General features: G+C 62.3%; 100 protein-coding genes, 3 tRNA genes, 1 other RNA gene and 1 riboswitch (2 of these 105 cut by a window edge). Of the genes, 80 read left to right on the top strand and 24 right to left on the bottom strand.

Going from position 1 to position 115,343, the window contains the following annotated elements; all coding sequences use genetic code 11:
• The 8 genes from C1876_RS04460 to C1876_RS04425 form a co-directional block, all read left to right on the top strand.
• A protein-coding gene (locus tag C1876_RS04460) for a N(5)-(carboxyethyl)ornithine synthase (RefSeq protein WP_114545541.1) crosses the window boundary here: on the top strand, window positions 1–330 show its 3' portion. Its footprint begins 645 nt before the window's first position; only the last 330 of its 975 coding nucleotides appear in the window; the start codon falls outside the window, past its left edge; its stop codon occupies window positions 328–330.
• Window positions 331–368: 38 nt separating this feature from the next.
• Window positions 369–2,591 carry a sugar-transfer associated ATP-grasp domain-containing protein gene (locus C1876_RS04455; protein WP_114545513.1) on the top strand — a complete coding sequence of 741 codons (2,223 nt, stop codon included), beginning with the start codon at window positions 369–371 and terminating at the stop codon, window positions 2,589–2,591.
• A 40-nt stretch (window positions 2,592–2,631) separates the two neighbouring features.
• The gene (locus C1876_RS04450; RefSeq protein ID WP_114545512.1) at window positions 2,632–4,845 is read left to right on the top strand and encodes a sugar-transfer associated ATP-grasp domain-containing protein; all 2,214 of its coding nucleotides are present in this window, start codon (window positions 2,632–2,634) and stop codon (window positions 4,843–4,845) included.
• Between the two features lie 42 nt (window positions 4,846–4,887).
• Entirely contained in the window at window positions 4,888–6,888 is a 2,001-nt protein-coding gene (locus C1876_RS04445) for a Mur ligase family protein (protein WP_148044525.1), read from the top strand.
• 122 nt (window positions 6,889–7,010) lie between these two features.
• Window positions 7,011–7,180: riboswitch (Lysine riboswitch) on the top strand.
• A 63-nt stretch (window positions 7,181–7,243) separates the two neighbouring features.
• On the top strand, window positions 7,244–8,791 hold the full coding sequence (locus C1876_RS04440) for a Na+/H+ antiporter NhaC family protein (RefSeq protein WP_114545510.1): 1,548 nt from the start codon (window positions 7,244–7,246) through the stop codon (window positions 8,789–8,791).
• A 503-nt stretch (window positions 8,792–9,294) separates the two neighbouring features.
• Entirely contained in the window at window positions 9,295–10,200 is a 906-nt protein-coding gene (locus C1876_RS04435) for an LCP family protein (RefSeq protein ID WP_227113446.1), read from the top strand.
• Window positions 10,201–10,218: 18 nt separating this feature from the next.
• The gene (locus C1876_RS04430; protein WP_114545508.1) at window positions 10,219–11,241 is read left to right on the top strand and encodes a glycosyltransferase; all 1,023 of its coding nucleotides are present in this window, start codon (window positions 10,219–10,221) and stop codon (window positions 11,239–11,241) included.
• Between the two features lie 16 nt (window positions 11,242–11,257).
• Window positions 11,258–12,250 carry an LCP family protein gene (locus C1876_RS04425; protein ID WP_244910033.1) on the top strand — a complete coding sequence of 331 codons (993 nt, stop codon included), beginning with the start codon at window positions 11,258–11,260 and terminating at the stop codon, window positions 12,248–12,250.
• A 54-nt stretch (window positions 12,251–12,304) separates the two neighbouring features.
• On the opposite strand, the gene C1876_RS04420 is transcribed toward C1876_RS04425, so the two are convergent.
• On the bottom strand, window positions 12,305–13,414 hold the full coding sequence (locus tag C1876_RS04420) for a glycosyltransferase family 2 protein (protein ID WP_114545507.1): 1,110 nt from the start codon (window positions 13,412–13,414) through the stop codon (window positions 12,305–12,307).
• Window positions 13,415–13,534: 120 nt separating this feature from the next.
• Between C1876_RS04420 and C1876_RS04415 the strand changes: the two genes are divergently transcribed.
• The 3 genes from C1876_RS04415 to C1876_RS04405 are packed head-to-tail and all read left to right on the top strand — an operon-like array spanning window position 13,535 to window position 17,821.
• A complete protein-coding gene (locus C1876_RS04415; protein WP_114545506.1) occupies window positions 13,535–15,604 on the top strand; it encodes a DUF6541 family protein in 2,070 nt (689 codons plus the stop codon).
• A 27-nt stretch (window positions 15,605–15,631) separates the two neighbouring features.
• Window positions 15,632–16,516 carry a LicD family protein gene (locus tag C1876_RS04410; protein ID WP_123269614.1) on the top strand — a complete coding sequence of 295 codons (885 nt, stop codon included), beginning with the start codon at window positions 15,632–15,634 and terminating at the stop codon, window positions 16,514–16,516.
• Window positions 16,517–16,567: 51 nt separating this feature from the next.
• A complete protein-coding gene (locus tag C1876_RS04405) occupies window positions 16,568–17,821 on the top strand; it encodes a lipopolysaccharide biosynthesis protein (protein ID WP_148044526.1) in 1,254 nt (417 codons plus the stop codon).
• On the opposite strand, the gene C1876_RS04400 is transcribed toward C1876_RS04405, so the two are convergent.
• The 3 genes from C1876_RS04400 to C1876_RS04390 are packed head-to-tail and all read right to left on the bottom strand — an operon-like array spanning window position 17,818 to window position 20,112.
• Entirely contained in the window at window positions 17,818–18,987 is a 1,170-nt protein-coding gene (locus C1876_RS04400) for a glycosyltransferase family 4 protein (protein WP_114545503.1), read from the bottom strand. The two genes, C1876_RS04405 and C1876_RS04400, sit on opposite strands and share 4 nt — an antisense overlap.
• Before the next feature lie 12 nt (window positions 18,988–18,999).
• Entirely contained in the window at window positions 19,000–19,353 is a 354-nt protein-coding gene (locus C1876_RS04395; protein ID WP_114545502.1) for a DUF2304 domain-containing protein, read from the bottom strand.
• 9 nt (window positions 19,354–19,362) lie between these two features.
• Complete coding sequence (locus C1876_RS04390) at window positions 19,363–20,112, bottom strand: glycosyltransferase family 2 protein (protein WP_227113440.1); 750 nt, start codon at window positions 20,110–20,112, stop codon at window positions 19,363–19,365.
• Window positions 20,113–20,223: 111 nt separating this feature from the next.
• On the opposite strand from C1876_RS04390, the gene C1876_RS04385 reads away from it, so the two are divergent.
• From C1876_RS04385 to eutH, 7 genes are all read left to right on the top strand, one after another.
• Complete coding sequence (locus C1876_RS04385) at window positions 20,224–21,057, top strand: LicD family protein (protein WP_114545501.1); 834 nt, start codon at window positions 20,224–20,226, stop codon at window positions 21,055–21,057.
• A 119-nt stretch (window positions 21,058–21,176) separates the two neighbouring features.
• A complete protein-coding gene (locus C1876_RS04380; RefSeq protein WP_244910032.1) occupies window positions 21,177–22,175 on the top strand; it encodes an extracellular solute-binding protein in 999 nt (332 codons plus the stop codon).
• Window positions 22,163–22,993 carry an ABC transporter ATP-binding protein gene (locus tag C1876_RS04375; RefSeq protein ID WP_244910031.1) on the top strand — a complete coding sequence of 277 codons (831 nt, stop codon included), beginning with the start codon at window positions 22,163–22,165 and terminating at the stop codon, window positions 22,991–22,993. Before C1876_RS04380 ends, C1876_RS04375 begins: the two co-directional genes overlap by 13 nt.
• A 7-nt stretch (window positions 22,994–23,000) precedes the next feature.
• Window positions 23,001–24,602, top strand: coding sequence for an ABC transporter permease subunit (locus C1876_RS04370; protein WP_114545499.1), 1,602 nt, complete (start codon window positions 23,001–23,003; stop codon window positions 24,600–24,602).
• Window positions 24,603–24,638: 36 nt separating this feature from the next.
• Window positions 24,639–25,535 (top strand): sugar phosphate nucleotidyltransferase, encoded by an 897-nt coding sequence (locus C1876_RS04365; RefSeq protein ID WP_114545498.1) that lies wholly within the window; start codon window positions 24,639–24,641, stop codon window positions 25,533–25,535.
• A gap of 163 nt (window positions 25,536–25,698) precedes the next feature.
• Window positions 25,699–27,471 carry a phosphotransferase gene (locus C1876_RS04360; RefSeq protein WP_114545497.1) on the top strand — a complete coding sequence of 591 codons (1,773 nt, stop codon included), beginning with the start codon at window positions 25,699–25,701 and terminating at the stop codon, window positions 27,469–27,471.
• A gap of 26 nt (window positions 27,472–27,497) precedes the next feature.
• Window positions 27,498–28,748 (top strand): ethanolamine utilization protein EutH, encoded by a 1,251-nt coding sequence (gene eutH, locus C1876_RS04355; RefSeq protein ID WP_114545496.1) that lies wholly within the window; start codon window positions 27,498–27,500, stop codon window positions 28,746–28,748.
• A 56-nt stretch (window positions 28,749–28,804) separates the two neighbouring features.
• Here the strand turns inward: eutH and C1876_RS04350 are convergent, their stop codons facing one another.
• The 4 genes from C1876_RS04350 to C1876_RS04335 form a co-directional block, all read right to left on the bottom strand.
• Window positions 28,805–29,161, bottom strand: coding sequence for an Hpt domain-containing protein (locus C1876_RS04350; RefSeq protein WP_114545537.1), 357 nt, complete (start codon window positions 29,159–29,161; stop codon window positions 28,805–28,807).
• A 110-nt stretch (window positions 29,162–29,271) separates the two neighbouring features.
• Window positions 29,272–29,886 carry a sugar transferase gene (locus tag C1876_RS04345; protein ID WP_114545495.1) on the bottom strand — a complete coding sequence of 205 codons (615 nt, stop codon included), beginning with the start codon at window positions 29,884–29,886 and terminating at the stop codon, window positions 29,272–29,274.
• A complete protein-coding gene (locus C1876_RS04340; RefSeq protein ID WP_114545494.1) occupies window positions 29,886–31,112 on the bottom strand; it encodes a DegT/DnrJ/EryC1/StrS family aminotransferase in 1,227 nt (408 codons plus the stop codon). Before C1876_RS04340 ends, C1876_RS04345 begins: the two co-directional genes overlap by 1 nt.
• 120 nt (window positions 31,113–31,232) lie before the next feature.
• The gene (locus C1876_RS04335) at window positions 31,233–32,522 is read right to left on the bottom strand and encodes a glycosyltransferase family 4 protein (RefSeq protein WP_114545493.1); all 1,290 of its coding nucleotides are present in this window, start codon (window positions 32,520–32,522) and stop codon (window positions 31,233–31,235) included.
• Between the two features lie 222 nt (window positions 32,523–32,744).
• On the opposite strand from C1876_RS04335, the gene C1876_RS04330 reads away from it, so the two are divergent.
• Window positions 32,745–33,767 carry an extracellular solute-binding protein gene (locus tag C1876_RS04330; RefSeq protein ID WP_227113434.1) on the top strand — a complete coding sequence of 341 codons (1,023 nt, stop codon included), beginning with the start codon at window positions 32,745–32,747 and terminating at the stop codon, window positions 33,765–33,767.
• 19 nt (window positions 33,768–33,786) lie between these two features.
• On the opposite strand, the gene C1876_RS04325 is transcribed toward C1876_RS04330, so the two are convergent.
• Window positions 33,787–34,284: a universal stress protein gene (locus C1876_RS04325; protein ID WP_114545492.1), complete on the bottom strand. Its 498-nt coding sequence runs from the start codon at window positions 34,282–34,284 to the stop codon at window positions 33,787–33,789.
• Window positions 34,285–34,656: 372 nt separating this feature from the next.
• Between C1876_RS04325 and C1876_RS04320 the strand changes: the two genes are divergently transcribed.
• From C1876_RS04320 to C1876_RS04240, 17 genes are all read left to right on the top strand, one after another.
• A complete protein-coding gene (locus C1876_RS04320; protein ID WP_114545491.1) occupies window positions 34,657–35,421 on the top strand; it encodes a methionine ABC transporter ATP-binding protein in 765 nt (254 codons plus the stop codon).
• Window position 35,422: 1 nt separating this feature from the next.
• Window positions 35,423–36,106 carry a methionine ABC transporter permease gene (locus tag C1876_RS04315; RefSeq protein WP_114545490.1) on the top strand — a complete coding sequence of 228 codons (684 nt, stop codon included), beginning with the start codon at window positions 35,423–35,425 and terminating at the stop codon, window positions 36,104–36,106.
• Window positions 36,107–36,152: 46 nt separating this feature from the next.
• Window positions 36,153–37,013 carry a MetQ/NlpA family ABC transporter substrate-binding protein gene (locus tag C1876_RS04310; RefSeq protein ID WP_114545489.1) on the top strand — a complete coding sequence of 287 codons (861 nt, stop codon included), beginning with the start codon at window positions 36,153–36,155 and terminating at the stop codon, window positions 37,011–37,013.
• A gap of 119 nt (window positions 37,014–37,132) precedes the next feature.
• Window positions 37,133–38,476, top strand: a complete 1,344-nt coding sequence (locus C1876_RS04305) for a glutamine synthetase family protein (RefSeq protein ID WP_114545488.1) — start codon at window positions 37,133–37,135, stop codon at window positions 38,474–38,476.
• A gap of 18 nt (window positions 38,477–38,494) precedes the next feature.
• The gene (locus C1876_RS04300) at window positions 38,495–39,169 is read left to right on the top strand and encodes a winged helix family transcriptional regulator (protein WP_114545487.1); all 675 of its coding nucleotides are present in this window, start codon (window positions 38,495–38,497) and stop codon (window positions 39,167–39,169) included.
• Between the two features lie 179 nt (window positions 39,170–39,348).
• Window positions 39,349–41,976 carry a DNA polymerase I gene (gene polA / locus C1876_RS04295; RefSeq protein ID WP_114545486.1) on the top strand — a complete coding sequence of 876 codons (2,628 nt, stop codon included), beginning with the start codon at window positions 39,349–39,351 and terminating at the stop codon, window positions 41,974–41,976.
• A 215-nt stretch (window positions 41,977–42,191) separates the two neighbouring features.
• A complete protein-coding gene (rplU, locus tag C1876_RS04290) occupies window positions 42,192–42,590 on the top strand; it encodes a 50S ribosomal protein L21 (protein ID WP_114545485.1) in 399 nt (132 codons plus the stop codon).
• Between the two features lie 19 nt (window positions 42,591–42,609).
• A complete protein-coding gene (gene rpmA, locus C1876_RS04285) occupies window positions 42,610–42,864 on the top strand; it encodes a 50S ribosomal protein L27 (protein WP_114545484.1) in 255 nt (84 codons plus the stop codon).
• Between the two features lie 151 nt (window positions 42,865–43,015).
• On the top strand, window positions 43,016–44,410 hold the full coding sequence (gene obgE / locus C1876_RS04280) for a GTPase ObgE (protein ID WP_114545483.1): 1,395 nt from the start codon (window positions 43,016–43,018) through the stop codon (window positions 44,408–44,410).
• Window positions 44,410–45,561: a glutamate 5-kinase gene (gene proB / locus C1876_RS04275; RefSeq protein WP_114545482.1), complete on the top strand. Its 1,152-nt coding sequence runs from the start codon at window positions 44,410–44,412 to the stop codon at window positions 45,559–45,561. The genes obgE and proB overlap by 1 nt, the downstream gene beginning before the upstream one ends.
• Window positions 45,562–45,570: 9 nt before the next feature.
• Window positions 45,571–46,848 carry a glutamate-5-semialdehyde dehydrogenase gene (locus C1876_RS04270; protein WP_114545481.1) on the top strand — a complete coding sequence of 426 codons (1,278 nt, stop codon included), beginning with the start codon at window positions 45,571–45,573 and terminating at the stop codon, window positions 46,846–46,848.
• Window positions 46,848–47,528, top strand: a complete 681-nt coding sequence (gene nadD, locus C1876_RS04265; RefSeq protein WP_114545480.1) for a nicotinate-nucleotide adenylyltransferase — start codon at window positions 46,848–46,850, stop codon at window positions 47,526–47,528. The genes C1876_RS04270 and nadD overlap by 1 nt, the downstream gene beginning before the upstream one ends.
• The gene (gene yqeK, locus C1876_RS04260) at window positions 47,525–48,148 is read left to right on the top strand and encodes a bis(5'-nucleosyl)-tetraphosphatase (symmetrical) YqeK (protein ID WP_114545479.1); all 624 of its coding nucleotides are present in this window, start codon (window positions 47,525–47,527) and stop codon (window positions 48,146–48,148) included. Before nadD ends, yqeK begins: the two co-directional genes overlap by 4 nt.
• The gene (gene rsfS / locus C1876_RS04255) at window positions 48,145–48,573 is read left to right on the top strand and encodes a ribosome silencing factor (RefSeq protein ID WP_114545478.1); all 429 of its coding nucleotides are present in this window, start codon (window positions 48,145–48,147) and stop codon (window positions 48,571–48,573) included. Before yqeK ends, rsfS begins: the two co-directional genes overlap by 4 nt.
• Window positions 48,574–48,647: 74 nt before the next feature.
• Window positions 48,648–49,259, top strand: coding sequence for a HEAT repeat domain-containing protein (locus tag C1876_RS04250; protein WP_114545477.1), 612 nt, complete (start codon window positions 48,648–48,650; stop codon window positions 49,257–49,259).
• A 254-nt stretch (window positions 49,260–49,513) separates the two neighbouring features.
• Window positions 49,514–49,846 (top strand): type II toxin-antitoxin system RelE/ParE family toxin, encoded by a 333-nt coding sequence (locus tag C1876_RS04245; protein ID WP_114545476.1) that lies wholly within the window; start codon window positions 49,514–49,516, stop codon window positions 49,844–49,846.
• The gene (locus tag C1876_RS04240; protein ID WP_114545475.1) at window positions 49,830–50,135 is read left to right on the top strand and encodes an addiction module antidote protein; all 306 of its coding nucleotides are present in this window, start codon (window positions 49,830–49,832) and stop codon (window positions 50,133–50,135) included. The genes C1876_RS04245 and C1876_RS04240 overlap by 17 nt, the downstream gene beginning before the upstream one ends.
• On the opposite strand, the gene C1876_RS04235 is transcribed toward C1876_RS04240, so the two are convergent.
• On the bottom strand, window positions 50,107–51,387 hold the full coding sequence (locus tag C1876_RS04235; RefSeq protein WP_114545474.1) for a chloride channel protein: 1,281 nt from the start codon (window positions 51,385–51,387) through the stop codon (window positions 50,107–50,109). The two genes, C1876_RS04240 and C1876_RS04235, sit on opposite strands and share 29 nt — an antisense overlap.
• A gap of 8 nt (window positions 51,388–51,395) precedes the next feature.
• A complete protein-coding gene (locus C1876_RS04230; protein ID WP_114545473.1) occupies window positions 51,396–52,421 on the bottom strand; it encodes a P1 family peptidase in 1,026 nt (341 codons plus the stop codon).
• 159 nt (window positions 52,422–52,580) lie between these two features.
• On the opposite strand from C1876_RS04230, the gene C1876_RS04225 reads away from it, so the two are divergent.
• The 19 genes from C1876_RS04225 (at window position 52,581) to accD (ending at window position 75,484) form a co-directional block, all read left to right on the top strand.
• A complete protein-coding gene (locus C1876_RS04225; RefSeq protein ID WP_114545472.1) occupies window positions 52,581–55,154 on the top strand; it encodes an AfsR/SARP family transcriptional regulator in 2,574 nt (857 codons plus the stop codon).
• A 94-nt stretch (window positions 55,155–55,248) separates the two neighbouring features.
• On the top strand, window positions 55,249–55,482 hold the full coding sequence (brnA, locus tag C1876_RS04220) for a type II toxin-antitoxin system BrnA family antitoxin (protein WP_114545471.1): 234 nt from the start codon (window positions 55,249–55,251) through the stop codon (window positions 55,480–55,482).
• A gap of 210 nt (window positions 55,483–55,692) precedes the next feature.
• Window positions 55,693–58,506, top strand: coding sequence for a preprotein translocase subunit SecA (secA, locus tag C1876_RS04215; protein ID WP_114545470.1), 2,814 nt, complete (start codon window positions 55,693–55,695; stop codon window positions 58,504–58,506).
• Window positions 58,507–58,512: 6 nt separating this feature from the next.
• Complete coding sequence (prfB, locus tag C1876_RS04210) at window positions 58,513–59,607, top strand: peptide chain release factor 2 (protein WP_114545469.1); 1,095 nt, start codon at window positions 58,513–58,515, stop codon at window positions 59,605–59,607.
• A gap of 66 nt (window positions 59,608–59,673) precedes the next feature.
• A complete protein-coding gene (locus C1876_RS04205; RefSeq protein WP_114545468.1) occupies window positions 59,674–60,513 on the top strand; it encodes a transketolase in 840 nt (279 codons plus the stop codon).
• Window positions 60,506–61,471, top strand: coding sequence for a transketolase family protein (locus C1876_RS04200; protein ID WP_114545467.1), 966 nt, complete (start codon window positions 60,506–60,508; stop codon window positions 61,469–61,471). The genes C1876_RS04205 and C1876_RS04200 overlap by 8 nt, the downstream gene beginning before the upstream one ends.
• Window positions 61,472–61,526: 55 nt before the next feature.
• Window positions 61,527–62,369, top strand: coding sequence for a cell division ATP-binding protein FtsE (gene ftsE / locus C1876_RS04195; protein WP_114545466.1), 843 nt, complete (start codon window positions 61,527–61,529; stop codon window positions 62,367–62,369).
• Entirely contained in the window at window positions 62,362–63,270 is a 909-nt protein-coding gene (gene ftsX, locus C1876_RS04190; protein WP_114545465.1) for a permease-like cell division protein FtsX, read from the top strand. The genes ftsE and ftsX overlap by 8 nt, the downstream gene beginning before the upstream one ends.
• Window positions 63,271–63,347: 77 nt before the next feature.
• On the top strand, window positions 63,348–64,565 hold the full coding sequence (locus tag C1876_RS04185) for a S41 family peptidase (RefSeq protein WP_425320748.1): 1,218 nt from the start codon (window positions 63,348–63,350) through the stop codon (window positions 64,563–64,565).
• A 3-nt stretch (window positions 64,566–64,568) separates the two neighbouring features.
• On the top strand, window positions 64,569–66,626 hold the full coding sequence (locus C1876_RS04180; RefSeq protein WP_114545463.1) for a ribonuclease R family protein: 2,058 nt from the start codon (window positions 64,569–64,571) through the stop codon (window positions 66,624–66,626).
• A gap of 9 nt (window positions 66,627–66,635) precedes the next feature.
• A complete protein-coding gene (locus C1876_RS04175; protein ID WP_114545462.1) occupies window positions 66,636–67,460 on the top strand; it encodes a DUF2238 domain-containing protein in 825 nt (274 codons plus the stop codon).
• A gap of 50 nt (window positions 67,461–67,510) precedes the next feature.
• The gene (locus tag C1876_RS04170; RefSeq protein WP_114545461.1) at window positions 67,511–67,981 is read left to right on the top strand and encodes a MarR family winged helix-turn-helix transcriptional regulator; all 471 of its coding nucleotides are present in this window, start codon (window positions 67,511–67,513) and stop codon (window positions 67,979–67,981) included.
• Between the two features lie 163 nt (window positions 67,982–68,144).
• On the top strand, window positions 68,145–68,363 hold the full coding sequence (locus C1876_RS04165; RefSeq protein ID WP_114545460.1) for an acyl carrier protein: 219 nt from the start codon (window positions 68,145–68,147) through the stop codon (window positions 68,361–68,363).
• A gap of 55 nt (window positions 68,364–68,418) precedes the next feature.
• Window positions 68,419–69,399 (top strand): nitronate monooxygenase, encoded by a 981-nt coding sequence (locus C1876_RS04160; RefSeq protein WP_114545459.1) that lies wholly within the window; start codon window positions 68,419–68,421, stop codon window positions 69,397–69,399.
• An 11-nt stretch (window positions 69,400–69,410) separates the two neighbouring features.
• Window positions 69,411–70,394 (top strand): ACP S-malonyltransferase, encoded by a 984-nt coding sequence (locus tag C1876_RS04155; protein ID WP_114545458.1) that lies wholly within the window; start codon window positions 69,411–69,413, stop codon window positions 70,392–70,394.
• 13 nt (window positions 70,395–70,407) lie between these two features.
• Window positions 70,408–71,172: a 3-oxoacyl-[acyl-carrier-protein] reductase gene (gene fabG, locus C1876_RS04150; RefSeq protein WP_114545457.1), complete on the top strand. Its 765-nt coding sequence runs from the start codon at window positions 70,408–70,410 to the stop codon at window positions 71,170–71,172.
• Window positions 71,169–72,458, top strand: coding sequence for a beta-ketoacyl-ACP synthase II (fabF, locus tag C1876_RS04145; RefSeq protein WP_114545456.1), 1,290 nt, complete (start codon window positions 71,169–71,171; stop codon window positions 72,456–72,458). Before fabG ends, fabF begins: the two co-directional genes overlap by 4 nt.
• Window positions 72,459–72,474: 16 nt before the next feature.
• Window positions 72,475–72,924: a 3-hydroxyacyl-ACP dehydratase FabZ gene (fabZ, locus tag C1876_RS04140; protein WP_114545455.1), complete on the top strand. Its 450-nt coding sequence runs from the start codon at window positions 72,475–72,477 to the stop codon at window positions 72,922–72,924.
• A gap of 19 nt (window positions 72,925–72,943) precedes the next feature.
• Window positions 72,944–75,484 (top strand): acetyl-CoA carboxylase, carboxyltransferase subunit beta, encoded by a 2,541-nt coding sequence (gene accD, locus C1876_RS04135; RefSeq protein ID WP_114545454.1) that lies wholly within the window; start codon window positions 72,944–72,946, stop codon window positions 75,482–75,484.
• 54 nt (window positions 75,485–75,538) lie between these two features.
• Here accD and C1876_RS04130 read toward each other — a convergent pair whose 3' ends face one another.
• Window positions 75,539–78,811: a DEAD/DEAH box helicase gene (locus C1876_RS04130; RefSeq protein WP_114545453.1), complete on the bottom strand. Its 3,273-nt coding sequence runs from the start codon at window positions 78,809–78,811 to the stop codon at window positions 75,539–75,541.
• Between the two features lie 201 nt (window positions 78,812–79,012).
• Between C1876_RS04130 and C1876_RS04125 the strand changes: the two genes are divergently transcribed.
• Window positions 79,013–80,206, top strand: coding sequence for an MFS transporter (locus C1876_RS04125; RefSeq protein ID WP_114545452.1), 1,194 nt, complete (start codon window positions 79,013–79,015; stop codon window positions 80,204–80,206).
• Between the two features lie 69 nt (window positions 80,207–80,275).
• The gene (locus C1876_RS04120) at window positions 80,276–81,370 is read left to right on the top strand and encodes a GNAT family N-acetyltransferase (protein ID WP_114545451.1); all 1,095 of its coding nucleotides are present in this window, start codon (window positions 80,276–80,278) and stop codon (window positions 81,368–81,370) included.
• Here C1876_RS04120 and C1876_RS04115 read toward each other — a convergent pair.
• Window positions 81,310–81,903 (bottom strand): NUDIX hydrolase, encoded by a 594-nt coding sequence (locus tag C1876_RS04115; protein WP_114545450.1) that lies wholly within the window; start codon window positions 81,901–81,903, stop codon window positions 81,310–81,312. The two genes, C1876_RS04120 and C1876_RS04115, sit on opposite strands and share 61 nt — an antisense overlap.
• 6 nt (window positions 81,904–81,909) lie before the next feature.
• A complete protein-coding gene (locus C1876_RS04110; RefSeq protein ID WP_114545449.1) occupies window positions 81,910–84,096 on the bottom strand; it encodes an AAA family ATPase in 2,187 nt (728 codons plus the stop codon).
• Window positions 84,097–84,257: 161 nt separating this feature from the next.
• Here C1876_RS04110 and C1876_RS04105 point away from each other — a divergent pair, with 161 nt between their 5' ends.
• Both C1876_RS04105 and C1876_RS04100 read left to right on the top strand, forming a co-directional pair.
• Window positions 84,258–86,117 (top strand): AAA family ATPase, encoded by a 1,860-nt coding sequence (locus C1876_RS04105; RefSeq protein WP_114545448.1) that lies wholly within the window; start codon window positions 84,258–84,260, stop codon window positions 86,115–86,117.
• Between the two features lie 14 nt (window positions 86,118–86,131).
• Window positions 86,132–87,220 (top strand): 5-methylcytosine restriction system specificity protein McrC, encoded by a 1,089-nt coding sequence (locus C1876_RS04100; protein WP_148044512.1) that lies wholly within the window; start codon window positions 86,132–86,134, stop codon window positions 87,218–87,220.
• A gap of 61 nt (window positions 87,221–87,281) precedes the next feature.
• Here C1876_RS04100 and ade read toward each other — a convergent pair whose 3' ends face one another.
• Window positions 87,282–89,084 (bottom strand): adenine deaminase, encoded by a 1,803-nt coding sequence (gene ade, locus C1876_RS04095; RefSeq protein WP_114545446.1) that lies wholly within the window; start codon window positions 89,082–89,084, stop codon window positions 87,282–87,284.
• 126 nt (window positions 89,085–89,210) lie between these two features.
• On the opposite strand from ade, the gene C1876_RS04090 reads away from it, so the two are divergent.
• From C1876_RS04090 to C1876_RS04075, 4 genes are read left to right on the top strand one after another with little or no spacing between them, the layout of a single operon-like run.
• Entirely contained in the window at window positions 89,211–89,666 is a 456-nt protein-coding gene (locus C1876_RS04090) for a NanQ anomerase/TabA/YiaL family protein (protein WP_114545445.1), read from the top strand.
• Window positions 89,667–89,672: 6 nt separating this feature from the next.
• Complete coding sequence (locus C1876_RS04085) at window positions 89,673–90,053, top strand: GIY-YIG nuclease family protein (RefSeq protein ID WP_114545444.1); 381 nt, start codon at window positions 89,673–89,675, stop codon at window positions 90,051–90,053.
• On the top strand, window positions 90,050–90,571 hold the full coding sequence (locus C1876_RS04080; RefSeq protein ID WP_114545443.1) for a P-loop NTPase family protein: 522 nt from the start codon (window positions 90,050–90,052) through the stop codon (window positions 90,569–90,571). The genes C1876_RS04085 and C1876_RS04080 overlap by 4 nt, the downstream gene beginning before the upstream one ends.
• Window positions 90,568–91,107 (top strand): hypothetical protein, encoded by a 540-nt coding sequence (locus tag C1876_RS04075; protein WP_114545442.1) that lies wholly within the window; start codon window positions 90,568–90,570, stop codon window positions 91,105–91,107. The genes C1876_RS04080 and C1876_RS04075 overlap by 4 nt, the downstream gene beginning before the upstream one ends.
• Window positions 91,108–91,119: 12 nt before the next feature.
• On the opposite strand, the gene C1876_RS04070 is transcribed toward C1876_RS04075, so the two are convergent.
• The gene (locus C1876_RS04070; RefSeq protein ID WP_244910030.1) at window positions 91,120–93,351 is read right to left on the bottom strand and encodes a bifunctional alpha,alpha-trehalose-phosphate synthase (UDP-forming)/trehalose-phosphatase; all 2,232 of its coding nucleotides are present in this window, start codon (window positions 93,349–93,351) and stop codon (window positions 91,120–91,122) included.
• Between the two features lie 296 nt (window positions 93,352–93,647).
• Between C1876_RS04070 and C1876_RS04065 the strand changes: the two genes are divergently transcribed.
• From C1876_RS04065 to C1876_RS17475, 5 genes are all read left to right on the top strand, one after another.
• Window positions 93,648–93,929, top strand: coding sequence for a hypothetical protein (locus C1876_RS04065; protein ID WP_114545440.1), 282 nt, complete (start codon window positions 93,648–93,650; stop codon window positions 93,927–93,929).
• Between the two features lie 172 nt (window positions 93,930–94,101).
• Entirely contained in the window at window positions 94,102–95,259 is a 1,158-nt protein-coding gene (locus tag C1876_RS04060) for a M42 family metallopeptidase (RefSeq protein ID WP_114545439.1), read from the top strand.
• A 7-nt stretch (window positions 95,260–95,266) separates the two neighbouring features.
• On the top strand, window positions 95,267–95,731 hold the full coding sequence (gene smpB / locus C1876_RS04055; RefSeq protein ID WP_114545438.1) for an SsrA-binding protein SmpB: 465 nt from the start codon (window positions 95,267–95,269) through the stop codon (window positions 95,729–95,731).
• A 21-nt stretch (window positions 95,732–95,752) separates the two neighbouring features.
• Window positions 95,753–96,562: a hypothetical protein gene (locus C1876_RS04050; RefSeq protein WP_114545437.1), complete on the top strand. Its 810-nt coding sequence runs from the start codon at window positions 95,753–95,755 to the stop codon at window positions 96,560–96,562.
• Between the two features lie 596 nt (window positions 96,563–97,158).
• Entirely contained in the window at window positions 97,159–97,566 is a 408-nt protein-coding gene (locus tag C1876_RS17475; RefSeq protein ID WP_148044511.1) for a hypothetical protein, read from the top strand.
• Window positions 97,567–97,780: 214 nt separating this feature from the next.
• On the opposite strand, the gene ssrA is transcribed toward C1876_RS17475, so the two are convergent.
• Window positions 97,781–98,149: a transfer-messenger RNA gene (gene ssrA / locus C1876_RS04045) on the bottom strand.
• Window positions 98,150–98,438: 289 nt separating this feature from the next.
• Here ssrA and C1876_RS04040 point away from each other — a divergent pair.
• On the top strand, window positions 98,439–100,130 hold the full coding sequence (locus C1876_RS04040; RefSeq protein ID WP_244910029.1) for a L,D-transpeptidase family protein: 1,692 nt from the start codon (window positions 98,439–98,441) through the stop codon (window positions 100,128–100,130).
• A gap of 51 nt (window positions 100,131–100,181) precedes the next feature.
• Here C1876_RS04040 and C1876_RS04035 read toward each other — a convergent pair whose 3' ends face one another.
• A complete protein-coding gene (locus C1876_RS04035; protein WP_114545436.1) occupies window positions 100,182–100,667 on the bottom strand; it encodes an aminoacyl-tRNA deacylase in 486 nt (161 codons plus the stop codon).
• Window positions 100,668–100,688: 21 nt separating this feature from the next.
• Entirely contained in the window at window positions 100,689–101,303 is a 615-nt protein-coding gene (locus C1876_RS04030) for a flavodoxin family protein (RefSeq protein WP_114545435.1), read from the bottom strand.
• Between the two features lie 124 nt (window positions 101,304–101,427).
• Between C1876_RS04030 and murI the strand changes: the two genes are divergently transcribed.
• The 6 genes from murI (at window position 101,428) to C1876_RS04000 (ending at window position 105,551) form a co-directional block, all read left to right on the top strand.
• A complete protein-coding gene (gene murI / locus C1876_RS04025) occupies window positions 101,428–102,339 on the top strand; it encodes a glutamate racemase (protein WP_114545434.1) in 912 nt (303 codons plus the stop codon).
• A 52-nt stretch (window positions 102,340–102,391) separates the two neighbouring features.
• Window positions 102,392–102,988 carry an RdgB/HAM1 family non-canonical purine NTP pyrophosphatase gene (rdgB, locus tag C1876_RS04020; RefSeq protein WP_114545433.1) on the top strand — a complete coding sequence of 199 codons (597 nt, stop codon included), beginning with the start codon at window positions 102,392–102,394 and terminating at the stop codon, window positions 102,986–102,988.
• Between the two features lie 48 nt (window positions 102,989–103,036).
• A complete protein-coding gene (locus tag C1876_RS04015) occupies window positions 103,037–104,065 on the top strand; it encodes an aldo/keto reductase (RefSeq protein WP_114545432.1) in 1,029 nt (342 codons plus the stop codon).
• Window positions 104,066–104,165: 100 nt separating this feature from the next.
• Window positions 104,166–104,242 (top strand) — tRNA-Pro (locus tag C1876_RS04010).
• A gap of 85 nt (window positions 104,243–104,327) precedes the next feature.
• Window positions 104,328–104,879: a YdeI/OmpD-associated family protein gene (locus tag C1876_RS04005; protein WP_211309503.1), complete on the top strand. Its 552-nt coding sequence runs from the start codon at window positions 104,328–104,330 to the stop codon at window positions 104,877–104,879.
• Window positions 104,880–104,990: 111 nt separating this feature from the next.
• Complete coding sequence (locus C1876_RS04000) at window positions 104,991–105,551, top strand: DUF4256 domain-containing protein (protein WP_114545431.1); 561 nt, start codon at window positions 104,991–104,993, stop codon at window positions 105,549–105,551.
• A 90-nt stretch (window positions 105,552–105,641) separates the two neighbouring features.
• Here the strand turns inward: C1876_RS04000 and ligD are convergent, their stop codons facing one another.
• Window positions 105,642–108,113: a DNA ligase D gene (gene ligD / locus C1876_RS03995; RefSeq protein WP_114545430.1), complete on the bottom strand. Its 2,472-nt coding sequence runs from the start codon at window positions 108,111–108,113 to the stop codon at window positions 105,642–105,644.
• A gap of 76 nt (window positions 108,114–108,189) precedes the next feature.
• Here ligD and C1876_RS03990 point away from each other — a divergent pair.
• Window positions 108,190–108,263, top strand: a tRNA-Gly gene (locus C1876_RS03990).
• 234 nt (window positions 108,264–108,497) lie between these two features.
• Here the strand turns inward: C1876_RS03990 and C1876_RS18195 are convergent.
• Window positions 108,498–108,755: an FAD-binding protein gene (locus C1876_RS18195; protein ID WP_420870309.1), complete on the bottom strand. Its 258-nt coding sequence runs from the start codon at window positions 108,753–108,755 to the stop codon at window positions 108,498–108,500.
• A complete protein-coding gene (locus C1876_RS03985) occupies window positions 108,683–110,212 on the bottom strand; it encodes an FAD-binding protein (protein WP_420870308.1) in 1,530 nt (509 codons plus the stop codon). Before C1876_RS03985 ends, C1876_RS18195 begins: the two co-directional genes overlap by 73 nt.
• Window positions 110,213–110,457: 245 nt before the next feature.
• Here C1876_RS03985 and C1876_RS03980 point away from each other — a divergent pair, with 245 nt between their 5' ends.
• The gene (locus C1876_RS03980; RefSeq protein WP_114545429.1) at window positions 110,458–111,363 is read left to right on the top strand and encodes a LysR family transcriptional regulator; all 906 of its coding nucleotides are present in this window, start codon (window positions 110,458–110,460) and stop codon (window positions 111,361–111,363) included.
• A gap of 57 nt (window positions 111,364–111,420) precedes the next feature.
• On the opposite strand, the gene C1876_RS03975 is transcribed toward C1876_RS03980, so the two are convergent.
• Together C1876_RS03975 and C1876_RS03970 are read right to left on the bottom strand one after the other, a co-directional pair.
• Window positions 111,421–111,663, bottom strand: coding sequence for a glutaredoxin family protein (locus C1876_RS03975; RefSeq protein WP_114545428.1), 243 nt, complete (start codon window positions 111,661–111,663; stop codon window positions 111,421–111,423).
• 276 nt (window positions 111,664–111,939) lie between these two features.
• A tRNA-Arg gene (locus C1876_RS03970) sits at window positions 111,940–112,015 on the bottom strand.
• Window positions 112,016–112,555: 540 nt separating this feature from the next.
• Here C1876_RS03970 and arcA point away from each other — a divergent pair.
• From arcA to arcC, 3 genes are all read left to right on the top strand, one after another.
• Window positions 112,556–113,773: an arginine deiminase gene (gene arcA, locus C1876_RS03965; protein ID WP_114545427.1), complete on the top strand. Its 1,218-nt coding sequence runs from the start codon at window positions 112,556–112,558 to the stop codon at window positions 113,771–113,773.
• 174 nt (window positions 113,774–113,947) lie between these two features.
• Window positions 113,948–114,943 carry an ornithine carbamoyltransferase gene (gene argF / locus C1876_RS03960; RefSeq protein ID WP_114545426.1) on the top strand — a complete coding sequence of 332 codons (996 nt, stop codon included), beginning with the start codon at window positions 113,948–113,950 and terminating at the stop codon, window positions 114,941–114,943.
• A gap of 24 nt (window positions 114,944–114,967) precedes the next feature.
• Window positions 114,968–115,343, top strand: the beginning of a protein-coding gene (arcC, locus tag C1876_RS03955) for a carbamate kinase (protein ID WP_114545425.1). 578 nt of this gene lie beyond the right edge of the window; the window shows 376 of its 954 coding nt (coding positions 1–376); the start codon lies at window positions 114,968–114,970; its stop codon lies off the right edge, out of view.

Below are 115,343 nucleotides of genomic sequence, written 5' to 3'. Positions count from 1 at the left end.
GAAGACCTCTCTAAAATGAAGACTGGTACGATGATCATTGATATCAGTTGCGACCCAGGTCTTGAAGTTGAGACAACGCGTGCGACGACAATTGAGGACCCCGTATATGAAGTGGATGGGGTAATCCATTACGCGGTTGACAACACGCCCGCAATGTACCCCATTACTGTTACTAAAACTCTGAGCTCGGGAATTTCGAAATACATCGACATCATGATAGAGGGGGAATACCCTGGCAACGTTCAGGAGGCGACCGTTATCAGGGGAGGTCGCATTCAGGATGAGCGAATCCGCTCTTTCAGAGAAGCGAGAGGGCTTTTTTGTGAGTGATTCGTTTCATGCGGGCAGGCTGATGCGTTTCGGGTTTCATGGAGCTGTTTGTGGGTAATCAAAGAAGCATGACGCGAAGCGCCCGACATATCCGTCGGGCGCTTCAAAAGGCTATGCGCATATTGCGTGGATTCTCTCCGCGGGGATCCTCGTACTGGGCTTATCTTGAGCAAAGCGATGAATTTGAGTTTTCGAACATGAGTTCAAGAGAGCTCCGTCGAATTCATCGCAAGGGTTTTTCGGTTGAAGATTTCACCCAGATTGGCGATTGCGGCCGTGATCACCTGCGAGGTTTGTCCGACTATTGGTATTTGTACTTATACCCGCTGCAGGGTAAATTCAACCGACTCGTCAATGATCCCCTAACGGTTCGGTATGTGTTCGATCGCTATGGTGACTTGTTTCCGAAATACTACTACTCGCTCATTAAAAAAGAGGGAACGACGGTTTATGTCCCCCTGCAGGATGCCCCAGCTTGCGAGGGATGCGATTGCGATGCAATAGAAAAACTCCTACGCGAAGGTGCCAACCTTATCGTGAAGAGTCCCAAGGGCGATCCATCATTGTCCGAGGGGGCGTCGCGCGGAATTAGTCTATCGTATGAAAAGGGCACGTTTTTTCAAGAGGGAGTTCCATCGTCCCGATCGGAAATCACCGCCGTTCTTGAGGGCATGCCGGCGCGTAGTATCGTGCTTGAGGATATGGATAAGTCGCACTCGCTTGGCGAGGCAGGTGCTTTGCAAGCGCGTGCCGTTCAGTTCGTAGTATGCAATCTTGACGGCGTGTCTCCTGAGATCGTTCAGGTCTATACGGTGCTCGACGACCATACATCTCGGTCTCAGATTAGGACGATAGATAAAACGACAGGGATAATTTCAGGTTCGATTTCAGTATCAGAACAGCACGGATCGCATCTCGAATACGAAGCTGTTCCGCTTTGGGATGACCTCGTGTCTGCTGTTTTGTCGGCTTCCGCATACGTGCCAGAACTCGAATACCTTGGATTCAAAGTAGTCGTCTGTGAGCGCTCTTTTAAGGTTGTTGAGATATCAGCATGTCCGCAGCTTTTTTGGGGGAAGACGGACGACGATGATTTGTGGAGGTATCTCGATAGTGCGTTGGACGCAAAGCGGAAGCGCGGCGGCTTCTTGCAGATCGCAAGACAGGTGTTACGTAAGTGTTCTGATCTTTGGATTCTCGATAAGACCGGTTTTATGGGGTATATGTATCGAAGTTGGAAGCGCGATTTACGCATTGATTCGCAAAGCAGCACGCTTCATAGGAAAGAAATAAATTGGGCTCATGACAAAGGCTTCTTTTCTTATCGTATCAAACAGTATGGGCTGACGGATGATAACTACAGCGAGTTCTTGTCCGACAGGGAATACCGATGGTTGAGGCCCATCAACTGCGAATATAGAAAGTGGGTATACGATAAGGTCAGTTTCCGATATGTGCTGGATAGGTATCGTGAATTTTTGCCGAAGTACTATTTTCACATCATGACTCGTAGTCAGGGAATGGTATGCGCTCCGATGATGGACTGTCCACTTGAGGATCGCGGAGGATTCGATTCCGTTTTAAGTCTGCTGAGGAAGAAGGGTGTGCTGGTTGCAAAGCCGACGGAAGGATCGAGGGGCATCGGATTTTGCAAGCTTGAATACAGCGAACATGGTTCTTATTTTTTGAATAATGAAGCAAAATCCGCTGATGAAATGCTATCCATATTACATGGGTTCGATGAAAACTACATCATTACGGAGTATATCGAACCCCATGATTTTATGAAAAAGCTCTCGCCGCATGCTGTTTCGACTATTCGCATCACGGTGGTAAATACTCGGGTTTCCGATCCTTGCATTCTCGATGCTTATGCAAGGATCGCTACTAACAAGACGGGCCTCACCGACAATGTGAGCAATGGGGGTATTTTTGCGCGTGTTGACATCGAATCCGGGCGTCTTCATTCAGGCGAGCTATCCTCGAACCATAATGTGACGCCTTGTGTACGGCATCCGGATAGTGGAGTTGGAATAGACGGTTTTATTCCTCATTGGGATGAGGTTAAGCAAACCGTTCGAGATATATGCGTGTACATTGCCCAGCTTGAGTATTTGGGTTTTGATGTTGCGATAACGAATGATGCTTTTAAGATTCTGGAAATCAATACGCATCAGGATCTTCATCGATACCCGAACTATGATCCTCGGTTGAAAGAGTATTTTCGGCGAAAGATCGAATACAAGAAGGCGAAACGTTAAGACGATAGCTCGTCGCAAGCGGAGCGAACAGGAAGAAGATATGAACCCGATCGGAAGACTTAAAAAAGAGCGTTTCATTGCCTCATGGAGAAAGCGGGGATGCTCGAGGCGCTTGGCGAATTCATGGTACAAAAAAGTGCTTGTCGATGAAGCGAGCGTTTCTGCCGAGAATCGCAAAGACATGGAATGGGCGCATGAGCGCGGTTTTCTCTACGAAAGTATTGAAAAATACGATCTCAAACGGAATTCCGATAGGGTAATTAGCGATCTGGATTACCTGTTCCTGCAGCCGTTCAACAATAGTTTTTCAAAATGGATCGGTGATCTGGTCACGATAGAGCATATTCTCGCACGGTATTCAATGTTCCTTCCTCGGCTTTACTTCAACATCATTCGAAGAGAGCATGAGAACATTTTTCTTCCCTCCGACACGCTTAACAGGAGTGTCGGGGAGGGGTACGACGCTTTTGTCGAGTTGCTTGAGAAACGAGGGAAGCTGGTCGTTCGACCGACAGCACCGTCGAGGCGGCGTTGCAGCTATCTTGTTGAGCACGTTGGTGGCGATCAGTTTGCATTGAAGAGTGATCCAATCGGAAGTGAGTGGTTTAGGATATTCGGGTATCACTATGATCGAATGGCGCTGTTGAGTGCAGAAGATGAGTCTCCTCTCTACACCAAAAGCGATCTACATGAGTTGTTTTCGAAGTTTGAATACGGTCACGTCATTTGTGATTACTTCGAGCAGGCTTCGGGGTTCAGCGGCGTCGTTAAGCTTTACGTTGCAAATGAGCGTTTGGCTAAAACGGAGATACTGGATGCGTACGTTTTGGATCGAGGGCAGGATTCTGGTTTGGTGTATGCTCCGATTTCAGCTGAGGGTGTGTGCGATGGCCGCTCGGTTCCTCACTGGTCTGATATGGTTGAGGCTGTGAAGGGGATGGCCTCGTATATTAGCGAGATAGAATTCTTTACCGTTTATCTTATTCCGACAAAAGATTCATTTGTCGTATATTCGTTCTCCGCGAATCCCACCTTGCCTCTTGTGGAACACAGCCAAGAGCTCAATGAATATCTCATGAACAGGGCGAAAAAGAAGCACGAACTATTCGAGGTGGATGCCTCGTACGATTGGCACACCATTAAGACGAGGCATGAGAATCGTCTCATTAGAAAGCTATGTCGCTCTGGCGTGCGACCGTACATGCAGAAATTATGGTTCGATGCCGTTAAATCAGATTTTCACAATACCAAAAGTACGACCTTAAGGCAGAAACTATGGTGCTGGCGCCGCGGATTCCAGTCCTTTCGAATAGAACAATATCATTTGACCGAGGAAACCTATCGGACATACATATCGGATTATCAATATCATTGGTTGAACAGAATCAACAATCGTTTTCAAATTTGGGTAAACGATAAGACGACAACACGCTATGTCCTGGAGCCCTATAAGCATCTTTTGGCGGAGTACTATTACATTATTATCAAAATGGAAGGCGAGACGTGCCTGAAAACGCTTCAAGACGCACCGGATGGGATGGGCGCCACGTTCGCTGATCTCTTTTCCTTGTTGCAAGCAAAAGGATTATTGGCGCTGAAGCCCTCCTCGGGCACTCATGGTGATGGCTTTTATCGTCTTGAGTATGCAGGCTGCCGATATCTGGTTAACGGGGAAGAGAAGAGCGAAGCGGATATTGAAGAAATGATTCGCGGCTTCAATTCTTATTACATTGTCACCGAGTACCTCTTCCTGCATGAAGAATTGCGCAGAATTTATCCTCACTCGGTTAACACCATTCGAGTTGCGGTAGTGAATCAATCAGGTTTCGAGCCAAAAATCATGCAAACGTATATGCGCATTGGGTCTTCGAGTACTGGATTTACGGACAATGTAGGTTACGGAGGCATTTGCGCAAAGGTCGATATCGACACGGGGGAGTATTACTGTCCAGAGCGAATTGTGGACCATGTATTTGTTCCGTGTCCGGTTCACCCGGATACGGGAGTGCGGATCAAGGGTATTGTCCCGAATTGGAGCTACATGTGTGAAGAAGTGAAGAGCGTTTGCTCTTTTATGCCCGAACTCGAGTATCTGGGATTCGATATTGCTATTACCGATGACGGCTTCAAGATACTAGAAATAAATATTCATCAAGACCTTCATAAGGTTTATGAGCATTCGGATGAATTCAGGGAATACTTTAGGGATAAGATGCGATTGAAAGCGGAAGCGTATCACCTGGATACATGGTAAGCGTTGCAATGCAATGTCAAGATTAGTGCGCTAGGAGGGTACGTGTTGGAATCTCGTGAGACGGTATCTTTTCAGGATGCGTCGGTTGCGAACTATTCGTCTGAGTTCTCGATTTTGACGAAGTTTTGGATATGCGAAATACTCAAATTGCCGATCAGCGGTTCTGACAGTACATACACGCGTGTGTATTTTGCACATGATGTTCAGCCTGGAGGCGTAGCTGTCATTACGGTCAATACATCTGTTCCGAACACCTACACTTCGCCAGAGAGATGCGTAGAGCTTGCTGATGTGGCGATAGCCAGAGGGGCTGCTTTGCTAATCGCGCCCTTCCAGATAAAGGACTATCCATGCCTGCTGTATCCTGATCCGGTTGAAGCGTATTGCCTGATTTGCTCGAGCGTTCGCGCTCGTTTTCGTCCGAAAACGCTAAGCGTTACGGGAAGTATTGGCAAAACGACAACTACCCAGATGGCTGCGGCGGTTTTGAAAAGCAAGTATCCTGCTCATTGCAATGATAGTAGCGCTAATAATCTCCGTCTTGCCGGAGGGGTGGTTCAGCGTCTCAAACCGGAGCATATGTACTACGTGCAGGAAACGATGGAGGGTCCTCCGTATTGCGCTGCTGGTGTTATCGCCAAAGTGGTTCAGCCGCAAGCTGCGATTGTGACGCTGGTGGGTTCTTCCCATTTGGAGGCGTTTGGAACGCAGGAGAGGATCCTCGATAGCTGTCTAAGCGTTCAAGAAGGAATGCCTACCGGTGAGGGATTGATGATACTTAATGGCGACGATCCTTTCCAGTGGGGAGTTTCGTGTTCTCGTAGCGTTGTGTACTATGGCATAGATAATGAAGAATGCGATTATCGAGCGGCCAATATACGTAGTGATGGATCGCGTCTTGCATTCGATGTCCTCTATGAAGACAAAGTTGTTGCAGTGACGCTGAACTGCTTTGGAAGGCACAATGTGCTTAACGCTCTTGCGGTTTTCGCTGCCGGCGTTTGGGCTGATATGACTGATGAAGAAATCGTTTTTGGCCTTGCATCTTATCGACCTTCAGGCATCCGGCAGAATTTGGTACGGTATGGCGGGCATTCGATATACCTTGATTGCTACAATGCTTCGCCCGAGAGCATGCAGAGCGCCTTTGATGCTTTTGAGATGGTGGGCGTTCCCGAAGGGGGCCACCGGGTTGCCGTGCTGGCGGATATGCTTGAGACGGGCGAGGAGGAAGCATTATTTCATCGACGCGTTGGGGAAATGGTCGCACGATCAAAAATTGAAAAGCTCATATGTTACGGTTCGGCAAGTCGCCACATTGCGGATGCCGCTCGGCTTGGCAATGCGACTTGCGTTGCGCATACCGAATGCTTCGACGAACTGATTTCTTTGATGGAGAAGCACGTATCCGTGAATGACGTTCTCATGGTCAAGGGCAGCCACGGCATGAAGCTTGAGCTTGCAGTGGATAGGGTTTTTGGAACCGCGTTTCACGAAGAGTTCGAGCGCTATGAGTTTAGGTCGGGCGAGTTTCGCGACGATGTGCTGCGCTACTTTGTTTACACGGATCATGCAACAGTGCGAGGAAAGCTTGCTTCCTGTTGCGATGTTGCGATTCCCGAGACAATTGAGGGACGGGCGGTCACCAACATAGCACGGGCCGCTTTCGAGGGCAGCGCGTATACGAAAAGCGTACAGTTCCCTTCAACGCTTCGAAATATTGGATATGCGGCTTTCTATCAAGCTAATCAAATAGAAAGAATCGAAACCCCTCCATCGCTTCGCATAATAGAGAGGAGTGCTTTCAATTCTTGTGCGAAGTTGGAAACTGTATTTGTCGCTGATGGGTGTGTGCATATTGGTCAACGCGCCTTTGCGTATTGTCATAACCTTACGGCGGTAAGGCTTCCTGATTCGATTGCGCAAATAGAAGATGATGCATTTGTCGGAAGCGAGAAGGTGGTACTTGTTTGCAGCGATGGATCGTATGCTGATCGATTTGCGAAACGCATGGGGTTAAAGGTTTCCCGTGGCCGGAGCTGATCGACTCAACTTTTCCGGCGTTTCCTTCGTTTGGAAGGGCTTTGTCCGGACGCTTTCGAATTCGTACTATTGACACGGGATTTACGCATGGTAGTATCCATTTAATTGCAACATGATAATGAAATCGTGGTAGAGGCGCGGCTTTCATCAGTATCCCTATTAGAGCGTTTGGGTGCGCATGGGCGAAAGGGAAAGCCGCCGAAGGATTAGAGGGTACCCGAACCCTCTAATTCCTGGGACGCAAGATAATATCTTGCGTACTGTCGCATACATGCGGAGAGCTGCCATGGTCAGACGCCAAGTTGATGCCTTGACGCCTAGCCATGATCAGGCTAGCTGCGGAAAGGAAACGCGCGTGGAATTTGCGAATACGGCTTGGGCGCTCGTCCCGGCTCTGGTTGCCATCGTTCTGGCTCTGGTTACCAAGGAGACGTACCTGTCCCTGTTTGTCGGTATCGTCATGGGGGCGCTGCTCGTGGCCGGTTTCGATCCTACGCTCACTCTCGACGCTATCGTGAACGACGGCTTGGTTCCCGCCGTCGCGGACAATGCCGGAATTTTCGTATTCTTGGTCATGCTGGGCATTGTGGTGGCGTTAGTGAGCAATGCCGGCGGCGCGGCTGCGTTTGGTCGATGGGCTGCCGTTCACGTAAAGTCGCGAGCAGGAGCAGAAATTGCGACTTTTGCCCTAGGCGTATTGATCTTCGTCGACGACTACTTCAACTGTTTAACGGTCGGTTCCGTCATGCGTCCGTTGACTGATAGCAAGAACGTATCTCGTGCGAAGCTGGCATTTATCATCGACGCGACAGCTGCTCCTATCTGCATGATTGCTCCCGTATCTTCTTGGGCGGCTGCCGTGTCGGGCGTAGCGGCCGACCTGAACGTGAATGGCATTCAGCTGTTCATAGAGGCCATCCCTTTCAATTTCTACTCATTGCTGATGATCGTGTTCGTGATAGGACTTATCTTCCTCAACTTCGACTACGGTCCGATGGCGAAAGCTGAAATGGAAGCTTATCGTAACGGCGAATTGGGTTCACTTGGCAATGACGAGGTTGTCGAGAACAACAAAGCGACGCTTTGGGATATGCTTGTTCCCGTCGTTATCCTTATCATCTTCTGCATATTGGGCATGCTTTACGTTGGCGGATTCTTCGGTGGAGAAGCGAGCGGGGACCTTATTGCGGCGTTCGGCAACACCGACGCATTCGTTGCTCTTCCTTGGGGCGCGCTTATTGCGCTCGTTCTGTCTTTTCTGTATCTCTTGGCCCGTCGGGTCATAACTCTTAAAGACTCGTCCGTTTCGTTCACTGCTGGATTCAATGCCATGGTGCCTGCCATTCTGGTGCTTACGCTCGCTGTTTCGTTGAAGAATATGACAGGGCTTCTGGGTGCGGATGTGTTTGTTGCTGGACTGATGGAAGGCGCTGCTCCCGGTTTGTTCAACTTGCTGCCCGCCGTTATTTTTCTTGTAGCCGTCTTCTTGGCTTTTTCCACCGGCACAAGTTGGGGAACGTTCGGCATCCTCATCCCTATCGTTCTGCCGATCTTTGCAAATGATCCTACGTTGCTGACCATCGGCATATCGGCGTGCCTTGCAGGTGCCGTTGCCGGCGATCACTGCTCTCCTATATCCGATACTACGGTCATGGCCTCCGCGGGTGCAAATATGAATCACGTTGATCACGTATCGACTCAGCTGCCGTACGTTTTCACCATGGCGGCTGTGTCGTTTGTGATGTTCGTTCTAGCGGGCTTCGTGCAAAACGCTTTCATTTGTCTTCCTGTCGGAATCGTTCTGACTGTTTTGGTGCTGATGGCGCTCAAGAAAACTATTGGGTGCAGCGTGGACGCCCCTGAAAATATCGGCGAGTTGGATGAGGTCCTCGCTGAGTCATAAAATTGCGCCACAGCATTGTTCGGGCTGGCTTCTCCTCGTGAGTGGGCCAGCCTTTCTTTTGTCGGTAAAGGCGGAGATGGGGCGCTTGTTGGTCTGGTGGGTTTTCTTCGAGCGCTTTTGTGTACGTGCTATGATCTCCGAAGGTTGAGTATGTGCTGAGGGAAGGTGTGATTTTGCGGCCGGATTATTCAAGAGGAAGTCGACCGGAGCAGGTTTCCTCCATGCAAAGGGGAAAGCACGCTCAGCGGTATGTTTCCCCTTCAGGTAATCGAAGCCGCCCATATCGGATTGATACGGCTCGAAGTCGAGTCGACGGCCATGCTTCGCCAGTCGCATCGAGGCCCACGGCAAGTCAATTGTATCCGGATTACGTCAAAAAACGGAAGCGTAATCGCTTGTGTAAGCGCGTTGGCATAGGCGCGCTTGCCGTGATCGTTGCTGCAGTGTGCGCGGTCGGGGGGTATACGGCGTGGTACTCGAGTGCGCTCAATAATGCTCTTTCCATGGGCAGCGAGCAGGATGCTTCGGTGGACGCCGTTCTAACGGCGCGAGAAGTTGGCCAGCCTTTCTACATGCTGCTCCTCGGATCTGATTCGCGCGAGGGGTCGGGCACGTCGACGAATCCTGCCATGCAGGGTGACAACCAGCGCTCGGACGTGATGATTCTGGCACGAGTCGATGCCCAAAACAGACAAGTGACCTTAGTGTCCGTACCTCGCGACACCCCTTATACGCTCGATGACGGATCGGTTGTCAAAATCAACGAGGTGTACAATATCGAGGGATCTGCGGGATCCATCAAGGCCGTATCCGAGTTGACCGGCGTCCCTATTTCACACTATGCCGAGGTGCATTTTTCGGAGTTTCAGGAGATCGTTGACAAGCTGGGGGGCATTACGGTCGATGTGCCTATCGAGATGTCGTACAAAGATGCCTTAACGGGCGACAAGGTAACAATCGAGCCCGGCGTGCAAACGCTCGACGGCCAACAAGCCCAGATTTTTGCGCGCGTTCGTCACGAATACGGCGATAACCAGGAGGCGAAGCGGCAAAGCAACATCCGTCAGATACTGTCTGCCATCATCGAAAAGGTGCTGCAGAAGCCGGTGACGGAGCTTCCCGGTACCATACTCGATCTCGCTGAAAGCGTGGGCACCGACATGGACACATCCGATATCGTATCCTTGGGCCTGACGTTTTCCGGCGGTTCGGGCGGCATGACGATGTACAGTTGCACCGGCCCAAGCAACGGAGACTTCGACGAGGCGAACAACGGCCTTTGGTTGTGCTACGAGAATCCCGAAGGGTGGGCGAAACTCATGGGGGTCGTTGATTCCGGAGAGGATCCCAGCGGGTTGGATGTCGAATCTACTGCCATCGTTCCCCCGGCGCTCGACGAGGCCGCATAACGAGAAAGGGGCGTTCCCGTGGCGGATGTTTCCATTGTCATTCCCATGTACAACGTCGGAGCGTATATTTCCGAGTGTCTGACGTCGCTCCAGCGTCAAACGTTTCAGAGCTTTGAGGCCGTCTGCATCGACGATGGTTCGACCGACGACACCCTTGCTATCGCGCAAAAGACCGTGGGCGACGACGATCGCTTCTCGTTCGTCTCGCAAGAGAACGCCGGGCAATCGGCTGCGCGCAATGTCGGCATCGCGCGCTCGACGGGGAAGTACCTCCTGTTTCTCGATGCCGACGACTATTACGCGAGCCGGACCCTCGAGGTGCTGCTTGAGCAAGCGGAGCGCGATGAGTTGGACGATCTGTTCTTCTCGGCGCGCACCGTATACGAAGATGCGGAAGCCCGCGCGCGGTATCGCGACGATTACGACGATCGTGCGACCATTGAAGGCGTCATGAACGGGCAAGAGCTGCTCGTACGGTTCGTTCAAGCGGACTCGTTTTGCGTCTCGCCCGCGCTCCAGTTCGTCCGCCGCGAGTTCCTGATGGAATCGGGCATCCTGTTCTATGAGGGAATCATCCACGAGGACAACCTCTTCACCTGTCTCATGCTTGCCTCGGCGCCGCGCGCCGCGTTTCTCAATGAGCCGCTGTACGTTCGAAGGGTGCGCGCGGAGTCCACGATGACGGCGAAGCGGGAGCTGCGACACGTCTACGGGCATTTCAAATGCGCGTACGAGCTCGAGGCTTGGCTGCGACAGCGCGCCGAAGCCTGCTCTCGGGCGTTTTCTCAGGCACTGCTGCATCATATTGCGTTTTGCTACGACAGGGCGGCGTTCGACGCCTTGTCGCTTGAGCCCGCAGCGTTGGAAGCGTGCGCGGAGCGTCTCGATGCGGACGAGTGTATTTCGTTTCGCTTGCACGTGATCGAGCATGCCGAGGAAATGGCCGGAGTTCGTAAAGAGTACCTCGATTCGACGACGTACAGGGTGGGTCGTGCTATCATGGCGATGCCCTGCTGGTTGAAGGACAAATTGAACCGCTAAAGCAAGGGGAATGGTTGTGTTGAAAGGAATGATCTTAGTGAAACTGAAACGGATCGCTTGTATGGCGGTCGCGGTGTGCGGCGTATTCGCGCTCCTGCTGCTATCGGGTTGTCAGCAGCAGGAGGCTGCTCCTTCGGAGACGGCGACGGACGTACAGCTTATGCAAGAGGCCGGAAAGAGTACGGAAGATCCCTTTTATGTACTCGTCGTTGGTAATGACTCCCGCAAGGGAACGACTGAGATTGAAAACGCCAACTATGCTGATGGTACAGGGCGCTCGGATACCATGATGTTGGCTCGCGTTGATCCCGAGACGTATCGAGTAACCCTCGTCAGCATTGCTCGCGACACTGAAGCGACTTTGGATGGCTCGGTAGTGAAGATCAACGAGATTTATCGTCAGGGAGGTATTGATGCCGCAATTGCCGAAGTGGAAAAATTGACGGGCGTGCATGTGCGATACTATCTCGATATGGGGTTCGTCGGTTTCGAGAACTTTGTAAATGAGATTGGCGGAATAACTGCCAATGTACCCATTGATCTCCATTTAAAGGATATTGTTGGCGGTGACAAGATAGTGCTGAGTGCTGGTACGCAAGAGCTCAACGGCCCCCAGGCCTTGGTGCTCGCCCGCGTTCGCAAGCTGTACGCCGCCGACATCGAGGCTTGTCGTCAGATTCAGGATCGTCAGATCGTGGAAGCGGGTATCAAGCAGGTGGCGGCTGATCCCGCAAACGCTGCGGCGCATGTCGATACGCTTCTTGCCAATGCCGACACGAACTGGCCGACGGACGAGTTGGCCGCTATGGTGGCTGACTTTGCGGCGCATGCTGACGAGATCACGGTGCTCTCGGGGACCGGCCCCTATGTAGGCGACTTCATGGAGGAATACGACGGTCTTTGGTTGACTCCGCGCGACGAGGATACGTGGAAGAAGGTCATGCAGGTTGTCGATGAGGGCGGCGATCCCACTACGGTGGTGCCGCTGCCTGAGGTTGAGGCAGCGTAGGGTGTTTTATGCGTGAAAAGGAGGGCGGCTCGATATCGAGCCGCCCTCCTGCTTTTATAGATCGCCTTCTCGTCTGCTCTTTTTCTTGAAGTAGCTGGTTAACGTAAACCACGTAAAAGACGGTCCGACATTCTTTAGGTTGTACATGCCCTGCTTGACGAGTCCCCATGCATACGGGATGCTGCTCACCTGCGGTTCGGGGAGTCCACGCAGTTCGCAAAACATGCGCTTGCAGCCGGGGGGGATCTCGGCGTCCGAGAGCACGAGGCTCGCATCCATGCGCTCGAACATCTGGGTTGCGTTCGTTCGCACTTCCTCGTTCGACAGGTCGACTTCCTCAAGAATGCCGCTCAGGTAGGTGAACCCTCGACTGTTATGCGCGCGCAACACGGACTCGTCGTGCATGTTGATGTTTTCGAGCACGTCCATCATGTCGTTCCAGCGCTCAAGGGGAAGCAGCGTGTTGTTGAGCGCGAATGACTTGGATTTCTCCGGCGTTTCCTCGCGATAGCAGTAGTACGGGTTGTCGAGGTAGGCGATTTTCTCTGTCTGGCAGAGCGTTTCGAGCAGAAACGGATTGTCGGCCCATCCGGCTCCTGGATATTCGCGGAAACGAATGCCGTGCTCGTCGAGGAACGACTTTCGGTAGATCGCCGACCAGATGGACGGATGGTGCGTGAGCAGATGCGCGGCATCGCGAATGGCGAACGGCTGACGCGGCGGCTTGATACGGCTTCGATAACTGCAGTTCATCTTGCGCTGTTCCGGCGTGTCGGGCATCCAGATGCGCCAATACGGGGTTTTGATGATGTCAACTGGTTCGTTGAGCTTTGCGGCGAATGCGAGCATGTCGGTGTACATGCCGGGCTCGATCCAGTCGTCCGGCTCAACGATGGATATCCATGTGCCTTTCGCTTCTTCCAGACCTCGATTGCACGTGGCGCCATAGCCCTGATTCGGTTTATCGATGACGCGCACGCGCCCGTCACGTGCCGCATAGGCTTGCATGATGGCGAGGGAGTTGTCGGTGCTGCCATCGTTGAGGCAAATCACATCGAGTTCGCGATGGGTTTGCGCCACGATGCTGTCGAGGCACTGCTCAAGATATGGCTCGGCATTGAAGATGGGAATGATTATACTTATCAGTTGATTCTCGGGATGCATGTGCCCGAACTCCTTTTCAGAGGGTCTTTGTGCGGTGCGTCACTATCATACCATCGGAATAACGTACAATACCATTGAGCATACCGTACCGGTATGACGGGGTGGGCTGGAAGGGTCATTATGTGGGGGTTGTTTTATGCGTCTGCCTTTATGGCGGCGTTGTTTTTGTATCTGCCGGGTTATCTGTTTTTGCGCGCATTGCGAATAGCGCGACTCATAAGCGTTGTTTGCGCTCCCCTTGTTACGATTTCCTCCTATGGGGTGATGAGCATCGCGTATGCGAAAGCGGGGGTATTTTGCTCGTGGTCTACGCTTTTCGTTCCCGTGTTAACAGTGTGCGGTGCGTTATGCGTGATCGGTTGCATTGCGGGGAGGAAGCGGGGTGAGGTGCTTCGCTCGTCGCGGAGCGCCGTCGCAGTGAAGCGCGATTGGCTCTGTCTGGGGCTTTATGTTACGCTCGGAGTCGTGGTCGCAAGGTTTTTGCTCGTAGGCAACTTGGAAAGCCCCGATTCGTATGTGCAAGATTTTGATAATATACACCATCTTGGCGTGACGTTCGGATACGTCGAGTCGGGCAATTGGTCTCCCTTCAATGCTACGCTGTATGCAATGGCTGACGATGCTGTTATCAACCCGCTTCCCGACTCATCCTTCTATCCTGCAGCATGGAATTGGCTTGCCGCGTTGTTGGTGAGTTCGCTGCAGATATCGGTTCCCCTGGCTGAAAATGCGGTCAACTTCATGCTGGTTTCTATCGTGCTTCCTTCGAGTATGTTCTTGCTCATGAGGCGCATCTTCTACAAGACACCCGGCATCGTTCCTTATGGATCCGTTCTCGTTCTCGGCTTCTCTGCTTTTCCTTGGGGCTTTTTTACGTTCGGGCCTCTGTATCCGAACATGCTGGCATTCTGCATGCTTCCCTCAGTCGCATATTGTTTCATGAGCCTGTTCTCTGAGGGTAGCGATAGGCGTTCTCGCGTCGCGTCGGTTGGAGTGTTCTGCCTGGGGCTTATCTCCTTCGTATTCGCTCAACCGAACGCAGCGTTTACCATGGGCGTCTTTCTCATACCCTTCTGCGTGTATCGTGTTGCGCTCGCTGTGGATGGGCTCTCCCTCCCACAGTCCCGGCAAGTTCGCGTCAAAATAGGTTTGTGCGCACTTAGCCTCGCCCTGATCGCTGCTATTTGGTATGCATTTTACAGCGCTCCATTCATGCAAGGGGTTGTCACGCATTCGTGGCCTGCGTTTACCACCAAGCCCCAGGCGTTAGTGGATGTTCTCACGCTCGCGTTTCGTGAGCAGGGCACGCAAGTCGCACTCGCGCTGCTGGTGATCGTTGGCGTGTTGTACACCATCAAAGAACGCCGATATCTTTGGCTTTCATGCTCGTACGCTATGATGGTTGTCATGTACATTGTCGACGTCACGTCTGATGCTCCCATCAAATACCTTCTCACCGGGTTTTGGTATACGGATTCTTGCCGCATCGCCGCTTCCGCAGCGCTGTTTGCTGTACCCTTGGCGGCTATTGGTTTGTGGCTGGCAAGCTCAGCACTGAAAAGCGTGTTGTTGAAGGTTTCGGGCATGCGCGACAAGTCAGTTTCGCGCATCGCCCCTTGCGTCATCGCCGGGATGTTTTTCTTCATCAACATGTATCCGAACTTTACGATTACGGGCTTCGCCTCGGTGAATACGGGTATTGGAGCTATGTCGAGTTCGCTCGCCTCGAAAAACAGCACGCAGCATCCACGCGTGTATGATCTTGCGGAGATGTCGTTTGTGCAGGAGGTTCGGAGCCTTATCCCCGAAGGTTCGCTTATCATTAACGAACCGGATGACGGAAGCGTGTTCGCATATGGCACGCAGGACTTGAACACGTATTACCGCTACTTGAGAGTGTACGGGGAAGAAAACGAGACCAGGCAAAGTAAACTCATCCGCACGAGGTTGTACCGAATTGCGTCGGACGAACAGGTGCGCGCCGCCGTTGAGAGCATCGGTGCCGAATACGTGCTTGTTCTCGATCAGGGAGAGTCTAAAGAGGATCGACCGCGACTGTTTACCTACGAGAACGGCAAGAACTGGCTCGGTATTGAGTTGATACGTGACGATACGCCCGGCTTTGAAAAGGTGCTTGGCCGAGGGGATATGCGTCTCTATCGCATAACGAGATGTGAAGATGTGGCGTAAGACGTGGACGAGAGGAAGTGAACGGTCGTGTCAAAAGTGAGTGAATGGGAAGAAGGGCAAGACCAGCAGCGTGATGAGCGGCTGGAAAAGCTCCATCGCGTGCTCTTGGGAATGCTCAAGGATTTCTCTGCGGTGTGTGAACTTCACAACCTTCGTTGGTTTGTGGCGTTCGGAACAGCTTTGGGCGCGGTGCGGGAGAAAGGGTTTATTCCCTGGGATGACGATCTTGACATCTGTATGCCCCGGGAAGACCTCGAAACGTTTGTTCGGATCATGCAGGAAGACGCTTCCGGTCGATACAGTGTGATGAATTCGCAGACGAACGCGAACTATCCAATGGCAACGACGCGTCTGATGCTGAACGGTACTGAATTTCGAGACGCGGCGCTTCAAACAGCCGACTTCGAGTCATGCATTTTCCTCGACCTATTCCCTCTCGATAGCCTCGCAGATGACGAGAAGGCCTTCCGTAAGCAGGCATGGCGTGCATGGTTGTGCAATAAGCTATCGATCACGAAACTGGTAAAGAGCCCCTATATTGGCGGCGGTGGCGCACGCGCTTTGATGTTGCGCGCGGGGACGTTCGGCATGCGGGGGCTTCTCAAGCTTCCTGGCCTTCGCTCGCTCGACTTCAACGAGTTATCGCTTCGCGAACAGACGCGCTTTAACGGGGTTCAGACGCGACGTATAGGTTTCTTGTGCGAGACCGATAGGTTTTCTTGTGTGTACGATCGGGAGGACTTGTTTCCTGTGCGAATGGTGGTATTCGAGGACATGATGGTTCCCGTTGCTCGCCATGCGGAGAAGTTGTTGGAGTCTTTATATGGTGACTTCATGACTCCTCCGCCATTAGATCAGCGACGCGAGCATTATCCGGATATCCTGGATTTCGGCGAGTACGCTGAGGCGTAAGTGCGGCGCATCTTGCTTCAATACTCAATTTACTGACGTCTGGATGTGTCCATGCTGCGTACGACCGCATCGCAAAAGCGTGTATTCATATGGAACAGCGTGGGGAGTGCGATATATGCGATATCTTCCTTCTTGCTGCTCATCATCGTTGTTCGTGTGTGCGGTGTTGATGAGGGTGGAGTCTTTTCCATCGGATATGCTATCGCCCAACTTATGCTGACGATTGGCGTGTTCGAGGCGACCACGTATTTCGCGACCGATGCCGAGAATCGCTTCACGTATGCGCAATATCTTGGCTTTAAGCTGGTTACCTGCGGACTTATGATCATCGCGAGCGTCATTTACATCACCTCGTTTGGCTACGACGCGCACAAGTCGCTTGTGGCTTACGCGCTGTGCGCATACCGACTCTTTGAAGCGTTGTCCCAATACTGGTTCGCTGCTTTTCAAAAGGAGAATCGACTGGACATCAGTGGATTCTCTACGACATGGCGATCGGTGATCTCCATTGTGGTGTTTGCGTTGGCTCTCGTACTCACGAAAGATATTGTGCTGTCGATGCTTCTCTCGTCTGCGAGCGAAGCGGTATGGATATGCTGCTATGATGTTCCGCGCCTGCGAAAGATCAGAAGGGTGGGCAAGCCTGACTTTTCCTTTAAGCCTCTCGTATCCCTTTTTGCCGCCTGCTTCCCCCTATTTATCAGCTCTTTTCTGGCGATCTATCTAGGCAACGTCTGCAAGTACGCTATCGACGCGGTGGGTACGGAAGAGATGCAGGCGATTTTCAACGTGCTGTTCATGCCGTCGTTTGTCATCAATCTTTTCGTCAACTTCTTCATCCGACCTTCGCTTACGCACATGGCTGAGTTGTGGCTCAAGCGAGAAGTGCATGCTTTCATGAAGACTATCGCCAAATTGCTTGGTGCGGTTGTGGGCATCACCGTCTTTGTGGTTGCGGCGTGCGCCGTGATCGGCATTCCCATTCTCGAATTGTTTTACGGTATTGATTTGACGGGTTGTTTGCCGGCGTTGCTCATCTTGCTGTTGGGTGGCGGCTTTTTATCGGCATCGGTGGTGTTCTACAACGCCATGGTAATTATCCGGGCTCAGAATGGCGTTCTCGTAGGCTACGCGGTAGCTATTGTGATCGCTCATCTTGTCGCAACGCCCTTTGTGGTTGCTTCGGGCATTATGGGGGCTAGCGTGGCGTATGCGATCTCGTGCGTGGGCCTTTTGCTGTGTTTCGTATTTGTGTTCGCATGGTCTGCTCGCAGCAGGATGAGAAAATGGGAAAGTCGGAGCTAGCTCCTTTGGGCGTCTTCACACGCCCGCAAGGCGTCTTCTGCTGTTTGCTGCCAGTTGAACAGATCGGACACGCGCTGCCGTACGCGGCGGCCTTGTGAGACGAGCTCGCTGTTGTTTTCGATGGCGGTTCGCAGCGCCCGTTCGATCGATGTCGCATCGGCGTTCTCGAGAACGGTGCCGAACGTTTCATTGGGAATGAGTTCGGCGACTCCGCCGACGCGTGTCACGATGGAGGGTGTGCCGCATGCGGCGGCTTCAAGAAGGCTCGTCGCGAATCCTTCCGAGCGGGAGGGGAGGCAGAGCGCGTTTGCCTGGCAGAGCAGGGCGGCCACATCTTGCTTGTTTAGATTTCCCAAAGCGCGAACGTGGGGGAGTCCGCATTGCTCGACGGACGCACGGAGCGGACCGTCGCCCGCAAACAGACACCATATTGGCTCGTCTTGCAATGCGTCCATCGCTCCAAGGAGCGCGGGTACGCCCTTTTCCGGGACGAGCCGTCCTACGGAAACCAGAAGAAGCTCGGATTCTCCGATGCCTTCCTCATGTCGATAGTCCCGACTGCTGCGCATCGACTCAAACGAAGAGGCGTCAATGGCATTGTGCAGTTCGCCGCTCGATTCGATCCCGAAATGACGGAGCCAAGCGCTTCCCGCTTCGGATACGGCGTAGAAACGAGGCTCACTGCGCTTAATGATGGCCGATAGGGCGTGTTCTACTCCCGCAAGGGCGGTGTCGAGGATCGGGTTGTTCAGGGTGAGATGGGCACTTCCATGCTCTATGACGATTGGCGTGATTGAACGCTTGCGCGCGAATCGAACTCCGAAAAGCGAGAGAGGATAGAATCGCGTGTTCACTATAACGTAATCGACGCTTACTCTTTCAAGTTTCTCGATGAGGGAGCGGTACTCGTTCGTTTTGTTTGCGAGTGGATAACGGCTTTTGAATGCGCTATGGCAAGGGAGCCGGAATACCTCAACCCCGCACTCGTCGATTTCGTAAGGAGCTGCCGAGCAGTTGTTGAGGCATACGACAACCGCTCGATAACCCATTGCAACGCATGTGCGTGCGAGGTTGCACGTGTACGTTTCAACGCCTCCGGTGTGAGGCGGGTAGTTTGCCGAAAAGAATACGATCGTTTGATCTGCGTCGCTGCGTTTTGCGCTCACGAAGAACCCCTGTTATTTCGATTGCTCGTCTTTTGCATCTGCGGCTTTGGAAAGGGCAATGGATTGGGAGAGTTCCTGGATCTGCATTTCCAGTTTCGAAACGCGCATGCTCGTGAAAAACAATTTGACGATCAGAACGAAGATGAAGAAAAGGAAAATGAAGTTCGTCGAAGAATAAATTCCTATGAGGGAGGCGAGCGAGCTCGCTATCCCTGGAAACACACCTAGGAGAATGAGCAGGAAGCAGAGTGCGAGCCAGAAGATGGAGTCTTCGATTTTCGCGCGCGTCTGAGCGACTCGTCTGAGCATGAGCACGGCAAGAATAAGCGATGCGACAATGAGGATGGACTGAAACAGTAAAGTCACGACGACTCCTTACCTACGGAAAGGCTGGATGATCACGATAGACACCGTCATGCGAAGCATGTAGAGGATGGCAGCTTTGGCGTTGAGGTAGCTCGTTCCTGCCATGCGATCCCTCATGGTTACGGGAACTTCGACCACCGATGCTTCCTTCTTTTTGATGAAGTAGGCGAGGGTGTCTGGTTCAGGGCCGCAGTTGCTGTCGTTGGCGAATGCGCGCATGGATTTTTTACCGAAGAGGCGCATGCCTGATGTAGGGTCCTTAAGGTGCACGCCCGATGTCATGCGTATTGCGGTTGTGATGAGGGCGCTGCCGACCATTCGAAGCGAAAAAGGTTTTTTCTCCGTAACGAAGCGCGATCCGATAACGATATCGTGATCGGCTGCTTGTTGGAGAATGCTCGGAATGAAGCGCGGGTCATGTTGCCCGTCCGCATCGAACTGCAAAACGAAGTCGTAGCCGTTTTCGTATGCGAACTTGATGCCCGCTTGGAATGCCCCCGACAAGCCGACATTCACGGGAAGGCTGATGTGATTGAAGCCCTGTTCGCGACAAATAGCCTCGGTGCCATCCCTTGATCCGTCGTTCACAACGAGGTAGTGACACGTGGGTATGGTCGATAACAACTCGTCGAGAGTTCCCAAAAGCGAACTCTCTTCATTGTAGGCGGGTATTACGATGAGCGTTCGCTCAATCATGTCGCTGCAACGCTCGTCGAGTATTCCATCCGGGCTCTGAACTTGCGATTCTCTGTTAGACATAGCAGTTCGGGAACTTTCTTTCCAGTTTTTTGTCATGAAGGGTATTGTATACTATTGCGAAGATATGCTTCTGCTGCAAACAATGATGATTTGATAACTACGGAGAGATGCATGCGTTACGATGACGAAACCCTGCGAAAGATGCAGTTTATGGAGCTCGGCATTCTAAAAGAGGTTGATCGCGTGTGCCGAGAACACGATATTGCGTACTTTCTCGATTCTGGTTCGGCATTGGGCGCCGCTCGCCACGATGGCTTCATTCCTTGGGACGACGACATTGACGTGGGCATGATGCGTGCGGATTACGAGCGGTTTCTCTCCGTCGCGCCCGAAGCTCTTGGCGAGCAGTACGTGCTTTCCGAGCCAATGACGAACGCGATCCATTCTGCAATGTTTGCGAAGGTGTGGCTGAGGGGAACGAAGTTCTATACCGTCGAAACCCTTGATGCGGGTCTGCGTCAAGGGATTGGTATCGACATCTTGCCCTACGATGTGCTGTCGGCTGATGAACGCGTCGCGCAGAAGCAGCGGCAGCGGTGTTCTCTGCTTCAGAAACTGCTGTATCTCTACCATTCCAAGAATGTGGTGGTTCCCCACAAGGGAGCGCTCGGTTCATTCGAGCGTGCGGCATGCGGTGTTGCGCACGCCTTTCTCAGGGTCTTTACCAGTCATGAGCGTTTGGCCGGGCAATTCCAGCAATCCGCGCTCGCGGGCGAAGACAGTCCGGGTGATACGAGCATGTGCATGTCGTATGTGGCCATTGGCAGCTACCCGACGAACGTGCTTGTTCCCGCGGGGCGTCACATGTTCGAAGGGGAGGAGTTTCCGGTTCCTGCCGAGATAGAACGCTACCTCGAGATCATGTTCGGCGACTGGCGCGAACTTCCCCCTATGGACGAGCGACGACAGCATGCTCCTATAGAGTTGGGGTTCGACGTCCAGTAGGGGCTTGCAGCCTTGTTTCCTATGTGTTTGTTTGTTCAATTTTACATTATCTTGAACTTAAATGAACATTTGCGTTACCATTGTCTCCTTAAGGTGTCATGAAAACGAGGAGGGCAGTGGTGACGAGACGGGGGATGACGCGGCGATCGTTTGTGGCGGTCGCGGCTGGAGCGTTGGTGTCGTTGGCATTGCCCGGTTGCAGTTCTGCGAACGACAATACCGTTGTCATCTATTCGTGCGGTGAAGGAGAGGCCAACGAGCTTTTGCTCGAAGCCATGCACCGCGACTTGCCGGACTACGATATACGTTTGCACTACGTATCCACGGGAACATGTGCGGCGAAGCTGCAAAACGAGGGAACCTCAAGCGAAGCCGACATCGTGCTCATGCTGGAGGGCGGCTATTTGAGGCAGATCCAATCAAGCCTCGCGCAGCTCACATCATACGATCTGGATGCATTTGAATCCGACTTGCTTGATGGAACCTCGACGTACTTGCCGTTTAGGCGAGAGAGTGCATGCGTGGCCGTAAACGTGGGGGAGCTCGCTGCACGCGGTATTGCCATTCCCGAAACCTATGATGACCTTCTCGATCCCTCATACCGCGGTTTGATTAGCATGGCTAATCCGAAATCGTCGGGAACGGGATACAATTTCGTGAAGAGTCTTGTGAACACGCGCGGCGAAGATGCGGCGTTTGAATACTTCGATAAGCTTGCCGAAAATGTCTATCAATTCTCGTCTTCGGGGTCGGGCCCGGTTAATGCGCTTGTGCAAGGTGAGGCGCTCATCGGGTTCGGCTTGACGTACCAAGCGGTGTCGGAAATTAACAAAGGCGTACCCATAGAGGTCCTTTTCTTTGAAGAGGGTTCGCCCTGGACCATGAACGGCGTCGCCGTTGTGGACGGAAAGCAGGATAAGCCGGCTGTACGCGCGGTGATGGACTGGATGTACGACACGGGCATATTGCTCGACAAGCAGGAGTTCGTACCTGACAAAGTGTTCGTCGACCAGCATACGGAGATACCGAACTATCCTCAGGACACTCATTACGCGAATATGGACGGGGTGTTCGATATCGACGAGAAGAAGCGGCTGCTTGAGAAATGGAAGTACTGACGATGAGCGAACAGAATCGGGTAATGGCGAAAGAAGCGACAGACGTCAACGCGCGTGCAAGCGAACCGAAGCTCCGTATCACCGGTCTTGTCAAGCGCTTTGATGGGGCGGATGTGTTGCATGGCCTCGATTTCGATGTACGGGATGGTGAATTTCTCTCCATTCTCGGACCTTCAGGTTGCGGTAAGACGACTACGTTACGTATTCTTATTGGGCTGCTGTCGCCCGACGAGGGAACAATCACGCTCGACGGGCGCGACATCACGGCATCGTCTCCTGATGATCGCGGCATGGGCATCGTGTTTCAGAATTACGCGTTGTTCGAGAATATGACGGTACGTGGAAACGTCGAATATGCACTTAAGTTCAAACCGCAGCTGAAAGCTCAGCGCCGCGAGATTGCGCAGCGCGTGCTCGAACAGCTCGGTTTGTCGGAGCATCTCGATAAAAGCGTACGCCAGCTTTCGGGCGGTCAGCAACAGCGCGTGTCTATTGCGCGCACGTTGGCGCTCAACCCTGAAGTCATCCTATTCGACGAGCCCATGAGCGCGTTGGACGTAGAGACGCGTCTTTCACTGCGTCTCGAGCTCAAGCGTATTCAGCGCGAGTTTGGTACCACGATGGTCTACATCACTCACGATCAGGAAGAGGCATTTGCTCTGTCTGATCGTGTCATGGTCATGGGGGAGGGTCGTATTCACCAGCTGGCTGCTCCTGACGACATCATTGCTCATCCCGCGGACGACTACGTCGCTGATTTCGTGGTGAAGAACCTCAACATCAAAATGGATTCGCTCGCGCGATTCATGGATCGGTAGGCCGGTTGTGAAACGGAAGGGTAAGCTCAACCTCACGCGCATTGTGCTGGCCGTGTTCTTCCTCGTGGCGGCGGTGCTGCCACTGTTGGGAATGTTCTCCCAGCTTGCAAGTCCGGGAGCGTCTGCGGTTTTCGGCACGGAGCAGTTTAGAATCGCCTGCCTCAACTCCATTGGCGTGTCCCTCACTTCGACGGTCATATCGCTTGTGCTGGCGCTTGCTATGTCGTGGGTGCTATGTCGGACGAATATCCGCGCCAAAAGTGCTATTGCCGTGATTATGACGCTCCCTATGCTTATTCCGTCGCTCGCGCTTGGCATGGGGCTCGTGTTCTTGCTGGGATCGAACGGCATAATCACGAATGCTTTGGGCCTTGATTTTTCCCTCTACGGGTTCTGGGGCATCGTCATGGGGTCGGTGTTGTACTCGTTCCCCTCTGCTTTTTTGCTGCTTTACGATGTGCTTAAGTACGAAGACGCATCTCCTTATGAGGCTGCTGACGTGCTGGGCATTCCGAAGATCAATCAATTTCTCAGCATCACGTTGCCCTATTTGCGCAAGCCGCTGATTTCGGCGGTGTTCGCTACGTTTACGCTTGTGGTTACCGACTACGGCGTGCCGCTCATGGTGGGCGGAAAGACAACAACGCTTCCGGTGCTCATGTACCAGGAAGTTATCGGTTTGCTCAATTACAATACAGGTGTGGCTATTGGCTTCGTGCTGCTCATTCCTGCGATCGTCGCCTTTCTCGTCGATGTGCTTAATGCGGATAAGGGAAAGTCATCGTTCGTTTCGAAAGCGTTCGACATCAAGCGCAATGTTGCGCGCGATGCGCTCGGATACGTCGTTGGGCTGGTGGCTTCGGTGGCCATTATTCTGCCGCTCGGCTCGTTTGTCTTGGTGTCGTTCGTCCAGAAATATCCGATCGATCTCACCGTGACACTGGACAACATCGGACGAGCGATGAACTTGAACGTGGGTGATTATTGGGTGAACTCGATTATCATTGCGTGCGCGGTTGCGCTTTTAGGTACGACGCTTGCCTATTTTGCCGCCTATATTACGGCGCGTATGGGAGGGCGTTTTGCGAAACTGCTGCACCTCGTGTGCATTACCACGCTTGCTATCCCCGGTATCGTCCTCGGTTTGTCGTACGTCTTATTCTTTAAGGGGTCCATTCTATACGGGACGTTTGCCATCCTTATTTTGGCGAACCTCATTCACTTCTTTGCATCGCCCTATCTTATGGCGTACAACTCGCTTGGCAAGGTGAACGAGAATCTGGAAGCGGTTGGATCGACGATGGGTATCAGCCGAGGGAGTATACTGAAAGACGTGCTCATCCCGCAGACGAAGGACACGATCGTCGAGATGGTAGGTTACTTCTTCGTCAACTGTATGGTTACCATCTCTGCTGTGGCATTTTTGTCCACAACGCTCGATATGCCGCTCGCGCTGCTTATTACCGATCTTGATGCGCAGCGTTTGACAGAGTGCGCCGCGTTTGTGTCGCTCCTGATTTTGATAACGAACATCGCCTTCAAGCTCATACTTGCAGGCGTGAAAAAAGCAATGCATCGTGCCGGTTCGCCGACTGCTTCTGCGGTCTAGGCGCGAGGCGCTTTCCTAATGAAGGAGGATTCACGCATGTCTCGTTCGCTCGACATGAAGGATTTCAAGATACTAACTGCGCTCGAGGCTCGCGTTGATGAGACGCTCACACAGCGGGAAATTGCTGCTGCGGCTGACTTGTCGGTTGGCACCGTCAACCGAGCTATGGCCGATTTGCACGAGCGCGGATTCGTACGCGAGGGTACCTTGTCTGCTTTGGGTCTTGAAGCGCTTGAACCGTATCGAGTCAGACGTGCGGTGCTTATCGCCGCCGGATTCGGGTCGCGTCTTGTTCCTATTACGTTAAACACGCCGAAACCGCTCATCCGCGTGCACGGTCAGCGTATCATTGATTCACTGCTCGATGCGGTATGTGCTGCGGGTATTGAGGAAGTGTACGTGGTGCGCGGGTATTTGGCCGAGCAATTCGATCAGCTACTGTATAAGTATCCTCAAATCAAGTTTATCGAGAATCCGTTCTACAACGAAGCGAACAATATCTCGTCGGCCGTGGTTGCCAAAGACCTGCTGCAGAACACCTACGTGTTCGAGTCGGATCTGTTGTTGTACAACCCGAAACTCATCACGAAGTACCAATACTCGTCGAACTACCTCGGAGTTCCGGTGCCTGTTACCGATGACTGGTGTTTTCAGACGCGCCGCGGTGTCATTACGGGGTTGTCGGTGGGTGGTACGGATTGTCATCATATGTTTGGCATATCGTACTGGACCGAAGAAGACGGAAAGAAGCTGTCCGAAGACGTCGCTTCGACGTTCGCGATGCCGGGCGGTAAGGAACGCTATTGGGACGAAGTGGCCTTGCGTTACTTTGCGCGTAATTACGAAGTCTCAGTGCGTGAGTGCACGTTTGATGACGTGATTGAGATCGATACGTATCGCGAGTTGCAGGAGCTCGATAAGGCGTACGTATAAAGAGTTCAATGTTAACGGGATAATTACTAAATTGAGCATCAGAACCTCCCTTGATAAGTAGAATTGAATTCAGTTGTTCATTCTTTGCATAAGCTTTACAAGAATGAACAATGCAACTACAATCTCACCTCGTGGTCATTATTCGCTACGGTGGGGGGTTTCCGTGTCATTGGAGAAAAACGAGTTCAAGGTTCTGATTGCTTTGATGGACGAAAACCTCTACACGCAGCGGGCTCTTGCTGAGGCGACAGGTCTTTCGTTGGGATCGGTGAACCGTTTGTGCCAGGTTCTCCGCGAACGAGGGCTTATGGACGGGTTCTACCTCACGGCCGAAGGTTATGAGGCTCTTGCTCCTTACAAGGTTGAGAATGCGATAATCATGGCTGCGGGATTGTCGTCGCGATTCGCTCCTCTTTCGTATGAAAAGCCGAAAGGGGTGCTTACTGTTCGGGGCGAGGTGCTTATTGAGCGTCAGATACGGCAGTTGTTAGAAGCCGGCATTGACGATATCACGCTTGTTGTTGGGTATATGAAAGAAGCGTTCTTCTATTTGGAAGATGCGATGGGCGTCAAGATCCTGGTTAATGAGGAATACGCAACCCGCAATAACAATTCCACGCTCATGCTGGTGCGCGAGCAGCTGGGAAATACGTATATCTGCTCTTCCGACGATTATTTTACCGAAAACGTGTTCGAGCCGTATGTGTATGAAGCGTACTATGCCGGCATGTTTTTCGAGGGCCCTACGGACGAATACTGTATGAGGACGGGGCGTGACGATCGTATCGTAGGCGTCACGGTTGGAGGGTCTGATTCGTATGGCATGCTTGGACACGCTTACTTCGACCATGCGTTTTCCCAGACGTTTTCCGAGCTTCTCGAGAGGGAGTACCGTTTGCCGGATACGGCGCCAAAGCTATGGGAGGATATCTACCGCGATCATCTCAAAGAGCTGAGGATGGTGTTGCGCCCCTACGAGGCGGGCGTTATATATGAGTTCGACTCGCTTTCTGATCTCAAGCAGTTCGATCAAGATTTTCTCATGAACGTCGACTCCAAAATTCTCGACAATATATGTCGCACGTTGCGATGCGAACGCAGCGAGATCGAAGGCGTCGTGCCTATCAAAGAGGGCCTTACGAACCTATCGTTCAAATTTTCTATTGGTGAAACTTCGTACGTGTATCGACATCCTGGGTTGGGAACGAGCGAGATTATCAACCGCGCAAGCGAAGCGTACTCTCAAACGATTGCGAAAAAGTTGGGAATCGACGAAACATTCGTCTATCAAGATCCTATTGCCGGTTGGAAGCTGTCGAATTACATGGAGGACTGCGTACCGTTCGATTACCACAATTGGGGACAGGTGACGCGCGCTTTGTCGCTTATCAAGAAGCTGCATGAAAGCGGAGAGACTTCGGAATGGGAGTTTGGGGTGTACGACAAGGCTCAGGAGCTTGTCGGCCTGTTGAGTAAACGGTCCTATCCGTCATTCCCTGACTTTGACGAGATCAATGAGAAGGCTTCGCAGCTCAATGATCTCGTCGGGCGAGATAATGTGGCATACTGCCTCTGCCATAACGACTTTTACAGTCCGAATTTTCTCGTCAAGGGCGACGAGATGAGTCTAATCGATTGGGAGTATTCGGCTATGTCCGATTATGCTTCTGACCTCGGAACGTTCATCTGCTGTTCCGATTACGACTTCGAAGATGCAGAGCGGGTTATCGCAACCTATTTCGGTCGCAAGCCGACGAGGGATGAGCGTCGTCACTGTCTTGCCTACGTCGCTTTGGCTGCCTATTACTGGTTCGTATGGGCGCTGTATAAGGAGTCTGCGGGAGATCCTGTTGGGGAATGGCTGTATCTGTGGTATCGCTCCGTCCGGGCGTATTCCGCGAAAGCGTTACCTCTATACGATGTTCATTCGAATTAATATCCCGAAAGGCAAGGGGAGGGTTTATGGAAATGATTGGAACGGTCGTGGTGTATGTCATCATGGCCTGCGCGTTGGTGGGGGCAGTTGCTTCGGCGCTGAAGCCTGAAAGCGAACTGGGCAAGGAATTTGTGGCGGGCATCGACTCTATCGGCCCTATCTTCCTGCCGGTTGCGGGTATCATGGCGTCAGCGCCTTATCTGACGGCGTTCGTCAGCTCAGTGTTCGGTCCTGCGTATGGGGCTTTGGGGGCCGATCCTGCGATGGCCGCTACCACGTTCATCGCCATCGATATGGGCGGTTATCAATTGGCCGATGCTCTTGCTCAGACGAGGGAGAGCTGGATCATGGCAATGATGACCGGATACATGGCTGGGGCTACTATCGTGTTCACCATTCCGGTGGCGCTCAAGATGCTGGTGAAACGGGATCGAAAGTATCTTGCTCTCGGTGTCATGAGCGGCTTGCTGGCTATTCCTATTGGCGTGCTTGTGGCAAGCGTCATCATCGCCTTCTCTCAGCCGATGATTCGTGAGGTGGTGTCTACCAACGCTGAGGCTACGTATCAGCTTGCATTGAGCTTCGCGCAGATAGGCGTTAATCTCGTCCCGCTCGTTATCATCTGCCTTGCGCTTGCGCTCGGATTGAAGTTCAAACCCGATGCTATGATCAAGGGTTTTATCGTGTTCGGCCGCGTGATGGAGGCGGCGCTGAAAATCGTTTTTGTGCTGGCAGTTGTCGAGTACTTTACCGGGGTCTTTTCGATGGTGTTCGGCTCATTCGGGTTTGATCCCATCATCGCGGACGAAGATGATATATTCCGCGCGCTCGAAGTATCGGGAGCTATCGGCATGATGCTGTGCGGCGCGTTTCCGATGGTGTATCTCATCAAGCGTTACCTGGCGAAGCCCTTGGCCAAGATCGGCGGTGCGGTTGGGCTGAGCTCGGATGCAACGGCCGGCTTGCTCGCTGCTTCTGCGAACGTGTTGGCGGCGTTGTCGATGGTGAAGGATCTCAAAGCGCGCGATAAGGTGTTGGTTATGTCGTTTGCTGTATGCTGCGCGTTCCTGTTCGGCGACCATTTGTCTTTCACGGCGAATTTTCAGCCCACGCTCATTGTGCCTGTCTTGCTTGGCAAGTTGACCGCCGGCATTTGTGCAGTGGTGTTTGCGAGCTTGCTCGCGGTGAAGAAAGCGGAAGAGCTTGAGCGGCTTGATGCTGTGCAGGAGCAAGATGCGGCGATGCTCGAACCTGAGGGGGAGCCCGTAACGGTGTAACGTAAAAGAAGGCGCCTGATACGGCGCCTTCTTTTGCTTGGGTGAGAGAGACTAGTTTACGCCAATCCGCCCAACGCTTCGACGACGGCTTCGTGGGATTGCTTGAGCTCGGGCATGAGGGCTTGGGCACCTGCGAGGTCGTCGCTGCGCAACGCGTCGGTGATACGCGTGGCCAGGTCGTAGAGCTGCGTGAACGAAAGATTACCGGCGACACCCTTGAGGGAATGGGCTTCGCGCTCGCCGGCGGCAGCGTCGCCTTCCGCCATGGCGGCTTCGAGCGCATGGAAATGCGGATCGTTCAAATACTTCGTGGCAAGACGAACGAAGAGGTCTTCGTTGCCGCCGAAGCGATCCATCGCCTCAGCGTAATCGATACCGTATCTCTGTAGATATGCCATTTGATCGTTCGTCATGATGTCACTCTCCTGCATGCTCTCTTCGTACGTCCCCGTCGCGGCGTGCTCCTATGATAGAGCGTGCGGAGGACGCACGGCTGTTGGGGGAGGGGTGTGTTAAGCGAATGTTACTTCTTCTCCTTGTTGGAGTCTTCGCCTTCTACGAACACGCCTTCTTGATTGAACACGGCGGAAAACGTCTTGAAGAACACCTTCACATCGAGCGGGAAGCTGACGTTGCGGACGTAGAACACGTCGAGGGCGAGACGGTCGTGCCAGGGCAGCGAGTTGCGGCCGTAGACGGCGGCGTAGCCGGTCACCCCCGGCTTCACGGTGAGCTTGAGATGCTCGTCGCCTTCGTAGAGCTCCGTCTCGCGGCGCAGGTCGGGGCGCGGCCCGACGACGCTCATATCGCCCTTGAGCACGTTGAGGAACTGCGGCATCTCGTCGAGCGACGTCTTGCGCATGAAGGCGCCCACGCGCGTCATGCGCGGGTCGTCGGCTCCGTTGTACGTGGAGCCGTCCTCCATGACGAGGTCGGGCGCGTTCACGCGCATCGAGCGCAGCTTGTACATCTTGAAGTCGCGCCCGTCTTTTCCCACGCGCGGCGCGTTGTAGAACACGGGCCCCTTGTCCTCGAAATGGATGAACGGTGCCAGCACCGCGATGATAAGCAGCACGAAGGGCAGCGCGACCAGGCCCACGACGAGGTCGCACACGCGCTTTCCGAAACGCACGTACATCAGCAGACGCCCTCCGCTTCAAGCTCGTCGCAGGCGCGCTTGAACGATGCCGCCACGTACTCCACGTCGTCGTCGGAGAGCAGCGTGTGCAAAGGCAGCGTCACCTCGTTCTTGAACTGGGCGAACGCGTTCGGGAATTCGGCGATATCGAAGCCGAGCGCGCGGTAGGCGGAAAGCAGCGGCAGCGGCTTGTAGTGCACGTTCGTGGCCACGCCGTCGTCGGCCATGCGCTCGATGAGCGCGTTGCGGAACGCCTGCGACTTGCCCGTCAGGCGTACGAGCATGAGGTGCCCGCTCGACGCGAAGCCGTTGCCGTAGTGCTGCAGCAGCTCGACGTCGCGATCTGCCAGGGCGCGTTCGTAGCGCTCGACGATGCTGCGCCGACGGGCGAGTGAGGCGGGGTAGCGGCGCAGCTGCGCGAGGCCGAGTGCGGCCTGGATATCGGTCATGTTGCACTTCCAGCCGGGGAAGGCGATGTCGTACTCCCAGGCGCCTGCGCGGTTCTTCGCGAGCGCGTCCTTCGTCTGGCCGTGCAGCGACTGCAGCATGAACTGGCGGTACAACTCGTCGGAGTCGAACGCGCCTGCGCGCCAGGCGAGCGCACCGCCTTCGGCCGTGGTCAGGTTCTTCACCGCGTGGAACGAGAAAGCCGTGAAGTCGGCCACCGATCCGGAGGGCTGGCCCTGATACGTTGCGCCGAACGAGTGCGCCGCGTCGGCCACCACGATCACGCGGTTGAAGGCGCGCTGCAGCTCGGTTGCCGGCGTCCAGCGATCGCGTGCGGCGTCGAGGGCCGTGAACAGCCGGTCGTAGTCCACCATGCGGCCCGCGATATCCACGGGGATGATGGCGCGCGTGCGCTCGGTGATGAGCCCGTCCAGGGCGTCGTAGTCCATCTCGTAGGAGCCGGGCGCCACGTCGCACAGCACGGGGGTCGCCCCCACGTGGCAGATGACCGAGCAGGAGGCCGTGTAGGTGTAGGCGCTCGTGATGACCTCGTCGCCGGGGCCGATGCCGAGCGCGCGCAGGGCGCATTCGAGCGCTGCCGTGGCCGATGCGAACGTGGCGGCGCGGTCGGCCTGCGTGAATCGGGCGATCTCGCGCTCGAACTCCTTCGTCTTCGGACCGGTGGTGATCCACCCGCTTTTCAGCGCGTCGGCCACCTCGTCGAGTTCGGCCTGCGTGATGTCCGGCGGGGAAAACGAAATGCGTCTTTGCTCAGTCAAGATTGCTCCTTGTGTACCCTGTGAAACAGCGCACGACCTGGACGATCGAGCGCAATCGGTGTATGCCAAGCTCCCTATTTTGACGCGACCCGCCCGCTTTGGCGAGCCGCTCAACCAAAATCACAGCAACGTGCGCAGCAAATCCACGATCTCGCGATACGCACGGGGCTGGTCGAACTCGTTCTCCGCGACGGCGCGGGCCTTTGCGCCCATGATCTTGCGCAGCGATGCGTGCTCGGCAAGCTTCTCGATGGCGTCCGCAAGCGCTTGCGCGTCCTCCGCCTCCACGTTCACGCCGAAGCCGTCGGACGTCACCTTCGCGCGGAATTCGGGGCTCGAGCCCGTGTTGATCATGGGGTTGCCGCTGGCCAGGTAGTCGCCGATCTTCGTGACGATGCTCTGCGCCGCCGACGTTACCAGCGAGTTCACCGTGATGTCGGATGCGCACAGGTATGCCGCCATGAGATCGTAGGCCGTGTAGCCCAGGAAATCGACCGGCGCGTCGAGTTCGGCGGCGCGCGCTTCGAGCTTCTCGCGATCGGGGCCGTCGCCGAGCACCTTCACGCGCACGGGCGGCAGCGCGAGCGCGGGGTCGGCACCCTTCGCGGCGGCCTGCGTCAGGCGCTTGCGCTCGAGCAGGTCGGCCGCCTCGACGAGCGTGATCACGTCGTAGCTTGCGCCGAGCGTTCCGGCGTAGGTGACCCACAGCTCGCCGGCAGGCTTGTCCACGTCGGCGGCGTGCTCGCGCGCGCCCGCATCGAAGGAGGCCAGGTCGTTGCCCACGTACACGGTGGCGCGCGGGTAGGGCTTCTCGCGATCCTTCGCGGGGCGGGCGGCGTACTCGTCGGACGTGCCCACAGCGGCGGCCAGCAGCTGGTACACGCGTTTCGCATCGCGGGCGAACGGGAAGAACGCCAGGTCGCTGACCACAGGAACGTCCACCACCATGCGCATGGCCTCGGGCCACAGGTCGTTGATGTCGGCCACGAACGGGATGTGCAGCGCGTTCGCGGCTTCGGCGCACGCGCGTGCGACGTCGTTCGGCGGAATCTCCGCATAGATGAGGTCGTACGTGCCGGCCGTGCGCTCGAAGTGCGCACGCAGGTTCTTCGCGGCCACGCGATGGCTGAGGATGCGTCCGAGATCGAGGTTCTTCGTGTAGCCCGGCTCGTCGATGAACACGACGCGGTAGGGAAGGTCCTGGTAGCACGCCTTCGAGCAGTCGCGCTGCGCCTTCTCCCAATGCTGGAACGACGACGTGATGAGATCGACAGCGAAGCCCTCGCGCGCGAGCAGCTCCGACAGGAAGCGGAAGCGCGTGTAGCCGCGCGTCTCGTCCCCCAGCTTCACGCCCATCGTAACGACAGCGATATGCTTGGGAGGGCGCTTGTGGTGTTGATTGGTTTCCATAGCCTGAAAGTATACCAACTTATCGCCAGGTCGTGTACGGCGGCTCGCGTGAATGCAGCTGATTTGGTGATCCTTTGTTGGGGTGCCTTCCCTGCTCGCTCCCGCTATTCGGTTTGATTGTTCAATTATCAATTAAACTTTACAATAATGAACATCTACATTATGATAAATCACCGTTCCAATGTAATATTTGTGCTCCAATTTGATATTATGGGAGAAGATTTGAACACTCTACGGGGATATGCGGCGAAGGCTATCGCGATTGCGGTCACGCTTGTGCTTTTGTTGATAACGGTGATAGGAATCGGTGCCAAAAGCTTTGGATTCGCAACGGATGGCGACGATACCGTCGTCGTATACTCATGTGCGGAGGGCGTGCGGAACGAAGCGCTGCTCGCCGCTTTGCACGAACGGTTTCCCGACTACGATATTCGTATGCGCTACGTGCCGACGGGCAATTGCGCTGCAAAGCTCAAGATCGAAGGCGCGCAATCCGAAGCCGATATCGTGCTTGATCTTGAAGGCGGCTATATCAAGCAGCTGTCGGAGTGCCTCGAAGATCTTTCCTCGTTCGACTCAAGCGTGTACTGCGATGACCTCCTCGACGAGGATGGAACGTTCTTTCCCTTCGCCCGAGAATCTGCCTGCATCGCCATGAACGAAGAGGGGCTGCTTGCTCGTGGTCTTGATATTCCCCAAAGCTACGAAGATCTGCTTGATCCGCAATATGAAGGTCTTATCTGCATGCCCAATCCCAAGACGTCGGGTACGGGATACAATTTCGTGAAGAGCCTTGTAAACGCTTGGGGCGAGGAAGAAGCGATGGCGTATTTCGACAGGCTCGCCGAGAACGTATATCAGTTCTCGTCATCGGGCTCCGGCCCGGTTAATGCGCTTGTCCAAGGGGAGGCGCTCATAGGCTTCGGCATGACGTTCCAGGCAGTCTCCGAAATCAACCAAGGGGCCCCAATTACGGTTCATTTTTTCGAAGAGGGCGCTCCGTGGGCGGTGTACGGTGTTGGCATTGTGGAAGGGAAAAGCGAGAAGACTGCTGTACGAGACGTGTTCGCCTGGCTTGCAACTGAAGGTGTCAAGATTGACAATCAAGCTTACGTTCCCGATCAGGTTCTCAAAGCGTACACCGCCCACATCGACAACTATCCCGAGAATATCGAGTACGCGGATATGACGGGTATCACAGATGCCGATGAGAAACAGCGTCTTTTAGAGGCTTGGCAGCATTGATCGCCACCGCACGACAAGCTTACTTCTCGTCCTCGTCTTTTTTGGCTACGAGTACGGGGACCTCGGCGGAGCGTAACACGCCGTAGCTGACGCTGCCCAGCATGCCGCGGAGCACGCCGAGGCCGCGCGAGCCCATGACGATGAGGTCGCAGGCGTGGTCCTTCGCGTAGTCGTTGATGCCGTCGACGGGGGACGGGGCGTTCACGACGGCGATGTCGATGTTGTTCGACATGCCGTCGAGCAGCCCTCCGATGGCCTGCTTCATGTCGTTCTTCTCGCGCTCGAGCGCCGCGTCGACCAGCTTCTCGTACAGGTCGGGCTGGATGAGCAGCGGCGGGACGCTCTCGTAGGGGTTGGCGTCGAGTCCGAGCGCCGGCGGGATGTCGGACACGTACACCACGCTGACGACGTGCAGTTTGATGGCGGCGTCCTCTTCGGCCAGGCCTTTGGCCAGCGTGAGCGCGTGCAGGGCATGGTCCGACTTGTCGAACGGAACCAGAATATTGGTGAACTTCATGGCAAACCTCCTGATCGTTGCTGATCAAATGTCTCGAGTATAGCACGCGATTCCGAGCGTCCGCAAAAGGGGGCAACCCTGGCGACAGATCGTCACCATTGGGAAAAGCGTTCACATATCTATCGGTATTACCGATAACCAATCCCGAAATACTCGTATAACCCGCGACCGTTTTCTGCCTTGACGGAGCCGCAGCATGCCGTAAGATACACACCCATGAGTTCGCGTTTCGTACATATCACGGTCATGTGCATGCCCAAGCCTGGGACGGACGGCGCGCGCGCCGACGCTCAGGCATAGCTTCCGCGCGGCCGTCCTACGAGACGCGCCGCATCGCATTGCACGGTACGAGACGATCTGATTGAGACCATCATGATTCAGCTAACGCAGGTATCCAAAACATACGGCGGCGCCGCGCAGGCGCACCACGCGCTGCGCGACGTCAACCTCACCATCGAGGACGGCGACGTGTTCGGCATCATCGGGCAATCGGGCGCGGGCAAGTCGACGCTCGTCCGCTGCATCAACCTGCTCGAGCGCCCCACGGCCGGCCGCGTGCTCATCGACGGCGTGGACGTGACGGGCGTCACGGGCAAGCAGCTGTTGGATCTGAGGGCTTCTATCGGCATGATCTTCCAGAACTTCAGCCTGTTCCAGCAGCGCACGGTGCTGGGCAACGTGACGTTTCCGCTCGAGCTTGCCGGGCAGAAGAAGGCGGCCCGCGAAGGGCGCGCCCGCGAACTGCTCGACCTGGTGGGCTTGGCCGACCTGGCCGATCGCTACCCGAGCCAGCTGTCGGGCGGGCAGCAGCAGCGCGTGGCCATCGCCCGCGCGCTGGCGAACGAGCCCGCCGTCATGCTGTGCGACGAGGCCACGAGCGCGCTCGACACGCGCACGACGGTGTCCATCCTCAAGCTGCTGCAGGACATCAACCGCGAGCTGGGCGTCACCCTCGTGGTGATCACGCACTCGCTGGCGGTGGCGCAGAAGATCTGCAACCGCGTCGCGGTCATCGACGACGGCCGCATCGTGGAGGAGGGCGCCGTGTCCGAGGTGTTCGCCAATCCGCAGAACGCCGTCACGCGCGAGCTCTTGGAGAACAACCGCCTGTCAATCGCGGCAGACGAGGGGAGGTAGCATGGAAGCGCTCGCAACCTTCTTCAGCGAGTACGGCGCGCTGCTTGCGCAGGGCACGGTGGATACGCTGGTCATGACGCTGGCCGGCACGCTGTTCGCCTACCTCATCGGCATTCCGCTGGGCGTGGCGCTCGTGGTGACCGGCCCTCACGGCCTCAAGCCGAACCGGGTGGTCAACGCGGTGCTGGGCTGGGTGGTCAACGTGGGCCGCTCCATCCCCTTCATCATCCTGCTCGTGGCGCTCATCCCGGTGACGCGCTGGATCGTGGGCACGTCGCTCGGCGTGCCGGGCGCCATCGTGCCGCTCGTGGTGGCCGCCGCCCCCTTCGTCGGGCGCATGGTGGAGCAGAGCCTCGCGGAGGTCGACGGCGGCCTCGTGGAGGCGGCGCAGAGCTTCGGCGCAAGCGTGTGGCAGATCGTGGGGAAGGTGTTCCTGCGCGAGAGCCTGCCTTCGCTCATCCGCGGCGCGTCCATCACGTTCATCACGCTGTTCGGCTACGCGGCCATGGCGGGCGCGGTGGGTGCGGGCGGCCTGGGCGACATCGCCGTCCGCTACGGCTACCTGCGCTACCAGGACGACGTGATGATCGCCTCCATCGTGCTGTGCGTCGTCATCGTGCAAGTGTTCCAGGTTGCCGGCAACGCTGCCGCCCGCGCCGTGGACAAACGCACCAAGAACTCGTAACGCCCCCGTTCAAGTACGCATTCCCATACCGAAAGGAACCATCCTCATGAACGCAGTAAAGCTTCTGAACGCATCGACCGTCGTCAAGACGGTTGCAACCGTCGCGCTCGCCGGCGCGGCCCTCGTCGCCCTCGCCGGGTGCGGTGCCGGCGCTGCGGGCGCCGCCGCGGCAAGCGACGACAAGACCATCGTCGTGGGTGCCTCGCCCGCCCCGCACGCCGAGATCCTCGAACAGGTGAAGAGCCGCCTTGCCGACGAGGGCTACACGCTCGAAATCAAGGAGTACACCGACTACGTGCAGCCGAACCTCGCCCTCGAGGACGGCGCGCTCGACGCGAACTACTTCCAGCACATCACGTACCTCAACGACTTCAACGAGGAGAGAGGCACGAACCTCGCTTCCGCAGGCAGCATCCACTTCGAGCCGCTGTGCCTGTACCCGGGCAAGACGGCCTCCCTCGACGCGCTGCCCGACGGGGCGCAGATCGCCGTGCCGTCCGACACGACGAACGAGGCGCGCGCCCTGCAGCTGCTGCAGGCGCAGGGGCTCATCACCATCAAGGATGGCGCGGGCTTTGCCGCCACGGCCAACGACATCGTGGACAATCCGAAGAGCATCAAGATCATCGAGACGGAAGCGGCCTCCCTGCCGCGCACGCTGCAGGACGTCGATTTGGCCGTGATCAACGGCAACTACGCCATCGGCGCGGGGCTCGAGCCCTCGACGGCGCTCGCGAGCGAGGGCGAGAGCTCCGAAGCCGCCGAGCAGTACGTGAACGTGGTGGCCGTGCGCGCGGGCGACGAGTCGTCCGACAAGATCAAGGCCCTCGTGAACGCGCTGCAGAGCGACGAGGTGAGGCAGTTCATCGAGCAGACGTACGGCGTGGCCGTCATCCCCTCGTGCTAAACGCGCGCATCGACGTTTCGCCCGCGACGCCCGGCATCTGCCGGGCGTCGTCGTTTCCGTGTAACGAAACCGAAACACCGACGCGTATAATAATGTGAGGAGAGAGAAAGGACCGCGCGATGACCGTGAACCCCGAGCAGGATTTCGTCCTGAAAACCATCAAGAGCCGCGACGTGCACTTCGTGCGTTTCTGGTTCACCGACGTGCTCGGGCGCATGAAGAGCTTCGCCGTGATCCCGAGCGAGCTCGAAGACGCCTTCGCCGACGGCATGGGCTTCGACGGCAGCTGCATCGAGGGTTTCTGCCGCACGCAGGAATCCGACATGCTGGCGTACCCCGATGCCTCGACGTTCCAGGTGCTGCCGTGGCGCCCCGAGTCGAACGCCGTCGCGCGCATGTTCTGCAGCCTGCGCACGCCCGACGGCGCGCCTTCTCCGGGCGACCCGCGCCACGTGCTGGCGCGCACCGTGGACAAGGCGCGCGCGATGGGGTACGTGTTCAACGTGGGCCCCGAGCTCGAGTTCTACTACTTCAAGGACGCCGAGGGCACCGAGGTGCTCGACCGCGGCGGCTACTTCGACCTCACCAGCCTCGACTACGCCTCCGACCTGCGGCGCGACACCGTGCTCACGCTGGAGAAGATGGGCATCCCGGTCGAGTACTCGCACCACGAGAACGGTCCGTCGCAGCACGAGATCGACCTGCGCTTCACCGACGCGCTGTCCATGGCCGACGCGGTGATGACGTACAAGCTGGTCGTGAAGGAAATCGCGATGAAGCACGGCGTGCACGCGTCGTTCATGCCGAAGCCCATGGCCGGCGAGCCGGGCAGCGGCATGCACGTGCACCAGAGCCTCTACGACCTCGACGGTGCCAACGCCTTCTACGATCCGACCGATGCGCAGGGCTACCGCCTGTCGAAGGTGGCGAAGCACTACTTGGCGGGTCTGCTCAAGTACGCGCCCGAGTTCTGCCTGATCACGAACCAGCACGTGAACTCGTACAAGCGCCTCGTCGCCGGCGGGGAAGCGCCCATCTACCTGTCGTGGGCGCGCTCGAACCGCTCGACGCTCGTGCGCGTGCCGGGCTATCGCCCCTCGAGCGAGGGCGCGTGCCGCCTCGAGCTGCGCAGCCCCGACCCGAGCGCGAACCCCTACCTCGCCTTCGCCGTCATGCTGGCCGCCGGCCTCAAGGGTATCGAGGACGAACTCGAGCTGCAGGAGCCCAACGAGGACCAGGACCTGTTCATGCTGTCGCGCCAGGACCTGCGGCAGCAGGGCATCGCCACGCTGCCGGAAAGCCTCGGCGAGGCCGTGGAGCTGTTCGCCGCGTCCGCGCTCATGCGCGAGACGCTGGGCGAGCACATCCATTCCTACCTTGTGGCCGCCAAGCGCGCCGAATGGAACGACTACCAGGGGTACGTGTCGCAGTGGGAGCGCGACCGCTACCTCGCGGTGCTGTGATGCGGGGAGGGGGCGGCCATGCAGCGCAAGCGGGTCATATTCGTCGCTGACAGCCTGGACAACGCGCACAAGTTCCAGCAGGTGCTGTCGGGGCTCGACGTGGATGTGGCGGCGGGATCGTCCGCCCAGTTCAAGAAGCTGCTCGCGCAGCACCCGGCGTGCGACCTCGTCGTGTACGAGGCGCGGGACGGCGCGGCGGAAGACGTGGCCGGCATCGAGGCCGCGCTGCTCGAGGACAACACGGCGTCGCTGCTCGTGGTGGTGGCGGAGGACCAGCTCGGCCGGTTCCGCTTGCCGGTGCAGGTGAAGAGCGACTTCGTGGCGCATGGGGCCACGCCCGACGAGTGCGCGGCGCGCATCCGGCAGCTCTTGTGGCCCGGCAACGAGACCTCGACCTCGGACTGCCTCGCCGTGGAGAACATGACGGTGAATCTGGCAACCTACCAGGTGACCGTGGGGGCTGAGCCGCTCGATCTCACGTACCTCGAGTACGCGCTGCTCGCGTTTCTCGTCACGCATCCCGGGCGCACGTACTCGCGCGACGCCCTGCTGCGCCGCGTGTGGGGCTTCGACTATTACGGCGGCTCGCGCACGGTGGACGTGCACGTGCGCCGCATCCGCGCAAAGCTGGGACCCGAGCTTGCGCAGCACCTCGAAACCATCCGCGGCGTCGGGTACCTCTGGAGCGCGTAGGCTCCCGCGCGGCGTCGGCGGGGCCGTTGACGCTCCTGTCGCCGCGTTCGTTGCCGCGGCGTTGAAAACCCTCCGGTTCAGTGGGGGATTCTCTGTTTCTCGCAAAGCGGATGGGCGGGCGCGCGACCGGTTGCTCTATACTGGTCGCTCGACAAAGAAAACGACGGAGGACGCGCCTTATGCCCAAGAAGATCGCCGTCATCGACGGCAACTCGCTCATGCACCGTGCCTATCATGCCGTGCCTCAAACCATGAACGCCCCCGACGGTCGGCCGACGAACGCCGTGTTCGGCTTTCTTGCCATGCTGCTCAAGTTCATCGACATGGCGAACCCCGACGCGCTCATCTGCGCGTTCGATGCGGGACGGCCGGCATTTCGCATGGAGGCGCTTGAACAGTACAAGGCGCAGCGCCCTCCCATGGACGACGATCTCAAAGTGCAGTTTCCCATCATCGAGGAGCTGCTTGAAGCCATGAACGTGCCCGTGGTGCGCATCAAGGGCTGGGAGGGCGACGACGTGCTGGGCACCATCGCCGCGCGCGACGAGGCGCTGGGCTACGAGACGCTGCTCGTCACCGGCGATAAGGACGCCTACCAGCTGGCCAGCGACAAGACGCGCATCGTCACCACGAAGAAGGGCATCACCGACGTGGCCATCTACGGGCCGACCGAGGTGGAGGAGCGCTACGGCGTGCGCCCCGACCAGTTCATCGACTTCCTCGGCCTCAAGGGCGACTCGTCGGACAACATCCCGGGCGTGCCCGGCATCGGCGACAAGACGGCGGCCAAGCTGCTGCAGTCCTACGGCAACCTCGAGGGCATCTACGAGCACATCGACGAGCTCAAGGGCAAGCAGAAGGAGAAGATGGTCGACAACAAGGACATGGCGTTTTTGAGCCGCGAGGTGGCCACCATCGTGTGCGACCTCGACTTCCCCCTCGACCTCGAGGGATGCGCCTTCCCCGCGTTCGACCCCGATGCCGTCACCGAGGCGTTCAAGACGGTGCAGTTCAACGCGCACCTCAACCGCGTGCTCAAGCTGGTGGGCCGGGAGCTGGAGAAGAAGGCGGCCCCGCTCGTGGTGGAGCCCGTGGTGACCGGTGCGCAGGCCCGCGCGCTCGTGGACGCGGCCATCGCCCGCAACGAGACGGTGGGCGTGGCGTTCTTGGAGCCCGAGCAGGTGTCGCTGTTCAACGCGGGGCTGCACTGCGCGGTGAACACGAGCGAGGGCACGGCGCTGTTCGAGGACGACGAGGGCCTCGAGGCGTTCGCCCGCATCGTGGCGTCCGGTTCGTTCGCCGCGCTCGACGTGAAGCGCGAGGTGCATCGCGTGTATCCTTCCGACACGGCGAGCGCCGCCCTCGTGGACGACGCGCAGCTCATGGCCATGCAAGCGTTCGATTTGGGGCTGGCCGGCTACGTGCTGAACTCGTCGGTGTCCGAATACTCCTACGACGCGCTGCTCGACGCCTACTGCGGCGGCGTGCTGCCCGAGGCGAAGGACGAGGCCGCCACCACCGCGGTGCAGGCCGCGGCTGCGCGCATGCTCGTCGACCCGCTCACCGAGGCGCTCGGACGCGACGAGAGCAAGGGCGCCTACTTCGATATCGACCTGCCGCTCGTGGCGGTGCTCGCCATCGTCGAGCGCACGGGCGCGGCCGTGGACTGCGACCGCCTGGCCGAGCTGGGTGCCTCGACGCAGGCCGAGCTCGACGAGCTGCGCGCGCACATCATCGAGATCGCGGGGGAGGAGTTCAACCTCGACAGCCCCAAGCAGCTCGCGCACATTCTGTTCGAGGTGCTCGGCCTTCGGACGCTCAAGAAGAACCAGCGCGGCTACTCCACCGACGCCGCCGTGCTCAAGGAGCTGTCGAACGACCACGAGCTGCCGGCGCTCATCCTGCGCTACCGCGAGCTCGCCAAGATCAAGTCCACCTACATCGACGCGCTGCCGCGCATGCGGGCCGACGACGGCCGCGTGCACACGTGCTTCAACGAGACGGTGACCACGACGGGCCGCTTGTCCTCGTCCGACCCGAACCTGCAGAACATCCCCGTGCGCACCGAGTTCGGCCGCCAGATCCGCGAATGCTTCGTGCCGCTCGAGGAAGGCCACAAGTTCCTCTCGGCCGACTACTCGCAGATCGAGCTGCGCTTGCTCGCGCACCTGTCGGGCGACGAGCACCTCGTGGCCGCCTTCTGCTCGGGGGCCGACTTCCACGCCGCCACGGCCAGCCGCGTGTTCGGCCTGCCGGTGGAAGAGGTGAGCCCCGAGCTGCGCAGCCGCGCGAAGGCCGTCAACTTCGGCATCGTGTACGGGCAGCAGGCGTTCGGCCTGTCGCAGAGCCTCGGCATCCCGTTTTCCGAGGCGAAGGAGATGATCGAGCGCTACTTCGAGGCGTACCCCGGCGTGCGCACCTATCTCGATGCCACCATCGCCGAGGCCAAGGAGCGCGGGTACGCCGAGACGATGTTCGGCCGCAAGCGCCACATCCCCGAGCTCAAGGCGTCGAACGCCACGCAGCGCGGCTTCGGCGAGCGCACGGCCATGAACCATCCCATGCAGGGCAGCGCCGCCGACATCATCAAGCTGGCGATGACCGAGGTGCAGCGTCGCATCATGGCGGGCGGCTTCAAGGCGAAGCTCATGCTGCAGGTGCACGACGAACTGGACTTCAGCGTGCCCGAAGACGAGGTGGAGGAGCTGTCTGCCATCGTCAAGGACGTCATGGAGACCATCGTGGAGCTGCGCGTGCCCCTCGACGTGGACGTCTCGGCCGGCGAAACCTGGGCCGAGGCTCACTAGGCCGTTTTTGTCGGAGCTGTGATGTTCGAAAAAATCATGCCACGCCACCGCGTGTAGCTAGAAGTATCTGCTATCATATGAACGTTGCGCTCTGTGGAAGCGTAACAAGGAGAAGAGTGCGATGATACGCGGAGATTGTGCATAGATCACATTGACTTGCTACGGTCACGCTGCTAAGCTATCGCCTTGCGTTTATTCATATCAAGGAGACACTCATGTACGCAATTGTAAAAACGGGCGGCAAACAGTATAAAGTTGCGCCCGGAGACAAGCTGAACATCGAGAAACTCGACGCCGCCGTGGGCGACAAGGTCGAGCTCGAGGCCATCTGCATCGTGGACGGCGCCAAGGTGGAGGCCGACCCCGCGAAGGCCGCCGCTACCAAGGTCACCGCTATCATCCTCGAGCAGTTCAAGGGCGAGAAGCAGCTGGTGTTCAAGTTCAAGAAGCGCAAGAACTACAAGAAGCTGCAGGGCCATCGCCAGCAGCTCACGCGCGTCCAGATCGAGTCCGTCGGCTCGGCGAAGGCTGACAAGCCGGCTGCCAAGAAAGCCGCGAAGAAGCCGGTTGCCGAAAAGGTCGCCGATAAGCCTGCGTCCGAAGACGCCGAGTAAAGCATAAGGAGGGAACACCATGGCTCACAAGAAAGGTCTCGGTTCCAGCCGTAACGGCCGCGACTCCCGTGCACAGCGTCTCGGCGTGAAGATGTTCGGCGGTATGGCGGTCAAGACGGGCAACGTCATCGTTCGCCAGCGCGGCACGCACATCCATCCGGGCGAGAACGTCGGCCGCGGCAAGGACGACACGCTGTTCGCTCTGTGCGACGGCACGTTGGAGTTCACGAAGGGCGCTAAGCACAAGGTGCACGTTCGCCGTGAAGAGGCGTAAGGGCTACCTGCCCACGACTGCGTAACGTTATCTGTTTTCGCATGCCCCCTGATCGCCAGGGGGCATTTTTCATATACAATCCGGGTTGTCGTGTTTAAGCAATCCAAGTCCACGCCTGCGGGCGTGAGCGAATCGAAATAGAGGTACCCCCGTGTTCATCGACAAAGTACGCATCCACGTGAAGGGCGGCAACGGCGGCGCTGGCTGCATGTCGTTCCGCCGCGAAGCCCATGTTCCCAAGGGCGGTCCGGACGGCGGCGACGGCGGGCACGGCGGCAACGTCGTGGTCGAGGCGGACGCCAGCCTGTCGTCGCTCATCGAGTACCGCTTCAAGCATCATTTCGCGGCCGATCGAGGCACGCACGGCAAGGGCTCGCGCATGCACGGCGCCACCGGCGAGGACCTCGTGCTCAAGGTGCCGGTGGGCACCGTGGTGCACGAGTACTTCGAGGAATCGAAGGAGACGGGCGAGCTCATCGCCGACCTCACGCACGACGGCGAGCGCGTCACCGTGGCCGACGGCGGCATGGGCGGCCGCGGCAACATCCACTTCGTGACGCCGACGCGCCGCGCCCCTGCGTTCGCCGAACTGGGCGAACCGTCGCAGGAGCGGTGGATCGAGCTCGAGATGAAGCTCATGGCCGACGCGGCCCTCGTGGGCATGCCGTCGGCGGGCAAGTCGTCGCTCATCGCGAAGATGAGCGCGGCGCGTCCGAAGATCGCCGACTACCCGTTCACGACGCTCGTGCCGAACCTCGGCGTGGCGCGCTCGGGCGACTACAGCTTCGTCGTGGCCGACATCCCCGGCCTCATCGAGGGCGCGCACGAGGGTCGCGGCCTGGGCCACGAGTTCCTGCGCCACATCGAGCGCACGGCGCTCATCGTGCACGTGGTGGACTTGACGGGCGACTACGAGGGGCGCGACCCCCTCGAGGACTACGACATCATCAACCGCGAGCTGGCGCTGTACGCCGACGAGCTGGCCACGCGCCCGCGCATCGTCGTGGCGAACAAGATGGACGTGCCGGGCGCGGACGAGGTCGCTGACAAGCTGGCTGCGCGCGTGCGCGAGGATTCCATCGCGGCGGCGGGCGGCGACGAGTTCGCGCCGAGTCCCATCGACCCGAAGCTCTACCGCATCAGCGCGCTCACCGGCGACGGCGTCGACGGCCTGAAGGCCGCCATCGCCACGAAGGTGCACGAGCTGCGCGAGGCGGCCCGCACGCTGTCCGAGGCCGACGTGCAGTACGAGCACATCTGGGAGCACAAGCGCGACGAGCGCGATAAGAAGTTCAAGGTCCTGCCGCTCGGCGGCGGCGTGTTCCGCGTTGAAGGCCCGCAGGTGGAGCGCATGGTGGTCCAAACCGACTGGGAAAACGAAGAAGCCATCGCGTTTCTGCAGCACCGCCTCAAGCGCCTCGGCGTGGAGAAGGCGCTCGAGAAGGCCGGCGCCGTGGACGGCGATGAGATTCGCATCGTCGGACGCGCGTTCGAGTTCGAATCGGTGCGCACCGCCGACGATCTGTTCAAGGAGCTCGATCTGTAATGAAACCGGCTGGATGCGCGCACGTCGCCGCCGAGCACGGCAAGCGCCTCGTCATCAAGATTGGATCGTCGACGCTCACCACGTCGGAGAGCAAGATCGACTACGCCTACCTGGCGGCGGTCACCGATCAGATCGCGCGGGCGCGCGCCGCCGGGTGGTCTCCCGTCGTGGTCACGTCGGCCGCCATCGCGTGCGGCCTCGAGCAGCTGGGCATCGAGAAGCGGCCCCATGACATGCCGAGCTTGCAGGCGGCGGCGTCGGTGGGGCAGAGCGCGCTTTCCACGGCCTATGCCGAGGCGTTCGCGCGCCACGACATCGTGACGTCCACCGTGCTGCTCACGCGGCGCGATACGGCCGACCGCCGCGCCTACCTGCACGCGCGCGACACGTTCGACCGCCTGCTCGAGCTGGGCGTGGTGCCCATCGTCAACGAGAACGACACCATCTCCGTCGAGCAGATCCGCTTCGGCGACAACGACACGCTGGCCGCGCTCGTGGCGTGCCTCATCGAAGCCGACCTCATGGTCATCCTGTCGGATATCGACGGGCTGTACGACGCCAACCCGAACACGCATGCCGACGCACGGCTCATCAGCCGCGTGGAGGCCATCGGCCCCGACATCATGGCGGCGGCGGGCGAGGCGGGCTCCACCGTGGGATCGGGCGGCATGATCACGAAGATCAAGGCCGCGCGCGTGCTCATGGTGGCGGGCATCCCGCTCGTCGTGTGCGACGGGCACCGACCCGAGGCCATCGTGGACGCGGCGGCGGGCAAGGACGTGGGAACGCTGTTCGTGGCCGCGAAGAAGCCCCACGAGATCACGCCGAAGAAGCTGTGGATCGCCCTCGGCGACGCGGCGCGCGGCGCGCTCGTGGTGGACGACGGGGCGAAGGCGGCGCTCATCGGGCGCGGAAGCTCGCTTCTGTCGGTGGGCGTATGCGGGGTGGAAGGCCGCTTCGAGGCGGGCGATATCATCGACATCAAGGACGGCACGGGGCACCTGTTCGCGCGCGGCAAGGTTGCCGCCACCTGCGACGAGGTGCAGCTGGCCGTGGGCAAGAGCCGCGAGGCGCTGCGGGCGAACCGCCTGCTGGCGCATCTGGCCGACAAGCCGCTCGTTCATCGCGACGAGCTGGTGGTATTCGAGTGAGGAGGAGTCATGGCTGAGGAATCGGTGCAGGAACACGTGCGGCGCGTCGCCGAGGAGGCGCGCGCGGCGAGCGGCGCGCTGGCGCAGACGAGCGCGGCGCAGCGCAACGATGCGCTCGCGGCCATGGCGGCGGCGCTGCGCACGCACGCGCGCGCCATCGTGGAGGCGAACGGGCGCGACATGGAGGCCGCGCGCGCGGCGGGCACGAAAGAGAGCCTGCTCGACCGCCTCATGCTCGACGATGCGCGCGTCGAGGCCATGGCGGCGGCGCTCGAGGACCTCGTCGCTCTGCCCGACCCGCTGGGCGCGGTGCAGCAGGAGCGCACCCTGGAGAACGGCATCGAGCTCACGCGCGTCAGCGTGCCTTTGGGCGTGGTGGCCGTCGTGTACGAGGCGCGACCCAACGTGACGGCCGACGCGGCGGGCATCTGCCTCAAGTCGGGCAACGCGGCCGTGCTGCGCGGCGGAAGCCTGGCGGCGGCGTCGAACGAGGTCATCGCGCGCGTGCTGCACGACGCGGCGGTGGCGGCGGGCATGCCCCGCGGCTGCATCGGCGCCATCACGTCCACCGATCGCGCGGCGGCCGACGAGCTCATGCAGCTGCACGGCGTGGTGGACGTGCTCATTCCGCGGGGCGGGGCGGGTCTCATCCGCCACTGCGTGGAGACGTCGAAGGTGCCGGTCATCGAGACGGGCACGGGCAACTGCCACGTGTACGTGCACGAGAGCGCCGACTTCGAGCGCGCCCGTGCCATCATCGTGAACGCGAAGTGCCGCCGCTTGGGCGTGTGCAACGCGGCCGAGACGCTGCTCGTGGACGAGGCGGCGGCCGAAGGCTTCCTGCCGGCGGCGCTCGCCGATCTGGCGGAGCGCGGCGTGACGCTGCATGCCGACGAGCGCGCCTCAGCCGTCGCCGCGGCGCACGGCATCGCGGTCGTGCCGGCCGACGAGGCCGACTGGGCGACGGAGTACCTCGCGCCCGACCTGGCCGTGCATGTGGTGAGCGGCGTGGACGAGGCCATCGAGCACGTCAACCGCTTCGGCACGAAGCATTCCGAGGCCATCGTGGCCGAGGACGAGCGCGCCGTCGAGGCCTTCCTCGCGCGCGTCGATGCGGCGGCCGTGTACGCGAACGCCTCGACGGCCTTCACCGACGGGGCGCAGTTCGGTCTCGGCGCGGAAATCGGCATCTCCACGCAGAAGCTGCACGCGCGCGGCCCGTTCGCGCTCGACGCGCTCACGTCGTACAAGTACGTCCTGCGCGGCTCGGGGCAGGTGCGTCCGTAGTGGGGCTCGTGTGCGATCGCTTCGACGATCTGGGACGCGACGGCACGCCGGCGCGCCTCGGCATCATGGGCGGCACGTTCGACCCCATCCATATCGGGCACCTCGCCTGCGCCGAGCAGGCGCGACAGGCCTACGGGCTCGACGCGGTCGTGTTCATTCCCGCGGGCAATCCCGTGTTCAAGAAGGATCGCGCCGTCACGCCGGCGCCGATGCGCCTGGAGATGTGCCGCATCGCCACGCGCAGCAACCCGTCGTTCGACGTGAGCCCCCTCGAAATCGAGCGGGGCGGCGACACGTACACGGTGGACACGCTGCGTCAGCTGCGCGCCCATTACCCCGATAACGTGGAGCTGCGCTTCATCACGGGCGCCGACGCCGTGTACCATATCGTGCAGTGGCGCGAGAGCGCGGCCATCGCCGACCTCGCGCGCCTCATCGCGGTGACGCGGCCCGGCTACGTGCTGTCGGAGGAACGGCGCGCGTTCATTGCCGAGAACGGCAACTTCGACATCGACTACCTTGAGGTCACGGCGCTCGCCATCTCCTCGAGCGACCTGCGGCAGCGTCTGGCGGCGGGGAAGTCGATCCGTTATTTGACGATGCAGGGCGTGCTCGACTATATTCAGGAGCGAGGCCTGTACCATACGGGCGAACGCGACGATGAAGGAGGCGTGCGATGACTGACGACGTGCTATCGGATGCGTTCTTCGAGGCGCGCGAGCGCGATTTGGAGCAGCGGCTCAAGCACAAGCGCTTCGAGCACGCGGTGAGCGTGTCGAAGATGGCCGCATCGTTGGCGGAAACCTACGGTGCCGACGTGCGCAAGGCGCGGTTGGCGGGGTTGCTGCACGATTGGGACAAGGAATACACCGACGACGAGATTCGCGAGCGCGCCCGCGCCTTGCGCGTGGACGTCGATCCGCACGTGCTCGAAACCATGCCGCGCCTGCTGCACGGTCCCACCGCGGCGGTCGAGCTGCAGCGCGCCTACCCTGCGCTGCCGGACGACGTGATCCAGGCCATCGCGCGGCATACCGCGGCGGCGGTGGGCATGAGCGACCTCGACATGATCATCTACATCTCCGACGCCATCGAACCCGGACGCGATTTCGACGGGCTCGACGAGCTGCGTGCCCTCATCGGCACGGCTTCGCTCGACGAGCTGTTCGTCCGAACGTTTCAACATATCCTGCTGACGCTCGTGGAGCGCCGGCGACGCCTGCACCCGGCAACGGTCGAGGTGTGGAACCATTACGTGGCCCGTACGCGTCATGCGGCGGCCGAGAAAGGAACAGCGTGAGCACAACGACGACCGAACAGACTCCGAGGGAATGCGCCCTCATCGCGGCCCGCGCGGCTGACGAGAAGAAGGCCACCGACATCATGGTGCAGGAGGTGGGCGAGCTCATCGGCGTGACCGACTACTTCGTCATCGCCACCGCCTCCAACAACCGTCAGGTCGACGCCATCATCGACGAGATCGAGGATGCGGTGCGCACGCAGGCGCACCTCAAGCCCGTCCATCGCGAGGGCACGCAGGACGGCACGTGGTCGCTGCTCGATTACGGCAGCTTCGTCGTGCACGTCTTCCAGCCCGAGACGCGCGAGTACTACCGTCTCGAAGCGCTGTGGAACGACGCGCCCGTCATCGACCTCGCCGCCGAAGCCGGCCTGACCGATATCGAGTACTCCGACCGCATCGCCAAGCTGCTCGGCAAGGAGTAGCGTCCTGCGGGGACGAGAACCGAACGCGCGCCGCCACGTTTGTGGCGGCGTTTTTTGCTGGGGGGAGGATGAGCATGGAAGACGCCGCGTGCGATGACGCCGTCTATCGGCGGCTTGCTTGGCTGCTGGATAACCGGGAGGAATGGGAGTCGTCCGTCGATGAGGTGGGCAGCCTGCTGACGGGCTCGTCGGATAGGATCGCGGCGAAGGCCCTCTGGGTGTTCGGCGAGATGGGGCTGCGGTATCCGCAGCTTGTCGAGCCGTACCTCGATGCGGCGGCAGCCCACCTGCGTAGCGAGAATCCCCACCTGCGCGAGCGCGCCGCGTGCGCGCTCGGCAGGATCGGCCGGGCGGAACACGCGCTCGTGCTGCCCTACTTCGACGCGCTCATGGAGCTGTGCCGCGATCCTGCATCCGACGTGCGGATGCACGGCATCTGGGCATGCGAAAACATCGCGACCACGGCGCCGGAGCTGTTCGAGGGCCGCATGGACGCGTTCGCGCACCTGCTCGGCGACGATGCCGAACGCGTGCGCATGGAGGCGCCCGAGATATTCCGCGTGGTGGGCAAGCGCCGCCGCGACCTCGTCGAGCCCTATCTTCCCGCATTGCGAACCCTGGCCGAGACGGACGAGAACCGCGTCGTCCGCATCCACGCCGCCGGCGCCGTCAAGGCCGCCGGATAAGCAAGGCAAGCGCGCGCCGCTCCAGCGCGCCCGACGCGCGCTAGAGCGGCGCCGGAACGGCGTTTGGTGCGCGCTGGAATTTCGCTGGATGCGCGGGTGAATCGCGCTGGAAACCTGCTTGAATCGTGCGGCGATTCGCCGCGTCTCCCATCATCGAACCGCTCGATCCCAAGCGGTATGCTTCTCGTTGGCACGTCGTTCCCAGGACTCCTTGTCAATCCAAGTTGTATCCTGTAAGATACTGAGGAGCGGTGATGGAGCATGAGAAGCTTACCGTACGGAAATCGCGGGTATTTGATCGTTGGCTCGGCGGTTTGAATGACGGGGACGCCCGCGGTCGGATCACGGCGCGCATCGTACGCCTGGAAAACGGATCGTGGGGCGATGTGCGATCGATCGGTCGAGGTCTCTTCGAGCTGCGGATTGATTGCGGACCCGGGTATCGTCTGTACGGCATGAGAAGGAGTGCGGTGTTCGTCGTATTGCTCTGCGGGGGCGATAAGGGGTCCCAGCAGCGCGATATCGAGCGCGCCGTACGCATGGCGCGGCGTATAGCAGAGGGAGGGTTCTATGAAAAACCCGTTTAGGAGGCCTATCGAGACGTCCGAATTTCACGCTTCGGATTATCTCGATTCCGACGAGACGATCGCCGCGTTTCTTTCTGCGGCGCTTGAGGAGAACGACCCCGAGTTCTTCCAGAAAGCCCTTGGCGAGGTGGCCAAAGCGCGCGGCATGGCAAGCGTGGCCGAGCATGCGGGGGTCGGGCGCGAGAGTCTGTACAAGTCGCTCTCGGCCGATGGCAACCCTCGCTTCGGCACCGTCATCGACGTGCTCGATGCGCTTGGTTTCAAGCTTGTGGTGACTCCGGGGGCGTAGGAGGCTGGGGCTTCTCGGGGCGCAGGGCCTTGGGCAGCGGAATGGCGGCGCCGAGGGCGGCTGCGGCCAGCATGACCACGACGCCCTTCACGGGGAAGCACAGGAACAGGAGCAGCACGGTCATGAGCGGCTGGCGCATGACGCCGCCCACGAGCGCCGCCGTGCAGGCGCACAGGCAGAACACCGGGTCGGCTCCCGTCAGCATCGCCATGCCGTAGCCGATGGAGATGCCGGCGAAGATGACGGGGAAGAAATGCCCGCCGCGCCATCCGAAGCGGATGCACAGCGGCGTGATGAGCACCTTGCAGAAGCCGGTGCCCAACAGCACGAGCGCGCTCATGCCTCCCCACACCTCGCCGAGCTGCTCGGCCTGCGTCTCGCCGGCGAACATCGTGAACGGCAGCGCCATGCCCAACAGCGCCAGGATCAAACCGGCGATGAGGGCCTTCGTCACGGGGCGGTCGCCCATGCGGTCGGCCAGGCGCTTGAACGCGCCGTCGAACGCGCAGAACAGCCAGCCGCCCGCCGCGCCCACGAGCGCGAGCGGCGCGAGCCAGATGAGCTCGGTGACGCCCACGTGGATGTCGGTGAAGTGCGGCAGCGACAGGCCGCCGCCGAACAGCGAGCCCAGTCCGAGGAACGTGGCAAGCGCGCCGGCGATGGCGCAGAAGTACACGACGATCTTCGACGACTTCGGCAGCGTGATGGTGGTCTGCGAACCCGCCGCCTCGTCGCCATCGTCGTAGAAGGGCGCGGCGAAGCCGAACAGGGGAGCGGTGAAGATGGCCGACAGCGCCGCCATGGTGCCCACCGACGTGAGCTGCTGGAAGTCCGCGCCGAAGCGCTTCATGCGGTCGCCCACCCACGTGCTGATGCCCGCCACGGCGCCGGTGAGGCCGGCTTCGGGGCCGACGGAGCCGCCGAAGAACAGCGGCAGCAGCGCGGCAACGGACATGACGCCCAGCTTGTCGTAGTCGTAGCGCCCGTCGCGCTTCACCTTCGCCATCACCTCGTTGAGGTCCTCGGGGTACGAGCCGAACCGCTTGGCGAACAGGCCGATGACGAGGCCGCCCGCGAGGCAGGCGACGATCGGGAAGAAGGGGCCGAAGTGGGCCGGCAGCTTGTTCCAGATGAACGTGATGCCGAGGTTCATGACGAACAGCAGCAGCCACACGAACGCGCCGGCGATGGCGCCGGTGACGATCACCGACGCGACGAACAGCGTGCGGTTCGCGAGTTTCGCTCCCTCCATGCGTCCTCCTAGCGCGCGGGACGGTCGCCGGCGGCCGGCAGCCCGTACGCACCGCTCGCCTGCGTGACGGCGCGCTCGAGCGCGCCTTGCATGGCTTCGGTGGCCAGGATGGCGGTCAGATCGTAGTCGGCGGGCACCTCGCCCGACGCGAACGTGAACACGGTGTCGCCGTCGCCTGAGGTGTGCACCGGCTTGATGGCGCGCGCGTAGGCGTCGTGCACGGTCGAGGACACCTTCGTCGCCTGCGCTTTCGTGAGGCGCGCGTTCGTCAGCACCACGCCGATGGTGGTGTTGGCGCACGGTCCGGCGGCGGGGTCGACGGCGCCCTCACCCTCGTCGGTTGCGGCGCTCGCAGCATCTGCGGCCTGGTGCGCCAGGGCGGCGAAGGCGTCGAGCGGGTCCATGACGCGGCCCTCGTCGTCGCGACAGCCGGCGATCCAGGCGCCGCTCGCGTCGCGCACGTTGCCGAGCGCGTTCACCGCCACGAGCGCGCAGGCCACGAGCTCTCCCAAACGCAGCCCGTAGACGCCGAGCCCCGCCTTCATCGCGCGGTCGCCTCCCAGCAGCTTGCCCACCGACGCGCCGCAGCCGGCGCCCACGTTGCCCTCGGCAAGCGGTTCGGCCGCATCGCGCTCGAACGCCGCGGCGGCCGCGCGCCGCCCCATCGCGGCATCAGGATGCGCGTTCTGCCCGACGAGCAGGTCGAACAGGCAGGCGCCCACCACGATGGGCACGCGCGCGCTCTCCACGGGAAAGCCGATGCCGCGCGCAGCCAGCTCGTCCATGACGCCGGTCGAGGCTGCCAGACCGAACGCGCTGCCGCCGGACAGCACCACGGCGTGCACGGCTTCGATCATGTTCTCGGGCTTGAGCAGGTCGGTCTCGCGGGTGGCGGGACCGCCGCCGCGCACGTCAACGCCGCAGGTTGCTCCGGCGGGTGCGACGACGACGGTGCAGCCGGTGCCCGCGGAGGCGTCTTCGGCGTGCGCGCAGCGAAAAGCCGGCAGGTCGGCAAGCGAGGCGGGCTGAAGCATGGCATACTCCCTTTCATCAGGTACGTAACGTGCGATTCGCTTATTGTACACCGCCTCGCGGACCGCACGCGAACCGATGTCGGCTTGTGGATTGCCGGGTACGGTGGTACCGTGAAACACCTTCGCTGCGTGCTCCCCTTGTAGATGGGAGTGATACGCATGCCTGAATTCCTCAAGAAAGCGGCTTGCCGCGGCCGTCGTCCGATGCACCTGGCTGCCCGACGTCAGATTTCCCGCCCCGACCTCATTGCGAAGCTGCTGCGCGAGCGCCACGTCGCGCGCTTCATCACCGCTCCCGACGGCTTCGGCAAAACGGGCCTCGCCCTGGAATACGCCGACACGGTATTCTCGTTCGAGCACGTGTTCTGGCTCGACGGACGCAGTCCGTGCTTCCTGCGCGACCTCGACCGCGGCATCATCGCGCGCACGCTGCTGCGCGACGACACGCAGCCGTTCCTCGCGGTCATCGACGACGTGCCGCCGCTCGATCAGGAGCGGGTGGAACTGCTGTCGAACGAGATGGACCGCCTGCTCGACCGCGAGTGCGAGGTGCTCGTTACGTGCATGCCGTCGCGCGATGCGTTCGCGCGGCATCGCGACCGCGTCAGGCTCTCAGCGTCCGATCTGCTGCTCACCGACACCGAGCTCGACACGCTGCGCACGCCGAGCGAGCGCAGCGGCAACCCGGCCGTCGCGATCCCGCGCGCCTGTCGCGTCGCGGGCCTCGCGTGGTCGCAGCCGCAGGAGCGCGCCGCGTTCCTCGCGACGGCCCTGCGGGAGGAACTGCCCGCCGACCTGCTGCTTCCCCTGTTCGTCATGGCGGTGCTGCAAAAGGGCGCGCTCGAGGACGTGGGCGCGTTCGGCCCGTTCGGCGTCGAGCAGGAGGCGCTGCTGGCCGAGCAGTACCCCTACCTCGGCATCGACCGGCAGCGGGGCGCTTTCGCAACCGCGCCGTTCGAGGTGGCGGATATTGCCGAAGCCTTCGCGCGCAAGGTGAACGTGCTGGCCGACCGGTCGTCGTTCCCCGATGCGGGCACGCTCGTCATGCGTTTGGGAGAGGCGCTCGTCGCGCACGGCGGGCACGTCCGCGCCTGCGACCTCATGCGGCTGCTCGCGCCGCGGCCCGTGCGGGCGGAGTGGCTCGCCGCGCAGGGGCCCGCGCTGTTCGACGCCGGGTGCCTCGTGGCCGCCTGCGACGTGCACCGCTCGCTTTCGGGCGAGACGGCGGGGAAGAGCGCCCTGCTCAGCGCAAACGAGGCGCTGCGCCGCGCGGTGCTGGGGGATCGCGCGGCGGCGTGCTCGTCGGCGCGTAAGGCGGCGCGCGACAAGGCGGCGTCCGCGTCGGTGCGCATGATGGGCGCGCTCGTGCTCGCGCAGTGCGCGAGCGCGGAGGAGCGGCGGCGCGCCGACAAGCTCGCGGCGGCGCTCGTGGGCACGGCCGGGGCGGCGCGCGAGCGCGCGACGCAGGAGGGCGCGTGGGTTGCGTCGGGCTGCGTGCATGCGCGGCTTGCGGAAGCGAACTGCTTCGAGGCCGCGCGCGTGTGGCTCGAGTGGTACGACCGGGGTGCGCGCGGCTGCTTCCTCAAGCAGGCGGCCGCCGAGGTGCTGCGCAGCGCGGCGGCGCTCCCGCCCTCGGAGAAACCGTCGCCCGCGCTCGACCGGCTCGGCGGCCTCGTGCGCACGCGGGTGGCGCGGGCGAGCCGCGAGGCCATCGGCCTGCACGACGCGATGGTGGGCATCGCCTACGAGCGCGCCTGCGAAACGGGTTCGCTCTCGATTCCGGCGCTCGACGCGAAAACGGCCTTCGTCGTTCGCCGCGTGGAGATGAAGCTGTTCGCGCAGCGCACCGAGCACGAACGGCGCGAGCAGGAGCGTCTCGTGCGCGAACGCGATTTTCTGGCCACCCACCCCGACGCCTTCCGAGCTGAGAGAAGCGCGAAGGCGCTCGGGAAGCTGCCCACCGCGGCGCCCGTGCTTGAGGTCAACCTGTTCGGTGGCCTCGACGTGCGCCTCGGGCGCGACCGCATCGACCCGTCCACCTTCCGCCGCCAGAAAGTGAAGACGCTGCTCGCGCTGCTCGTGCTGCACAACGGGCGCGAGTTCTCGCGCGACAAGCTGGTCGCCCTGCTGTGGCCTGAAAGCGAGCTCGAGGCGGCGCGGAAGAACTTCTACGGCATCTGGGCCATGCTGCGCCGGGCGCTCGCGACGCCGGCGGGCGAGTGCCCCTACCTCATCCGGCAGCAACAGGGGCTGCGCCTCGACGCGAGCCTGCTCACGAGCGACGTGGCGCAGTTCGACGACGTGTGCCGCACGCTGCTGTTCGAGCGTCCGGGCTACGGCGGCTGGGCGAACCTGTACTCGCTCATCAACGACCGCTTCTCCGACGACCTGCTGCCGAGCGAGAACGACAACGACGCCATCGCCGCGCTGCGCGTGGACTACCGCAACCGCCTCGTCGACGCGCTCGTGGCCGCCTCGCTCAGGCTCATCGCGGCGGGCGAGGAGCAGGAGGGGCTGTGGTTCGCCCGCGCCGCCCTGCAGCGCGACCGCACGCGCGAGGACGCCTACACCACGCTCATGCACGCGCAGCTGGCCTCGGGCCAGCGCACCGCCGCCCTCGAAACCTACTTCGCCTGCCGCCGCTTCCTCGCCGACGAGCTGGGCATCGACCCCTCGCTCGAAACCATGCGCCTCTATCGCAGCATCATCGAAACCGAAACCGATTTCGAGTAGCAAGCGGGCAACGAAGCAGACGTCGTCATTGCGAAAGGAAGGTGGAATGAATATAATAACTATACCGTTACATCGAAACTGGAGGTCGTTCGGTATGGCGAAAAAGATTGTCGACGAGGGCGAAGAGGATATCATGGAGTACCTCGATCTCGAGAGCGCCGAGGTGGTCTATCCTGCCCGCGAAGTGCGGAAGATCAACGTGGATATGCCGCCGTGGATGGTCGATGCGCTCGATCGCGAGGCGAAGCGCGTCGGCGTCACCCGTCAGGCGGTGATCAAGATGTGGCTGGCCGAGCGGCTCGACGCGGAAGCGCACCGCACGGCCTGAACCCTGCGGGGCACGCTTTGGGCGCGCGGGGTGGACGGGTCGGACGGGCGCGATGCGTTCCCGACCCGCCGCTGTGCGCCTCATCGCCCTTGCGTGCCCTGTGAATTTCCTTTGAGGTCAGGCACGATATGCTAGAGTAGCACGTGCTGTATTCGAGTGAATGAGCGCGCATCGACGCGCTGGCAAGCCACGAAAAAGGATGGCGCATACATGGCAGGATTTCTATCCAAGCTTCTGACGCTTGGCGAGGGCAAGCAGCTCAAGAACTACGAAGCCACCGCAAGCAAGATCAACGGCCTTGAAACGGAGATGCAGGCACGCTCTGACGAAGAGCTCCGCGCGCTCACCGCCGCGTTCCGCGAGCGGGCGAGCAACGGCGAGGACCTCAAGAGCATCCTGCCCGAGGCGTTCGCCGCCGTGCGCGAGGCCTCGGTGCGCACGCTGGGGCTGCGCCACTTCGACGTGCAGCTCATCGGCGGCATGGCGCTCAACGACGGGCAGATCGCCGAGATGAAAACCGGCGAAGGCAAGACGCTCGTGTCCACGTTGGCCGGCTACCTGAACGCCGTGTCCGGCAACAACGTGCACGTGGTTACCGTCAACGACTACCTGGCGAAGCGCGACAGCGAGTGGATGGGCCAGGTGTACCGCTTCCTCGGCATGAACGTGGGCCTCATCCAGAACGGCATGCGCCCCGACAAGAAGATCCCCGCCTATCAGGCCGACGTCACGTACGGCACGAACGCGGAGTTCGGCTTCGACTACCTGCGCGACAACATGGTGACGCGCGCCGAATCGCGCGTGCAGCGCGGGCACCACTTCGCCATCGTCGACGAGGTGGACTCCATCCTCATCGACGAGGCCCGCACGCCGCTCATCATCTCGGGCGCGGGCACGCAGGCGGCCGAGACGTACAACAAGTTCGCCCGCGTCATGGTGGGCATCCAGCCCGAGGTGGACTTCGAGATGGACGAGGCGAAGAAGACCATCAACGCCACCGAGAGCGGCCTTGAGAAGATCGAGGCCATGCTGGGCATCGACGACATCTACGCCGATCCGTCCGGCCAGCTGCCGAACCACCTGCAGCAGGCGTTGAAGGCGCAGTTCCTGTTCCATCGCGACGTGGACTACGTTGTGGTGAACGGCGAGGTGAAGATCGTCGACGAGTTCACCGGCCGCATCATGGAGGGCCGCCGCTACTCCGAGGGCCTGCACCAGGCGCTCGAGGCGAAAGAACGCGTGCTCGTGCGCGAGGAGAACCAGACGCTCGCCACCATCACGCTGCAGAACTACTTCCGCCTGTACGAGAAGCTGTCGGGCATGACCGGTACGGCCATGACCGAGGACGCCGAATTCCGCGAGATCTACAAGCTGCCGGTCGTCGCCATCCCGCCGAACCGTCCCATCGCGCGTAAGGACGAGGACGACCTCATCTACCGCACGGTGGAGGCGAAGTTCAACGCCGTGGCCGACGACGTTGCCGAGCGCCATGCGGCGGGCCAGCCCTGCCTCATCGGCACGGTGTCCATCGAAAGCTCCGAGAAGCTCTCGCGCCTGCTCGACAAGCGCGGCATCAAGCACGAGACCCTCAACGCGAAGAACCACGAGCGCGAGGCCCACATCATCGCGCAGGCCGGCCGCGTGGGCGCCGTGACCATCGCCACGAACATGGCCGGCCGCGGTACCGACATCCTGCTCGGCGGCAATCCCGACGTGCTGGCCGACGACGTGCTGCGCGAGCGCGGCTTCGACCCGGACGTCCACGAGGGCGACGAGGTGGAGGAGGGCCACGCGCCCGCTCCCTCCGCCGCCGATCGCGCCTCCGCGCTCGCCGAGGCGAAGCGCGTCTGCGCCGACGAGCACGACCGCGTCATCGCGGCCGGCGGCCTCACGGTCATCGGCACCGAGCGCCACGAGTCGCGCCGTATCGATAACCAGCTGCGCGGCCGCGCCGGCCGTCAGGGCGACCCCGGCGTCACGCAGTTCTACCTGTCGCTCGAAGACGACCTCATGCGCCTGTTCGGCGGCAACCGCATGGACTCCATCGGCCGCATGATGGAGAAGACCGAGATGCCCGACGACATGCCCATCCAAGCCGGCATGGTGTCGAAGGCCATCGAGGGCGCGCAGCGCCAGGTGGAGAGCATGCACTTCGCCGCCCGTAAGAACGTCCTCGAATACGACGACGTCATGAACCTGCAGCGCGTCGCCATCTACAGCGAGCGCAACGCCATCCTCGACGGCAAGGACATGGACGAGCGCATCCCCGAGATCGTGCGCGACGCGGTGGACGCCGTCGTCCAGGAGAACTGCCCGGCGAAGGTGCCGAGCGACGACTGGGACGTGAAGGCCGTCGAGCTGTGGGCCGCGAACATGACGGGGCAAAACGACTTCTCCGTGGCCGACGTCGACCACGAGGACGACCCCGACACCCTGGCAGAAGCCTTGGAGGAATACCTGGAAAACGTGTTCGCCACCAAGGTCGATCAGCTGGGCGAGCCGGTGATGAAGATGCTGGAAGGCCAGGTCATGCTGCGCATGATCGACACGCGCTGGATGGCGCACCTCCAGGAGATGGACTACCTCAAGGCGGGCATCGGGTTGCGCGCGTTCGGTCAGCGCGACCCCCTCGTCGAGTACAAGAACGAAGCTTACAACGCCTTCCAAAGCCTCACGGCGGGCATGTACGAAGACTACCTGCGCACGCTGTTGCGCCTGCAGGTGGCCGTGAAGCAGGAGCAGCCCGCGCTCGAGGAGGAGAAGAGCGTGCTCGACGGCAAGGTGAGCTACTCCTCGCCCGAGCAGGCGCTCGAGCAGACCGGCGTCGGCGCGGCCCGCAAGCAGGCCGCCGCCGCGGGCGCCACGCCCGCCGGCACGCCGGCCGCCCCGCCGAAGCCGTCGGCGCCGAAGCCCCAGACGTACACGAAGGACAAGGACGATCCCTTCGCCAACGTCGGGCGCAACGACCCGTGCCCCTGCGGCTCGGGCCTCAAGTACAAGAAGTGTCACGGACGAGATCAATAAGGAATCATGGCTGATAGAGACGAAAAAGATCTGGAGCAGGTAGCCCAGCGCGTGCAGGCGGCGCACGGCTACCTGCATATCGACGAGCGCACCGCCGAACTGGCGAAGCTCGACGAGGAGATCGCGCGTCCCGGTTTCTGGGACGACGCGGCGCACGCGCAGAGCGTGTCGAAGCAGGCGAGCGTGCTGCGCGACACCATCGGCGAGTACAACGAGGCCGCGACGCTGCTCGACGACGCGCGCGCCGCCTTCGACCTCGCCGCCGAGGACGAGCTGTTCGCCGAGGAGGCGGCCGACGCCCTCGACAAGCTCGACGTGCTGTTGGACGCGCTCGAGATCAGCTCATGGTTCTCGGAGCGCTTCGACGGCGGCGACGCCATCCTCACGGTGAACCCGGGATCGGGCGGCCTCGAGGCGCAGGACTGGACGGACATGCTCTACCGCATGTACGTGCGCTACGCCGAGAAGAAGGACTGGAAGGTCACCGTGCTCGACGTGGTGCCGGGCGAGGGCATCGGCCTGGACAAGGCTACGATCCAGATCGAGGGCCGCAACGCGTTCGGCATGCTGAAGAGCGAGAACGGCGTGCACCGTCTCGTGCGCATCTCGCCGACCGACGACAAGAAGCGCCGCCACACCACGTTCGCCGGCGTGGAGGTGCTGCCCGTGCTGCCCGACGACATCGAGGTGGACCTCAACCCCGCCGACGTGCGCGTGGACGTGTACCGCTCGAGCGGTCCCGGCGGCCAGTGCGTCAACACCACCGACTCGGCCGTGCGCCTCACGCACATCCCGACGAACATCGTCGTGACGTGCCAAAACGAGAAATCCCAACTGCAGAACAAGGAAGCCGCGTTCCGGGTGCTCAAGGCGAAGCTCTACGAGCGCGAGGAGCAGAAGCGCGCCGAAGAACTCGCGCAGCTGCGCGGCGATCGCATGGATTCCACGTTCGGCAGCCAAATCCGCAACTACGTGCTGTACCCGTACCAGATGGTGAAGGACGTGCGCAGCGGCATCGAGACGGGCAACGTGGAAGCCGTGCTCGACGGGGATTTGGATGAATTCGTAATAGGCTATCACCGTTGGCGAGTTTCGCAATGACGGCCGCTTGTGGCGCCACCACAAGCGCCCTGTTGTTTACGTTGTAGTGTCTAGAAAGGACCTGGCATGACCGAACTTGAACGGCGGGCGAACGAGATGCGCTCCGACATCGTGTCCATGATCGCGGAAGCGGGCAGCGGGCATCCGGGCGGATCGCTGTCGAGCGCCGATATCCTCACGGCGCTCTACTTCGGCGGCGTGCTCGAGCACGATCCCGCTCGTCCCGGCTGGGACGAGCGCGACCGCTTCATCCTGGCGAAGGGCCACGCGGCTCCGGCGCTGTACGCCGTGCTCGCGCAGGCGGGCTACTTCCCGCGCGAAGAGCTGCTCACGCTGCGCAAGCTGGGCACGCGCCTGCAGGGCCATCCCGACTCGAACCTCGTCCCCGGCGTCGAGGTGTCCACGGGATCGCTCGGCCAGGGACTGTCCGTCGCGGCCGGCATCGCGGCCGGCCTCAAGCTCGACGGCAAGACGCAGTCGGTGTTCGCGCTGCTCGGCGACGGCGAGTGCCAGGAGGGCCAGGTCTGGGAGGCCGCCATGTTCGCGGCGCACCGCGGGCTCGACAACCTCGTGGCCATCGTCGATCGCAACTGCCTGCAGATCGACGGCAACACCGCCGACGTGTGCGATCCGGGCGATCTCGCGGCGAAGTTCAGCGCCTTCGGCTGGACGGCCGTCGAAGTGGACGGCCACGACATCCCCGCGCTCGTGGAGGCGCTCGCGGCCGCGAAGGCCGACCGCGCCGCCAAGCCGCACGCGCTCATCGCGCGCACGGTGAAGGGCAAGGGCGTGTCGTTCATGGAGAACCAGGCGGGGTGGCACGGCAAGGCGCCGAACGCCGAGCAGACGGAAGCTGCGCTGGCCGAGCTGGCCGCGCTGACGGGAGAGGAGTCCAGCCGTGGTTAAGCTGGCAAACGAAACTGAGTCCCAGGTCAAGCGCGCGACGCGTGCCGCGTACGGTGCGACGCTGGCCGAGCTTGCGCAGGAAGGCCTTCCCGTGGTGGCCGTGGACGCCGACCTGACGGGTTCCACCACCACGAAGAAGCTCGCCGACGCGGGCTTCGCCGACCGCCTGTTCAACTGCGGCATCGCCGAGCAGAACATGGTGGACGTGGCCGCCGGCCTCGCCGCAACCGACCATATCGCCTACACGGGCTCGTTCGCCGTCTTCGGCACCGGGCGCGCCTACGATCAGATTCGCAACACGGTGTGCTACAGCAACCTCAACGTGAAAATCGCCCCGACGCATGCCGGCATCTCCGTCGGCCCCGACGGCGGCAGCCATCAGATGCTCGAGGACGTCTCGCTCATGCGCGGGCTTCCGAACATGCGCGTGCTCGTGCCGGCCGACTACGCTGCCGCCCGTGCCGCCATCCGCCTTGCCGCCGCAACGCCGGGCCCTGTGTACGTGCGCATGGGCCGCGCGTCGGTGCCGGCCGTGTACGCCGACGGGGTGGAGCTTGAGCTGGGAGCCGCCTACGTGCTGCGCGAGGGCGCGGACGCCACCATCGTGGCCTGCGGCGTCGAGGTTGAGCAGGCGCTCAAGGCTGCCGAGGCGCTTGCCGCCGAGGGCATCGAGGTCGAGGTCATCGACGCGTTCAGCGTGAAGCCGCTCGACGAGGAAACCGTGCTCGCGTCCGTGCGCAAGACGGGTCGCGTCGTGGTGGCCGAGGAGCACAGCGTGTACGGCGGCCTCGGATCGGCCGTTGCCGAGACGCTTGCGCGCACGAATCCGGCGCCGGTCGAGTTCGTGGGCATGTGCGATCAGTTCGGCAAATCGGGCGAGTTCGAAGAGCTGCTCGACTACTTCAACCTGGGGTCGAGGGCGATTGTCGAAGCTGTGAAGAAGGTTATGGCCCGATAGTGCTTCTGTTAGAATCTACCCGTCTCAGTACATTACTATTTGAACGGAGCACTCTGTGACGAACGACATCAGCCAAGGGGTTCCTGCGCGTCAAGTGCGACGCAGCGGTGCCCACGCGGCGCCCGCTCGACAGACGACGTCGCAGCTTTCCGCGTCGCTGCCGGTGCTGGAAGTCGATGACATTCCCCAGCAAACGGGCACGCCCGTCATCACGTTCGACCATGTGACGAAGGTGTATCCGGCCCAGCCGAACAAGCCGGCGCTCAACGATATATCGCTGCAGATCTACGCAGGTGAATTCATCTTCCTCGTGGGCCATTCCGGTTCCGGCAAGTCCACGTTCATCCGCATGCTCATCCGCGAGGTGAAGCCCTCGCAGGGCCATATCTACGTGGCCGATGAAGACCTGACCACCATGCGCAACTGGCGCGTTCCCTACTTGCGCCGCAACATCGGCTGCGTGTTCCAGGACTTCAAGCTGCTGCCGAACAAGACGGTGTTCGAGAACGTCGCGTTCGCGCTCGAGGTTATCGGCAAGAGCCGCCACGTCATCAAGACCCAGGTGCCCGAGGTGCTTCGCCTCGTGGGCCTGCAGGACAAGCTCAACAAGCGTCCCGACCAGCTGTCGGGCGGCGAGCAGCAGCGCGTGTCCATCGCGCGCGCCATCGTGAACCGTCCGCCGCTGCTCGTATGCGACGAGCCCACCGGCAACCTCGACCCGCAGACATCGCGCGGCATCATGGACCTGCTCGAGCGCATCAACCGCACGGGCACCACGGTGCTCGTGGCCACGCACGACCGCGAGATGGTGGACAACATGCGCCGTCGCGTTATCGCACTCGACCGCGGACACCTCACCCGCGACCAGGACCGGGGGGTGTACGGTTTCGATGTCTAGTTTCTTCTACTTTATCAAGGAGTCCTTCAAGGGCTTCACGCGCAACCTGTCGACGGCGTTGGGCTCCATCGTCACGATTTTCCTATCGTTGCTGATCATCGGCGTGTTCCTCGTCGGCGGCTTCGTCATCGAGAAGCTTGTGTCCTCGGTGGAGAACGAAGTGTCCATCACGGCGTACGTGGCCGACGATGCTTCCGAGGCGGATATCCAAACCGTCGAGAACTACATCAAGGGCCTCGACGGCGTGGCCTCGGTGAGCTTCACCACGAAGGACCAGGCGCTCGAGAAGTTCCGCGAGACGTCGACGTCCGACATCCTCGACACGCTCGACGGTCAGAACCCGCTGCCGGCCTCCATCGACGTGGAGCTGTCCGACCCGCAGCTGGTGGAGCAGGTGGCCTCGACCATCTGGGACAACACGACCTACAAGCAGATCGCCGACGCGCCCGAGAGCATGACCGAGTCGATCAAGTACGGTCAGCAGACCGTGGATCGCCTGTTCACGCTCACGTCCTACGTGCGCTACATCGGCATCGCGCTCGTGGCGCTGCTCATCTTCATCGCCATGGTGTTCATCAACAACACCATCCGTCTCGCCATCCTGGCGCGCCGCAAGGAAATCGCCATCATGCGTCTCGTGGGCGCATCGAACGGCTTCATCCGCGGGCCCTTCCTCATGGAAGGCGCGCTGCACGCCATCATCGGCTCGCTCTTGGCGGTGGGCTGTCTGGAGCTGCTGCGCACGCTGGCGCTTCCGAAGCTGCAAAACGCGCTCATGTTCCTCAACTTCGACCTGAGCGTGAACGCCTTCCTGTTCATCTACGCGGTGCTCGTGGGCTCCGGCCTGCTCATCGGCTTGCTTGGATCGGCGTTCGCCATGCGCCGCTACCTCAAGGTGTAGAGCGCTGAACGGATATGGGCAAACATACTGACACTTCGCAACTAGCGGCGTCCGCGCGTCGAGCGCGGACCCGCAACGTGCGCCTCATCAAGGCGTTCGTCGTGATCATCGTCGTGGGCGTCGCCTTCGTCGCGGGTTTTGCCGCGCGAGGCGACGCTTCGCTGTTGGAATCGCTCGGTTTCACGTCGCTCGTGGTGGACGTGGACCGCAACCCGGGTTCCACCACGTCGGGGGACACCTACGACTCCATCGGCGCGCGCGTCGAAGAGGTTGAGGGCATCATCGAGAACGACAGCCTGGACAGCTACGATCTGGGCCTCGCCACGACGAACATCCTCAACGCGCTGTCCGACACCACTGAGGATTCCTACCTGCGCTACTACGATCCGGTGCGCTACGCGGCGCTGCTGCAGGACAACGCGGACAAGACGGCGGGCATTGGCGTGCTGTTCTCCGAGTACAAGGGCCGTGCGTACGCGGCCGACGTGTTCGAGGGTTCCGCCGCGCAGGCGGCCGATATCCGCAGCGGCGACTTCGTCGTGGCCATCGACGGCGATCGTGGCCATGAATGGACCACGAACGAGGTGACGTCCGCGCTCAAGCGCGACGAGGGCGAGAGCGTCGTCATCACGTGGCGCCGCGCCGAGACGCTCGACGACGAGGGCGGCGAGGAGTTCACCACGACGCTCACCTGCTCGAACTACTCGGTGAAGAACGTCGAAACCGAGCTCGACGACTCGGTGGGCTACATCAAGCTCAAGCAGATCACCCAGAACGCGGCGAGCCTCGTGAAGAGCGCCGTGTCCGATCTGGAATCGCAGGGCGCGCAGTCGTTCGTGCTCGACATTCGCGACAATCCCGGCGGCTTCCTCACGCAGTCGGTGGATATCGCCAGCCTGTTCGTGAAAAGCGGCACGGTGGTGAAGATCCGGACGAAGTCCGAGGAGACGTCGAAGACGGCCACGGGCGACGGCACCACGAACGAGAAGCCGCTCGTCGTGCTCGTGAACGGCAAGACGGCCGCATCGGCCGAGGTGCTGGCGGCGGCGCTGCAGGATAACCAACGCGCCACGCTCGTGGGAACGACGACGCTCGGCAAGGGTTCGGTGCAGGTGACGCGCGACCTGAGCTTCGGCGGCGCGCTGCGCTACACGGCCGCGTACTACAAGAGCCCGCTCGGGCACGACATCGAGGGCGTGGGCGTTGCGCCCGACGTGACGGTGGGCCTGGCCGACGGGGAAGACAACCAGAAAGCGCTCGCCATCGAGACCGCGCAGTCCCTCGTGAAGAGCTAGGCCATGGCGCGTTCCCGGATGCATACGCGCCGGCATGCCCGCAGCAATCCGCGCGGCGTGCTCGACGTGCGCGGAGGCGGCTTCGGCTTCGTGCAGACGGCCGAGGGCGAGTTCTTCGTGCCGGAGTCGAAGATGGGCGGGGCCTTCGACGGCGACCTCGTGGAGCTGGCGCCCCTGCCCGTGCAGGGCGGGCGTAAGAAACAGCCCCATCAGGGCGGCGACCTGCGCGCGGGCGAGAAGCCCGCCGCGCGTGTGCTGCGCGTCGTCGACCGCGCGCACGACACGCTCGTGGGGCGCTACGAGGTGGCCGAGCCCTTCGGCGTGGTCGTGCCCGAGGACACGCGCATCCCCTACGACATCTTCACCATGCGCGCCGACCGCCCCGACATCGAGGACGGCTCGCTCGTGCGCGTGCGTATCACCACCTTCCCGGCGCGCAACACCGCGGCGACGGGGGTTGTCGAAGAGGTGTACGGTCGCGCCGATGACGAGCGCGTGGCGGTGGACCTCGTGATCGCGCGCCACAAGCTGGAAACCTCGTTCTCCGAAGGGGCGCTCGCCGAGGCGCGCGCCGCCGTGCTCGACGAGGACGGTGCGCTCTCAAGCGGCTACCGCGACCTGCGCGGTCGCTTCACGTTCACCATCGACCCGGCCGACGCGCGCGACTTCGACGACGCCGTGAGCCTCGAGCCCGTCGACCCGCGCGTCGAGCCGGCAGCGGGGGAGCGCGGGGGCACCGGCGTGCGCGTGGTGGACAAGCGCGGGTTCGGGGCGGCGACGTGGCGCTTGGGCGTGCACATCGCCGACGTGTCGCATTACGTGGGGTGGAACTCCTCGCTCGACCTCGATGCGCGCCGCCGCGCGACGAGCGTGTACCTGGTGGACCGCGTCATCCCCATGCTGCCCGACGAGCTGTCGGGGAACCTGTGCTCGCTCAGGCCCGACGAGGTGCGCCGCACGATGACGGCCGACCTCTACCTCGACGATCAGGCGCGGCTCGTGGCCTACGACCTGTATCCGGCACTCATTCGCTCCGACGCGCGGCTGGCCTACGAGGAGGCGCAGGCGCTGCTCGACGAGCCGACGGGCGACGACCTGTCGTATCGGCTCGGCGTGCTGTCGCGGCTGGCGAAGCAGCGCTTCGCGGCGCGCGAGCGGGCCGGCGGCCTCGACTTCGATTCGGTGGAGGCGCGCGTGCGCCTCGACGGCGAGGGGCGGCCGACGGGCATCGACCTGCGCACGAAGACCGACGCCACCTCGCTCATCGAGGAGGCCATGATCCTCGCGAACGAGACGGTGGCCGTGCACCTGCGCGATGCGAAGTTTCCCAGCCTATACCGCATCCACGAGCAGCCCTCGTCCGACAACCTCGCCGCGCTTGTGCCGGTGTTCCAGGAGTTCGCGTGGTTCCGCGACGTCGACCAGGTTGCGTTCGTGGCGGGCGATGCGCACGTCATCCAACGCGTGCTCGAGGCGAGCGCGGGGCGGCCCGAGGGCGAGCTCGTCTCGTCGCTCGTGCTGCGTTCGATGAAGCGGGCGGTGTACCGTCCCGTCTGTGCGCCCCACTACGGGCTGGCGAGTGAGGCGTACACGCATTTCACGTCGCCCATCAGGCGCTATCCCGACCTCGTGGTGCATCGCATGCTGAAGGCGCTCTGCGGCGGCCGCCCCGAGAAGTTCGACCAGGAAACGTCTGCGCTCCCGTGGGTCGCCGAGCACTCCTCCGACATGGAGCGCGTCGCCGAGAAGGCCGCGCGCGAGTCGCAGGAGCTCAAGATCATCGAGTACCTCGAGCAGTTCGTCGGGCAGGCGTTCTCGGCGACGGTGTCCGGCGTGGCGTCGTACGGCGTGTATGTGCGCCTCGACAACACGGCCGAAGGGCTCATCCCGCTCAAGAACCTCGGGGCTGAGTACTTCGCGCTCGACCCGGTGCAGCATCGGCTGACCGGCCAGGATACGGGCGTGTCGTACCGTCTGGGCCAACGGCTCCCCGTCGTGCTGACGGCGGCCGACCCCCGCGCGCGGCGCTTGGACTTCCGTCCCGCCCGCGGCGAGAAGTAGCCGACGGCCATGGGGCGCGTGCGCGAAGTGCTGAGGGCCATGGGCTCTCAGATGCGCAAGAGCAAGGGATCGTTCGCCGTGTACGTGGTGCTGCGGCTCATCGTCATGGCATGCGCCGTGACCGCGCTCGTGTTCGGCAACTACGAGTCGTTCTTCCTGTGCCTGCTCACGCTCGTGCTATTCCTTGTGCCGCCGTTCATCGAGGTGAACTTCAGCATCACCATCCCCGAGACGCTCGAGGTGGTCATCGCGCTGTTCATCTTCGCCGCCGAGATTCTGGGCGAGCTGTTCCACTTCTACACCATCTTCCCGTTTTGGGACACGCTGCTCCACACGTTCAACGGCTTTCTGGCGGCCGCCATCGGGCTTGCGCTCGTGTCCATCCTCAACCGTTCGGAGCGCATCGCGTTCTCGCTGTCGCCGTTCTTCTGCGTGGTGGTGGCGTTCTGCTTCTCCATGACCATCGGCGTGCTGTGGGAGTTCTTCGAGTTCGGCATGGACGCGGCGTTCGGGCTCGACATGCAGAAGGACACGGTGGTGACCAGCATCTCGAGCACGCTGCTCGACCCGACGGGCTCGCAGCGCCCCGAACGCATCGACGGCATCCAAACCGTCGAGGTGAACGGCCAGGAGCTGGGGCTGGGAGGCTACCTCGACATCGGGCTGCTCGACACGATGAGCGACCTGTTCGTGAACTTCATCGGGGCGCTCGCGTTCTCGGTTATCGGATACCGCTACCTCAAGAGCAAGGGGGAGGGGCGGTTCGTGCGCCGCTTCGTGCCCACTCCGGCGCCGGCCGATGGCGCGGACGAGGCAGATACTTTGACTATCTAACTAAGTGCGGTATGATGCGGGCAACCGAGAAACGACGAGGAGGTAGGAACATGGCCGGTTCGAACGCGGGGCTCGACGCATCGCGCAAGCGGCGCGAGGAGATCGACGATCTGCTGTCGGGCACGTTCAACTCCATCCTGCGCATCGAGGAGCAATCGCTCGACAACCGCCTGACGCACGGCCTCACCATCACCGAGGTGCACACCATCGTGGCCATCGGCCTGCACGAGCGCAACCCCATGAACGTGGTGGCCGCCCGTCTGGGCGTGACGCTGGCAACGCTCACCACCGCGGTGAACAAGCTGGCCAAGAAGGGGTTCGTGGACCGCACGCGCGCCGAGGACGACCGGCGCAAGGTGCTCGTCTCGCTCACGAAGAAGGGCAGGCAGGTGCTGCGCGCGCACAACCTGTTCCATCATCAGATGATCGACGACGCGCTTGCCGACCTCACCGAAGAGGAGGAGCGCGTGTTCGCCGGCGCGCTTGCGAAGGTGAAGGGGTTCTTCGACGCGCAAGCGTGAGCGAGCCGGAATGTTTCACGTGAAACACTCGTTCGTGTTTCACGCGCAGAAATCATGGAGGGCGCGCGGCGGCTCTTGCAATCGACAGCCCATCCTCATACCATTACCCGAGTAGAAATACTTTGATTATCAAACTAAATTGCACGACCGAAAGGAACCCGTCATGGCTACCATCGACACCGTCAAAGAAGTGCTCGTCGAGAACCTCGACCTCGACGCCGAGGCCATCACCGAGGAGGCCACGCTTGAGTCGCTCGGCATCGACTCCCTCGACATGGTCGAGCTGATCTGCGACCTCGAGGAGAAGTGCGACATCGAGTTCGGCGAGCCCGAGGGCATCGACACGGTGGGCCAGCTCGTGGCGCACATCGACTCGCTGTAACACGAGGTGAGCGGGCCCCGCAAGGGGCCCTTGGTTTCTACGAGGAAGAGAGAGCATGGGCATGAACACGCGGGTTACGGAACTGTTGGGCATCGAGGTGCCGGTCATCCAGGGCGCGATGGCGCGCATTGCCAACGCGAGCCTGGCCGGGGCGGTGAGCGAGGCCGGCGGCCTCGGCATCATCGCGTGCGGCGGAGCGCCGCTTTCGTGGGTGGAGGAGCAGGTGAGCATCGCCCGCTCGATGACCGACAAGCCCATCGGCGCGAACGTCATGCTCATGGACCCGAACGCCGGCGAGACCGCCGAGCTGCTGGCGAAGCTGCGCGTCGACGTCATCACGACCGGCGCGGGCAGCCCGGCGAACTACATGGAGCTGTGGAAGAACGCCGGCATCAAGGTGGTGCCCGTGGTGGCCTCGAGCGCGCTCGCGGCGCGCATGGAGCGCCTCGGCGCCGATGCCGTGGTGGCCGAAGGCACCGAGGCCGGCGGCCACATCGGCGAGCTGACCACGATGGCGCTCGTGCCCGCGGTGTGCGACGCCGTGTCCATTCCCGTCATCGCGGCCGGCGGCATCGCCGACGGGCGCGGCATGGCCGCCGCTTTCGCGCTGGGCGCCGAGGGCGTGCAGGTGGGCACCCGCTTCCTTACGGTGGAGGAGTGCACCATCGCCGACGCGTACAAGGAGAAGGTCATCGCCGCGAAGGACGCCGACACCATCGTCACGGGCCGCGGCAGCGGGCATCCCGTGCGCTGCCTCAAGAACAAGTTCGCCCGCAAGGTGCGCTCGCTCGAGGGCGACGTGGCGCAGAACGGCGACGAGCTGGAGGCGATGTACGTGGGGTCCTTGCGCCGCGCCGTCGAAGGCGACGTGGACAACGGCACCATGATGGCCGGGCAGGTGGCGGCGCTCGTGCGCGACCGCGCGACCGCAGCCGAGGCGATCGCCCAGATGATGGCCGAAGCCGAGGCGCTCGGCGCCCGCGATATGGCCGCCATGGCCGCCGCGAACGCCCGTCGCGATCGCGCGGCAGGCTAGGGGAGGCGCGCATGAGCTGCTCCATCCCCGCGATTGCGGCGGGTTCCCCCGTATTCTTGTGCTCGGGCCAGGGCGCGCAGAAGCCCGGCATGGGCGCCGACCTGCTCGACCTGCCCGAGGTTGCCGCCGTGTTCGCCTGCGCGTCCGACGTGCTGGGCTTCGACGTGGCCGACCTCGTGCTCAACGCCGAGCCCGAAAAGCTCAACGACACGCGGTTCGCGCAGCCCGCGCTGTGCGCGCTGTCGGTGGCCATCGCCCGCGCGCTCATGGCGCGCGGCGTGGAGCCGGCCTGCGTGCTGGGTTTCTCGCTCGGGCAGGTGAGCGCGCTGGCCGTGTCGGGCATGCTCTCCGACGAGGCGACGTTCGCCTTCGTGAAGCAGCGCTCGCGCCTCATGGCCGAGGCCGCCGCTGCGCATCCTGGCGCCATGAGCGCGCTGCTGAAGGCCGACGAGGCAAGCGTCGAGGCGCTGTGCGCGGATAACGCGCAGGGCGAGGTGCTCGTGCCCGCGAACTTCAACTGCCCGGGGCAGATCGTCATCGCCGGTACGCCCGCGGCCGTCGAGCGCGCTGAGGCGGCGTGGGCCGCTGCCGGCAAGCGCTCGTCGCGCCTGGCCACGTCGGGCGCGTTCCACAGCCCGCTCATGGCCTGCGTGGCCGACGAGCTGGCGACGTACCTCGCGGGCGTCTCGTTCGCCGAGCCGCGCATCCCGCTCATCTGCAACGTGACCGCCGCGCCGCTTGCCGCCGATGAGGCGCGCGAGCACCTCGTGCGCCATCTGACGAGTCCCGTGCGCTTCGACGCGAGCGTGGCCGCCTTGACCACGGCCGGCGCCGACACGTTCGTCGAGGTGGGTTTCGGCGGTGTGCTGGCGAACCTCGTGAAGCGCATCGACAAGACCGCTGCGCGCGCATGCGTGCAGGATCGCGCGAGCTTCGACGCGTGCCTGGCCGCCTGTGGCGAAGGCGCCGCCGCGACTGTTTCCGATTCCGAATAGGAGCTTCCCGTCCATGACTGAGAACACCGAAACCCCGCGCCGAAGCGCGGTCGTCACTGGCTCGAGCCGCGGCATCGGCCGCGCCGTGGCCGAGGAGCTCGCCCGTGCGGGCTTCGACGTGTGCGTGAACTGCTCGAGCGAGCGCGGTCTCGACGAGGCGCGCGCCTTCGCCGCCGCCCTTGAGGCCGATCACGGCGTGCGCACCCTGGCGGTGGCCGCGAACGTGGCCGACGCCGCCGAGGCTGAGGGGCTCGTGGCCGCTGCGCACGAATCCTTCGGCCGCGTGGACGTGCTGGTGAACAACGCCGGCATCACGCGCGACGGCCTGTTGGCCCGCATGAAGGAAGAGGACTTCGACGCCGTCATCGACGTGAACCTCAAGGGCACGTTCAACTGCTGCAAGGCGGCGGCGCAGCGCATGATGAAGCAGCGCTACGGGCGCATCGTGAACCTGTCGAGCGTCGTGGGCGTGGCCGGCAACGCGGGGCAGGCGAACTACGCCGCTTCGAAGGCCGGCGTCATCGGGCTCACGAAGTCCATCGCCCGCGAGCTGGCCGCCCGCAACATCACGGCCAACGCGGTGGCGCCGGGCTTCATCGCCACCGACATGACCGACGCGCTGTCGGAGAAGCAGCGCGAGGCCATCGTGGGCCGCATCGCCTCGAAGCGCCTCGGCGCGCCCGAGGACGTGGCTGCGCTCGTCCGGTTCCTGGCGAGCGAAGAGGCCGGCTACATCACCGGACAGGTTGTCTGCATCGACGGAGGTATGTCGCTATGAGCGAGAACAGCATGAGCACGGCGGCCACGCGCCGTCCCGACGGCACGCATCGCGTGGTCATCACCGGCATGGGCGCCGTGTCGCCCGCCGGCGTGGGCGTTGAGGCGCTGTGGAGGGCGGTCATGGGCAAGGAGTGCTGCATCGGCCCGGTGACGCGCTTCGACACGGCCGACTACGACGTGCACATCGCCGCCGAGGTGCGCGATTTCGACGCCACCGAGCACGGCATCACGAAGAAGGAGGCGCGGCGCTTCGAACGCTTCGTGCAGTACGCCATCGTCGCGTCCGACGAGGCGCTCGCCCAATCCGGGCTCGACCTCGAAACCGAGGACACCACGCGCATCGCGTGCGTGTTCGGCACGGGCATCGGCGGCATCGACGAGCTGCAGAGCGGCTTTTTCACGCTGGCCGAGAAGGGGCCGAAGCGCGTGAGCCCGCTGTTCATCCCCACGATGATCGGCAACATCGCCGCCGGCAACCTCTCCATCCGCTACGGCTTGCGCGGCGAGTGCCTCAACGTGGTCACCGCCTGCGCCACCGGCGCGCACTCCATCGGCGCGGCCGTGCGCGATATCCGCCACGGCTACATCGACGCGGCTCTGGCCGGCGGCTCGGAGGAATCCGTGTCGCCCATCTGCCTGGCGGGCTTCGCGAACCTCGGTGCGCTGTCGAAGGCGGAGGATGCCGCGCAGGCGTCGCTGCCGTTCGACGTGCGCCGCGCCGGCTTCGTGGCGGGCGAGGGCGCGGGCGCGGTGGTCGTCGAGTCGCTCGAGCACGCGCTCGGGCGCGGCGCGACCGTGCTCGCCGAGATCACGGGCTTCGGCTCGACGGGCGACGCCTACCACATGACGGCTCCCGAGCCGTCGGGCGAGGGCGTGACGCGCGCCATGCGCCAGGCGCTCGAGGAGGGCGGCTTTAGCCCTGAGGACCTGGGACATGTGAACGCGCACGGCACGGGTACGCCGGCCAACGACGCCACCGAGTCGAAGGCGCTGCTGGCGCTCTGCGGCGAGGACGCGGGCGTCCGAGTGCCGGTGACGTCGGTGAAGGGCACGACGGGCCACACGCTCGGCGCCGCCGGCGCCATCGAGGCCATCGTCACGGCGCTTTCGGTGATGCACGACTGCGTGCCGCCCACCTGCGGCTTCGCCGAGGCCGACCCGGAGTGCCCGGTGAACGTGGTCACGGAGGCGAAGACGGGCTACCCGCAGAAGGTGGCGCTGTCGAACTCGCTGGGATTCGGCGGCCACAACGCGAGCCTCGCCATTTCGCCGTATCGCGCGTAGGTTGAAAGGAACCATCATGGACATCACGTTTCCCTGCGGCAAGGACGTCGTCGAGGCGGTGCTGCCGCATCGCGACCCGTTCTGCTGGGTGAGCCGCGTCGTGGCGTGCGAGCCGGGCGTCGACGTGACCGCCGAGCTCGACGTCGATCCCGACCTGCCGCTGTTCAAGGGGCACTTCCCCGGGCATCCGGTGCTGCCGGGCGTCATCATCATGGAGGCACTCGCGCAGGCGGCCTCGTTCTGCATCCTCGTCGAGCGCGGCGCCGAGGGCTCCATCGGCTTCCTCACGGGCATCGACGGCGCGAAGTTCCGTCGTCAGGTGGAGCCGGGCGAGACGCTCGTGCTCAAGGCGCGCATCGTGAAGTCCTCGTCGCGCTTGTGCGTGGCCGAGGTGGAGGCGAGCGTCGACGGCGCGGTGTGCGCGTCGGCGACGCAGAAGTACGTGCTGGCGAAAGCGGAAGCGTAAAGAGGCGAGAGGTCGTTCGATGAAGCAGCGCAACCAGAACTACATCACCATCGGATCCGACGGATGCGTGCTGCCGCAGGGCGGCACGCGCGCGGTCGCCGCGCCGGCCAGCGAGTCGGCCGACGTGGCCTACCGCCTCACGCGCATGGCCGAGGAGGCGGCTGCGTCCCTGCCCGTCGCCCCGAACGCCCTCGACGCGGCCGACATGTCCGAGTACACCGCCGTGTCTCCGGCGCTGGCCACCTCCGCGCCGCGCGTCACGGGCGCGGGCGGCGCCCCCGTATGCGCCGCGAAGCCCGTCGCGCTCGTCATGGCGCGCCCGAAGACGGCGAAGCGCCTGCTGCAGCCCGTGTCCGACGCCGGGTTCTCCACCTGCGCCGTGTACACGGCGGACCACCGCAACGACGGCCACCTCAAGCTGGCCCAGAGCACGGTGAGCCTCGGCGAGAAGTACTCCGACGCGCTGTTCTGCAACAGCCACGCCGTGCTGAGCGCCATCGACGCGTGCGGCGCCTCGGTGGTGCTGCTGTGCGACGAGGCGCTGCCGCTCGCGGAGGTGGACAGCTTCCTCGCGCGCACGGCCGCCCACGGTGTGCGCGTGTTCCGCCCGCTCAGCGTCGACGCGCCGCTCTTGGGCTGGGTGCTGTGCACCACCGACAAGCCGGCGTTCGAGAGCGACGCGTGGCGCGCGTGCCCGCAGTGCGGCCTCAAGTTCGACGAGGCCAGCCTGGCGGCGGGGCACTACGTGTGCCCGACGTGCGGCGGCTACCTGCGCATGTCCTCGAGCGAGCGCATCGACGACACGCTCGACGCCGACAGCTTCGTGGAATGGAACCGCGTCGTGCCCGAGACCGACCCGCTCGACTTCCCCGGCTACCTGGGCAAGCTCGAAACGCAGCGTGCGAAGACGGGCCTCGAAGAGGGCGTGCGCACGGGCGAGGGCCGCATCGCGGGCCTGCGCGTGGCCGTCGGCATCATGGAGTCGCAGTTCTTCATGGGCTCGATGGGCTCGGTGGTGGGCGAGAAGGTGGCGCGGCTCGTGGAGCGCGCCACCGACGAGCGCCTGCCCGTGGTGATATTCACCGCGTCGGGCGGCGCGCGCATGCAGGAGGGCCTCGTGTCGCTCATGCAGATGGCGAAGGTGTCGTGCGCCCTCGAGCGTCACGCGAAGGCGAAGCTGCCCTACATCTCGGTGCTCACCGACCCCACGACGGGCGGCGTCACCGCGTCGTTCGCCATGCAGGGCGACGTCATCCTGGCCGAGCCGCGCGCGCTCATCGGCTTCGCGGGGCAGCGCGTCATCAAGGACACCATCAAACAGGAGCTGCCCGAGGGTTTCCAAACCGCCGAGTTCGCGCTCGAGCACGGCCTGATCGACGCCATCGTGGAGCGCGACGAGCTGCGCAGCACGCTTGCGCATCTGCTGGCGCTGCACCTGGCCACCGCGGTGGCAGCGCGCGACGACCACGAGCCGGGCGACCGCGACATCCTTGTGAGCTACGACGCCGTGTGCGAGAACCTGGCCAGCGGCACCGACACGTACAACACGGTGACGTACGGCGACCTCACGGTGGGCGGCCTGCCCTTCGGGGACGTGGCCTGGGGCGGCGCCAAGCTGCGCGGCCGCATCGCCACCCTGGCCGAGCGCTTCGACCGACGCGGCGCCTCCATGCGCAAGCGCTTGGAGAAGGTGCTCAGCACGGGCGGGTACGATGCCGAAGCGGGCGTGTCGCTGGAAGACGCGTCCGCAGCCGCCCGCGAGGCCGGCGCGCCGACGTCGAACCGCGCGTGGGAGAGCGTGCAGCTGGCGCGCAACGTGCACCGTCCGACGGCGCTCGCCTACATCGACGCGTTCGTGGACGGCTTCATCGAGCTGCACGGCGACCGCATGTTCGGCGACGACGGGGCCATCGTGTGCGGCCTTGGATGGATCGGCGGCCGCGCGGTGACGGTGATCGCCCAGGAGAAGGGCTCCGACCTGCGCGAACGTATCGCGCGCAACTTCGGCTGCCCGCAGCCGGAGGGCTACCGCAAGTCGCTGCGTCTCATGCGCCAGGCCGAGAAGTTCGGCCGTCCGGTGGTGTGCCTCGTGGACACGCAGGGCGCGTTCTGCGGCATGGAAGCAGAGGAGCGCGGACAGGGCAACGCCATCGCCGACAACCTGCTGGCGCTCGCGGGCCTGCGCGTGCCCGTGGTGAGCGTGCTTCTGGGCGAGGGCGGCAGCGGCGGCGCGCTCGCACTCGCGCTGGCCGACCGCGTGGCCATGCAGGAGCATGCGGTGTACTCGGTGCTCTCGCCGGAGGGTTTCGCCTCGATCCTCTGGAAGGATCGCACGCGGGCTCCCGAGGCAGCCGCCGTCATGAAGATGAGCGCCGCCGAGGCCTGCGAGATGGGCATCGTCGACGCCGTGCTGTCCGAGGGCGCGCGTCCCGCGCACGAGAACCCCGCGGTGGCCGCCGAGGGCGTGCGCGCCTACGTGTGCGCCGCGCTCGACGAGCTTTGCGGCACTCCCGCCGACGACCTCGTCCACGCCCGCCACGAGCGGTTCGGGAAGTACTAAACGAGCGGCCCCTGCTTCGGCGGGGGCCGCTTCGTTCTGGCTCGCTTTTCGGCCCTATCCTTCGAGCAGGTCGAGCAGCTCTTCTTGGCTGAGCGATGCCAGCGACACGCCGCCGCCTCCGATCACCTGGTCGGCAAGCTCGTTCTTCGCATCCTGCAGGTGCAGGATGCGCTCCTCGATGGTGCCCTTCGCGATGACCTTGTGCACGCTCACCATCTGCGTCTGGCCGATGCGGTGCGCACGGTCGGTGGCCTGGTTCTGCGCCGCGGCGTTCCACCACGGATCGGCGTGCACCACCACGGAGGCGCCTGTGAGGTTGAGGCCCGTGCCGCCCGCTTTGAGCGAGACGAGGAACACGGGCGTGTCGTCGGCGTTGAACGCGTTCACCAGCTCGAGCCGCCTTTTCTTGGGCGTGGCGCCCGTGATGGTGAAGTAGGGCACGCCGCGCGCGTCCAGCTGATCGGCGATGAGCGCGAGGAAGCTGGTGAACTGCGAGAACACGAGCGTCTTCTCGCCGGCGTCCATGGCTGAATCCACGAGCTCGGCGATGGCGTCCAGCTTGGCGGCGTGGCCGGCGTAGTTCTCGTACAGAAGGCGCGGGTCGCAGCACAGCTGCCGCAGCTTCGTGAGCTCGGCGAGGATCTCCACCTTGCGCTCGTTGAACTGCTTGTTGTGCCGGTTGTTCTTCTGCAGGGTCAGCGCGTCACGCAGCTGCTGCTCGTGCGCGGCGTACAGGCGCTGCTGCTCGCCTTCCAACGGGGTGTACACCACCGATTCCAGCTTGTCGGGCAAATCGTCCAGCACGTCGGCTTTCAGGCGGCGCAGCATGAACGGCGCCACGAGCGAGCGCAGGCGCCTCGCCGCGTCCTCGTCGCCGCCGGTGATGGCCAGCTCGAAGTGCTCGCGGAAGCGCATGTACGTGCCCAGCAGGCCCGGCATGAGGAAGTCGAAGATGCTCCACAGTTCGCTCAGGCGGTTCTCCATCGGCGTGCCGGTGAGCGCGAAACGATGCCGCGCCTGCACGCGTTTGGCGCCGCGCGCCGTTTTCGTGGCGTGGTTCTTGATGTACTGCGCTTCGTCGAGCGCGCAGCAGTAGAACGTGCGTGCGGCGAAGTCGTCGGCGTCGATGCGCAGCAGGTCGTACGACGTGATCAGCACGTCGCAGCAGCGCCCGTCGCGCGCGAGCTCGCTTTCGCGCCCGTCGCGGTCGCAGGCAGCGGATCGGACGCGCATGCGCTCGCGTTTCGTGCCCACGACGGCGCGGACGTCGAGGGAGGGGGCGAAGCGCTCGAACTCGGCCATCCAGTTGTACACGAGCGACGCGGGGCAGACGATGAGGCTCGGCCCGATCGTGCGCGCCTCGCTCTGCCGCGCCAGCAAGAACGCGATGAGCTGCACGGATTTGCCGAGGCCCATCTCGTCGGCCAGGATGCCGCCCAGATCGCGCTCGGCCAGCGCGCTCATCCAGCGCAGGCCTTCCACCTGGTAAGGGCGCAGCGTGGCGTGCAGCTGCTCGGGAATCGCGCACGGATCGTTTCCGGCGGCGCGGAAGCTTTCGAGGTAGTCCGTGAACGAGCGGTTGCGCCGCGCGCCTTCGAACTGCTCGTCCAGGTAGAACGCATGGTAGGCGGGCAGCTCCACCGCGCCCGACGCCAGCTGCTTGGGCGTGAACCCGAAGTCGTCCACGAGGTGGTCGAGCTGCGCGAGGTCGTACGCTTCCAGGTTGAGGAACGCGCCGCTCTTCAGGCGGTGGAAGCGCTTGCGCCGGCGGTAGCTTGACAGGATGGCGGCCACTTCGGCGGGGGGCAGGTCTTCGGCCGACAGCGACAGGTTGATGAGGTTGCCCGCGAGCGAGATGCCCACCGAGATGTGCGGCGCGCGGTCGACGAGCAGCCGGTCGAACGCCGGGGTGGTGAACGCCTCGCCGAGCGCCTGGAACTGCACGAGGCCGCCGAACACGAGGTCGGCGACGGCCGCTTCGTCGGCAAGCTTGATGGAGGGCGGCGTTTCGAACGTGTCGAAGTACCGCTTGATCAGTTTCTTCGCCTTGCTTTCCAGCCGCTCGTCGCGCAGCGGGCCCGCATCGTCGTCGGCTGCGTCCTCGAACAGGGTGTAGCGGCGCTCCCCGTACACGGCGTGCGCCGTGCACGTGACGTCGTGGTCGGTTCGGTCGAAGTAGAATTCCAGCGTGCACGGCACGGGACGGAACAGGTCGACCTCGGGCGGCACCTCCACGTGCAGCTGCTCCTCGATGACGGGCAGCACGGCGGCGCAGAACAGCGGCAGGTCGGCAAGGCTGACGAACAGGCGCGTGTCCTCGTTCTCGTACACGGTGCGCAGGAAGTCGGCCGTGCGCGCGAAGGCGGGCGAGCAGCGGTAGAACGTGTCGCCCTGCCACAGGTACATGCGCTCGCCCTTCGCGACGAACGGCGTGGCGTCCGGCTGCTCGATGGCGTAGCCGCCTTCGTCGGTGCGCTGCAGCACGATGCTCACGTCGGGGTCGGCCTCGACGATGTGCGCGTGCGTGAGCGAGCGCGTGCCGTAGTCGGTGCCCTCGACGGTGAAGGGGCGGCCCTCGAGCAGGTCGAGCAGCTCGATGAGCTCGTAGTCCGACAGCTCGAGGTCTCGTCCGATTTCGTCGCGCCCGCGGTAGCGCCAAAACGCCGAGCCGGTGGCCTGCTCGCGCAGCGCGACCGCGCGGTCGAGGAACCGGGCGATGCCGCGCGCCTGCTCGGTGAGCAGGGCGGGGGCGTGCGTGAACGCGAGCTTCTTACCGTAGGAGAAGCGCTCGCCGCGGCGCATGCGGTCGACGAATTCCGAGATGCTCCTCATGACGTAGGCGCCGTTCGGCCCGGCTATCTTGAAGTGCGCCGACCAATTGCGGTACCCGTAGGAAATGGTGGTTTCCAGATCGACGGCACCCGTCTCCTCCGCATCGGCGATGCTCTTGCTGCGCTCCATGAACTCGAGCAGCGAGGTGGACGTGGAGGGCGCGCGGTGGGCGCGGTAGCCCATGAACGTGCGCGGCTCGTCGGCGTAGGTCAGCGCGAGGGCGGCGCAGTGCTTGCACATGCCCTCGTGCTCGCGGTACGCGGGGCACGTGCAGGAGAAGTCGACGATGGCGCCTTCGTTCTCGTCGAACGTGACGGACGTGCGGTAGCGGTCGTTCCATCCGCTGCTGCTTGCGACGAACGCGCTCAGCGTGGTCTCGGGCGGATTGTAGCGTACCTGCTTCGTGAGGATGTTGCGCTCCGACGACGCGATGGAGCGTGCGCGCTGCAACGTGCGCGCGGCGCATTGCCGGCTGATGTCGTCTTCGGATAGCATGCGGTGCGGCGAGCCTCCCTCGGGCAGGTTTCAGAACATTTGTACCATGGTACCAGAAATCGGGCGCGCCGGCGTCCGGTATTCACCGAACGTGCAAAGGCGGGTATTCCCGGCGCGTGTTCGCGGTGCTATGCTGGGCGCAATCACCCGCTCGCAGGGGAGAACGCGGGCGGAATTCGTTGGGGACGGATGGGTGGGGCCATGTTCGCGCATACGGTCGATGCGGTCGATTCCGCGCACGTTCGGCAGGGACGACGGGGGCTGTTCATTGCCACGTTCGCCTTCCTGGCGGTGTTCGCCGCTTCGGCGGTGCCCATTCCGCTGTACTCGGAATACAAGGCGACCATCGGCCTGACCGACGCCGACATCTCCGCGACCATGCTCATGTACCTGTTCGGCGTCATCCTCACGCTGTTCTTCTCCGGCTCGCTGTCCGATGCGGCCGGGCGCAAGCCGCTTGCGGCCGTGTCGCTGCTGTTGGCCATGCTGGGGTGCTTCATGTTCCTGCGCGCCACCGACCCGATGGTGGTGCTGGCCGCGCGCGCCGTGCAGGGCGTGTCGTGCGGGCTGGCCATGAGCGCTATCTCCGCGCTCGTGGTGGATTCCGCGGTGGGGCGCTACACGGGGTTCGGCCTGGCGGTGGCCGGCTGCGGCGCCCTGCTGGGCGTGATGGCGGGCTCGCTGGCCGTCGGGTTCCTCAGCCTGGCCACCAGCTACCACGCCGTTATCTATTGGATCATGATCGCCCTGCTCGCCCTCGGCGTGGTGCTCATCCCCGCCGCGCCCGAGACGGTGGTGCGCCGCGCGCCGTTGCGCAGCGCCTGCAAGCCGGTGATCTCGGTGGACCCGAAGCTGCGCCGCGTGCTTCCCGTTGCCGGATGCGCCTACGTCGCCTCGTGGGGCGTGGGGACGTTCTTCCAGTCGTTCAGCTCCCCGGTGGCCGTGGAGTGCTTCGGGTCGAGCGACCCGTTCGTGGCGTCGGCCATCTTCGCGCTTTCGATGGCGCCGAGCGCCCTCGGCGCGCCTATCGAGGCGCGGTTGCCTGCGGGCGTGTCGCTCAGGGTGTCCATGGCGGCGCTGCTCGTGTTCACCTGCGCCATGTGCGCGGCGATGGCGGCCGAGGCGCTCGGCGCGTTTCTCGTGCTCGTGGCGCTGTTCGGCCTGTCCACCGGCATGTGCTTGTCCGGCAGCCTGCGCCTGCTGTTCGCGCAGGCCGACGCGCGCAGCACTGCGACGGTGGTGTCCACCATCAACCTCATCGGCTACGCGGGCTCGGCCGTGCTGAGCGGCGTCATGGGCGCGCTCGTGGGCGTGACGACGCTCGTCGGCGTGCTGGCGGTGCTCGCGGCGTGCGCGGCGGGTGCCGCCGTCGTGGTGTTCGCGCGCACGCGCTGAGGGGCCGCGGCGCGGCTTTGCTATACTGGGCGTCGTGCGAGAGATTCCGTTATGAAACGAGGTCGAGCCATGCCCTTAGCCGTGAGCGCCTGCTTGCTAAGAGAACCGTGCCGCTACGACGGCGAAGCGCGTCCGTGCGAGGCCGTGCGATCGCTGCGCGAGGCGGGCTGCGAGCTTCTGCCGGTGTGCCCCGAGGTGCTGGGCGGCCTTGCGGTGCCGCGCTTGCCGAGCGAGATCGCGACGGCCGAGCGCGCCGTGCGCGTGACGGCGTCCGACGGTTCCGACGTGACCGACGCCTTCTTGGAGGGCGCGGCGAAAACGCTCGAGCAGGTGCAGGAGGCGGGCTGCAAGCTGGCCGTGCTGAAGGCGAAGAGCCCCTCGTGCGGCAACGGGGCGGTATACGACGGCGCGTTCACGGGCGCGCTCGTGCCCGGCTACGGCCTGGCGGCGCGGGCGCTGCGCGAAGCGGGCGTGCGCGTGGTGGACGAGGTGCAGCTGCAGGCGTGCCTCGAGGCGAGCGAGGCGCGCCGTCCCGGGCAGCCGGCCGCCTTGCTGGCTGCGACGTCGGCGGAGTGTCCCGTGCTCGAAACCGAGCGGCTCGTGCTGCGACCGCTGGTGTCCGAGGACATCGACGACGTGTTCGCCTACTGCAGCAACCCCGCCGTCGGCCCCGACGCCGGGTGGCCGCCGCATCGCACGCGCGAGGATGCGCACGTGTTCGTCGAGATCATCGCCAGCGCGCCGCACGTGTTCGGCATCTTCGAGAAAAGGGGCGAAGGGAGCGGCTCGAACGTCGGAGAGACCGGGCCGTGCATCGGGTCGATCGGCCTCATCGGCGACCCGCAGCGGCGCAACGTCGACTGCCTCATGCTGGGCTACGCGCTTGCTCAGCAGGCGTGGGGGAAGGGCTACATGACCGAGGCGTCGAACGAGGTGCTGCGCTACGGGTTCGAAGAGTTGGGCCTGCTCATGGCAACGTGCACGCACTACGCGTTCAACGAGCGCTCGCGGCGCGTCATCGAGAAGTCGGGCTTCGTGCACGAGGGCACCATCCATGGGGTCGAGGCGACGCCCGACGGCATCATGCAGGACTGCGAGTCGTACTACCTCACGCGCGAGCGATGGACGTCGACGGTGGGCAGCTTGTCGACGAGCTTGCGGTAGATCCGGTCGCGCATCCACGGTTCCGTGGATGCGGCCAGGGCCTCGTCGAGGCCCATCCAGCGCACGCCGCTGTTCTCATCGGGCTTGATGCGCAGCGGCTCGTCGGGCGATGCGACGGCCAGATACGTCACGTTGAGGTGCAGATGCGAGCTCACGTACGCGCCGCGCTTCTCGTGTCCATCCACGGTGAGCACCTCGAGCGAGTAGATGCCGCCCGGCCCGCACGACGCGACGAGGCGCGCGTTCGCCACGCCCGTCTCCTCCTCGAGCTCCCGGAGCGCCACGCTGGCAAGGTCGCGCTCGCCGTCCGCATGCCCGCCGATCCAGCTCCATGAGTTGTACGTGTTGTGGAACACCATGAGCGTCTGCGTTTTGGCGGGATCGACCGTCCAGATCGAGCACGTCATATGCGCGAGCGACGAGCGGTCGAAGACCCGCGGGTTGGATTCCAGCTGCTCGAGGATGACCTGCCGGTCAGCAATCTCCTGCTGGTTGAAAGGTTGGTAGGCGCGTATGTCGGAGATGAGAGGCATGGATTGTCAGTCCAGTTGGTGCTTTGTTTTGTATTTAGCAACGATGTCGTCGCACCAAGATTCGACATAATTCGGTACTTGTTGAAATGCGCAAGGGTCGAGTTGATAGAGATAATCCCCTCCGATATGGTACGTTTCGTCAGCGAATCTTGTCATGATTGTCTTATCGCAAGTTGAGAGAAGGTCGCTTTCCTCAAGAATAATCCGGAGGAACTGCAGTTTTTCGTAAGCTGATTCGCTCTGTTCGTAGCATGAGACGATATACGACGAGCCGTTCTTAACCCGTTCGTACCATTCTTGATATGCGAACTGGATGCTCGTCAAGTCATGTATGTAGTTGCAGGCCGAGCCCATATCGTTATCGTCGAGTATATTCCCCTTGTTGTCGGTGGCGTTTTCGCGTTTATGGAAAAGGGAGGAGAGAACATTCCATGCTGGTTTTAGGGACTCGTCAACGCTTTTTTCCAGTTCCACCAACTGCCGAGCGTAAATAAGCCGAGATAAATCATTCGCGCTATGTTGAGCTTTCTTGTAGGTGATAGACCGAAAATCCTCGATATCGTTACACTTGATTTGACGACAAAGAATGCTTCCGGTTTCATTGGTTCGGAGGTAATTGGCTTTGATGCCCGAACCTCCATGTGTGTTTTTGAGAACCTTGAGCCAATCTGAAACAACGAGAAAGTCGTGAGTAAATAGGGCAACCGTCGTATCTTGGAGATTGTTGCAAAGCAATTGCTGATAGGGAGAAAAGAGCGTGTAAAGAAGAGCAAATCTTTTGTCCCCGTCGAAGGATGATACTGGGTCATCAAGAACGATCAGATCAGGTTTGGCCTCAAGCACTTCGTACAGAAAAAGAATGAGAGTTATGGCATTTCTCTCGCCGTAGCTCAAATGATCTTTTGACCCTAAAACGGGATAAGCACTGTCAGCATCTTTCAGGATCAGAGAAGCCGCACCCTTTTCATCTGCCTCCAACTCTACTTCGTAGTTATATCCCGCTTCTTTCAAAAAGGTATTGATCTCGCCCTCGTGATTTTTCACTGCCGATTCAATGAGCGAGTTCTGCTCTGCTATCATCGTTGCTGCTTTTTCGATGTTATCCAACGCTTTATGCAAAATGTCGGTGATGGTGGAAAGTGTGGTTTCGATTTTCTCCGAAAACACATGGTGTTTACAGGCGAGCTTTGTGAGGGCGTCCTGTATTTGAGCTTTTATAGACGGGGTATCGATTGTTCCATTGAGGTGAAGACTTTTCAGCGAAGACAAAGTGTCTGCAACTTCGTTTGCCCTTCTTGAGATAATGGCGAAGTATTCGTCATTATCGGCCGTAGGATTCGATTCTGCAGAAAGTACCGCATTCGCGACATATAATGAGTTGTTGTTGAACAGGGAGGCATTGTCGGCAAAAGCCGTTGCGGTTTTGAGCCAGCCGTTCGCCGGTGCGTCGGTACGTGATTCGTCGTATGCGATGCAAGCGTGCATCAGGGCATCGTCTACGGTTCCGCAATAGGGGCATCGATGCTGGTCGTTCTTTGTAAACCTCAGACCCTTTGTATGCCAACCAAGCCAATCGGCTCTTTCTACGGGCAAAAGCGGGACCAGAACTGGCTGGATGCTTTTGGGAACAGAGCCTAGGGGCGAGCCTTGTTTGAAAGCTTTGCTATAGCAAGCAGACTGCATGAGGGACCCGCTAGCGCTCGTTGCGCCGATGCCCTTTCTTAAGCTCTGAAATCCTTTTATGAGAAGATCGATTTCCTCTTGGTGCAGAACTTGCTGGATCTCGGCAAGTATTTGGGCTCGTTTTGATGCGAGTCGCTTGTATTCGCCTGTTTCTACAAAGATGCGAAACACATCGTCTCGAAGACTGTCCTGTTTGAAGCAGTGTTTGTCAACCCAGTTTTCATCGAATATAGCTACGCTGAGCGATTGGTCAGGTTTCGTGACCGAAGGTTTTGCGTCCTCGTCATTGGGGTGGAAGAGGCTTGCGAATGATCGCAATGCTTCGTAAGCGGCTCCTTCTTCGTCCGTCCCTCTCTTTGACAGATAATCGCAGATACGTACTATAGTAGTTTTTCCTGTGCCATTAGCAGCGTAGAAGATGTTTAAAGTGTTTTCTGCGATATGTAAGGAACCGTCGATGACGGAGGTAATATTGCGGCAATTTTTAAAGCTAATATCAATACTGCCCATGCGTGGACTCCTCGTTATATGCGGATTAGTAACCCCATCATAAGACAGTGAAATGTGCCACTTCAAGCATAATAGCTCGTGCACGTGGTGATGCGGCTATAAATTGATGGGTTGATGACGTATACTTCGCTACGCGATGAAGCTGCAATAATGGAGGAGCAATGGCCAAGTTTACGGGTCCGACCTATATAAAAATGATGCCGTACGTATTGCGAGCACTCGAAGAATTGGGCGGTCGCGCCATGAACGAGGAAATCGATCAGCGCGTCATTGATCTCATGGGCTTTTCGAACGAAGTCGTTTCTTTCCCCCATCTTGGATCTACGAAATCGGAAGTTTCTTATCGTCTTGCTTGGGCACGGACCGATCTAAAAAAGATTGGCATGGTTGAGAATCCTGCACGGAGCACATGGGAGCTAACTGAAAAAGGAAGGTTGGCGCTTGACGGTGACCCGTCTGAAATTATCGCGCAGGTAAACGCTATTCGTTCGCTCGAAGCCGCGCAACGCTCTTTAGGAGCGGACGCCAGCAAAGAAAGTGCTAATTCGGGGTTCGAATACTACTCCTTAGACGTGCCTGATGCTGATTCGGATCTTAATCCATCGCCTGATCAGCCGCTTTTTGCATATTTTGTGGGAGCGTCAATTAATGGCGTTGATATGACCGAGGGATTTCTCTCGGAGGGGATCTGGCAGTGCGGTTACGAAGAGAAATATGCTGACCAGATCAACGCTATCCAGCAAGGTGCATCGATAGCCATCAAGGCGGCGTATACGCGCAAGTACGATTTGCCGTTCGACAATCACGAAGAAACTGTATCGGTAATGAAAATCAAGGCGCGAGGTACGGTTCGATACAACCCTTGCGATGGAAAAACGCTGCGAGTCGATTGGGATAAGGACTACGAACCGCGCGAATGGTTGTTCTTCACTCTGCGTCCAGCATTTAACTTCATCAGGCGTGACTTACAGGATTGGAAACGTGGAGCTCTGATAGACTTCGCGTTCAACGACGATGTTCAAGATATCGAGGCGTTCATTTCCGATCCGCTGTGGGTTGGTCGCTACGATGCTGTAGTCGAAGGAGAGGATGCCGAGCTTTCTGAACTCGAAGAAGCAGCGATCGAAGCTAAACCGTATGGACCGAAAGACTTTTTGAACGACGTTTTCATGGACGAGATTGAGTATGACCGACTTGTTGAACTTCTCAGGCGAAAGGGCAATGTGATACTGCAGGGCGCTCCCGGCACCGGTAAAACCTATGCTGCGAAACGTCTCGCATGGTCGCTAATGGGAAAGAAGGATAATAGCAGAATCGAGTTCGTGCAATTCCATCAAAGCACTGCGTACGAGGACATAATCGTTGGCTATCGACCCACAGAAAACGGTGGTTTTAAGCTGAAAAACGGGACGTTCACTCAGCTTTGCCAGCGAGCCGAAGCTTCCACGGAGGCATATTTTTTCATCATCGACGAGATCAATCGAGCAAACGTTTCCAAGGTTATGGGCGAGATGCTGATGACGGTTGAGAAGAAGCATCGAGGGGAAACGGTTGGAGTCCGTTTGCAAGATGGACGCAACGGCTTTTCCGTTCCCGGGAACATCTACATTATCGGCATGATGAACACTGCGGATCGCTCGATTGCCACAATGGATTATGCGCTGCGTCGCCGATTCGCGTATTTCGAGATGAGACCTGCATTTCAACAGGACGGTTTTCGAAAGAGGCTGTACGAACTCATGCCCGCCGACTTTGCCGATGCTCTCATAGCTTCGGTACGGGAACTCAATGCAAGAATCGAGGAGGAACGGGGGCGAGGCTTGTGCATCGGTCACAGCTTCTTTCTCGACGTTCCCGACAATGATGGCGTAATGGATGTTTCCGCAGCTCAATCCTGGTTGAGATCCATCGTAGATTACGAGATTGCACCGCTTCTCGAAGAGTATTGGTTTGACGCTGCTCCGAACATTATCGCGAGTTACGTTGCGCCACTTCGAGAACTTGCTGGCGCACGCAAGTAGCAGTCGGACTTATCGTGACTCGTTCAACAGAATTGCGATGCGGGGAAATCCCTGTTCGCAATATCTATCATATGCTCTGCTACGCATGGAGTGGCCGTTACCTTCTCGACGAATGCCTCACGGGTGAGGCGGGGCGATTCGAGGGAGTGGAAGACCTTCTTTCGTATCTTGTGGCGCGTGAGGCGAAGAATGTCGCCCAGCTGGGTCTTGCCCGCGAGTACGTCTCTTTCGAGGCGTGCACCGCTTCTCCAAGAGGACCTGTGAACATGAAGGAATCCTTCTCTCATGTTGCACGCCTCGATCAAAAACTGGTATGTGGGCCCGATGAGTACACCACCAACAACGACCTGAACGGTATCGTCGCGCATGCGTTGATGGGCGTGTGCAGCGAGCATGCAGAAACCCGGAGACTGGTTAGGGCGGCATATCCCTCATTCGAGGATATTGATCCTGTCGCTCCGACTGAGCAAGTTCTCTCGCGCATCGTATTTAACCGCACGACCTCGCGATATCGATTCGTCATATCGCTTTGCTCGCTGCTTTATCGCCATACGCTTCCTTTGGAAGGTACTGACGGTGTCCTCATGAGCGATTCGGAGCGAACTACGCTGAATCATATCTTTGAAAAGTTCGCTCGAGCGTTCTATCGCAAAGAGCTGCCGCGTCTCAAAGGATCTCGTTACGTCGTGTTCGAGAAGAACAAACCTATCGCCTGGGCGACGCGAGACTCCACCGATATCTGTCCCTTTATGCCCAGCATGGAAGCCGACATCTGGATTGAAACGATATCCGACGTCGGCTCGTCTCGACTTTTTATCATCGATGCGAAGTACTATCGGGAAGCCTTGCGCGATGGGAGCAAGTTTAAAACTGAAAACCTATATCAGATTTACAGTTACATGTCGAATGCACGTACCGCTTCATTGACGAAGTTCCATGAGGTGCATGGGTGCCTGCTCTATCCTCTGAACGGGAGGCGTTTGTGCGAGGATGTCGTACTGTCCGAAGGGTCGTTGCATGTCAGGACGGTCGACCTTGATGCCAGCTGGCAGGATGTTGAATCGCAGATGCTTGAGATATTCAACAGCATGGATTGTGGCTAGCAATTCCATCTGGCCGCTCGCGCTTGCAATGAGCGGCCAGACTGTCCGCATCCTTTTCCGTTTATCCCGCCACCAGCTCCACGAACTCGAACTTCGTGCAATCGACCAGGCCTCGGTTCGTCAGCCTCAGCTCGGGCAGGCACGCCAGCGGTATGAGCGCCATGGTCATGAACGGCGACGGCATGGTGCAGCCGATTTCCGACCACGTTTTCTCCAGCCGATGCACCTTCTCGCTCATCTCCTCGGCGGGCAGCGCGTCCATCAGCCCGGCGATGGGGAGCTCCATGAGGCCGAGCACCTCGCCGTCGGCGACCACGACCATGCCGCCGCCGCACGCGGCGAGCGTGTTCGCGGCCAGGGCCATGTCCTCATCGTTCGTGCCCACGACCAGCAGGTTATGCGCGTCGTGCGCCACCGTCGAGGCCATTGCGCCGCGCTTGATGCCGAAGCCCTTCGTGAAGCCGTAGCCGAACGTGCCCGTCTCGTGATGGCGCTCGAACACGAACGTCTTGAGCACGTCCAGATCGGTGTCGGATTCCAGGCGCCCCTCGACCACGGGCAGGTCCACCAGCGTTTCGAACGTGCCCACCTTCCCGGGGATGATCTCGATCGTGCGCACGCGCACAGTGTCGCCCGCGCCCTCGGGGGCGGTCACGGCGAACGACTCCGCCGTGAGCTCGCGGCCCAGATGCATGGAGTGCGTCACCCATTCCGGGAACTGGAACGGCGGCAGGTCGAACAGCGGGCGCCCGTTTTCGGCCACGACGTCGCCGTCGATGAGCACGCGCGTGACCTGCAAGCTTTCCAGGTTGTCCAAAAACACGATGTCGGCGCACTTGCCCGGCGTGATGGAACCCAGGTCGTGGTCCATCTGGAAGCACTGCGCGCAGTTGATGGTGACCATCTGGATGGCCGTCACCGCGTCGATGCCCAGCTCGACGGCCGTGCGCACGATGTGGTCGAGGTGCCCGTCGGCCACGAGCGTGTGCGGGTGCGTGTCGTCGCTGACGAGCGTGGCGAAGCGCGTGTCGATGTCGTTCGCCAGAACGGCCTCGGCCAGCACGGGCAGGTCCTTCCACGCCGAGCCGTAGCGCAGCTGCGCGTACATGCCGAGGCGCATCTTCGCGAGCACGTCCTCGGGGCGCGTCGATTCGTGGCAGCAGCGCACGCCGGAGGCGATGTAGGCGTTGAGGCCGCGGTCGGTCTCGGGCATGGAGTAATGGCCGGTCACGATCTTGCCGGCTGCCAGGGTGGCGCCCACTTCGCCATGCGCGTGGTCGGTGCTGCCCAGGATGCCGGGGAAGTTCATCATCTCGCCGAGACCCACGACGTTCGGCCAATCCATGGTTTCCGCGATGTCGTCGGGGCCGATGAACGAGCCGGTGTCTTCGAAGCCGGGCACGGCGGGCACGCATGACGGGGTGGTGATCATCGTCTTGAGCGGCGTGCGCTGCGCGTCCTCGTCCATCACCTTCACGCCGTCGAGGCCCAGCACGTTGCAGATCTCGTGCGGGTCCATGTAGATGCCGGTGGTGCCGTGCGGCACGACGGCGCGCGCGTATTCTCCCACGCCCATCATGGACGACTCCACGTGAATGTGCCCGTCAAGGAAGCCGGGAGCCACGTACTGACCTGCGGCGTCGATGACGGCCGTGCCCTCGCCGATGCAGTGGTCGGCCTGCCCGAGGTAGGCGATGCGCCCCTCGGCGATGGCGATGTCGATGTCGTCCTGGATTTCGGCCGTGCACACGTTCACGAGCTTCGCGCCCTTGATCACCGTGTCGGCGGGCGCGAGTCCCTGAGCGACGGCCGAGAGCGTCTTCGAGCACTCCCAGAGAGGTTTCTTGCAGAAGGTGTTGATCATCGCCTTGCTCCTTCGATGGACGGCGCCGACACGCGGCGCGGGGCTGATGCGGCTCATTATAGCGTGCCCGCGCGCGGCAGGTGTATACTTGCGGCCAGTTGTGAAGATCGATCGAGAGGACATCGTATGCTGGTCACGTCGTTGGAGCACGCAGAAGGGCACGACTACCTATCCGAGCGTTTTCGCGCCGCGTATGCATTCCTCAACCGCTCCGATTTGGCCGAGCTGCCGCTCGGGCGCGTCGACATCAACGGCGACGACGTGTTCGCCAACGTGCAGGAGTACGAGACGGTGCCGGCGAGCGAGAAGCAGATGGAAGCCCATCGCCGCTACTACGACGTCCAGTACGTCGTGGAGGGCGAGGAGCTCATGGAGTACGCGCCGCTTGCGGGCCTCGAGGAGGCGCAGCCGTTCGACGAGCAGAGCGACTTCGGGCTGTACGTCGGCCCCGCGCTCCCGAGCGGCATCGTGCTGCGCGCGGGCGACACGGCCGTGCTCGCGCCCGAGGACGCGCACAAGCCGGGCTGCGCGCTCGGCGGCCCCGCTCGCGTGCGCAAAATCGTCGTGAAGGTGCGGGTCTAGCCCCGCATGCAGGCCCCCGGCTCGGACAGTTCCTCGTTCTTCCTCTACGTGCTCGAGTGCGCCGACGGCACCTGGTACACGGGCTACACCGTGGACGTCGACGAGCGCGTGCGCGCGCACAACGCCGGCGCGGGCGCGAAGTACACGCGCAGCCGCCGTCCCGTGCGCCTGCTCGTGCAGGCGACGTTTGCGACGAAGCACGAGGCCATGAGCGCCGAGTACCGGTTCAAGCGCCTATCGCGCCGTCAGAAGGAGCGCCTCGTACGCCGTGCAGCCCGCGAACCGTTCGAGCACGTGCTGCGCGCCATCATGCCGAGCGCCCCTGCGCGTGCGGACAAGGATGAGGCCCCGAGCGCGGAAGACGCCGAAGGCGGGGCTGTCGCATGAAGATCGCCGTGATCGGGTTCAGCGGGGCGGGGAAGTCCACGCTCGCTCGCCGTCTGGGCGCGCTTTACGATGCGTCCGTGCTGCACCTCGATGCGGTGGGCTGGCAAGCGGGATGGGTGCAGCGGGACAAGGCCGAGATGCGCGCGCTCGTGCAGGCGTTCCTCGACGAGCACGACGCGTGGGTGGTGGACGGCAACTGGCAGCGCGCCGACGACGGGCGCCGCTTCGAGGAAGCCGACCGCATCGTGTTCCTCGCGTTTCCTCGCTGGCGCTGCCTCGTGCGCGCCCTGCGGCGCTCCGTCGTCTATCGCGGGCGCACGCGCGTCGACATGGCGCCGGGGTGCCTCGAGAAGTTCGATCGGGAGTTCTTCTGGTGGATCATGCGCGACGGGCGGGCGCCGGCCATACGCGAGCGATACCGGCGAATCGTCGAAACGCACGGTGGGAAAACGGTGGTTCTGCGCACCCCGCGCGCCGTCGAGGGCTTTCTGTCCGAGGCGGGAGGAGCGCGCTTATGACCAGCCCCAATGAAAACATCGCGGCTGTGGCGCGCCTCCTCGAGCTCGAGGAGGCGCGCTGGACGCCGCATCGGACGTTCGACCTGCTGTCGTTCGTGCTGGGCGATCGGGCGCAGGTGGGTGATGCATCCCGCTACATCTTCGCGTACGCGCGCCATTGCGGCTACGACCTGCCGCCGTATCCGCTGGCCGGCTGCGGCGAGATACGCGAATTCTTCGCCGACGAGGGCGTGCGCAACGTGCCGGAGTGGTACGCGCGCACGCTCGGCCTGGACGAAGCCGCCTACGCCAAGCTGCCCGCGCAAACCATCGTGGTGGTGCGCGACCGCGACAACCGCCGCAAGGCGTTCTTCCTCGACGGCATCCGCTACCGCAACGCCGCCGCGTTCGAGAACCTCGCCGACAGCGGGCTGACCCGCACCCTCGACGAGGCCGAGCTCTCCGCGCTCATGCGGCAAATGCTCGCGTTCCTTACCGGCGCTGAAGTGCCGAACGACACGTCGATGGTCTTTTGCGGTGCGTCGCGCACGTTCTAGCGCGCCCGAGCCCTAGGCCTCTGCGAGCGCTTCCAGCAGCTGGCGCATCTCGCCGCAATTCTTCAGCGCGAAGCGGGCGAGGGTGGGGCCGCTGCCTATCTTGATGGTCCAGGCGCGCTCGGGCGCGGCCTCGAACACGTCCTCGTCGGTGCGGTCGTCGCCCGCGGCCAGCAGAAAGCCGTACGCGGGGTCGCGGAACCAGCGATGGGCCGCGTGCCCCTTGTCCACGCCGCGCGGCTTCACCTCGACCACCTTGTTGCCGTCCATGAGCGCGATGCCGCGGTCGGCCAGCCCGTCGCCCAGCGCGTTCTTGATCTCGATGACGCGGCGTTCGGCCAGTTCCTGGCTGCATGTGCGGTAGTGCCACACGAGCGAGTAGTCCTTCTCTTCCAGCAGCGATCCGGGCGTGCGGTCAACGAAGTCGGCCAGCACGGGCCGCACGGCCTCCTTCCAGCTGTTGTCGAGCGGCTCCTGCATCGTCCACGTGCGGCCCGTTCTGCCCGCCCGCTCCGCGAACCACACGCCGTGCTCGGCCACGAGGTCCACCGGCAGCGCGCCCAGCCACGCTTCGAGCGTGGCATGGTCGCGGCCCGACACCACCACCACGTCGTTGCCCTCGTGCCCGCCCAGCCGGGCGAGCACCTTCAGCAGCCGCTCGTCGGGCGCGACGCGCGCGGGGTCGTCGGAGAACGGCATGAGCGTGCCGTCGTAGTCGAGCAGCAGCGCCCGCCGTCCCGCGGCGTGAAACGCGTCGAGCAGCCGGCCCGCCGACGTCGGACCCAGCAAATGCGCGCTCATGCCCGCCTGCCGGCGCTTGACGTCGTCCACGGCGGCAAGGAATTCGCGCGCCCACTTCTTCGACGTGTAGCGTGCCAGGCGTTGCTGCATGGGCGCGTTGCGGCGCCGCTGCTCGTCGGGCGGCATGGTGAGCGCCTGCTGCATGGCCTCGACGATGCCCGCGCGGTCGAAGGGGTTCACGCACAGCGCCTCGTGCAGCTCGTAGGACGCGCCCGCCATCTCGGACAGCACGAGCACGCCGCCGTCGCCGTCGTGGCAGGCCAGGTACTCCTTGCACACGAGGTTCATGCCGTCGCGCAGCGGCGTGACCAGCATGACGTCGCTCGCGGCGTACAGGCTGACCAACTGATCGAACGGCAGCGCGCGGTAGTAGTAGTCCACCGGCGTCCAGTCCATGGTGGAGTGCTTGCCGTTGATGAGGCCCACCAGCTCGTCGATGCGCTTCTTGAGCGCGCGGTACGACGCCACGTTCTCGCGGGAGGGCACGGTGACCAGCATGAGCACCACGCGCCCGGCCCACTCGGGATGACGGTCGAGGAAGGCGTCGAAGGCGTCGAGCCGCTCGGGAATGCCCTTCGAGTAGTCGAGCCGCTCCACCGAGAGCATCACCTTGCAGCCGTCGTGGCCCTTTTCGGCGGCAAGCGATTCCACGGACGCGCGCACCGAGGGCTTGCGCGCCGCGTCGCGGTAGCGCGCGTAGTCGATGCCGAGCGGAAACGCGTCCACCTGCACGATGCGCCCGTCGACGGACAGGGTGCCGCTCGTGTTCTCGATGCCCGCCACGCGGCGGCAGCTCGACAGGAAGTGGCGCACGTAGTCGTAGGCGTGAAAGCCGATGAGGTCGGCCCCCAGCACGCCGCGGATGATCTCGTCGCGCCACGGCAGCGTGCGGAACGTCTCGTAGTCGGGGAAGGGGATGTGCAGGAAGAAGCCGATGGCCACGTCCGGCAGCTTCGCCCGCAGCATCGACGGCAGCAGCATGAGGTGGTAGTCCTGAATCCACAGCGTGTCGCCGGGCCGCGCCTCGGCCAGCACCGCTTCGCAGAAGCGCTCGTTCACGCGGCGATAGGCCTCCCATTCCTCTTCGTCGAAGCGGGTGAACTGGGGAAATCCGTGGAACAGCGGCCAGATGGCGGAGTTCGAGAACCCCTCGTAGTACGCTTCGGCGTCGTCCTCGTCGAGGAACACCGGGCGGCAGGCGCGCTCGCCGAGTGCGGCGGACAGGTGCGCGCGCTCCTCCTCGTCCATGCAGGCGTCGGCGTCCGCCCACCCGATCCACAGGTTGCCGTCCTGCTCGTGGAGCGGGCCGAGGCCGGTTGCCAGGCCGCCCACGCTGCGCGCGAACGCGAAGCCGCCCGCGCCGTCGTCCTCGAAGCGGTACGGCAGGCGGTTCGACACGATGATGAGCCTCCCCGCGTCCTGCGCGGAGGCTTCCCGGGCTTCCACGCGGGGCCGCCCGGCGGCCGCGGAGGGCGCAAGGGGAGCGTCGATCCTGGTCGGAGGCATGATATCGAGGATGTCGCGACGGGGGGTCGCGAGGGTTGTTTCGCGTGTGCGCATGGGTCCACCTTTGCTGTCTTTCCTGCCATTGTAGGGAAGCGCGCCGGATACGCCCGAAGCGGTTGCACCCTTGTTTCGCGGCTGTCAGGCCGTCGTGAACGCGCCCTTTTCTGGAGGCATGTCCGGCTTGCTTGCGGTATCATGCGAGAGACGCACTCAACCACGACCTCCGAAGGAAGGATATGCAGACCTACATCGCCCATTACCGTTCACCCGCCGCTTCCGACACGCAGGGCGTGGGGCTCTTCGAGTTCGAGAGCGAAGCCCGCGCGGGCACGAAGATGAACCTGCGCGACGCGCGCCTCAAGATGCTCGAGCTGTTCGGCAAGGACGCCGTGCCGTGGAACATCGACAGCGTCGAGCGGAAGAAAGCGTCGGAGGCCTCGCAGGACGGTCAGCTCGAGCTGGACTTTCGTCCGCCGAAGAAGCAGCGCAAGCGCGCGAAAACCAAGGAATACTGGTAGGCTCGCACCGCGTCGACCCGCGCATGCGTCCGCACGCTTCGTGGTGCTCCGGTGACAGCCTAACGTCATCTGCGATGAGCGCGTCGCTTGTCGATGCAAACCGCTATAATGCTCCCATACCACTAACGCGCCGCACGCCCCGCGCGCGGCCTCACCCAGAACAGGGAGCGCTATGAAGAACAAGCAGGTGAAATTCCTCAAGCAACTGCTCGAGACGCCGTCCGCCACCGGCACCGAGATCGCCGTGGCCGAGCTCGTGCGCGAGCGCCTGGCCGGTACGGCCGACGAGATTCAAACCGACGTCATGGGATCGGTGCACGCCCGCCTTTCCGGCACGGGCGTGGCGCCTTCGCTCATGCTGTCCGCCCACATGGACGAGATCGGCCTCATGGTCACCTACATCTCCGACGAGGGCTTTCTGTCCGTGTCGTCGGTGGGCGGCGTGGACGCGGCCATCCTGCCCGGCATGCGCGTGGACGTGCACGCCTCCAACTCCATGGAACCGCTGCGCGGCGTGGTGGGCCGCAAGCCCATCCACCTCATCGAGCCCGACGAGCGCAAGAGCGTCACGCCCATCGACAAGCTGGTCATCGACCTCGGCATGCCGGCGAAGCGCGTGAAGAAGCTCGTCATGGTGGGCGACGTCATCACCTTCGGCGTGGGCTTCGAGCGCTTCGGCAAGAACATGGCCGTGTCGCGCGCCTTCGACGACAAGGCGGGCGTGTGGATTGCCACGCGCGTGCTCGAGACGTTGGCCGAGGAAGGCCGCGCTCCCGGCGACTTCATCGTGGCCGCCACCGTGCAGGAGGAAATCGGCACGCGCGGCGCCATCACGTCCACCTACGGCGTGAACCCCGATGTGGCCGTGGCCTTCGACGTGACGCACGCCACCGACTATCCCGGCATCGACAAGACGAAGTACGGCAAGATCGTGTGCGGCGAAGGCCCCGTCATCGCGCGCGGCCCCAACATCAACCCGGCCGTGTTCGAGCGCCTTGTGGCGGCGGCCGAGGCCGAGGGCATCCCGTACCAGATCGAGGCCGAGCCCGGCGTCACCGGCACCGATGCGCGCTCCATCCAGATCACCCGCGGCGGCATCCCCACCGGCCTCGTGTCCGTGGCGCTGCGCTACATGCACACGCCCACCGAAGTGGTGAGCCTCGACGACCTCGATGCCACGGTGAAGCTGCTCGTGCGCTTCGCGCGCGATTTGGGCGAGGACGCCTGCTTCGTGCCGGGCATGGGCGACGCGGTCACCGAGGACGACGCTGATGCGGCCGACGACGAGTCCGCCGCGCAGATGCAGTTCGACGAAACGGGCGTGGAGTAGGCCGGCCGTGAAACGCGAAGAAAAGACTATCGCCAAGAATAAAAAGGCGTTCCACGAGTACGAGATCCTCGAATCGCTCGAGGCGGGCATCGAGCTGACGGGCACCGAGGTGCGCTCGCTGCGCGAGAACCATTGCCAGCTCACCGACTGCTTCGCGCTCATCCGCGACGGCGAGGTGTGGCTGCACAACGTGCACATCCCGCCGTACGTGAACGGCAACATCGCCAACCCCGATCCCGACCGCAAGCGCAAGCTGCTGCTGCACAAGAAGCAGATCCGCATGCTGCAGGAGCAGGTGAAAGAGAAGGGCATGGCGCTCGTGCCCGTGAAGATGTACTTCAAGGACAATTCGCTCGTGAAGGTGGAGCTGGCCGTCGCGCGCGGCAAGAAGCTCTACGACAAGCGGGCGACCATGGCGGCGCGCGATTCCCGCCGCGAGGTGGAGCGCGCGCTCAAGGAACGCAGCCGCTAAGACACAGGACAGGAGGCCATCATGGGCTTGGACGAGGAACTGGATACCATCGAAGACGGCGCCGAGACGGAAGCCGAGCAGATCGACCAGGAGACGGAACTCGAGGACGTCGAGGAGTTCCAGGACGACGAAGAGTTCGATCCGCAGGACGAGGAAACCGACCTCGAAGAGGCCTACGAGGGCTTTTTCGCCGAGGAGGGCCCCGATGGCGAGGGCGAGACCTCGCCCGTCGGCGACGGCGGCCTGGCCACGCTCGTCGAGGATCAGACGGGCCTCGACCTGTCCGAAGAGGGCTTCCACATCGTCGACGGCGATCGCGAAGCGGCCGAAGACGAGCTGTACGAGAAGGGCTCCCTCGACACCTACGATGCCGATGCCCTCGACGAGGACGGCGACGTCACCGCCGGCGCCGTGTCCGAGATCACCGAGGCGAACGCGTTGGAGGAGCTCGAGGACGGGCAGGCCGACGACGTGCAGGACGTGACCATCATCGAGCCGAGCGCCGAAGACGACGGCTACGAGCTGGTGGAGCTCGAGCTCGACGACGATGACATCGTGCGCTACATCGAGGACGAGGACGGCGACGTCATCGGCTTCGTGCTCGAGGAAGACGGCGAAGAGGTGGAGTACTTCTACGTCGAGGAAGAGGAAGGCGAAGCTTCCGACGACGACAACGAGTTCGACTTCGGCATCACGAAGGAGGGCGTCGCCGCCGCCACGAGCGACATGAACGCCATCTACAAGGACGGCATCGCCGTAGCCGCCGAGCTCAAAGGCGCCTTCGACGACATCAAGAGCGCCTTCGACTTCACGTCCATTCTGAAGAAGTAGGGCGTCCCCGCGCACGCAAAGGGCCCCCGTCGGCGATGCCGGCGGGGGCCCTGTCATTGGTGGTGGAGGCGCGGAATCGGAGTGGGTGAAATCAGCGAAAATCAGAAATGATGAGGAACATAACAGAAGTAACGAACTGGATTTGCCAACAACGATAAGGCTCGACAAGCAAGCTAAGCTCGGTGCAATTAAGGAAGGTTCTCGCAATGCACTAAACCTTAAGAATGGAGGATGTCGAGAGGGTGGGTTGCGGCGTGGGTTTATGCATGTGAAAGGGATTCGTCTAAATTGGTGTTGCAACCCATCGACGTGCATAAGTGCTAGTAAAACGAAGGTCATAAACAGCCTGAAGAATTATGATGGGGTAGCGTTCGCCGCGTCCGCACACGAAAAGGACCTTGTGTGTGATACCCGCAAGGTCCTGTGCGATTGGCGAAGGTAGGGTATCTTGATCGCGAAAAACTAATTGATAAGTGAAGCTATCGGTATGCTGTGGCAACAAAAGCGCCAAGCCTCATTGTGAGTTTTTCGGGTGACTTGATCTTGTTTTGGTAAGATGATAATTAAGATAATCTATTTGAAAGGAAAGTGCAGTAATGCAAGATTATGTGGGACTGTTAGGGGCGGTAATAGGCTCGCTTCTAACGATACTTGTAAGCCTTCTTCTTAATATGGTCAATAATCAAGCTTTAAACGCAAAGATTAGTATATACAACGGGTGGAGGATCAACGCTAAACCTGACGAGATGGCTGCTCTTGTGCGTTTGAGAAAACAGATAGTAAAGCGTATTGGCACAATGACGTGGAAAGACAATGCCGAAGTAGCGGTTACCATTCTGCTCTTTGCGGCTGCTTGCACTTTGTTCGGTCATTCGTTTTCTGGTCTTCCACAGTATCCAATCTGGATGGTTCCGCTTAGTGCTCTTGCCCTGGTTGCGATAGGCATGCTTGCGGGTGCAAAGCTGTTTGATGAATCGAATCCGAAAGATGCCAAACGAAAATGAGTAATAATTGCAACAGGAGGCGATAAGATAAGGGCAATTGAGAATATGTCTAATTCGCGTATCTGAAAATCCAAAACAATGGAGAGGGAAATGCTATGAAAAGCGTTCATCGCATTGGGCGGGCAATCGATGAGATTGGCATTTGAGCCTCCGCTCTTCCCCCGCGCACGCAAAGGGCCCCCGTCGGCGATGCCGGCGGGGGCCCTGTCATTGGTGGTGGAGGCGCGGAGAATCGAACTCCGGTCCATACTACATAATCCATGAGGCTCTACAAGCTTAGTCCGTGGTCGAGGTTCGGATGCGGCCGGCCCGCGGACAAGCGAGACGCACCCTAGCCGGTTCGATCTTTGCCTGAGCCATACCGGCTACGTGCTCAAGCGCATTCCCCTGAGTTGATGCCGAACCGAGGATCGGGGACATTCCAAGGTCGACAGCCTGGTGCTATTAAGCAGCCATGGCGAGCGCCGGAGCGCTCTGAGTGTTGTTCTTGCCAATTAAATTGACGGTACCCCTGTTTAACGTGGCGAGGAGACCACGACCTGCTCCTCATTTCAAACGTACCATGTCGAAACCAGTCGCCCCCAAAGAGGTGCAAGGCCGTTCCGCATCGCTGCGGGGCGGTTGCCGGGGTCGAAGGCCCACCTTGTCAATGTTCGCGCAGGGCGCGCGGCCCGCCGAAGCGGTCGCTCGTTTTCTGCGAACATCCATTCTATCCGCACCCCTGCGTTTGTCAAGGTTGTTGGCTTCTCATGCGCGCCCCGTGTCGAAATTGTGACAATCGCAGCGCAGCTTGAACGTGGGACGTTTTGTTACAGGAGAATTAATCTCGACTTGCTACAATGAACGAACGACCCAGACCCATGAGAGTGATTATGAGCGAAAACAAGTCTGACAAGCCGTCGCGCGGCCGTCACGCCGCCGGCGCTCACCATAGCGACGCCGTACCGAGCCAGCCCGCCCCCGTCGTGCCTCCCGTGCCTCCCGTGGTGCCCCCGGTGCAACCGACGGCGGCCATGCCTGCGCAGGCACGGCCGACGCGGCCGCCCAAAGGGCAGGAGCCGCCGCTGCGCTATGCTTCTGACCAGGTATTTCAGCCACTCGGCGGCATGCGTCCCGTCGACATGGGGCAGGCTGCTCCCGTCCGCGAGCGCAAGCACAAGCCCCTCAAGATCCTCGGCATCACGTTCGGCGTCATCATCGCGCTGCTGCTCGTTGCCTACGCGGGCGTGGCCCTGTACTTCACCGACCGCTTCATGCCGAACTCCACCATCGGCGACATCGACGTGTCGCTCATGTCGGCGGGCGACGCGGAGAAGGTGCTGTCGGATTCCATCAAAGACTACGCGCTGTCCATCGACGGGCAGGGCTTCACGCTCAAGCTGAGTGCGACGGACGCGGGCTTGTCCATCGACGAGAACAAGGTCGTGCACGACATGCTGTCCGACATGAACCCGTGGGCTTGGCCGTTCGAGCTGCGCGAAACGCATGACGAGACGGCGAAGCTCGTGGCCACCTACAACGGCACGGGGCTTGAGGACGCCATCCGCACGGCGGTGGCCTCCTTCAACGAGGGCGCCACGCAGCCCACGAACGCCGCCATCTCCTACGACGATGCGCAGGCCGCCTTCGTCGTGCAGCCCGAAGCCGTCGGCACCGCCCTCGACGCCGATGCGGTGATCAAGGCCGCCGACGACGCAGTGGCCGGCCTCGACCCGCAGGTGAAGCTCACCTCCGAGCAGCTGCTCAAGCCCACGGTGCTCTCCACCGATCCGAAGCTCACCGCGGCGGCCGATTCGGCGAACACCATGATCAAGGCCAACCTCGTGCTGAACATGGCGGGCACGCCGGCCGGCACCGTGGACGCGAGCCTCGTGTCGCAATGGGTGAAGCTGGCCGACGACCTCACGGTCACGCTCGACGAGGACGCGCTCACCGCATGGGTGGGCGAGCTGGCCGCCGCCTGCAACACCATCGGCACGCAGCGCACCTACACGCGCCCCGACGGCAAGACCTTCACGGTGGCCGGCGGCACGTACGGCTGGGCCGTGGACGAGGGGTCCCTGCTCACGCTCGTGAAGGACGCCGTGGCGAACGGCACGGCGGACTCCATCGACATCCCGTGCACGCAGACCGGCGACGCGTACAACGGCGCCGGCAAGCAGGACTGGGGCAACCGCTACGTCGACGTCGACCTGTCCGAGCAGCACGCGCGCTTCTACGACGCGTCGGGCGCGGTCATCTGGGAGTCGGACATCATCACGGGCAAGCCCGACGGCGAGCACGACACCCCCTCGGGCGTGTACATGGTGAACGCCATGGCAAGTCCCTCGAAGCTCATCGGGTACAACGGCAACGAGAAGATCTACGAGACCGAGGTGCAGTACTGGATGCCGTTCGTGGGCAACTACATCGGCTTCCACGATGCCGATTGGCAGCCGGCGTTCGGCGGCACGCTGTACGCCGACGGCGCGGGCAGCCACGGATGCGTGAACCTGCCCCCGTCGCTGGCCGCATCGCTCTACGGCATGCTGTCGTCGGGCGACACGGTGGTCGTGCACTGGTAGAGAACGAACGCGGGCCCGCATCATGCGGGCCCGCTGCGTGTCGCGCCGAGGTCACACCACGGTGAGATCGGCTACCGTGAGCGGCACCACGCGCGCCAGGTCGTCGGGCGCCATCTCGATTTGGCACCCGATGCGCCCGCCCGAGAACGCGATGCGCTCGTGCAGCGCCGACGTCTCGTCGATGGCGGTGGGGAAGGGCTTGAGCATGGCGAGCGGCGAGCACCCGCCGTGCACGTAGCCCGTGAGCGGCAGCAGCTCGCGCGAGCGCACCATGGCCACCGCCTTCTCGCCCACGGCGGCTGCGGCCTTCTTCAGGTCGAGCTCGCAGGCCACGGGGATCATGAACACGTAGTGCTCGCCCGACTTGCCCTGCGTCACGAGCGTCTTGAACACGGTGTCGGGGTCGAGGTCGAGGATGCGCGCCACCTCCACGCCCGAGAGCGCCTCGGGGCAGTCGAAGAACCGCGCCCGATAGACGGCTCCCACCGCATCGAGCACGCGCATGGCGTTCGTCTTGTGGTCGTGTTCCTTGGCCATCGTCGGCATCTTCCGTTGCGGCTAGCGGATGAAGTTCGTCATGATCTTCTGCTCCACCGTCGGCGCGGGCACCGCGGCGGTCGCCTGCAGCATCCAGGCCATGTTCGTGCCCAGCACGCGCATGATCTGCATGCCCTCGGCATCCTGGCGCACCTGCTCGACGCTTTGGCCGTGCACGACGGGCCAGTAGTTCGAGGAAACCACCGGCATGCAGCAAATCTGGAAGTACTTGTTGATCTGGTCGACGGCCAGGATGGTGCCCGCGCGACGCGCCGAAGCGATGGCGGCCGCGGGCTTGAAGCGCAGCTGCGACGAGGCGGCGAAGAACAGGCGGTCGAGCACCGACAGGAGCGCCCCGTTCGCGCCGGCGTAGAAGACGGGCGAGCCTACGATGAGCCCGTCGGCGTCAAGCGCCTTCTCGATGAGGCCGTTCACCACATCGTCGTCGAAGATGCAGCGGTGGTCGCCGCGTTTGCTGCAGCCGCCGCAGCCCAGGCAGCCGCGGATGGGATCGCGTCCGATCCAGGCGATCTCGGTTTCCACGCCCTGCGCCTCAAGCGCGCCGGCCACCTCGGCGAGCGCCGTGTGCGTGCAGCGCTCCTCGTTCGGGCTCCCGTTGATAAGCAGTACCTTCATGATGCGTTCCTCTCGTCTGATGTTCTTCGGAGTGCTCGCTTCTCTCATGAATCAGGTTAGCAGAAACTATGACCAGCCGGTATCGAATGCAAACAACCAACGAAGCCTACGCTATACTGGCGGTATGGATATCAACGAGACATTGGCTGAAACCCCCGCTGTGGCGGATGGTTCCCCCTTCGACAACGCGCCTATCGGCGTGTTCGACTCGGGGTTCGGGGGCCTCACCGTGGCGCGCGAGATCGCGAAAGAGCTGCCGCACGAGTCCATCGTCTACCTGGGCGATTCGCTGCGCTGCCCCTACGGCCCGCGCAGCTTGGACGAAGTGGACGGCTTCGTGCAGCAGATCGGCGCGTGGCTGGTCGAGCGCGGTGTGAAGATCGTCGTCATCGCGTGCAACACGGCCACGGCGGCCGGGCTTTCCCATGCGCAGCAGACGTTCCCCGTGCCGGTCGTCGGCGTGGTTGAGCCGGGTTCCCGCGCGGCGGCGCGCGCGACGGAGAATCAGCGCGTGGGCGTCATCGCCACGAAGGCCACGGTGGAATCGGACGCCTACACGAAGGCCATCCGCCACCTCGACGAGGGCATCACCGTGTTCTCCACGGCAACGCCGCGCTTCGTGGAAATCGCCGAACAGGGCCTGCGCATGGCCGAAGGCCCCATCGAGGACTTCACGTCGCTCGTGTCGAAGGTGTACGTGCGCCCCGCGTTCGAGGAGATCGCGCGCGAGTACCTCGAGCCCCTGAGGCGCAGCGGCATCGACACGCTCGTGCTGGGCTGCACGCACTTCCCGCTGCTGAAGGCGCTGATCGGAAGCGTGGTGGGGCGCGACGTCACGCTCATCTCGTCCGGGCAGGAGACGGCGCGCGAAGTGGCCGACATCCTGGCTCGCCGCGGCGCGCTCGCCGCGGGCGATCACGAGCCGACCTACGAGTTTTTCACGACGGGGGAGGACGTGGAGGAGTTCCGCAGCTTCGGTGGGCGCGTGTTCCGCACGGGCATCGACGACGTGGGCCGCGTCGCGTTCCCCTCGTAGCCCCGTCGAGCGCATCAACCATCCTATCGGCATCAGATTGGAGCCATGCAGCATGAAAACCATCGTCATAGCCAGCAACAACGCGCACAAGGCCGAGGAGATCGCCACGGCGCTCGACTTCCCCGGTTGGGAGTTCCACACGCTGCGCGAGCTGGGGCTCGAGTCCGACCCGGCCGAGGACGCCGATTCGTTCGAGGGCAACGCGCGCATCAAGGCGCAGGCGGCCCGCGCGGCGAGCGGCGGCAAGGCCGTGCTGGCCGACGACTCGGGTTTGGCGGTGGACGCGCTCGACGGCGCGCCCGGCGTGTACTCGGCGCGCTACGCGGGCGAGGACGCCACCGATGCCGACAACAACGTCAAGCTGCTGGCCGCGTTGGCCGACGTTCCCGACGAGCAGCGTACGGCGCGCTTCGTGTGCACGCTCGTGTTCATCGACGAGGACGGCACCGAAGAGGTGGCGTACGGCACCATCGAGGGCCGCATCGGCCGCGAAGAGCGCGGCGACCACGGCTTCGGCTACGACCCGCTGTTCCTGCCCGACGTGTTCGACGACGGTCGCACCCTGGCCGAGGCCCTGCCGCACGAGAAGAACGCCGTCTCCCACCGCGGCAACGCGCTGCGCGAGCTGCGCGCGAAGCTGGAGGGCTAGCGCAGCGAGCGGCGACGAGGGAAGATCGACGAGAAAGGGGAAAGGTCCATGCGCGACATCACGTTGGGGAGCACGGGCATCACGGTGCCGCAGAACGCGTTCGGAGCGCTGCCGCTGCAGCGCTTGGAAGAGGCCGAGGCCGTAGCCTTGCTGCGCGCGGCGTACGAGGGCGGCATGCGCTACTTCGACACGGCGCGCGCCTATTCGAACAGCGAGCACCGCGTGGGCCTCGCGTTCGAGGGCAGGCGCGATGACGTGTACCTGGCCACGAAGACGATGGCCCGCACGCCCGACGCGTTCTGGGCCGATCTGGAAACGTCGCTTTCCGAGCTGCGCACCGACTGCATCGACGTGCACCAGTTCCACTGCGTCGACCAGGCCTACGCGCCGGGCGACGGCACCGGCATGTACGAGTGCATGCTGGAGGCGAAACGCCAGGGGAAGATCCGCCACATCGGCGTGACGGCGCACAAGATCGAGGTGGCGTTCGACTGCGTGCGTTCCGGCCTGTACGAGGTGCTGCAGTTCCCGTTGAGCTACCTGTCGGGCGAACGCGAGCGGGAACTCATCGATGAGTGCCGTGCAGCGAACGTGGGCTACGTGGCCATGAAGGGCCTGGCGGGCGGCCTCATCACGAACAGCCGCACGGCCATGGCGTACCTGATGCAGTTCGACAACGTGCTGCCCATCTGGGGCGTCCAGCGCATGTCCGAGCTGCGCGAATGGTTGGCGTACATGGACGAGACCCCGCGGATGGACGATGAGCTGGCCGCGTTCATCGAGAGCGAGCGCGCCGAGCTGGCGGGCGACTTCTGCCGCGGCTGCGGCTACTGCATGCCGTGTCCGCAGGGCATCGTCATCAACCAGTGCGCCCGCATCTCGCTCATGCTGCGCCGTGCGCCGTCGAGCGCCTGGCTCACGCCCGCGTGGCAGGAGGCCATGGAGGCCGTGGAGCGTTGCATCGACTGCCGCGCCTGCGTGGCGAAATGTCCCTACGAGCTGGACATCCCCGCGCTTCTGCGCAAGAACCGCGCCGACTACGAACGCGTCCTCGCTGGCGAGGTGAGCGTGGCGTAGAGAGGGCCGGGCGCGCAGCGCAAGCCCGCGGGCGCATGCCATGCGAAGATCGCGCCGCGCGCCGAATCTTCTGCTATACTGGCTTCTGCTGTTTTCGCGTCGGGATGTGGCGCAGTTTGGTAGCGCGCCTGCTTTGGGAGCAGGATGTCGCAGGTTCGAATCCTGTCATCCCGACCATTTACGCCCGGCAACCTGAGGTTGTCGGGCGTAAGTGTTTCAGAGCTCGAAAGAGCTGTTCACGAAGGGAGGCGCCGTGGCTGAGATGGTGGAGTTCCGCGACCGGGCCGCGTTTCGCGCGTGGCTTGAGGCGCATGGGGCCGAGAGCGACGGGGTGTGGGTGCGCTTCGGCAAGAAGGGCGGGCCGAAAACGCTCACGGCGGCCGAGGCGCTTGAGGAGGCGCTGTGCTTCGGCTGGATCGACGGGCAGATGCAGCGCATCGACGAGGGGTCCTACAAGAAGTACTTCGCGCGGCGCACGCCGAAAAGTCCCTGGTCGGAGAAGAACAAGGCGCTCGCCGAGCAGCTCGAGGCACGCGGCGCGATGACTGCGGCCGGACGCGATACGATTGCGGAAGCGAAGAAGGACGGCCGGTGGGACGCCCCGAAGGCGCCGGGCGTCACCGACGAGCAGCTGAGTGCGATCGCGGCGCTGCTCGAAGGCCACGAGCCGGCATGCGCGAACTACCGGGCCATGGCGCCCTCGGTGCGCAAGACGTACGCGAAAGCCTACTTCAGCGCCAAAACCGATGCCGGCCGCGCAAGCCGCCTCGCCTGGATGATCGAGCGGTTGGACCGGAACCTGAAGCCCATGTAGAGGCCCGATGCCCGTCCGGTAACGGCTTCGCGCGCGTTTGCGGGCGGACGTTCCCAAAGCCCTCGCCGGGTTCTACCATGGCGAAAAGCCCTCGCGAGCAAAGGACGAGCCATGGAGCCCACCTCTCTCACCGCCGACCAGCGCACGGCGCTGCTCGGAACCCTGCAGGAGCGCTTCGAGCGCAACGAGCAGCGCCATCCCGGCATCGACTGGGAGGGCGTGCAGACGAAGCTGGAAGCGGACGATGCCAAGCTGGCCGCGCTCTTCGCCATGGAGGACACGGGCGGCGAGCCCGACGTGGTCACCTACGACCTGGCGACGAACGAGTACGTGTTCTACGACTGCGCGCCCGAAACCCCCGTCGGCCGCCGCAACCTCTGCTACGATCGGGAAGCTTGGGAGTCGCGCAAGCGCAACAAGCCGCGCGGCAACGCCGTCGACGAAGCGGCGGACATGGGCGTCGAGATGCTCACCGAGGCGCAGTACTACGCCCTGCAGGAGCTCGGGGAATTCGACGTGAAAACGTCGAGCTGGGTCGAAACGCCCGAACCCGTGCGCGCGCTCGGCGGCGCGCTGTTCTGCGACCGTCGCTTCAATCGCGTGTTCACCTTCCACAACGGCGCCGAATCCTACTACGCCTCCCGCGGCTTCCGCGCCTCCCTGCGCGTGTAGGCAGGAAACGCATCTTCGCCCGCAAAACACGCCTCGTGTGCTGAGGCGTGTTTTGCGGGCGAAGATATGCGCGGCGTCCCCCAGGCCGCGCTACTTGAGCGCCTGCCGCACGTCGAAGTAGCCCTCCCAGGGGTCGACGCCGTCGAGCGACGCCAGGGCATCCTGCATCGACACGGCGTCGGGCGCCACCCGGTCGAGCTCGTTCCAGCTGAGCGGCATGGACACGTGCGCGCCGCTGCGGGCGCGCAGCGAGTACGGGGCCACGCTCGTGGCGCCGCGGCCGTTGCGCATCCAATCGATGAACACCTTGCCGGTGCGTTTCGCCAGCCGCACGTTGCTCGTGTAGCGGTCGGGCCACTTCTCGGCCATCACCTGGGCGATGCGCCGCGCGAAGTCGTGGAACGCGTCCCAGGACGCCGCCGGCTCGAACGGCACCACCACGTGGTACCCCTTGCCGCCGCTCGTCTTGAGAAACGCCGTCAGCTCCAAATCGTCGAGGATGCCCTTGAGGTCGCGCACGCCTTGGCGCACCTGCGCCAGCTCGAGGCCCTTGTCGGGGTCGAGGTCGAACACCATCATGTCGGGCTGCTCGAGCGTTTCCACGCGGCTGCCCCAGATGTGGAACTCGAGCGTGTCCATCTGCGCCTCGGACACGAGTCCCTTGGCGCTGTCCACGTAGAAGTACTCCTCGTCCTCGCCGTTGCTCGCGGGGATGGCGGCGGTGATGACGCCCGACGTGCCGGGGCCGGGGTGCTTCTTGAAAAAGCACGCCGAACCTGCGCCGCGCGGACAGCGCACGATGCTGAGGATGCGGCCGCCCGCGTAGGGCAGCATGCGCTCGGCCATGCGCGCGTAGTAGCGCACGACGTCTTCCTTCGTGATGGGCGGGTGCTCGAACAGCAGCTTGTCGGGGCTTGTGATGCGCACGCCGTCGATGCGCAGCTCGTCGCGGGAGGGGGTATCGCTCATGGGATGCTCCGATCGATCGTCGGGTTCGGGAAAGTCTTCGCCGCGCACCGCAACCTCGCGCCGCACGTCGCGCGGCTCCTTGTCGGTGCGCAGGCCCTGATAGCTGGGGTGGCGCAGCAGGCCGTCGTCGGTCCACTCGGAGAACTTCACCACCCCCACGAGGCGCGGCTCGAGCCATACGACCCGCTCGCCCGCGCGCGGCTTCGGCGCGTCCTCGAACGGCGCGTCCGTGCGCTCGAGGCCCTCGAAGGCCGCAAGCAGATCGCGCGAGACGGCCTCGCTCAGCCCGGAGCCCACGCGCCCCGCGTACACGAGCCGCCCGTCCTCGTACTGCCCGAGCAAAAGCGAGCTGACGCCGCGCACGCGCTTCATCGACTGCGTGTACCCGCCGATGACGAACTCCTGCTCGTTTCCGCACTTCAGCTTGATCCAGTCGCCCGAGCGCCCGCCGCGGTACGGCGCGTCCGCGCGCTTGCCCACCACGCCTTCGAGGTGCTGCTCGCACGCGGCGCGGAAGCTGTCGACGCCGTTTCCGCGCACGTGCACGCTGTAGCGCACGTCGTCGGGCGCGTCCTGCGCGAGCGATTCCAGCAGCTCCTTGCGCTCGACGAGCGGACGGTCGCGCAGGTCGTCGCCGTCGAGCGCGAGCAGGTCGAACACCACGTAGGCGGGGTGCTTGCCGGCCGGGTTGCGCAGGAAACCCTGCAGCGCTTGGAAGTCGGTCCTGCCGGCATCGTCGGTCACCACGAGCTCGCCGTCGAGCACCATCGCGCGTCCCGCCGCCCATGCGCCCAGCGACGCGGCCACGGCGGGGAAGCGCGCGGTGTAGTCGTTGCCGTTGCGCGTGACGAGGCGCACGGCGTCGTGCTCGATGAACGCCACCATGCGGTAGCCGTCGTACTTCACCTCGTACAGCCATCCGTCGCCGTCGGGCGCCGAGCTCACCAGCTTGGCAAGCTCCACATCCACGTGGTCGAAGGGGTTCGCGGCGAACGCCTCGTCTTCCCCGTGCGCGATCTCGTCCATGGTGCGCCCGGTTTGCACGGAGGTGTCGAAGCCGTCGATGCCGGCGTCCGCGCGCACGTAGTCGTCTTTTTCCTTGATGAGCAGCCAGTTGTTGTCGCGCTCGCCCTTCTTCGGCTTCATGTGCACGAGCACCCAGGCACCGTGCAATCGATGCCCGTCCAGGACGAACTTCAAATCGCCGTCGGCAAGCCCGTCCTCCACGTCCACGAGCGGCTCCCAATACCCCTCGTCCCACAGCATGACGGTGCCGCCGCCGTACTCGCCCTGCGCGATGACGCCCTCGAACGTGCGGTAGTCCAGAGGGTGGTCCTCCACGCGCACGGCCAGGCGCTTGTCGCGCGGGTTGTAGGACGGCCCCTTCGGAACGGCCCAGCTCAGCAGCGTCCCGTTCCATTCGAGCCGCAGATCGTAGTGGTCGCGCGAGGCGCGGTGATGCTGCACGGCGAAGCGCAGCCGTCCCTGTTCGACCGCATCGTCGGGTCGCGTGCTTTCTTCTTCCGTGCCGGGCGGTTCGGGGGTGCGCTCGAAGTTGCGTTTGCGGTTGTATTCGCTCAAGGGGGAGGACATGGGCACCACGTGGTCTTTCTGGGATAATTTTGCTCGCAACGCGCGAACTTGCGGTACAATAGTCGCCGCGCTGAACGCGGGTGTGGTTCAATGGTAGAACCTGAGCCTTCCAAGCTCATGACGCGGGTTCGATTCCCGTCACCCGCTCCACGAATCTGCAAGCCGGGCACCCATTGTGCCCGGCTTTTTCATGCGCGGGAACACCGCGCGCCCACCTGATTGCGCATCGTTGCCCGCCGTTCATATACCACGCCGTCGAGCCCGCAAAAAAGCCCCGGTCGCATGATGCGGCCGGGGCTGCTGCGCGCGGGCCCGGGAGGGGAGAGGGCCCGCGCGCGAAGGGGAGGGAAAGCGAAATCGGGGAGGGAAGGGGGCTGAGGCGCCTTACGCCAGCAGCTCCTTGGCGTCCTTCATGGCGAGGCGGCCGGAGTTCACGGCCCACGCCGCCTGCGAGCCGGGCGCGAACTTCACGTCGTAGGAGTCGCCGTACAGGCCGCCCGCATCCGAGCCGCCGGCGTACAGGCCCACGATGACCTCGCCGTTCTCGTCGAGCACCTGCGTCTTCTCGTTCACCTTGATGCCGCCGCACGTGGTGTAGAAGCCGTCGGCCGTCTCGCACAGCCAGTAGGGGCCCTCCTCCATCTTGTGGAGGTACTTCGCGCGCTTGCCGAATTCCTCGTCGGCGCTCGTGTCGTCCCGTCGAGCTCGGCCGCCGCATCGCAATAGCCGTTGTACTGGTCGACGGTGGCCTTCACCGCCGCGGCGTCGAGCCCCACTTCCTTGCACACGGCGTCGATGGAATCGCCCACGTGGCAGCCCTCGGCCTTCTCCAGCACCTCGCGCGCCTTCGCGAGCGGCGTGCCCGGCGTGCCGAACGAGAACACCTGGCCATCGGGGCCGTCGGCCTCCCAGCGCTTCATGTCTGCCTCGGTGAACAGCGCGAACGTCTTCTCCTGGTTGCGCACGCAGATGCCCGCGCCGGCGAAGTCGTCGAGCCACAGGTCCTCCTTGCAGAAGCGCGCGCCCTTCTCGTTGAGCCAGAGCGTGGGCTGCACGCCGGCGGAGTAGGCATCGGTCGTCCACGTGGCCGTCACGGCGCCGATGGTCACCGGTCCGCACCACATGACGGTGCCCAGGCCCTCGGCCATGTCGGCGCCCGCGTCCTTCGCCATCTTGATGCCGTCGCCGGCGCGGCAGTCCATGCCGAGCGCCTGGATGTTGGCGTTCTTCGTCTCGGACACGGCGTAGAGGAACTCGGAGTTGTTCGCGTAGCCGCCCGTGGCAATCATCACGACGGGGGCTTCCACCTTCAGCACGTCGCCGTTCTCCTTCTCGGCCAGCACGCCGGCAACCTTGCCGTCCTCGACGAGCAGCTTGCGGCCGAACGTGTTGAAGTGCGCCTCGATGCCCAGCTTCTCCGCCTCTTCGCCGAAGCACTGCATGAAGTAGCCGCCGGGGCTCGCGTTGTCGCCCTTGTCGTACACGTGCCACACCTTCGGCCCCACGCCGATGGAGATGTTGCCCTCGAACACGATGCCGTGGCCTTCGAGCCAGTCGATGGTCTCGGACGTCTGCCCGAAGAAGTTCTCGTACAGCTGATGCTGCGGGATCCAGTGATGGTAGTTCAGGCAGGTGTTGATGGCGTTCTTCACGCCGTAGGGCGCGTCGGGGCTGTACGCGCCGGCGAACTTCACGCCGCCGTCCGCCTCGGTGAAGTGCGTCTCGAGGCCGGTCATGCCCTCGGTGCCGATGAACGATCCGCCGTAGCCGCTCAAGCGCTCGATGACGACGGGCTTGAGGCCCAGGTCGACCGCCTGGATGGCCGCCGCCGTACCCGTGCCGCCCGCACCGACGATGCACACGTCGGCCTTCACGGTTTCCTTCGGCTCGCCCAGCTCGGGGATGCTCCAGATGGCGTCGTCGGCGGCGCTCGTGCTGGCGGCGCCCGCATCGGCGCCGGCGGTCGGGGCATCGGCTGCAGCCGACGTGGACTGCTGCGGACCGCAGCCGGTCAGCGCGGCGCCCGCGAAGCCGGCGGTCAGGATGCCTGCGCCTGCCAGAAAGGAACGCCTGCTCAGATTGCTCGTGGATTCGGACATGATGATCCTCCTTGCCTGCCTCATTCCTGAGGAAGTGGATTGCGACCGCCCTCCTGCGGCCTGTCCCTATTGTGTGTTCCGTGGATATTGCGTGCAAGAGCTTGACGTGTAGCTCCTTGTTTGCTGCTGAATCTCTTAGTTTCAAGCCCATCATATCGTGCCGCCCGCGCGATGCGGCGTAGTACAATGGGCCTCGTGCGAAGCGGGAGGGAGCCCCTTGCGCACGAGAGGCAGGGAGGGACACCATGCTGCAAGACAAGTGCGACTACTTCATGCTGGCCTACGATTCGCCCAGTTTCAGCGCGGCGGCGAACAAGGTGCCCATGTCGCCGCAGGGGTTCGCGAAGGCCATCCGCAACCTCGAGCGCGAGCTGGGCGTGCCCCTGTTCGCCGTGGACGAGGACGGCACGCGCCGCGCAACGCCCTACGCCGACGAGCTGTACGAGTACGCCAAGCGCATGCGCGCCGAGCGCAACCTGCTGGCGAGCGCGTTCGAGCGCATCTCGTCGAGCGGCTACGTGGAACTGCGCATCGCATGCTCGCTCGGGGTGCCGGGGCTGTTGGGATCGGGCTTTCTCGACGGCTTCCTCGAGGCGCACCCCGACGTGTCCATCACCCTCAACGAGATGCCCGACGCCCTGTGCGAGTCGGTGCTGCGCGACGGCCTGTACGACCTCGCGCTCACCGTGTCCTCGACGGCGGACGACTTCGTCTCGCACGAGCTGTACGCCTCGCCCGTGCTCTACTGGGTGCGCGCCGACGACCCCCTGGCCGAATGCGACGTGCTCGAGCTCGGCGACCTCGCGCAGCGGCGCCTCGCCATCCCGGGGGACGACTTCAAATGCTACTGCGATCTGCTCGCGCGGTTCGAGCGGGAAGGCGTCGAACCGCCCGCCATCGTCAAATACTCCGAGATATTCTGGATATACGAGTTCGTGCTGCGCGGGGAGGGCATCGGGTTCACGCTGCCGCACCTTGCGTCGCTCGAGGTGTTCAACGGAAGCGATGCCGTGGTGGCGTTGCCGACGCGCGACTTCCGGTGGGGGTTCGGCGTGTCGTACCTCAAGGCGCACACGCCCGGGCCGCGCGAAGAGGACCTCATCGCGTACCTGGAGCAGCGGGTTGCCCGCCGCATGCGCACGCGGGCATAGAAAAGCCGCCTGGCATGCATCATGCGGGCGGCTTGGCGAATCGTGCGGGTGAGGAGGCTAAGCGCTTCGGGTGCGCAGATGCGCGATGATGTCCTCGGATTCGTAGAGCGGCTTGCCGTTGATCACCAGGCACGGCACCTGCTTCTTGCCTCCGATGCGCACCAGATCGTTCTGATTGCCGGGTTGCAGCGTGTCGCGGGTGTCCATCATGATCTTGTTGTCGTCCATGAAACGCAGGACTTTCTGGCAGAACGGGCATTCCTTCTTGTAATACAGCGTGTAGTCTTCCAGGTACGGCATGCGCGGCTCCTCTCTCGATATGCTATCGAAGAATCTCGTGAGCTCGGGGTATAGAGCTTCTCATACTACGCCATCGAGAATAAAGACCCGGCCGTTCTTCGCGGCTGTTGCCAATTGGTTGACAACCCTCCTCATCATGCGAAAAAAAGACGGCTGTTTGTCACCACTCTGTAAGTAATGAAGAAGTATCTATTGTGCTATGGAATACTTTATGAGATACTTCGTAGTTTTTTGCATTTCGGGGGGTTTGCTCGAAGCTGCTTCGTAATCGAAAGATGGCGCGCCCGGCAGGACTCGAACCTGCAACCGACGGATTAGAAGTCCGTTGCTCTATCCATTGAGCCACGGGCGCGTTTCAGCGAGCATCGGTATTATACCGTAAAAACCGGCTGGGGGAACGACGGATACGCCGGGTGCGGAAGCGGGGGAACAAAAGGTGAAAACACGCTTCGTATCTGGGATTTTATTGCTTCAAGAGCCGGGCATGACGCCGCGTCGCGCCCACCATGCGCCCCCGACCGCCGCCCCTGCGCACAGCGCTTGCATCGGGAATGCATCTTTCTGCATGTTTATGCATTCGGGCTAATCAAGTATGCAATTCGAAAGGTCGACAAAGCGCCGAAACCAGGGTGAAACGAGGGGGTAGAGGGTGCTTCAATGCTATAGCGCAGCAAAGTGAATGTGGCGAAATGATGTAGACCACCACGATCAACGATGACCATTCGCCGAAAAAACACGAGGTGCGACGAGAGGTACCGTTTTGTTTCATTTTTGTAGTTGCAATTTGATCCGAAGCATGAGATTTTGACGAGGTGAACGGACGCCCGGTGCGCAACGGGCGCTTCCGCAAGCCAAAAATCTGGAAAATGCATAAAGGAAAAGGAGGGTTGCTATGGCTGGTGTGAACGTCAAAAGCGAAATCAAGCCTTTGAAAAAAGTTCTGCTCCACCGCCCTGGTCGAGAACTTCTGAACCTGACGCCGAACACGCTCGAGGAGCTGCTGTTCGACGACATCCCGTTCTTGAAGGTCGCCCAGGAGGAGCACGACGCCTTCGCGCAGGCTCTGCGTGACAACGGCGTCGAAGTCGTATACCTCGAGAAGCTCATGGCCGAGGTGCTTGATCAGAACCCCGAGCTGCGCGAGCAGTTCCTGAAGCAGTTCATCGAAGAGGCCGGCATCCGTACCGATCGTTACCAGAAGATCATCTACGACTACCTCAACGACAATTATCCCGACAACCTCGACTTGGTCATGAAGACGGTGGAGGGCATCAACCTCACCGAGCTGCACACCGACAAGTCGAACTCCTTGGTCGACCTCGTGTCCGAGTCCTCCAAGATGGTTGTGGCCCCCATGCCGAACCTGTACTTCACCCGCGACCCGTTCGCGATGATCGGCAACGGCGTGTCCATCAACCGCATGTACTCCGTCACGCGTAACCGCGAGACCATCTACGCCGAGTACATCTTCACGCATCATCCTGACTTCAAGGATGTGCCGCAGTACTACAGCCGCTACAACACGTTCCACATCGAGGGCGGCGACATCCTCAACATCAACGACAAGGTGCTGGCCATCGGTATTTCTCAGCGTACCGAGCCCGATGCCATCGATGCCATCGCGAAGAACATCTTCGAGGACGAGACGAGCCCGGTCGAGACGATCCTGGCCTTCAACATCCCGAACAACCGCGCGATGATGCACCTCGACACGGTGTTCACGCAGATCGACACCGACAAGTTCACCATCCACCCGGGCATCATGGGCCCGCTGACCGTCTTCGAGATCACCCCCGAGGGCGACGGCATCAAGGTCAAGGAGATGAACGGCAAGCTCGAGGACATCCTCGAGAAGTACATGGGCCATCCGGTCGAGCTCATCCCCTGCGGCGGCGGCGACCGTATCGCGGCCGAGCGCGAGCAGTGGAACGACGGTTCGAACACGCTGTGCATCGCTCCGGGCACCATCGTGGTGTACGAGCGCAACGACGTGACGAACGCGCTGCTCAAGGAGAAGGGCCTCAACGTCATCGAGGTTCCCTCCGCCGAGCTGTCCCGCGGCCGTGGCGGCCCGCGCTGCATGAGCATGCCCATCGAGCGCGAGGACTAAATCGTCAAGCTCCGTGCGCGACGCGCATGCGAGCCCTTCTGAAGTACCCTTGCCTTTTCCGGATTGCCGGGGCCGTGCAAACGGCCCCGGACATTCGAAGAGGGGCGGGCAGAATTACTTGGCGCTGCCCGCGGTGTATATGTTTTGTACCGTAACGTTTGAAAGGAATGATCTATGCCTACTAGCCTGAGCGGTCGCGACTTCCTGCGCCTCCTCGACTTCACCTCCGAGGAAATTGAGTACCTGCTGAAGTTGTCCCGCGAATTCAAGAACCTGAAATTGACGGGTACCCCCCATCGTTATCTCGAGGGCAAGAACATCGTCCTGCTGTTCCAGAAGACGTCCACCCGTACGCGTTGCGCGTTCGAAGTTGGCGCTATGGACCTCGGCATGGGCGTGACCTACCTCGATCCGGGTAGCTCCCAGATGGGCAAGAAGGAGTCCATCGAGGACACCGCTCGCGTGCTCGACCGCTTCTACGACGGCATCGAGTTCCGTGGCTACGCTCAGTCCGACGTGGAAGAGCTGGCTGCCGGCGCTTCCGTGCCGGTGTGGAACGGCCTGACCACCGAGTGGCACCCCACCCAGATGCTCGCTGACATCCTGACCGTTCAGGAGAACTTCAACTACGACATCAAGGGTAAGACGCTGGTGTTCATGGGCGACGCCGCGAACAACGTGGCCCGTTCGCTCATGGTGGTGTGCGCCAAGCTGGGTCTGAACTTCGTCGCCTGCGGCCCCAAGGAGAACATGCCTGCCGCCGACCTCGTCGAGACCTGCGAGGCCATCGCTGCCGAGAACGGCTGCACCATCAAGCTGACCGAAGACGTGAAGGACGCCTGCACGGGCGCCGATGTCATCTACACCGACGTGTGGGTGTCCATGGGCGAGCCCGACGAGGTGTGGGCCGAGCGCATCAAGCTCCTCGAGCCGTATCGCGTGACCGAAGAGGTCATGGCCATGGCCAACAAGGATGCCATCTTCCTGCACTGCCTGCCTTCGTTCCACGACACGAACACCACCACGGGTGCCGACATCGCCGAGCGCTTCGGCGTCACCGAGATGGAAGTCACCGACGGCGTGTTCGAGTCCAAGCAGTCCAAGGTGTTCGACGAGGCCGAGAACCGCATGCACACCATCAAGGCCGTCATGTACGCGACGCTCTCCTAACTGAGAAGGACTAGGTGAATCAAGATGCCTTATCAGAAGGGTGAAGGTAAGTCCGTTGTCATCGCTTTGGGCGGCAACGCTCTGGGCGATACCCCGCAGGAGCAGCTCGCTCTCGTGAAGGAAACGGCGAAGAACATCGTTGACATGGTGGGCGAGGGCATCAACGTCGTGGTTTCCCACGGCAACGGCCCCCAGGTCGGCATGATCAACAACGCGTTCGCCTATGCGAGCCAGCATGATGGCAAGACCCCGGAGATGCCGTTCCCCGAGGCCGGCGCCATGAGCCAGGGCTACATCGGCTACCAGCTGTCCCAGGCCATCCTGAACGACCTCAAGGATCGCGGCATCATGCGCTCCACGGCCAACGTGATCACGCAGACGGTCGTCGATCCTGACGATC

Source organism: Eggerthella sinensis (assembly GCF_003339815.1).
GTDB lineage: Bacteria > Actinomycetota > Coriobacteriia > Coriobacteriales > Eggerthellaceae > Eggerthella > Eggerthella sinensis.
The sequence above is the reverse complement of the archived record's forward strand: the minus strand, read 5'-3'. Positions and strand labels throughout refer to the sequence as shown.

Excerpts from the sequence above, each read along its gene's own strand:
- polA (WP_114545486.1), top strand. The coding sequence starts at position 39,349 with ATGCCCAAGAAGATCGCCGTCATCGACGGCAACTCGCTCATGCACCGT.
- C1876_RS04165 (WP_114545460.1), top strand. The coding sequence starts at position 68,145 with ATGGCTACCATCGACACCGTCAAAGAAGTGCTCGTCGAGAACCTCGAC.
- C1876_RS03980 (WP_114545429.1), top strand. The coding sequence starts at position 110,458 with ATGCTGCAAGACAAGTGCGACTACTTCATGCTGGCCTACGATTCGCCC.
- C1876_RS03985 (WP_420870308.1), bottom strand. The coding sequence starts at position 110,212 with ATGTCCGAATCCACGAGCAATCTGAGCAGGCGTTCCTTTCTGGCAGGC.
- fabF (WP_114545456.1), top strand. The coding sequence starts at position 71,169 with ATGAGCGAGAACAGCATGAGCACGGCGGCCACGCGCCGTCCCGACGGC.
- C1876_RS03975 (WP_114545428.1), bottom strand. The coding sequence starts at position 111,663 with ATGCCGTACCTGGAAGACTACACGCTGTATTACAAGAAGGAATGCCCG.
- C1876_RS04015 (WP_114545432.1), top strand. The coding sequence starts at position 103,037 with ATGCGCGACATCACGTTGGGGAGCACGGGCATCACGGTGCCGCAGAAC.
- C1876_RS04000 (WP_114545431.1), top strand. The coding sequence starts at position 104,991 with ATGGAGCCCACCTCTCTCACCGCCGACCAGCGCACGGCGCTGCTCGGA.
- arcA (WP_114545427.1), top strand. The coding sequence starts at position 112,556 with ATGGCTGGTGTGAACGTCAAAAGCGAAATCAAGCCTTTGAAAAAAGTT.
- ade (WP_114545446.1), bottom strand. The coding sequence starts at position 89,084 with ATGATCAACACCTTCTGCAAGAAACCTCTCTGGGAGTGCTCGAAGACG.
- C1876_RS04415 (WP_114545506.1), top strand. The coding sequence starts at position 13,535 with ATGTGGGGGTTGTTTTATGCGTCTGCCTTTATGGCGGCGTTGTTTTTG.
- C1876_RS04130 (WP_114545453.1), bottom strand. The coding sequence starts at position 78,811 with ATGCTATCCGAAGACGACATCAGCCGGCAATGCGCCGCGCGCACGTTG.
- C1876_RS04315 (WP_114545490.1), top strand. The coding sequence starts at position 35,423 with ATGGAAGCGCTCGCAACCTTCTTCAGCGAGTACGGCGCGCTGCTTGCG.
- yqeK (WP_114545479.1), top strand. The coding sequence starts at position 47,525 with ATGACTGACGACGTGCTATCGGATGCGTTCTTCGAGGCGCGCGAGCGC.
- C1876_RS04175 (WP_114545462.1), top strand. The coding sequence starts at position 66,636 with ATGGGGCGCGTGCGCGAAGTGCTGAGGGCCATGGGCTCTCAGATGCGC.
- C1876_RS04420 (WP_114545507.1), bottom strand. The coding sequence starts at position 13,414 with ATGCATCCCGAGAATCAACTGATAAGTATAATCATTCCCATCTTCAAT.
- C1876_RS04365 (WP_114545498.1), top strand. The coding sequence starts at position 24,639 with ATGTCTCGTTCGCTCGACATGAAGGATTTCAAGATACTAACTGCGCTC.
- C1876_RS04065 (WP_114545440.1), top strand. The coding sequence starts at position 93,648 with ATGCAGACCTACATCGCCCATTACCGTTCACCCGCCGCTTCCGACACG.
- C1876_RS04050 (WP_114545437.1), top strand. The coding sequence starts at position 95,753 with ATGGGCTTGGACGAGGAACTGGATACCATCGAAGACGGCGCCGAGACG.
- secA (WP_114545470.1), top strand. The coding sequence starts at position 55,693 with ATGGCAGGATTTCTATCCAAGCTTCTGACGCTTGGCGAGGGCAAGCAG.
- C1876_RS04245 (WP_114545476.1), top strand. The coding sequence starts at position 49,514 with ATGGAGCATGAGAAGCTTACCGTACGGAAATCGCGGGTATTTGATCGT.
- C1876_RS04320 (WP_114545491.1), top strand. The coding sequence starts at position 34,657 with ATGATTCAGCTAACGCAGGTATCCAAAACATACGGCGGCGCCGCGCAG.
- C1876_RS04455 (WP_114545513.1), top strand. The coding sequence starts at position 369 with ATGGAGCTGTTTGTGGGTAATCAAAGAAGCATGACGCGAAGCGCCCGA.
- rdgB (WP_114545433.1), top strand. The coding sequence starts at position 102,392 with ATGAAAACCATCGTCATAGCCAGCAACAACGCGCACAAGGCCGAGGAG.
- C1876_RS04225 (WP_114545472.1), top strand. The coding sequence starts at position 52,581 with ATGCCTGAATTCCTCAAGAAAGCGGCTTGCCGCGGCCGTCGTCCGATG.
- C1876_RS04170 (WP_114545461.1), top strand. The coding sequence starts at position 67,511 with ATGGCCGGTTCGAACGCGGGGCTCGACGCATCGCGCAAGCGGCGCGAG.
- rplU (WP_114545485.1), top strand. The coding sequence starts at position 42,192 with ATGTACGCAATTGTAAAAACGGGCGGCAAACAGTATAAAGTTGCGCCC.
- ftsX (WP_114545465.1), top strand. The coding sequence starts at position 62,362 with ATGTCTAGTTTCTTCTACTTTATCAAGGAGTCCTTCAAGGGCTTCACG.
- C1876_RS04040 (WP_244910029.1), top strand. The coding sequence starts at position 98,439 with ATGAGCGAAAACAAGTCTGACAAGCCGTCGCGCGGCCGTCACGCCGCC.
- C1876_RS17475 (WP_148044511.1), top strand. The coding sequence starts at position 97,159 with ATGCAAGATTATGTGGGACTGTTAGGGGCGGTAATAGGCTCGCTTCTA.
- ligD (WP_114545430.1), bottom strand. The coding sequence starts at position 108,113 with ATGTCCTCCCCCTTGAGCGAATACAACCGCAAACGCAACTTCGAGCGC.
- C1876_RS04390 (WP_227113440.1), bottom strand. The coding sequence starts at position 20,112 with ATGTCTAACAGAGAATCGCAAGTTCAGAGCCCGGATGGAATACTCGAC.
- C1876_RS04105 (WP_114545448.1), top strand. The coding sequence starts at position 84,258 with ATGGCCAAGTTTACGGGTCCGACCTATATAAAAATGATGCCGTACGTA.
- C1876_RS04345 (WP_114545495.1), bottom strand. The coding sequence starts at position 29,886 with ATGTACGTGCGTTTCGGAAAGCGCGTGTGCGACCTCGTCGTGGGCCTG.
- C1876_RS04310 (WP_114545489.1), top strand. The coding sequence starts at position 36,153 with ATGAACGCAGTAAAGCTTCTGAACGCATCGACCGTCGTCAAGACGGTT.
- C1876_RS04335 (WP_114545493.1), bottom strand. The coding sequence starts at position 32,522 with ATGGAAACCAATCAACACCACAAGCGCCCTCCCAAGCATATCGCTGTC.
- accD (WP_114545454.1), top strand. The coding sequence starts at position 72,944 with ATGAAGCAGCGCAACCAGAACTACATCACCATCGGATCCGACGGATGC.
- C1876_RS04120 (WP_114545451.1), top strand. The coding sequence starts at position 80,276 with ATGCCCTTAGCCGTGAGCGCCTGCTTGCTAAGAGAACCGTGCCGCTAC.
- C1876_RS04005 (WP_211309503.1), top strand. The coding sequence starts at position 104,328 with ATGGTGGAGTTCCGCGACCGGGCCGCGTTTCGCGCGTGGCTTGAGGCG.
- C1876_RS04230 (WP_114545473.1), bottom strand. The coding sequence starts at position 52,421 with ATGCTTCAGCCCGCCTCGCTTGCCGACCTGCCGGCTTTTCGCTGCGCG.
- C1876_RS04350 (WP_114545537.1), bottom strand. The coding sequence starts at position 29,161 with ATGACGAACGATCAAATGGCATATCTACAGAGATACGGTATCGATTAC.
- argF (WP_114545426.1), top strand. The coding sequence starts at position 113,948 with ATGCCTACTAGCCTGAGCGGTCGCGACTTCCTGCGCCTCCTCGACTTC.
- C1876_RS04375 (WP_244910031.1), top strand. The coding sequence starts at position 22,163 with ATGGAAGTACTGACGATGAGCGAACAGAATCGGGTAATGGCGAAAGAA.
- C1876_RS04385 (WP_114545501.1), top strand. The coding sequence starts at position 20,224 with ATGCGTTACGATGACGAAACCCTGCGAAAGATGCAGTTTATGGAGCTC.
- C1876_RS04270 (WP_114545481.1), top strand. The coding sequence starts at position 45,571 with ATGGCTGAGGAATCGGTGCAGGAACACGTGCGGCGCGTCGCCGAGGAG.
- C1876_RS04090 (WP_114545445.1), top strand. The coding sequence starts at position 89,211 with ATGCTGGTCACGTCGTTGGAGCACGCAGAAGGGCACGACTACCTATCC.
- prfB (WP_114545469.1), top strand. The coding sequence starts at position 58,513 with ATGGCTGATAGAGACGAAAAAGATCTGGAGCAGGTAGCCCAGCGCGTG.
- C1876_RS04080 (WP_114545443.1), top strand. The coding sequence starts at position 90,050 with ATGAAGATCGCCGTGATCGGGTTCAGCGGGGCGGGGAAGTCCACGCTC.
- proB (WP_114545482.1), top strand. The coding sequence starts at position 44,410 with ATGAAACCGGCTGGATGCGCGCACGTCGCCGCCGAGCACGGCAAGCGC.
- C1876_RS18195 (WP_420870309.1), bottom strand. The coding sequence starts at position 108,755 with ATGGAGGAGGGCCCCTACTGGCTGTGCGAGACGGCCGACGGCTTCTAC.
- C1876_RS04235 (WP_114545474.1), bottom strand. The coding sequence starts at position 51,387 with ATGGAGGGAGCGAAACTCGCGAACCGCACGCTGTTCGTCGCGTCGGTG.
- fabZ (WP_114545455.1), top strand. The coding sequence starts at position 72,475 with ATGGACATCACGTTTCCCTGCGGCAAGGACGTCGTCGAGGCGGTGCTG.
- C1876_RS04110 (WP_114545449.1), bottom strand. The coding sequence starts at position 84,096 with ATGGGCAGTATTGATATTAGCTTTAAAAATTGCCGCAATATTACCTCC.
- murI (WP_114545434.1), top strand. The coding sequence starts at position 101,428 with ATGGATATCAACGAGACATTGGCTGAAACCCCCGCTGTGGCGGATGGT.
- C1876_RS04125 (WP_114545452.1), top strand. The coding sequence starts at position 79,013 with ATGTTCGCGCATACGGTCGATGCGGTCGATTCCGCGCACGTTCGGCAG.
- C1876_RS04240 (WP_114545475.1), top strand. The coding sequence starts at position 49,830 with ATGAAAAACCCGTTTAGGAGGCCTATCGAGACGTCCGAATTTCACGCT.
- C1876_RS04250 (WP_114545477.1), top strand. The coding sequence starts at position 48,648 with ATGGAAGACGCCGCGTGCGATGACGCCGTCTATCGGCGGCTTGCTTGG.
- C1876_RS04155 (WP_114545458.1), top strand. The coding sequence starts at position 69,411 with ATGAGCTGCTCCATCCCCGCGATTGCGGCGGGTTCCCCCGTATTCTTG.
- rpmA (WP_114545484.1), top strand. The coding sequence starts at position 42,610 with ATGGCTCACAAGAAAGGTCTCGGTTCCAGCCGTAACGGCCGCGACTCC.
- C1876_RS04030 (WP_114545435.1), bottom strand. The coding sequence starts at position 101,303 with ATGAAGGTACTGCTTATCAACGGGAGCCCGAACGAGGAGCGCTGCACG.
- C1876_RS04325 (WP_114545492.1), bottom strand. The coding sequence starts at position 34,284 with ATGAAGTTCACCAATATTCTGGTTCCGTTCGACAAGTCGGACCATGCC.
- fabG (WP_114545457.1), top strand. The coding sequence starts at position 70,408 with ATGACTGAGAACACCGAAACCCCGCGCCGAAGCGCGGTCGTCACTGGC.
- C1876_RS04435 (WP_227113446.1), top strand. The coding sequence starts at position 9,295 with ATGGGCAGCGAGCAGGATGCTTCGGTGGACGCCGTTCTAACGGCGCGA.
- C1876_RS04160 (WP_114545459.1), top strand. The coding sequence starts at position 68,419 with ATGGGCATGAACACGCGGGTTACGGAACTGTTGGGCATCGAGGTGCCG.
- C1876_RS04305 (WP_114545488.1), top strand. The coding sequence starts at position 37,133 with ATGACCGTGAACCCCGAGCAGGATTTCGTCCTGAAAACCATCAAGAGC.
- C1876_RS04405 (WP_148044526.1), top strand. The coding sequence starts at position 16,568 with ATGCTGCGTACGACCGCATCGCAAAAGCGTGTATTCATATGGAACAGC.
- C1876_RS04115 (WP_114545450.1), bottom strand. The coding sequence starts at position 81,903 with ATGCCTCTCATCTCCGACATACGCGCCTACCAACCTTTCAACCAGCAG.
- C1876_RS04180 (WP_114545463.1), top strand. The coding sequence starts at position 64,569 with ATGGCGCGTTCCCGGATGCATACGCGCCGGCATGCCCGCAGCAATCCG.
- C1876_RS04075 (WP_114545442.1), top strand. The coding sequence starts at position 90,568 with ATGACCAGCCCCAATGAAAACATCGCGGCTGTGGCGCGCCTCCTCGAG.
- C1876_RS04205 (WP_114545468.1), top strand. The coding sequence starts at position 59,674 with ATGACCGAACTTGAACGGCGGGCGAACGAGATGCGCTCCGACATCGTG.
- C1876_RS04085 (WP_114545444.1), top strand. The coding sequence starts at position 89,673 with ATGCAGGCCCCCGGCTCGGACAGTTCCTCGTTCTTCCTCTACGTGCTC.
- brnA (WP_114545471.1), top strand. The coding sequence starts at position 55,249 with ATGGCGAAAAAGATTGTCGACGAGGGCGAAGAGGATATCATGGAGTAC.
- C1876_RS04060 (WP_114545439.1), top strand. The coding sequence starts at position 94,102 with ATGAAGAACAAGCAGGTGAAATTCCTCAAGCAACTGCTCGAGACGCCG.
- C1876_RS04035 (WP_114545436.1), bottom strand. The coding sequence starts at position 100,667 with ATGGCCAAGGAACACGACCACAAGACGAACGCCATGCGCGTGCTCGAT.
- C1876_RS04300 (WP_114545487.1), top strand. The coding sequence starts at position 38,495 with ATGCAGCGCAAGCGGGTCATATTCGTCGCTGACAGCCTGGACAACGCG.
- C1876_RS04450 (WP_114545512.1), top strand. The coding sequence starts at position 2,632 with ATGAACCCGATCGGAAGACTTAAAAAAGAGCGTTTCATTGCCTCATGG.
- eutH (WP_114545496.1), top strand. The coding sequence starts at position 27,498 with ATGGAAATGATTGGAACGGTCGTGGTGTATGTCATCATGGCCTGCGCG.